General features: G+C 65.8%; 103 protein-coding genes and 1 other RNA gene (2 of these 104 only partly in view). 45 read left to right on the top strand and 59 right to left on the bottom strand.

Annotated elements, in window-relative coordinates; genetic code table 11:
• Positions 1-561 carry the 3' end of an acetyltransferase domain-containing protein gene (locus ACLB1G_RS12170; protein ID WP_491627471.1) on the top strand. 594 nt of this gene lie to the left of the window's left edge, so only the last 561 of its 1,155 coding nucleotides appear in the window; its start codon lies off the left edge, out of view; it ends in the stop codon at positions 559-561.
• Here the strand turns inward: ACLB1G_RS12170 and glpK are convergent.
• Positions 558-2,048, bottom strand: coding sequence for a glycerol kinase GlpK (gene glpK / locus ACLB1G_RS12165; RefSeq protein ID WP_491627470.1), 1,491 nt, complete (start codon positions 2,046-2,048; stop codon positions 558-560). The two genes, ACLB1G_RS12170 and glpK, sit on opposite strands and share 4 nt — an antisense overlap.
• Positions 2,049-2,066: 18 nt before the next feature.
• Positions 2,067-2,402, bottom strand: an RNA gene (gene rnpB / locus ACLB1G_RS12160) — RNase P RNA component class A.
• Positions 2,403-2,528: 126 nt separating this feature from the next.
• Between rnpB and ACLB1G_RS12155 the strand changes: the two genes are divergently transcribed.
• A complete protein-coding gene (locus ACLB1G_RS12155; RefSeq protein ID WP_491627469.1) occupies positions 2,529-4,229 on the top strand; it encodes a thiamine pyrophosphate-binding protein in 1,701 nt (566 codons plus the stop codon).
• Between the two features lie 4 nt (positions 4,230-4,233).
• Here ACLB1G_RS12155 and ACLB1G_RS12150 read toward each other — a convergent pair whose 3' ends face one another.
• Positions 4,234-4,755, bottom strand: a complete 522-nt coding sequence (locus ACLB1G_RS12150; RefSeq protein WP_491627468.1) for a hypothetical protein — start codon at positions 4,753-4,755, stop codon at positions 4,234-4,236.
• An 87-nt stretch (positions 4,756-4,842) separates the two neighbouring features.
• Complete coding sequence (locus ACLB1G_RS12145; protein ID WP_491627467.1) at positions 4,843-5,922, bottom strand: porin; 1,080 nt, start codon at positions 5,920-5,922, stop codon at positions 4,843-4,845.
• Between the two features lie 1,215 nt (positions 5,923-7,137).
• On the opposite strand from ACLB1G_RS12145, the gene ACLB1G_RS12140 reads away from it, so the two are divergent.
• The 10 genes from ACLB1G_RS12140 to ACLB1G_RS12095 all read left to right on the top strand — a co-directional run bounded on the left by ACLB1G_RS12140 (position 7,138) and on the right by ACLB1G_RS12095 (position 18,376).
• Positions 7,138-8,082 carry a MerR family transcriptional regulator gene (locus ACLB1G_RS12140; protein ID WP_491627466.1) on the top strand — a complete coding sequence of 315 codons (945 nt, stop codon included), beginning with the start codon at positions 7,138-7,140 and terminating at the stop codon, positions 8,080-8,082.
• 120 nt (positions 8,083-8,202) lie between these two features.
• A complete protein-coding gene (gene ftsY, locus ACLB1G_RS12135) occupies positions 8,203-9,243 on the top strand; it encodes a signal recognition particle-docking protein FtsY (protein ID WP_491627465.1) in 1,041 nt (346 codons plus the stop codon).
• A gap of 9 nt (positions 9,244-9,252) precedes the next feature.
• Positions 9,253-9,924 carry a cell division ATP-binding protein FtsE gene (locus ACLB1G_RS12130; RefSeq protein ID WP_491627464.1) on the top strand — a complete coding sequence of 224 codons (672 nt, stop codon included), beginning with the start codon at positions 9,253-9,255 and terminating at the stop codon, positions 9,922-9,924.
• Positions 9,921-10,841 (top strand): permease-like cell division protein FtsX, encoded by a 921-nt coding sequence (gene ftsX / locus ACLB1G_RS12125; protein WP_491627463.1) that lies wholly within the window; start codon positions 9,921-9,923, stop codon positions 10,839-10,841. Before ACLB1G_RS12130 ends, ftsX begins: the two co-directional genes overlap by 4 nt.
• Before the next feature lie 245 nt (positions 10,842-11,086).
• Positions 11,087-11,986: an RNA polymerase sigma factor RpoH gene (rpoH, locus tag ACLB1G_RS12120; RefSeq protein WP_491627462.1), complete on the top strand. Its 900-nt coding sequence runs from the start codon at positions 11,087-11,089 to the stop codon at positions 11,984-11,986.
• A 128-nt stretch (positions 11,987-12,114) separates the two neighbouring features.
• Positions 12,115-12,588: a hypothetical protein gene (locus tag ACLB1G_RS12115; protein ID WP_491627461.1), complete on the top strand. Its 474-nt coding sequence runs from the start codon at positions 12,115-12,117 to the stop codon at positions 12,586-12,588.
• 17 nt (positions 12,589-12,605) lie between these two features.
• Positions 12,606-14,363: a gamma-glutamyltransferase gene (gene ggt, locus ACLB1G_RS12110; protein ID WP_491627460.1), complete on the top strand. Its 1,758-nt coding sequence runs from the start codon at positions 12,606-12,608 to the stop codon at positions 14,361-14,363.
• Between the two features lie 93 nt (positions 14,364-14,456).
• Positions 14,457-15,149: a signal peptidase I gene (gene lepB, locus ACLB1G_RS12105; RefSeq protein ID WP_491627459.1), complete on the top strand. Its 693-nt coding sequence runs from the start codon at positions 14,457-14,459 to the stop codon at positions 15,147-15,149.
• Positions 15,150-15,242: 93 nt separating this feature from the next.
• Positions 15,243-15,998: an ABC transporter ATP-binding protein gene (locus tag ACLB1G_RS12100; protein WP_491627458.1), complete on the top strand. Its 756-nt coding sequence runs from the start codon at positions 15,243-15,245 to the stop codon at positions 15,996-15,998.
• The gene (locus ACLB1G_RS12095) at positions 15,995-18,376 is read left to right on the top strand and encodes a CPBP family intramembrane glutamic endopeptidase (RefSeq protein WP_491627457.1); all 2,382 of its coding nucleotides are present in this window, start codon (positions 15,995-15,997) and stop codon (positions 18,374-18,376) included. Before ACLB1G_RS12100 ends, ACLB1G_RS12095 begins: the two co-directional genes overlap by 4 nt.
• Positions 18,377-18,601: 225 nt before the next feature.
• On the opposite strand, the gene ACLB1G_RS12090 is transcribed toward ACLB1G_RS12095, so the two are convergent.
• Both ACLB1G_RS12090 and garD read right to left on the bottom strand, forming a co-directional pair.
• Complete coding sequence (locus ACLB1G_RS12090) at positions 18,602-19,408, bottom strand: NAD-dependent epimerase/dehydratase family protein (protein ID WP_491627456.1); 807 nt, start codon at positions 19,406-19,408, stop codon at positions 18,602-18,604.
• Positions 19,409-19,475: 67 nt separating this feature from the next.
• Positions 19,476-21,047 carry a galactarate dehydratase gene (garD, locus tag ACLB1G_RS12085; RefSeq protein ID WP_491627455.1) on the bottom strand — a complete coding sequence of 524 codons (1,572 nt, stop codon included), beginning with the start codon at positions 21,045-21,047 and terminating at the stop codon, positions 19,476-19,478.
• A 322-nt stretch (positions 21,048-21,369) separates the two neighbouring features.
• Here garD and ACLB1G_RS12080 point away from each other — a divergent pair, with 322 nt between their 5' ends.
• The 6 genes from ACLB1G_RS12080 to ACLB1G_RS12055 all read left to right on the top strand — a co-directional run bounded on the left by ACLB1G_RS12080 (position 21,370) and on the right by ACLB1G_RS12055 (position 32,069).
• Positions 21,370-22,071: a FadR/GntR family transcriptional regulator gene (locus ACLB1G_RS12080; RefSeq protein WP_491627454.1), complete on the top strand. Its 702-nt coding sequence runs from the start codon at positions 21,370-21,372 to the stop codon at positions 22,069-22,071.
• A gap of 227 nt (positions 22,072-22,298) precedes the next feature.
• Positions 22,299-25,001, top strand: a complete 2,703-nt coding sequence (locus ACLB1G_RS12075) for a TonB-dependent receptor (protein WP_491627453.1) — start codon at positions 22,299-22,301, stop codon at positions 24,999-25,001.
• Positions 25,002-25,097: 96 nt separating this feature from the next.
• On the top strand, positions 25,098-25,913 hold the full coding sequence (locus ACLB1G_RS12070; RefSeq protein WP_491627452.1) for a rhamnogalacturonan acetylesterase: 816 nt from the start codon (positions 25,098-25,100) through the stop codon (positions 25,911-25,913).
• Positions 25,910-28,633 (top strand): pectinesterase family protein, encoded by a 2,724-nt coding sequence (locus ACLB1G_RS12065; protein ID WP_491627451.1) that lies wholly within the window; start codon positions 25,910-25,912, stop codon positions 28,631-28,633. Before ACLB1G_RS12070 ends, ACLB1G_RS12065 begins: the two co-directional genes overlap by 4 nt.
• Positions 28,634-28,659: 26 nt before the next feature.
• Positions 28,660-30,504: a glycoside hydrolase family 28 protein gene (locus ACLB1G_RS12060; protein WP_491627450.1), complete on the top strand. Its 1,845-nt coding sequence runs from the start codon at positions 28,660-28,662 to the stop codon at positions 30,502-30,504.
• Positions 30,505-30,515: 11 nt separating this feature from the next.
• Positions 30,516-32,069, top strand: a complete 1,554-nt coding sequence (locus tag ACLB1G_RS12055; RefSeq protein ID WP_491627449.1) for a pectinesterase family protein — start codon at positions 30,516-30,518, stop codon at positions 32,067-32,069.
• Positions 32,070-32,108: 39 nt separating this feature from the next.
• On the opposite strand, the gene ACLB1G_RS12050 is transcribed toward ACLB1G_RS12055, so the two are convergent.
• From ACLB1G_RS12050 to ACLB1G_RS12010, 9 genes are all read right to left on the bottom strand, one after another.
• Complete coding sequence (locus ACLB1G_RS12050) at positions 32,109-32,987, bottom strand: SMP-30/gluconolactonase/LRE family protein (protein WP_491627448.1); 879 nt, start codon at positions 32,985-32,987, stop codon at positions 32,109-32,111.
• Complete coding sequence (locus ACLB1G_RS12045) at positions 32,987-34,558, bottom strand: aldehyde dehydrogenase (NADP(+)) (RefSeq protein WP_491627447.1); 1,572 nt, start codon at positions 34,556-34,558, stop codon at positions 32,987-32,989. The genes ACLB1G_RS12050 and ACLB1G_RS12045 overlap by 1 nt, the downstream gene beginning before the upstream one ends.
• 160 nt (positions 34,559-34,718) lie before the next feature.
• A complete protein-coding gene (gene kdgD, locus ACLB1G_RS12040) occupies positions 34,719-35,630 on the bottom strand; it encodes a 5-dehydro-4-deoxyglucarate dehydratase (RefSeq protein ID WP_491627446.1) in 912 nt (303 codons plus the stop codon).
• Positions 35,631-35,779: 149 nt separating this feature from the next.
• Complete coding sequence (locus tag ACLB1G_RS12035; protein ID WP_491627445.1) at positions 35,780-36,550, bottom strand: FadR/GntR family transcriptional regulator; 771 nt, start codon at positions 36,548-36,550, stop codon at positions 35,780-35,782.
• An 83-nt stretch (positions 36,551-36,633) separates the two neighbouring features.
• Positions 36,634-37,461, bottom strand: a complete 828-nt coding sequence (locus tag ACLB1G_RS12030; protein WP_491627444.1) for an HDOD domain-containing protein — start codon at positions 37,459-37,461, stop codon at positions 36,634-36,636.
• A gap of 153 nt (positions 37,462-37,614) precedes the next feature.
• Positions 37,615-38,196: a TerD family protein gene (locus ACLB1G_RS12025; protein WP_491627443.1), complete on the bottom strand. Its 582-nt coding sequence runs from the start codon at positions 38,194-38,196 to the stop codon at positions 37,615-37,617.
• A gap of 29 nt (positions 38,197-38,225) precedes the next feature.
• A complete protein-coding gene (locus ACLB1G_RS12020; RefSeq protein WP_491627442.1) occupies positions 38,226-38,921 on the bottom strand; it encodes a TIGR00266 family protein in 696 nt (231 codons plus the stop codon).
• A 14-nt stretch (positions 38,922-38,935) separates the two neighbouring features.
• A complete protein-coding gene (locus ACLB1G_RS12015; protein WP_491627441.1) occupies positions 38,936-39,511 on the bottom strand; it encodes a TerD family protein in 576 nt (191 codons plus the stop codon).
• Between the two features lie 80 nt (positions 39,512-39,591).
• Complete coding sequence (locus ACLB1G_RS12010) at positions 39,592-40,632, bottom strand: DUF475 domain-containing protein (RefSeq protein WP_491627440.1); 1,041 nt, start codon at positions 40,630-40,632, stop codon at positions 39,592-39,594.
• 101 nt (positions 40,633-40,733) lie between these two features.
• Between ACLB1G_RS12010 and nhaR the strand changes: the two genes are divergently transcribed.
• Together nhaR and ACLB1G_RS12000 are read left to right on the top strand one after the other, a co-directional pair.
• A complete protein-coding gene (gene nhaR / locus ACLB1G_RS12005) occupies positions 40,734-41,645 on the top strand; it encodes a transcriptional activator NhaR (RefSeq protein ID WP_491627439.1) in 912 nt (303 codons plus the stop codon).
• Between the two features lie 83 nt (positions 41,646-41,728).
• Positions 41,729-43,069 (top strand): hemolysin family protein, encoded by a 1,341-nt coding sequence (locus ACLB1G_RS12000; RefSeq protein WP_491627438.1) that lies wholly within the window; start codon positions 41,729-41,731, stop codon positions 43,067-43,069.
• Here the strand turns inward: ACLB1G_RS12000 and ACLB1G_RS11995 are convergent.
• Complete coding sequence (locus tag ACLB1G_RS11995) at positions 43,066-43,986, bottom strand: LysR family transcriptional regulator (protein ID WP_491627437.1); 921 nt, start codon at positions 43,984-43,986, stop codon at positions 43,066-43,068. The two genes, ACLB1G_RS12000 and ACLB1G_RS11995, sit on opposite strands and share 4 nt — an antisense overlap.
• Before the next feature lie 122 nt (positions 43,987-44,108).
• Between ACLB1G_RS11995 and ACLB1G_RS11990 the strand changes: the two genes are divergently transcribed.
• The 3 genes from ACLB1G_RS11990 (at position 44,109) to ACLB1G_RS11980 (ending at position 47,351) form a co-directional block, all read left to right on the top strand.
• A complete protein-coding gene (locus tag ACLB1G_RS11990) occupies positions 44,109-44,951 on the top strand; it encodes a type 1 glutamine amidotransferase domain-containing protein (RefSeq protein ID WP_491627436.1) in 843 nt (280 codons plus the stop codon).
• A 112-nt stretch (positions 44,952-45,063) separates the two neighbouring features.
• Positions 45,064-45,672: a hypothetical protein gene (locus ACLB1G_RS11985; protein ID WP_491627435.1), complete on the top strand. Its 609-nt coding sequence runs from the start codon at positions 45,064-45,066 to the stop codon at positions 45,670-45,672.
• Between the two features lie 11 nt (positions 45,673-45,683).
• Complete coding sequence (locus tag ACLB1G_RS11980) at positions 45,684-47,351, top strand: hypothetical protein (protein ID WP_491627434.1); 1,668 nt, start codon at positions 45,684-45,686, stop codon at positions 47,349-47,351.
• Between the two features lie 59 nt (positions 47,352-47,410).
• Here the strand turns inward: ACLB1G_RS11980 and ACLB1G_RS11975 are convergent, their stop codons facing one another.
• The 6 genes from ACLB1G_RS11975 to ACLB1G_RS11950 are packed head-to-tail and all read right to left on the bottom strand — an operon-like array spanning position 47,411 to position 52,589.
• Positions 47,411-48,502: an AI-2E family transporter gene (locus ACLB1G_RS11975; RefSeq protein WP_491627433.1), complete on the bottom strand. Its 1,092-nt coding sequence runs from the start codon at positions 48,500-48,502 to the stop codon at positions 47,411-47,413.
• Between the two features lie 52 nt (positions 48,503-48,554).
• Positions 48,555-49,172, bottom strand: a complete 618-nt coding sequence (locus ACLB1G_RS11970) for an SCO family protein (protein WP_491627432.1) — start codon at positions 49,170-49,172, stop codon at positions 48,555-48,557.
• Positions 49,173-49,176: 4 nt separating this feature from the next.
• On the bottom strand, positions 49,177-50,070 hold the full coding sequence (gene cyoE, locus ACLB1G_RS11965) for a heme o synthase (RefSeq protein ID WP_491627431.1): 894 nt from the start codon (positions 50,068-50,070) through the stop codon (positions 49,177-49,179).
• Positions 50,067-51,224: a COX15/CtaA family protein gene (locus ACLB1G_RS11960; RefSeq protein ID WP_491627430.1), complete on the bottom strand. Its 1,158-nt coding sequence runs from the start codon at positions 51,222-51,224 to the stop codon at positions 50,067-50,069. The genes cyoE and ACLB1G_RS11960 overlap by 4 nt, the downstream gene beginning before the upstream one ends.
• Before the next feature lie 11 nt (positions 51,225-51,235).
• Positions 51,236-51,856, bottom strand: coding sequence for an SCO family protein (locus tag ACLB1G_RS11955; protein ID WP_491627429.1), 621 nt, complete (start codon positions 51,854-51,856; stop codon positions 51,236-51,238).
• A 7-nt stretch (positions 51,857-51,863) separates the two neighbouring features.
• Entirely contained in the window at positions 51,864-52,589 is a 726-nt protein-coding gene (locus ACLB1G_RS11950) for an SURF1 family protein (protein WP_491627758.1), read from the bottom strand.
• 27 nt (positions 52,590-52,616) lie between these two features.
• Here ACLB1G_RS11950 and ACLB1G_RS11945 point away from each other — a divergent pair, with 27 nt between their 5' ends.
• The gene (locus ACLB1G_RS11945) at positions 52,617-52,820 is read left to right on the top strand and encodes a twin transmembrane helix small protein (RefSeq protein ID WP_491627428.1); all 204 of its coding nucleotides are present in this window, start codon (positions 52,617-52,619) and stop codon (positions 52,818-52,820) included.
• A 71-nt stretch (positions 52,821-52,891) separates the two neighbouring features.
• Here the strand turns inward: ACLB1G_RS11945 and ACLB1G_RS11940 are convergent, their stop codons facing one another.
• The 7 genes from ACLB1G_RS11940 to ACLB1G_RS11910 all read right to left on the bottom strand — a co-directional run bounded on the left by ACLB1G_RS11940 (position 52,892) and on the right by ACLB1G_RS11910 (position 58,896).
• A complete protein-coding gene (locus ACLB1G_RS11940) occupies positions 52,892-53,752 on the bottom strand; it encodes a cytochrome c oxidase subunit 3 (RefSeq protein WP_491627427.1) in 861 nt (286 codons plus the stop codon).
• A 45-nt stretch (positions 53,753-53,797) separates the two neighbouring features.
• Complete coding sequence (locus ACLB1G_RS11935) at positions 53,798-54,001, bottom strand: DUF2970 domain-containing protein (protein ID WP_491627426.1); 204 nt, start codon at positions 53,999-54,001, stop codon at positions 53,798-53,800.
• Entirely contained in the window at positions 53,998-54,564 is a 567-nt protein-coding gene (locus ACLB1G_RS11930) for a cytochrome c oxidase assembly protein (RefSeq protein WP_491627425.1), read from the bottom strand. Before ACLB1G_RS11930 ends, ACLB1G_RS11935 begins: the two co-directional genes overlap by 4 nt.
• Position 54,565: 1 nt before the next feature.
• Positions 54,566-54,682: a cytochrome oxidase small assembly protein gene (locus ACLB1G_RS11925; RefSeq protein WP_491627424.1), complete on the bottom strand. Its 117-nt coding sequence runs from the start codon at positions 54,680-54,682 to the stop codon at positions 54,566-54,568.
• The gene (ctaD, locus tag ACLB1G_RS11920) at positions 54,682-56,283 is read right to left on the bottom strand and encodes a cytochrome c oxidase subunit I (protein ID WP_491627423.1); all 1,602 of its coding nucleotides are present in this window, start codon (positions 56,281-56,283) and stop codon (positions 54,682-54,684) included. Before ctaD ends, ACLB1G_RS11925 begins: the two co-directional genes overlap by 1 nt.
• Positions 56,284-56,295: 12 nt before the next feature.
• Positions 56,296-57,534, bottom strand: a complete 1,239-nt coding sequence (gene coxB, locus ACLB1G_RS11915; protein ID WP_491627422.1) for a cytochrome c oxidase subunit II — start codon at positions 57,532-57,534, stop codon at positions 56,296-56,298.
• Between the two features lie 426 nt (positions 57,535-57,960).
• Positions 57,961-58,896, bottom strand: a complete 936-nt coding sequence (locus tag ACLB1G_RS11910; protein WP_491627421.1) for a methyltransferase domain-containing protein — start codon at positions 58,894-58,896, stop codon at positions 57,961-57,963.
• A gap of 118 nt (positions 58,897-59,014) precedes the next feature.
• On the opposite strand from ACLB1G_RS11910, the gene ACLB1G_RS11905 reads away from it, so the two are divergent.
• The gene (locus ACLB1G_RS11905) at positions 59,015-59,716 is read left to right on the top strand and encodes a ComF family protein (RefSeq protein ID WP_491627420.1); all 702 of its coding nucleotides are present in this window, start codon (positions 59,015-59,017) and stop codon (positions 59,714-59,716) included.
• A 16-nt stretch (positions 59,717-59,732) separates the two neighbouring features.
• Positions 59,733-60,203, top strand: coding sequence for a tRNA (uridine(34)/cytosine(34)/5-carboxymethylaminomethyluridine(34)-2'-O)-methyltransferase TrmL (trmL, locus tag ACLB1G_RS11900; protein ID WP_491627419.1), 471 nt, complete (start codon positions 59,733-59,735; stop codon positions 60,201-60,203).
• Positions 60,204-60,325: 122 nt separating this feature from the next.
• Here the strand turns inward: trmL and ACLB1G_RS11895 are convergent, their stop codons facing one another.
• A complete protein-coding gene (locus ACLB1G_RS11895; RefSeq protein ID WP_491627418.1) occupies positions 60,326-60,808 on the bottom strand; it encodes an adenylyltransferase/cytidyltransferase family protein in 483 nt (160 codons plus the stop codon).
• An 85-nt stretch (positions 60,809-60,893) separates the two neighbouring features.
• Here ACLB1G_RS11895 and ACLB1G_RS11890 point away from each other — a divergent pair, with 85 nt between their 5' ends.
• The 3 genes from ACLB1G_RS11890 to ACLB1G_RS11880 all read left to right on the top strand — a co-directional run bounded on the left by ACLB1G_RS11890 (position 60,894) and on the right by ACLB1G_RS11880 (position 63,181).
• The gene (locus tag ACLB1G_RS11890; RefSeq protein ID WP_491627417.1) at positions 60,894-61,829 is read left to right on the top strand and encodes a hydrogen peroxide-inducible genes activator; all 936 of its coding nucleotides are present in this window, start codon (positions 60,894-60,896) and stop codon (positions 61,827-61,829) included.
• A 55-nt stretch (positions 61,830-61,884) separates the two neighbouring features.
• Entirely contained in the window at positions 61,885-62,739 is an 855-nt protein-coding gene (gene ubiA, locus ACLB1G_RS11885) for a 4-hydroxybenzoate octaprenyltransferase (protein WP_491627416.1), read from the top strand.
• Between the two features lie 88 nt (positions 62,740-62,827).
• Positions 62,828-63,181 carry an ElaB/YgaM/YqjD family protein gene (locus ACLB1G_RS11880; protein WP_491627415.1) on the top strand — a complete coding sequence of 118 codons (354 nt, stop codon included), beginning with the start codon at positions 62,828-62,830 and terminating at the stop codon, positions 63,179-63,181.
• 64 nt (positions 63,182-63,245) lie between these two features.
• Here ACLB1G_RS11880 and proC read toward each other — a convergent pair whose 3' ends face one another.
• Complete coding sequence (proC, locus tag ACLB1G_RS11875) at positions 63,246-64,070, bottom strand: pyrroline-5-carboxylate reductase (RefSeq protein WP_491627414.1); 825 nt, start codon at positions 64,068-64,070, stop codon at positions 63,246-63,248.
• Positions 64,071-64,128: 58 nt separating this feature from the next.
• Complete coding sequence (locus tag ACLB1G_RS11870) at positions 64,129-64,830, bottom strand: YggS family pyridoxal phosphate-dependent enzyme (protein ID WP_491627413.1); 702 nt, start codon at positions 64,828-64,830, stop codon at positions 64,129-64,131.
• Between the two features lie 40 nt (positions 64,831-64,870).
• Between ACLB1G_RS11870 and ACLB1G_RS11865 the strand changes: the two genes are divergently transcribed.
• The 4 genes from ACLB1G_RS11865 to ACLB1G_RS11850 all read left to right on the top strand — a co-directional run bounded on the left by ACLB1G_RS11865 (position 64,871) and on the right by ACLB1G_RS11850 (position 70,433).
• Positions 64,871-65,914 (top strand): type IV pilus twitching motility protein PilT, encoded by a 1,044-nt coding sequence (locus ACLB1G_RS11865; protein ID WP_491627412.1) that lies wholly within the window; start codon positions 64,871-64,873, stop codon positions 65,912-65,914.
• A 137-nt stretch (positions 65,915-66,051) separates the two neighbouring features.
• The gene (locus tag ACLB1G_RS11860) at positions 66,052-67,188 is read left to right on the top strand and encodes a PilT/PilU family type 4a pilus ATPase (protein WP_491627411.1); all 1,137 of its coding nucleotides are present in this window, start codon (positions 66,052-66,054) and stop codon (positions 67,186-67,188) included.
• A complete protein-coding gene (locus tag ACLB1G_RS11855) occupies positions 67,188-67,673 on the top strand; it encodes a glutathione peroxidase (protein ID WP_491627410.1) in 486 nt (161 codons plus the stop codon). Before ACLB1G_RS11860 ends, ACLB1G_RS11855 begins: the two co-directional genes overlap by 1 nt.
• A 204-nt stretch (positions 67,674-67,877) precedes the next feature.
• The gene (locus tag ACLB1G_RS11850; protein ID WP_491627409.1) at positions 67,878-70,433 is read left to right on the top strand and encodes a putative bifunctional diguanylate cyclase/phosphodiesterase; all 2,556 of its coding nucleotides are present in this window, start codon (positions 67,878-67,880) and stop codon (positions 70,431-70,433) included.
• Positions 70,434-70,590: 157 nt separating this feature from the next.
• Here the strand turns inward: ACLB1G_RS11850 and ACLB1G_RS11845 are convergent, their stop codons facing one another.
• A complete protein-coding gene (locus ACLB1G_RS11845) occupies positions 70,591-71,022 on the bottom strand; it encodes a hypothetical protein (protein WP_491627408.1) in 432 nt (143 codons plus the stop codon).
• A 76-nt stretch (positions 71,023-71,098) separates the two neighbouring features.
• Between ACLB1G_RS11845 and ACLB1G_RS11840 the strand changes: the two genes are divergently transcribed.
• Complete coding sequence (locus ACLB1G_RS11840) at positions 71,099-72,184, top strand: helix-turn-helix transcriptional regulator (RefSeq protein ID WP_491627407.1); 1,086 nt, start codon at positions 71,099-71,101, stop codon at positions 72,182-72,184.
• Here ACLB1G_RS11840 and glcF read toward each other — a convergent pair.
• Genes glcF through ACLB1G_RS11825 form a run of 3 tightly spaced genes read right to left on the bottom strand, consistent with a single transcriptional unit; the run spans position 72,160 to position 75,981 of the window.
• Positions 72,160-73,407 (bottom strand): glycolate oxidase subunit GlcF, encoded by a 1,248-nt coding sequence (gene glcF, locus ACLB1G_RS11835; RefSeq protein ID WP_491627406.1) that lies wholly within the window; start codon positions 73,405-73,407, stop codon positions 72,160-72,162. The genes ACLB1G_RS11840 and glcF overlap by 25 nt on opposite strands.
• Before the next feature lie 21 nt (positions 73,408-73,428).
• Positions 73,429-74,481 (bottom strand): glycolate oxidase subunit GlcE, encoded by a 1,053-nt coding sequence (glcE, locus tag ACLB1G_RS11830; RefSeq protein ID WP_491627405.1) that lies wholly within the window; start codon positions 74,479-74,481, stop codon positions 73,429-73,431.
• Between the two features lie 3 nt (positions 74,482-74,484).
• Positions 74,485-75,981, bottom strand: a complete 1,497-nt coding sequence (locus tag ACLB1G_RS11825) for an FAD-linked oxidase C-terminal domain-containing protein (protein WP_491627404.1) — start codon at positions 75,979-75,981, stop codon at positions 74,485-74,487.
• 101 nt (positions 75,982-76,082) lie between these two features.
• Here ACLB1G_RS11825 and ACLB1G_RS11820 point away from each other — a divergent pair, with 101 nt between their 5' ends.
• Positions 76,083-76,634, top strand: coding sequence for a cob(I)yrinic acid a,c-diamide adenosyltransferase (locus tag ACLB1G_RS11820; protein WP_491627403.1), 552 nt, complete (start codon positions 76,083-76,085; stop codon positions 76,632-76,634).
• A gap of 93 nt (positions 76,635-76,727) precedes the next feature.
• Here the strand turns inward: ACLB1G_RS11820 and dxs are convergent, their stop codons facing one another.
• The 3 genes from dxs to ACLB1G_RS11805 are packed head-to-tail and all read right to left on the bottom strand — an operon-like array spanning position 76,728 to position 79,753.
• On the bottom strand, positions 76,728-78,599 hold the full coding sequence (dxs, locus tag ACLB1G_RS11815) for a 1-deoxy-D-xylulose-5-phosphate synthase (protein WP_491627402.1): 1,872 nt from the start codon (positions 78,597-78,599) through the stop codon (positions 76,728-76,730).
• A complete protein-coding gene (locus tag ACLB1G_RS11810) occupies positions 78,600-79,502 on the bottom strand; it encodes a polyprenyl synthetase family protein (protein WP_491627401.1) in 903 nt (300 codons plus the stop codon).
• The gene (locus tag ACLB1G_RS11805) at positions 79,499-79,753 is read right to left on the bottom strand and encodes an exodeoxyribonuclease VII small subunit (protein ID WP_491627400.1); all 255 of its coding nucleotides are present in this window, start codon (positions 79,751-79,753) and stop codon (positions 79,499-79,501) included. The genes ACLB1G_RS11810 and ACLB1G_RS11805 overlap by 4 nt, the downstream gene beginning before the upstream one ends.
• A 272-nt stretch (positions 79,754-80,025) precedes the next feature.
• On the opposite strand from ACLB1G_RS11805, the gene ACLB1G_RS11800 reads away from it, so the two are divergent.
• Genes ACLB1G_RS11800 through ACLB1G_RS11790 form a run of 3 tightly spaced genes read left to right on the top strand, consistent with a single transcriptional unit; the run spans position 80,026 to position 82,908 of the window.
• Complete coding sequence (locus ACLB1G_RS11800) at positions 80,026-81,126, top strand: aromatic ring-hydroxylating oxygenase subunit alpha (RefSeq protein WP_491627399.1); 1,101 nt, start codon at positions 80,026-80,028, stop codon at positions 81,124-81,126.
• A complete protein-coding gene (locus ACLB1G_RS11795; RefSeq protein WP_491627398.1) occupies positions 81,126-82,046 on the top strand; it encodes a DMT family transporter in 921 nt (306 codons plus the stop codon). The genes ACLB1G_RS11800 and ACLB1G_RS11795 overlap by 1 nt, the downstream gene beginning before the upstream one ends.
• 10 nt (positions 82,047-82,056) lie before the next feature.
• Positions 82,057-82,908 carry a sulfurtransferase gene (locus tag ACLB1G_RS11790; protein ID WP_491627397.1) on the top strand — a complete coding sequence of 284 codons (852 nt, stop codon included), beginning with the start codon at positions 82,057-82,059 and terminating at the stop codon, positions 82,906-82,908.
• Position 82,909: 1 nt separating this feature from the next.
• On the opposite strand, the gene ACLB1G_RS11785 is transcribed toward ACLB1G_RS11790, so the two are convergent.
• From ACLB1G_RS11785 to polA, 5 genes are all read right to left on the bottom strand, one after another.
• Positions 82,910-83,206 (bottom strand): type II toxin-antitoxin system RelE/ParE family toxin, encoded by a 297-nt coding sequence (locus ACLB1G_RS11785; protein WP_491627396.1) that lies wholly within the window; start codon positions 83,204-83,206, stop codon positions 82,910-82,912.
• Positions 83,181-83,459: a hypothetical protein gene (locus ACLB1G_RS11780; protein ID WP_491627395.1), complete on the bottom strand. Its 279-nt coding sequence runs from the start codon at positions 83,457-83,459 to the stop codon at positions 83,181-83,183. The genes ACLB1G_RS11785 and ACLB1G_RS11780 overlap by 26 nt, the downstream gene beginning before the upstream one ends.
• 70 nt (positions 83,460-83,529) lie before the next feature.
• Positions 83,530-84,279: a ZIP family metal transporter gene (locus ACLB1G_RS11775; protein ID WP_491627757.1), complete on the bottom strand. Its 750-nt coding sequence runs from the start codon at positions 84,277-84,279 to the stop codon at positions 83,530-83,532.
• A 129-nt stretch (positions 84,280-84,408) separates the two neighbouring features.
• Positions 84,409-85,293 (bottom strand): dienelactone hydrolase family protein, encoded by an 885-nt coding sequence (locus ACLB1G_RS11770; RefSeq protein WP_491627394.1) that lies wholly within the window; start codon positions 85,291-85,293, stop codon positions 84,409-84,411.
• A gap of 37 nt (positions 85,294-85,330) precedes the next feature.
• Positions 85,331-88,090, bottom strand: a complete 2,760-nt coding sequence (gene polA, locus ACLB1G_RS11765) for a DNA polymerase I (protein WP_491627393.1) — start codon at positions 88,088-88,090, stop codon at positions 85,331-85,333.
• A gap of 199 nt (positions 88,091-88,289) precedes the next feature.
• On the opposite strand from polA, the gene ACLB1G_RS11760 reads away from it, so the two are divergent.
• The 3 genes from ACLB1G_RS11760 to ACLB1G_RS11750 are packed head-to-tail and all read left to right on the top strand — an operon-like array spanning position 88,290 to position 90,534.
• The gene (locus ACLB1G_RS11760; RefSeq protein ID WP_491627392.1) at positions 88,290-88,736 is read left to right on the top strand and encodes a hypothetical protein; all 447 of its coding nucleotides are present in this window, start codon (positions 88,290-88,292) and stop codon (positions 88,734-88,736) included.
• Between the two features lie 56 nt (positions 88,737-88,792).
• On the top strand, positions 88,793-89,761 hold the full coding sequence (locus ACLB1G_RS11755) for a homoserine kinase (RefSeq protein WP_491627391.1): 969 nt from the start codon (positions 88,793-88,795) through the stop codon (positions 89,759-89,761).
• On the top strand, positions 89,761-90,534 hold the full coding sequence (locus tag ACLB1G_RS11750; RefSeq protein ID WP_491627390.1) for a BPSS1780 family membrane protein: 774 nt from the start codon (positions 89,761-89,763) through the stop codon (positions 90,532-90,534). The genes ACLB1G_RS11755 and ACLB1G_RS11750 overlap by 1 nt, the downstream gene beginning before the upstream one ends.
• 19 nt (positions 90,535-90,553) lie before the next feature.
• Here the strand turns inward: ACLB1G_RS11750 and ACLB1G_RS11745 are convergent, their stop codons facing one another.
• From ACLB1G_RS11745 to thiD, 8 genes are all read right to left on the bottom strand, one after another.
• Positions 90,554-91,033: a hypothetical protein gene (locus tag ACLB1G_RS11745; protein WP_491627389.1), complete on the bottom strand. Its 480-nt coding sequence runs from the start codon at positions 91,031-91,033 to the stop codon at positions 90,554-90,556.
• A 20-nt stretch (positions 91,034-91,053) separates the two neighbouring features.
• On the bottom strand, positions 91,054-92,094 hold the full coding sequence (locus ACLB1G_RS11740) for an AAA family ATPase (RefSeq protein ID WP_491627388.1): 1,041 nt from the start codon (positions 92,092-92,094) through the stop codon (positions 91,054-91,056).
• 31 nt (positions 92,095-92,125) lie between these two features.
• Positions 92,126-94,429 (bottom strand): UvrD-helicase domain-containing protein, encoded by a 2,304-nt coding sequence (locus tag ACLB1G_RS11735; protein WP_491627387.1) that lies wholly within the window; start codon positions 94,427-94,429, stop codon positions 92,126-92,128.
• A gap of 93 nt (positions 94,430-94,522) precedes the next feature.
• Entirely contained in the window at positions 94,523-96,868 is a 2,346-nt protein-coding gene (locus ACLB1G_RS11730; protein ID WP_491627386.1) for a M56 family metallopeptidase, read from the bottom strand.
• A gap of 239 nt (positions 96,869-97,107) precedes the next feature.
• Positions 97,108-98,214 (bottom strand): S-(hydroxymethyl)glutathione dehydrogenase/class III alcohol dehydrogenase, encoded by a 1,107-nt coding sequence (locus tag ACLB1G_RS11725; protein ID WP_491627385.1) that lies wholly within the window; start codon positions 98,212-98,214, stop codon positions 97,108-97,110.
• 67 nt (positions 98,215-98,281) lie between these two features.
• Positions 98,282-98,722, bottom strand: a complete 441-nt coding sequence (locus ACLB1G_RS11720; RefSeq protein ID WP_491627384.1) for a response regulator — start codon at positions 98,720-98,722, stop codon at positions 98,282-98,284.
• A 248-nt stretch (positions 98,723-98,970) separates the two neighbouring features.
• Positions 98,971-99,600, bottom strand: a complete 630-nt coding sequence (locus tag ACLB1G_RS11715) for an ANTAR domain-containing response regulator (protein WP_491627383.1) — start codon at positions 99,598-99,600, stop codon at positions 98,971-98,973.
• A gap of 99 nt (positions 99,601-99,699) precedes the next feature.
• Complete coding sequence (thiD, locus tag ACLB1G_RS11710) at positions 99,700-100,488, bottom strand: bifunctional hydroxymethylpyrimidine kinase/phosphomethylpyrimidine kinase (RefSeq protein WP_491627382.1); 789 nt, start codon at positions 100,486-100,488, stop codon at positions 99,700-99,702.
• 80 nt (positions 100,489-100,568) lie between these two features.
• On the opposite strand from thiD, the gene ACLB1G_RS11705 reads away from it, so the two are divergent.
• From ACLB1G_RS11705 to ACLB1G_RS11695, 3 genes are all read left to right on the top strand, one after another.
• On the top strand, positions 100,569-100,844 hold the full coding sequence (locus ACLB1G_RS11705) for a type II toxin-antitoxin system HicA family toxin (protein ID WP_491627381.1): 276 nt from the start codon (positions 100,569-100,571) through the stop codon (positions 100,842-100,844).
• 2 nt (positions 100,845-100,846) lie between these two features.
• Entirely contained in the window at positions 100,847-101,080 is a 234-nt protein-coding gene (locus ACLB1G_RS11700; protein WP_491627380.1) for a type II toxin-antitoxin system HicB family antitoxin, read from the top strand.
• A gap of 72 nt (positions 101,081-101,152) precedes the next feature.
• Positions 101,153-103,948, top strand: a complete 2,796-nt coding sequence (locus ACLB1G_RS11695; RefSeq protein ID WP_491627379.1) for a valine--tRNA ligase — start codon at positions 101,153-101,155, stop codon at positions 103,946-103,948.
• Between the two features lie 578 nt (positions 103,949-104,526).
• On the opposite strand, the gene ACLB1G_RS11690 is transcribed toward ACLB1G_RS11695, so the two are convergent.
• Complete coding sequence (locus ACLB1G_RS11690) at positions 104,527-105,495, bottom strand: threo-3-hydroxy-L-aspartate ammonia-lyase (protein ID WP_491627378.1); 969 nt, start codon at positions 105,493-105,495, stop codon at positions 104,527-104,529.
• Between the two features lie 12 nt (positions 105,496-105,507).
• The gene (locus ACLB1G_RS11685; RefSeq protein ID WP_491627377.1) at positions 105,508-106,140 is read right to left on the bottom strand and encodes a helix-turn-helix transcriptional regulator; all 633 of its coding nucleotides are present in this window, start codon (positions 106,138-106,140) and stop codon (positions 105,508-105,510) included.
• A gap of 151 nt (positions 106,141-106,291) precedes the next feature.
• Here ACLB1G_RS11685 and ACLB1G_RS11680 point away from each other — a divergent pair, with 151 nt between their 5' ends.
• Positions 106,292-106,741, top strand: a complete 450-nt coding sequence (locus tag ACLB1G_RS11680) for a DUF2147 domain-containing protein (RefSeq protein WP_491627376.1) — start codon at positions 106,292-106,294, stop codon at positions 106,739-106,741.
• Positions 106,742-106,744: 3 nt separating this feature from the next.
• On the opposite strand, the gene ACLB1G_RS11675 is transcribed toward ACLB1G_RS11680, so the two are convergent.
• The 5 genes in view from ACLB1G_RS11675 to ACLB1G_RS11655 are tightly spaced (at most 12 nt apart) and all read right to left on the bottom strand, a layout consistent with a single transcriptional unit that may run on beyond the window.
• The gene (locus ACLB1G_RS11675; protein ID WP_491627375.1) at positions 106,745-107,503 is read right to left on the bottom strand and encodes a ThuA domain-containing protein; all 759 of its coding nucleotides are present in this window, start codon (positions 107,501-107,503) and stop codon (positions 106,745-106,747) included.
• Positions 107,500-108,390, bottom strand: a complete 891-nt coding sequence (locus ACLB1G_RS11670) for an alpha/beta hydrolase (protein WP_491627374.1) — start codon at positions 108,388-108,390, stop codon at positions 107,500-107,502. The genes ACLB1G_RS11675 and ACLB1G_RS11670 overlap by 4 nt, the downstream gene beginning before the upstream one ends.
• A complete protein-coding gene (locus ACLB1G_RS11665) occupies positions 108,387-111,395 on the bottom strand; it encodes a glycosyl hydrolase family 28-related protein (RefSeq protein ID WP_491627373.1) in 3,009 nt (1,002 codons plus the stop codon). The genes ACLB1G_RS11670 and ACLB1G_RS11665 overlap by 4 nt, the downstream gene beginning before the upstream one ends.
• Positions 111,392-112,699, bottom strand: a complete 1,308-nt coding sequence (locus ACLB1G_RS11660) for a GntT/GntP/DsdX family permease (RefSeq protein ID WP_491627372.1) — start codon at positions 112,697-112,699, stop codon at positions 111,392-111,394. The genes ACLB1G_RS11665 and ACLB1G_RS11660 overlap by 4 nt, the downstream gene beginning before the upstream one ends.
• Before the next feature lie 12 nt (positions 112,700-112,711).
• A protein-coding gene (locus ACLB1G_RS11655; protein ID WP_491627371.1) for a TonB-dependent receptor plug domain-containing protein crosses the window boundary here: on the bottom strand, positions 112,712-113,451 show its end. The gene runs 2,338 nt beyond the window's last position; 740 of the gene's 3,078 nt are visible here — the last part of the coding sequence; the start codon falls outside the window, past its right edge; its stop codon occupies positions 112,712-112,714.

The following is a 113,451-nucleotide window of genomic DNA, read 5'->3' as shown; positions in this document are numbered from 1 at the left end:
TATCCGCTGCTGCCGTGGATAGGCGTGATCGTGCTGGGCTATGCGGCAGGTCCCTGGTACGTCGCGGCTGCCGCATGGCGCCGCCGCCGGCTGCTGCTGGCCGGTGCGCTGGCGCTGGCCCTGCTGGTGGTGCTGCGCGGCTTCAACCTGTATGGCGAAACCCTGCCCTGGCGCCAGGGCGTGGACGGCCTGCACACGCTGATGTCCTTCCTGAACTACACCAAGTACCCGCCTTCGCTGGACTTCCTGCTGCTGACGCTGGGCGTCGGCTGCCTGGCGCTGGCCTGGATGGATGGCCGCGACAACGGCCCGCTGCGCTGCTGCGCCACCCTGGGCGGGGCGCCCATGTTCTATTACATCCTGCACCTGTATGTGCTGCTGGCGCTGCGCGCGTTGCTGCTCGCGGCGCTGGGCCCCAACCATGAAGGCCGCCACGAGTTCGAATCGCTGTGGATGGTGTGGGCGCTGGGCGCGCTGCTGCTGCCGCTGCTGTATCTGCCATGCGCCGCCTTCGCCCGTTTCAAGCGGCGCACCGGCATGGCCTGGGTGCGCTACTTTTAGATAGGATCTTCCCAGGCGCGGGCGCGTTCCACGGCGCGCGCCCAGCGCGCCATCAGGGCGGCGCGCTGGTCGTCCGCCATGGCCGGCTCGAAGCGGCGCTCGCATGCCCACTGGGCCGCGATTTCCTCGCGCGTGTCCCAATAGCCCACCGCCAGCCCGGCCAGGTAGGCCGCCCCCAGCGCCGTGGTCTCGGTGACCCTGGGCCGCAGCACCGGCACGCCCAGCAGGTCGGCCTGGAATTGCATCAGCAGGTTGTTGCGGGCCGCACCGCCGTCGGCGCGCAGCTCGGTGATGGGCAGTTTGGCGTCCTTCTGCATGGCCAGCAGCAGTTCGGCGCTCTGGTAGGCGATGGATTCCAGCGCCGCGCGCGCAATGTGGGCGCGGTTGCTGCCCCGGCTCAGTCCCACCATGGCGCCGCGCGCATACGGGTCCCAGTGCGGCGCACCCAGCCCTGTAAACGCCGGCGCCAGGTACACGCCGCCGCTGTCCGGCACGCTGGCGGCCAGCGCCTCGATCTCGTCCGAGGAGCGGATGATGCCCAGGCCGTCGCGCAGCCACTGGACGATGGCGCCGCCCATGAAGACCGCGCCCTCCATCAGATAATCGGTCTCGCCATCAATACGCCAGCCCACGGTGCTGAGCAGGCGGTTGTGCGAGACCGGGGCGTGGCGGCCCGCATGCATCAGCATGAAGCAGCCGGTGCCGTAGGTATTCTTGGCCATGCCGGGCTGGTGGCAAGCCTGGCCGAAGGTGGCGGCCTGCTGGTCGCCGGCGATGCCTGCCACGGGAATGGCGCCGCCGAACAGGGACTCGCGCGTCATGCCCACTTCCTCGCTGGAGGACACCACTTCCGGCAGCATCTGCGCGGGGATGTCGAACAGGTCCAGCAAGTCCTGGTCCCAGCGCATCAGGTGCAGGTTGAACAGCATGGTGCGGGAAGCGTTGCTGACGTCGGTCACATGGCGCCCGGTCAGCTTGTACGCCAGCCAGCTATCGACGGTGCCAAAAGCCAGGGCGCCATGGCGGGCCCGTTCGCGCGCGCCGGGCACGTGATCGAGCAGCCACTGCAGCTTGGTGGCGGAAAAATAGGCGTCCAGCTCCAGGCCGGTGTTGGAGGCGATCAGGCGGTGCTTGCCGGCCTCGCGCAGGCGGTCGCACAGGCCGGCCGTGCGCCGGTCCTGCCATACGATGGCCGGAGCGATCGGTTCACCGCTCTTGCGGTCCCACACCAGCGTGGTTTCGCGCTGGTTGGCGATGCCGATGGCGCGCACCTGGCGCGCCTCCACGCCCTGCTCCTGCAGCACGCGGCGCGCCACGGTCAGCTGGGAATTCCATATCTCGTGGGGATCGTGCTCGACCCAGCCGGTGTGGGGGAAATGCTGGGGGAACTCCTGCGACGCGCAGCCGGCGATCTGGCCGCGGTGGTCGAACAGGATGGCGCGCGAGCTGGTCGTGCCCTGGTCCAGGGCCAGTATGTAGTGTGTCATCGGCACCCACAATGAATTAAGTGAAGCAAGCCGATAGGCCGGATTTTGTTACGGCGCAGGCGAACCCGCGCTATGACAGCCATTCCTCTAGGCGCCGGATTACTCCGGCGCTCAAGCTTCCTACCCGCACGCTCCGCGAGCAACATCATCGCGTGCCTATTTGGAATTGCACCAGGTGGAGGTTACCGCGTTTCACCGTAACTTAATACGCTCGTCTCTGTGGCCCTATTCCTCGCCTTATATCCCCTGGGGGAATTTCAGCGGACGGCCGTTAACCGTCACCCCGCTCTATGGAGTCCGGACCTTCCTCCCGCCAGGCATTACGCGCTGGCCAGCGGCTGTCTGGCTTGCTTCGGCCGCTATTGTACCAGCCCGCGTCTGTAAATCTGTAAATCTGTAATTTGGTGTCGCCTATGCTAAAGCCGCAGCCCTGGCCGGGCCGTAGAATGCCAGCACCAACACCCCACAAAGGCCAGCAATATGACCCACCCCACCCGCACCGGCGGCCAGATCCTGGTCGACGCCCTGCAGATCCACGGCGTCGACACCGCTTTCGGCGTACCCGGCGAAAGCTACCTGGACGTGCTGGACGCCCTGCACGATTCCGGCATCCGCTTCATCATCAACCGCCAGGAGGGCGGCGCCGCCTTTATGGCCGACGCCTATGGCAAGCTGACCGGCAAGCCCGGCGTCTGCTTCGTCACGCGCGGCCCGGGCGCCACCAACGCCGCCATCGGCGTGCACACGGCGTACCAGGATTCCACCCCGCTGATCCTGTTCATCGGCCAGGTCGGCAACGACTTCATCGACCGCGAAGCCTTCCAGGAAGTGGATTACCGCCGCATGTACGGCCAGATGGCCAAGTGGGTGGCCCAGATCGACCGCGCCGAGCGCATCCCCGAATACCTGGCGCGCGCCTTCCAGGTCGCCACCAGCGGCCGCCCCGGCCCGGTGGTGCTGGCCCTGCCCGAGGACATGCTGACCGCCACCGCCGCCGTAGCCGACACCCGCCGCTACCAGCCGGTGCAAGCCTCGCCCTCGGCGGCCCAGATAGCCCGCCTGCGCGAGCTGCTGGCCCAGGCGCGCCGGCCCCTGCTGCTGCTGGGCGGCGGCACCTGGAACGAACAGGCTTGCGCCGACCTGCGCCGCTTCGCCGAGGCCAACGCCCTGCCGGTGGCCTGCGCCTTCCGCTTCCAGGACTTGCTGGACAACGCCCATCCGCACTACGTGGGCGACGTCGGCATCGGCATCAACCCGAAACTGGCGGCGCGCGTGCGCGAGGCCGACCTGCTGATCGCCATGGGTCCGCGCCTGGGCGAGATGACCACCAGCGGCTATACGCTGGTCGAGCCGCCGGTGCCGCGCCAGCGCCTGGTGCACATCCATCCCGACCCCGAGGAGCTGGGCAGCGTCTACCAGGGCGAGCTGATGATCGCCAGCGGCATGCCGCAGGCGGCCGCCATGCTGGCCGCCATGGAGCCGGTGGACAGCGGCGCCTGGCGCGCCAGCGTGGCCGAGGCACGCGCCGAACTGGCCGACTGGCAGCGCCAGCCGCCGATTTTCGCGGACGGCGCCGCCCCGCTCGACCTGTGGCAGCTGGTGCGCGAGCTGGACCGCATCGCGCCGGCCGACACCATCATCACCAACGGCGCCGGCAATTACGCCACCTGGGCCCACCGCTACCACTGCTATGGCGCCATGCGCACCCAGCTGGCGCCCACCAGCGGCGCCATGGGCTACAGCATACCGGCCGCCGTGGCGGCCAAGGTCGCCGATCCGCAGCGCACCGTGGTGGCCTTCGCGGGCGATGGGGAATACCTGATGAACGGCCAGGAGCTGGCCACGGCGGTCCAGTACCGGGCCGGGGTGGTGGTGCTGGTGTTTAACAACAGCATGTTCGGCACCATCCGCATGCACCAGGAGCGCCACTATCCGGGCCGGGTGTCCGGCACCACGCTGCACAATCCGGATTTCGCGGCGCTGGCGCAGGCCTACGGCGGCCAGGGCGAGGTGGTGACGCAAACGGCGCAGTTCGCGCCGGCCTTCGAACGGGCGCTGGCCTTTGCCGCCGAGCGCCAGTTGCCGGCCCTGATCGAGCTGCGCTACGACGGCAACCTGATCACGCCGGGCGCCACGCTGGAAACGATACGCGCTGGCGCACTGGCGGCGCGCACGGCCTGAGGTTTCAAGCGTCCAGGTCGGCCCCGCTCTTCGCCTTCTTGCGCTTGGGTGCGGGACAGGGCTTGCAGGGGCCGGCTTTCTGGCTGAAGTCGCTGATGCGCGCCAGCCGCATGGGTACGGCCTCGTCCTCGCAATAGCCGCCGTCCAGGGTCAGGGTCTGGCCATCCTCGGACAAATGGCCGTTGATGACGCGCTCCAGCTCGTCCGGCGGCGCCACCGTGAAATACAGCTGGCGTCCGCGCGGATCGATGGTGACGTCGCTGGCCACCACCGGCCAGCTCAGGCCGCCGGCCGTGTATTCGTACAGCACCGTATCGACCTCGGCAAAGCGCTGCAGGGTGATGCGCTGGCCGCCGTACTCGCCGCTGTCGGGATTGATGCACAGGTCGGAAAACACCACCATGCCGTAACGCGGCAGTGCACCGTCCACGGCGGGCCTGGCCTTGCGGGCCGGTTTGGAGGCGGCGATGGCGGCGCAGGACGCCAGCAATATCAGGGTGGCCACGGCGGCGCGGGTGCGTGTCATGAGAAAAATTCCGAAAGAAAACCTTATTCTAGAAGCAAAAACGGCTGCGCAGTGCGCAGCCGTTCTGTTTTCTAAGTCCGGAAGGGATTAGAAGGAGTGTTTCACGCCCACGTTGAAGGCTTTGTCACCGCTACCGACTTCGGTGTTGTTACCCACGGTGTAGCTGGCGCCGTTCTTGTTCTTGATCTTGGCGTAGGCAACGTAGGTGCTGGTACGCTTCGACAGGGCGTGCGAGTAGCCCAGGGCCCACTGGTCGGCGTCACGATCGAAACGCTCTTTGTCGTTCTTGCGGATGAACGAAGCCATGAAGGTGCCGACTTGACCCACCGGGGCGGTCACGCCAACCAGGATGTCGCTGCTGTCCTGCGAGCCGACCGGAACCACGGTGTAGCCGTAGGGGTTGCTGGTGTTGGCCAGGGCGGCGCTGTTCAGGCCCTTGTCTTTGCCATAGGCGAAGAAGGCTTTGGCGACGCTGAAGTCGTAGTTGACTGCCACCAGGGCGTTGTGGCCGATGCCGGCGGTTTTCAGGGTGGCGGTGTCGTTGTTGCGGCTGTTGTACGCGACGCTGGCGTTCAGCGGGCCGTTCGAGTAGTTCAGCGAGGCGCCCAGTTGACGTTGTGCCGAAGCGTCGCCAGCGGTTTCACCCAGGCTGTACGAGAAGGCAGCCTGCACGCCGCTCAGGGACGGGGTGCGGTACACGATGGCGTTGTCGTTACGGGTCTGTACGCCGGCGACCGGGAACAGGTTCTTGGCGGTGCCGGCGTAGCCCAGGGCGAACGGGTCGGCGACGTCGCGCAGGGTTTCGTAGTACGGAGTGTACTGGCGGCCCAGGGTCAGGGTGCCGGCTTCGGTCGATTTCAGGCCGACGAAGGCTTGGCGGTTGAACAGCTTGTTGTTGGTGTTGTCCAGGGCGCCGTCGTCGATTTTCACGCCGGCTTCCAGGGTGAAGATGGCGCTCAGGCCACCACCGAGGTCTTCGGTGCCTTTGAAGCCCAGACGCGAAGCCGATGCGGCACCGCTCGTTACTTTGGTCACATTGCCAGCAGCACCGCCACGCTCGCTGGTCAGGCCAGCATCCACGGTACCGTAGATGGTGACGTTCGATTGCGCCAGTGCGACGTTGCTCAGGGCGCCCAGGATGGCGATGGAGATCAGGGATTTTTTCATTCGTTTTTTCCTCAGTTGTGTTGCTGCAAAAAGTTGAAGCTTAGTTACGGCTAGTTCGGTGCTTATCACGACGCCACGCTCTCTGGCGCCGTCTGTGCGTGAGGGCATACTCCCCAGCTGCCACTGTGCCGTCCCGCGGGACGGCGTTCACTTTTATGTGCGGCCGATTTCTCTTTTGCCGGCTTGATCACGGTGCATTTTTCACCGGAGGCGGCACTATACTGGCGCTTGTCCTTGCGGGCAAGCTGTTGTCCTGATTAAAAATCTTTCATGTTAAGCAGTTCACATAGGCGAACCGCGTCACACTCCAGTCACAGAACCAGGTTAGCAATGTTGCCGCGTCCCAATGTTTTCCAGCTGACACGTGCTTCCAGCCGAGGTCCGGATCGCGGACACTTTGCTGCTTTGCTTCGTTCTGAAATAGCCATGTTGCTATTTCTGACGTAATTCTATACTGAACTATCGTCGGCCGACTTCAGACACAATATGAATAAGCTAACAACCGCAGGCCCATCTGCGGCAGTTTCTTTGCGCAAACTAGCTGGTTCTCCAACTTTGTTCATAGTGCTAGTCACGCATTTGCTGGGGAAATTCGGCTTTTGACGAGTCCGTCTTAACGCACGTCTCTATTTGTAATATTTTGCTACCTGTTGCAGATAGGAGACAAATTAGGAGACAACTTCTCCGAATCCGGGCGAAACCGGTGCGCCGCCGGCACCCTTTTGGGGCGCGACACAGGCAGTAGCATGAATGGATTTAATGAACCAGCAGGCGCTGGCAAGGCCGGTTCCGGACTGCGTGCCGACAGTCATGTGCGCCATATTGGTGCAATTGCAGCCGGCGCACGCCGTGGCTACAGCACGAAAAGGCCACCAATCCCGCCAGCGGGCTCCCCTGGAGACCAGGAATATCCTTCACATTGGAAACCTTTCTTGCGTGCCTATCCTGCAACACTTATTTCATCGATGTTGTCTTGGACAAAGCGAGGGCAAACGCGCCTATCCGGGGCTTGATTCGGGGTATGAACAGTGTGTCTTGGACAAGCTTGCAATCAGCAACAGCCCATGGCGGCGAGCGTGCCGAACACGGTTCTTCCGCACTGAAAAGGCAGGTAGAATGTTCAGCGCGTCCTGCCGTCCGCCGCAGCGCGCCTTGCTTGCACCTGTAGTGCAAAGTTTTGCCGCCACCTCAACCATGTGCCGGCGTGATTGCCTGATGAATACGACTGTTTCCCCACTACCCGTCTCCAGCACCATCAGCGACGTTGAGCGCGACACTGGCGTGGCCAAGGAAACCCTGCGGGTATGGGAACGCCGCTACGAGTTCCCCACCCCGCAGCGCGATCCCAACGGCGAACGCCTGTACAGCGCCGAACAGGTGCACAAGCTGCGCCTGGTCAAACGCCTGATCGATCTCGGCTTTCGCCCCGGCAAGGTGATACAACTGGACAGCGCCGAGCTGCAGCGCATGGCCGAACGGGCCGTGCCGGTGCGGCCAACCGTCGCCGCGCCCGAGCTGCAGGACTACCTGGACCTGTGCCGCAGCCACCAGATGGACGCCCTGCGCCGCAAGCTGTCGCAGGCGCTGCTGATGATGGGCCTGAAAAGCTTCGTGATCGAGCTGGTGGCACCGCTCACCACCCTGGTGGGCGACGCCTGGGCCGCCGGCAACCTGGCCGTGTTCGAGGAGCACCTATACTCCGAGTCGCTCAAGACCGTGCTGCGCAGCGCCATCTTTGCCATGCCGCAGGGCAGCGCGGCGGCCGTGGGCGCGCCGCGCATCCTGCTCACCACCCTGCCGCAGGAACGCCACGGCCTGGGCCTCTTGATGACCGAGGCCTTGTGCGTGGCCGAGGGCGCGCAGTGCGTGTCGCTTGGCGTGCAGACGCCGGTGCCGGAGATCGTCGAGGCGGCCCGGGCCCAGCGCATCGACGTGGTGGCGCTGTCGTTTTCCATTTCCATGAATCCACGCCAAGCCCTGGATGGGCTGGCCGAGCTGCACCAGCGCCTGCCGGCCGGCATGGAGCTGTGGGCCGGCGGCGCCTGCATCGCGCTGCGGCGCCGTCCGCCCGCCTATGTGCGGGTGCTGCAGCTGAACGATATCGCCAGCGTGATCGGGCTATGGCGCCAGCGCCAGGCCGGCGCCGCGGCTGCCGGCTGAAAGCTTGTCATTCAGTCAGCACGGACGGGCCGCTGGCAACGCCCTCTGGTAGAATAGCCGCTGATGCCCTGCCGCGGCCGCGCCGGCCGCGCGGCTAGTCGCTTCTGCCCCCACATATCCATGTTTAGTTTCTTCAAGAAAAAAACTACTGTTCCCGATCCCGTGCCGGCCGCCGCGCCGGCCGTTACGCCGGCAGCCCCCGCTCCGGCACTGCCCGCCACGCCCCAGGACGAGGCCCTGTACCCGCTGGAAGAGCCGGCGCCGCGCCAGTCATGGATGGCGCGCCTGAAAGCCGGGCTGTCCAAGACATCCTCCAACCTGTCGCTGCTGTTTGTCGGCGCCAAGATAGACGACGCGCTGTACGAGGAGCTGGAAGCGGCCCTGCTGATGTCGGACGCCGGGGTGGACGCCACCGAATACCTGCTGGATGCGCTCAAGGCCAGGGTCAAGCAGGACAAGCTGCTGGACGCCGCCGCCGTCAAGGCCGCCCTCAAGGAGCTGATGGTCGAGCTGCTGCTTCCGCTGCAGAAACCGTTCGAGCTGGGCCGCCACCAGCCGCTGGTGATGATGATTTCCGGCGTCAACGGCGCCGGCAAGACCACCACCATCGGCAAGCTGGCCAAGCACATGCAGTCGCACGGCCAGTCGGTGCTGCTGGCGGCCGGCGACACCTTCCGCGCCGCCGCCCGCGAACAGCTGATGGTCTGGGGCCAGCGCAACAACGTCACCGTGATCTCGCAAGCCTCGGGCGACCCGGCCGCCGTGTCCTACGACGCGGTGCAGTCGGCCAAGGCGCGCGGCACCGATGTGGTGATGGTGGACACGGCCGGCCGCCTGCCGACCCAGCTGCACCTGATGGAAGAGCTGAAAAAGGTCAAGCGCGTGATCGGCAAGGGCATGGACGGCGCCCCGCATGAAACCCTGCTGGTCATCGACGGCAACACCGGCCAGAACGCCCTGGCACAGGTGAAAGCCTTCGACGACGCCCTGCAGCTGAGCGGCCTGATCATCACCAAGCTGGACGGCACCGCCAAGGGCGGGGTGCTGGCCGCCATCGCCCGCACCCGGCCGGTGCCGGTGTACTTCATCGGCATCGGCGAGAAAATCGAGGACCTGCAGCCCTTCGTGGCGGCGGAATTTGTGGAAGCCCTGCTCGCCTGATTGCCCGCCATGATCGAATTCCAGCACGTCTCGAAATCCTACTCCCCCGATGCGACGGCGCTGCGCGACATCTCCCTGACGGTCGGCAAGGGCGAACTGGTGTTCCTGGCCGGTCCCTCGGGCGCCGGCAAGTCCACCCTGCTGAAAATGATTGCCGCCATCGAGCGTCCCAGCGCCGGCAAGGTGATCGTCAACGGCCAGGACATCGCCCGCATCAAGCCCGCCGCCGTGCCCTTTTTGCGGCGTAACCTGGGCCTGATCTTCCAGCAGCAGCGCTTGCTGAACGACCGCTCCATCCTGGCCAACGTGATGCTGCCGCTCTTGGTGACGGGCGCCTCGCGCCAGCAGGCCGAGCAGCGCGCCCGCGCCGCCCTCGACAAGGTCGGGCTGGCCGGGCGGGCCGGCGCCAACCCGCTGGCCCTGTCCGGCGGCGAGCAGCAGCGCGTGTCGATCGCGCGCGCCATCGTCAACCGCCCGCAAATCATCCTGGCCGACGAGCCCACCGCCAACCTGGACCGTGAAAGCGCCAACCGCGTACTGGATGCGCTGAAAGCCTTCCATTCGGTGGGCGTGACCTGCCTGATCTCCAGCCACGACGAACAGATGCTGGACGCCGCCGCACGCGTGATACGCCTGCGCGCCGGCGAACTGGAAAGCAGCGGCGCGGAGGTGGCGGCATGAGCTACTGGCTGCGTCAACACTGGTTCGCGCTGGGCGCGGCCCTGGCCCATGTGCGCCGGGCGCCCGGCAGTTTCCTGTTCAATATCCTGGTGGTGGCCATTGCCCTGGCGCTGCCGTTTGCCGGCGTCACCCTGCTGGACAATGTGCGGCCCATGTCGGAGCAGCTGTCGGTCGATCCCGAAATCAGCGTCTTCCTCAAGCAGGACACGCCGCGCGAACAGGCCGAGGCGCTGGCCGTGCAGCTGCGCCAGGCGGTCAGGGACAAGCAGGCCAAGATCATCTTCACCCCGCGCGAAAAGGCGCTCGACACCCTCAAGGAAAAGAGCGGCATGAGCGACGTGCTGGGCGCCCTGGGCGAGAACCCGCTGCCGGACAGCTATGTGCTCAAGCTGGACGCCTTCCGCAACGCCCAGGCCGGCGGCGACGTCGACCAGCTGGCGGAGCACATCCGCGCCCTGCCCGGGGTGGACACGGTGCAGGTCGATTCGGCCTGGGTCAAGCGCCTGGCGGCGCTGCTCAACGTGCTGCGCCTGGCCCTGCTGCTGCTGGCCGCCACCCTGGGGACGGTGGTGGTGGCCGTGGTGTTCAATACCATCCGCCTGCAGGTCATGACACAGCGCGAGGAAATCATGGTGTCCAAGCTGATCGGCGCCACCGACGGCTTCATCCACCGCCCCTTCTATTACAGCGGCGCCCTGCTGGGCCTGTGCGCCGGCGGCGTGGCGCTGGGCGCCGTGGCCCTGGCGCTGCGGCCGCTGAACACGGCCATTGCCGAATTCGCCCGCCTGTATGCATCCGAATTCCAGCTGATACCGCTGGCGCCGCTGCCCATGGCCGGGCTGCTGGCCGTCTCGGCCGGCCTCGGCCTGGCTGGCGCCGTGCTGTCCGTACAGCGCCACCTGGCGCGCCTCAAGTAATCCTCGTCCCGGAGTGCGGCGCCGTACCGACGCCGCCCCTGGGGGCATCCTATCCTTGTTTCAAGCAGGTTAAGCCTGTCCTAAGGTCCATCGCGCATTCTTTAATGCATCTCAACTCTCAATAGTGTTTTTACTATCAGACTGATAAATTTGGAGCGATTGGCACTCATCGACAGAGAGTGCTAATATATGTTTCAACACAGTCTGATCTTGAGACTTGCAACAATTCGAGCGAAGGAAAACAAATGAACATGATGTCCGCAACGACCGCGCTGGCACCGGCCGCCAACCGTGCACTGGGCCTCGGCTTCACTGGCAACCTGGGCAACCTGGACGCCTATATCTCGGCAGTGAACCGCCTGCCGATGCTGTCGCACGAAGAAGAAGTCTCGCTGGGCAAGCGCCTGAAGGAACACAACGACCTGGGCGCCGCCCAGCAACTGGTGCTGTCGCACCTGCGCCTGGTGGTGTCGATCGCCCGTGGCTACCTGGGCTATGGCCTGCCGCACGCCGACCTCATCCAGGAAGGCAATATCGGCCTGATGAAAGCCGTGAAGCGCTTCGACCCCGACCAGGGCGTGCGCCTGGTGTCGTACGCCATGCACTGGATCAAGGCCGAGATGCATGAATACATCCTGAAGAACTGGCGCCTGGTCAAGGTGGCCACCACCAAGGCCCAGCGCAAGCTGTTCTTCAACCTGCGCAGCCACAAGACCGGCCTGGACGCCATGACCCCGGCCCAGATCGACGGCCTGGCCAAGGAACTGGACGTCAAGCGCGAGGAAGTGATCGAGATGGAAACGCGCCTGAGCGGCCGCGACATCGCCCTGGAATCGCCTACCGATGACGAAGACGACAAATTCGCGCCCATCGCCTACCTGTCGTCCGACACCACCGAGCCGACCCGGGTGCTGGAAGCGGAACAGGTGACCCGTCTGCAGTCGGAGGGGCTGGAAAGCGCATTGTCCAAGCTGGACCCGCGTTCGCGCCGCATCATCGAGTCGCGCTGGCTGGCCAACGACGACGGTTCCGGCGCCACCCTGCACACCCTGGCCGAGGAGTTTGGCGTGTCCGCCGAGCGCATCCGCCAGATCGAGGTGGCGGCGCTCAAGAAAATGAAGGGCGCGCTGGCCGCTTACGTGTAATCCGCTGTTTTAAGCAGCGCCTGGTCCCACTAAAAACCGCCTGCGGGCGGTTTTTTTACGTCCTAGCCGTGCGCCCCGATCCCTCTTGATTTGCTACATTGTCCAGGTTTGTTATTAAAAGGACACGCATGAAGCAAGGCCAGCAACAAGGAATAGGGCAACATGCCCTGCGCCAGATCATCGTCGTCCCGCTGGTCCTGAGCGGGCTGGCCAGCCTGCATGCCTGCGGCGCCGCCGGAAGAGTGCGCGCCGAAGGTCCGCCGGCCTACGACACCACGGTGGAGCTGGCGCCCGGGCTGGCCGCCGCCCTGCCCGGCGGCGGCAGCCTGCGCCTGGACCGCGTCAACGACAGCCGCTGCCGCGCCGGCGCCGTGTGCGTCTGGGCCGGCTACATCAGCTACAGCCTGACCGTGACCGAGCCCAACGGCGTGTCCACCAGCTTCGTGCTGGCCCAGGACATGCCGAACGGCGTCAACAGCATCAGGCGCAACGGCCTGCGCGTGGCCCTGGCCGGCGACAGCGCGCCGCCGGTGCCGGCCCAGCAGGAAATCGCGCCGGATTATCGGGTAAGCTTGCGGGTGAGTAATATCCCCGTCAACTGAACCGACCACGGCCCTCCATGACACCGACCCGCACCCTCCTGCTGTCCTCGCTAGTACCTTCCATCCTGATCGCACTGTCCCAGCCGGCCTGGGCCAAGACGCCGGTCGCCACCGGCACCGGCGGCGCTGTCGCCACCATCAGCGAACCGGCCTCGCAGGCCGCCATGAATATCCTCAACCAGGGCGGCAACGCCATCGACGCCGCCGTGGCGGCGGCCGCCACCCTGGGCGTGACCGATCCCTTCAGCTGCGGCATAGGCGGCGGCGGTTTCATGGTGATCTACCTGGCCAAAGAGAAGCGCGTGATCACCATCGACCACCGCGAGACGGCCCCGGCCAGCTTCACACCCATCGTGTTCCAGCAGGATGGCAAGGCGATGGACTTCGACACCGTAGTCGCCAGCGGCAACGCGGTGGGCGTGCCGGGCACGGTGCGCGGCTGGCACGAGGCGCTGGAGCGCTACGGCAGCATGTCCTTCAGGCAGGTGCTGGCGCCGGCCATCGCGGTGGCCAGCAAGGGCTTCACGGTCAGCGCCAACTTCAGCCGCCTGGTGGCGGAAAACGAGAAGAAATTCGCCCTGTTCCCCAGCACCTCGGCCCTCTACCTGCGCAACGGCAAGGCCCTGCCGGCCGGCAGCACCCTGCGCAATCCCGACCTGGCATCAGCCTACCGCAAGCTGGCCGCCGGCGGCGTGCAGGCCTACTACAGCGGCCCCATGGCCCAGGCCATCGTGGCCGCCGTCAACCGGCCGCCCACCGCGCCCGGCGTATCGGTCCGGGGTGGCAGGATGACGCTGGCCGACCTGGCCAACTATGAAGCGCGGCTGCGCCAGCCGGTGCACAGCACCTACCGCGGCTACGACATCTATGGCATGCCGCTGCCCAGCAGCGGCGGGGTGGCGGTGGCCGAGGCGCTCAACATCCTGGAAGGCTACGACCTCAAATCCATGCCGCGCGCCCGCGCCGAACACCTGTACCTGGAGGCGAGCAAGCTGGCCTTCGCCGACCGCAACGCCTACCTGGCCGATCCCGAATACGTGGATGCGCCGGTGGCCGGGCTGCTCAGCAAGGAGTACGCGGCGCGCCGCCGCGAGCTGATCGCCCCGGACCGCGCCGCCGCGCCGCAGCCGGCCGGCGATCCCTACCCGTTCCAGAACGACCAGAGCGTGCCGCTGCGGCCCAACAGCAGCAAGCTGCTGGCCGAGGGCGCGCACACCACCCACCTGACCGTGTCCGACAAGGATGGCAACATCGTGTCCTATACCTACACCATCGAATCCTGGGGCGGCAGCGGCATCGTGGTGCCGGGCTACGGCTTCCTGCTCAATAACGAGATGACCGACTTCGACTTCACCGGCCCCGCCCCCAACGTGCCGGAAGCCTACAAGCGCCCGCGCAGCAGCATGTCGCCCACGCTGGCCTTCAAGGATGGCAAGCCGGCCTTCTCCATTGGCAGCCCGGGCGGAGCCACCATCATCACCACCGTGCTGCAGACCATCGTCAACCACATCGACCTGGGCCTGCCCATGGACCAGGCCGTGGACGCGCCGCGCCTGTCCGAGCGCAACGGCACGGCCACCGACGTCGAACCCGGCTTTGCCGGCAGCGCGCAGGCGCGCGCGCTGGAACAGACCGGCCAGCACTGGGCCGCGCAGGCGGAGGAAATCGGCGCCGCCAACGCGCTGGTGTTCAACCCGGATGGCACCGTGACGGCCGTCAGCGAGGGCAAGCGGCATGGGGTGGGCAGCGCGCTGGTGCAGAAAAGCGCGCATTGATAAGCTGATATTAAGCTATAAATAAGCCGCAAATAAGCTTGCCGCGCCACACTCTCCGAGGCATCCGCCACCAACCAACTCAGGGAGTATTCAATGAAGCACTGGATCCGCGATAACAAGGGCTTTTTGCTGTTCCTCGCGCTGTTCGGCGTGTTCCGCACCGCCGTGGCGGACTGGAATCCGATACCGTCGGCCTCCATGCATCCCAACCTGCTGGAGGGTGACGTGGTGTTCGTCAACCGCCTGGCCTACAACGTCAAGGTGCCGCTGACCGACATCGTGCTCACCACCACCGGCGAGCCGCAGCGCGGCGACATCGTCACCTTCAGCTCCCCGGCCGACGGCACCCGGCTGATCAAGCGCGTCATCGCCCTGCCCGGCGACCGGGTCGAGATGCGCAACGAGCAGCTCATCATCAATGGCCGCAGCGCCGATTACGCGGCGCTGGGACGCAGCGACGAGGCCATCGGCGGCGTCGCCGTGCAATCGCTGCAGGTGCGCGAATCGCTGCAGCGCGGGGCTGGCGGTAGCGACAGCGCGCACCGCATCCAGTTCCTGCCGCAGGTGAACAATGCGCGCCGCAGCTTCGCGCCCATCGTGGTGCCGGCCGGCCAGTACATGATGCTGGGCGATAACCGCGATAACAGCGCCGACTCGCGCTACATCGGCCTGGTGCCGCGCGCCCTGTTGATCGGCAAGGCCGAGCGCATCCTGGCCTCGGCCGACATCCAGGGCAACTGGCTGCCGCGCCCCGGGCGCTTCGGCAAGAGCCTGTATCAAGACTAGCAGCGACTGAGCGGCCAGCCCTCCTTTCCCGTCTGCCCCATGCGGTGTTAAGATTTCCGCAAAGTTTTTTGACAACGCCGAAACGGGGCACACATGATTGAATTCCAGGGACTGTCCAAGACCTACGGCAGTTTCAACGCCGTCCAGCCGCTGCACCTGACGGTGCGGCGCGGCGAAGTGTTCGGCTTCCTCGGTCCCAACGGGGCCGGCAAGACCACCACCATCCGCATGATGATGGGCATCCTCGTGCCCAGCGGCGGCAAGGTGCTGGTCGACGGCCTCGATTGTTCCGCCGACGCGGCCGAGGTCAAGCGCCGGGTCGGCTACCTGCCCGATACCCCGGTGTTCTACGACTACCTGCGCGGGCGCGAGATCCTGCAATTCGTGGCCGAGATGCACGGCTATCCCCGCGCCGAGGCGGTACAGCGCGCGGCGCGCCTGCTGGCCGAATTCGGGCTGGAGGAAGCCGGCGAGGATTACGCCGTCAACTACTCGCTGGGCATGAAGAAGCGCCTGGGCCTGGCCTGCGCCCTGATACACGAGCCGTCGGTGCTGATCCTCGATGAACCGATCAACGGCCTCGATCCGCGCGCCTCGCGCGAGGTGCAGGAAAGGCTGCTGGCGGCGGCCGCGGCCGGCGTCACCATCTTCGTCTCCACCCACTTGCTGGACATGGCCGAAAAGCTGTGCGACAGGGTCGGCATCATCCACCACGGCGCCCTGGTGGCGACCGGCTCGCTGGACGAGATCCGCGACGAGGCCAGCGCCGACGCCTCGCTGGAAGACGTGTTCCTGAAAATCACCGACGAGAGCGAAGCCGGCCTGGCCGGCGGCGGCGGCGCCGCATGATGCAGCCCATCCCCGCCCGGCGCGCCATCTGGCTGATGGCGAAAATGCGCGTCACCCGCCTGCTCAACCAGACCAGCAACAACCTGGCGCGCGGCTTCGGCAAGAAGAAAGCCACCACCCGCGCCGCCTTCGGCGGCAAGCGCCGCAACCTGTGGCTGATGACGGTGGTGATGGCGCTGCTGATGTCCTTCTCCTTCGTCAACATGCAGCGCGGCGCCATGCTCAACATGCAGTGCCATTTGACGCCGGGCGCCTCCTGCGAAAAGGATGGCAAATACGGCGAGCGCCACCACCAGCCCGAGATGGCCGCCCAGCAGCTGCACGCGGCGCCCTTCTCGTCCGAGCTGATGACGGGGCTGACCATGGAGCTGTCCATCCTGTTCTTGGTCAGCTTGCTGATCCCGCTGGCCAGCAAGGAGCTGGCGCAGCCGGACTGGGACCTGGAGTGGCTGGTTACCATGCCGGTGCGGCGCGGCACGCTGCTGTGGGGACGGGTGCTGGAACGCTGCGCCAGCAATGTTACCGGCCTGTTCGCGCTGGTGGTGCCGCTGGTGGTGGTGGCCTGGTATTCAGGGTTTCATTGGACCGCACTGCCGGTGGCCCTGCTGGGCGCGGCCGCGCTGCTGCCGCTGGCCACGGTGCTGCAGACCGTGGCCGACACCGGGCTGCGCATGTGGCTGCCCGCTTCGCAGCTGCGCAACCTGCAGGCCGTGGTCTCGCTCATCAGCATGCCGCTGCTGTACCTGGTGATGGCGCTGGGCATGCCGCGCGCCGATTCCTTCGTCATGCGCTGGGCCGGTGAATTCCCGGCCTGGACCTTGTGGACCCCGCCCGGACTGGTGCTGCGGGCCATACAGGCGCACAGCGTGTTCGCCTTTGCCAGCGTGACGGCGCTGCTGCTGGCCGAGGTGGCCGTGGTGCTGCTGGCCGGGATGGCGCTGCTGCGCTGGCAGCTGGCCGGCGGCGTGGTGTCCTCCAGCGCCCGCGAGAGTGCGCGCAAGCCGCGCCGCGCCGCTTCCACGGCTGCCGCCTCTGCCACCTCTGCCGGCGCGGGCGGCGGGTGGCTGTCCACCATCAAGCGGCGCGAGCTGCGTTTGCTCAGCCGCGACCGCAACTTCCTGGTCCAGACCCTGCTGCTGCCGGTGGTGATCGTCGGCAGCCAGCTGGTATTCAACGGCCAGATCAACAGCATCGCGGAACTGGGCCGGCATCCCACCCTGATGGCGGCCATGGCCTTCGGCATCGGCGTCTACGTGCTGATGCTGTCGGCCTTCCAGACCCTGAACAACGAAGGGCAGGTGCTGTGGATGCTGTACACCTTCCCGCGCTCGCTGGAGAGCGTACTCAGGGAAAAGGCCCAGCTGTGGGCGGTGCTGGCCCTGGTCTATCCGCTGGCGGTGTTCGGCGTCGGCCTGCACTATGGGGCGGACATCACTCTCCAGCTGCTGGTGCTGATGCTGACCGTGCTGGCCGGGATCCCGGTGTTCTCCGTGATCGCCGTGGCGCTGGGCGTGTTCGCCAGCGATCCGCAGGCGGCCGACATGCGCAACCGGGTGCGGCCCACCTACATCTACCTGTACATGCTGCTGTCGGCGTTCTACACCTATTCGATCTACACCAGCGTGTGGTCGCAGAAGCTGGTGGTGCTGGTGCTGACCGGCGCCCTGGCGCTGGCGCTGTGGCAGAAGGCGCGCGACGAGCTGCCGTATTTGCTGGATCCGGCCGCCTCGCCCCCGCCGAGGGTATCCACCTCGGACGGCCTGATGGCGGCCACCATGTTCTTCGTGCTGCAGGCGCTGGGCCTGCTGCTGTTCGCGCGCGACGCCCGCCATCCGGGCCAGGCCGCCATCATGCTGGCCTTTGCCGGCTCGGGCGCCATCACCTACACCCTGACGCGGCTGGTGTACTGGCGCAGCAAGACGCAGGGCGTGCCGGCGGTGCTGCGCGCCGCCGATACCGGCCTGTCGCTGCGCTGGGGGCTGGGACTGGGCGCGGCCGGCGCCGCGCTGGCGCTGGGCTACATGCTGCTGCTGCACCATACCGGCTGGATGGCGGAAGAGATGCGGGAAGCGGCCGGCTCGCCGCTGCGCGGCATGGCCTTGTTCGTGCTGGCGGTGGTGGTGGCGCCGCTGTGCGAGGAATTCATCTTCCGCGGCCTGATTTTCGGCGGCCTGCGCCGCTCACTGGGCTTGCTGCCGGCCATGGCGGTCAGCGCGGCGGTGTTCGCCATCATGCACCCGGCGGTATCGATGGCGCCGGTATTCGTGCTGGGCCTGTTGACTGCCTGGGCCTACGAGCGCAGCAAGACCCTGCTGGCGCCCATGCTGGCGCATGCGCTGTACAACGGCGTGCTGGTCGGCCTCCAGCTCTGGACCTAACTTTCCGCTGCTTGTCCACCCGGTGCCCCCGGTGTCTGCCCCCGGTGCCCCCGGTGTCAGATCTGCCATTGGTGCCCCCGGTGTCAGATCTGCCATTGGTACATGAGCCTGCTTACGCAAGCGAGCCCATGTACCAATGGCAGACCTGACACCAGGGTGGACACCAGGGTGTGACAAAAAAAGCCGGCGGCGCCGGGGGCTGGGTTTAGTCCCGGGATTCCGGGCTTAGTCCTTGTAGCGGACTTCGGCCAGCGCGAAGGCGCCGCCGTGGTAGGTCACCGAGGCGTTGGGGTCGGGATAGTCGCCGCTGTCGGGGAACAGGTGGTCGAATTGCGACGAGCTGTCCTTGGGCTTGTAGCCCAGGTGCGCGGCCTTGCTGTTGTCCCACCACGCCACTTCGTTGTCCGACATGCCGAACAAAATGGTGAAGCCGACCCGGGTCGCGAACAGCGAGCGGCGCAGCGCTTCCACCAGGTCGTCGTAGCTGAGCCAGGTCACCATCATGCGGCGGTCCTTGGGTTCAGGGAACGAGGAGCCGATGCGCAGGCTGACCGTCTCCAGGCCGGTGCGGTCGTAGTAGTAGCTGGCCAGCTGCTCGCCGAACACCTTGCTCACGCCATAGAACGAGTCCGGACGGGTGGGCGCGGTGGCGTCGATGTAGTCGGTGTTGCGGTAGAAGCCCACCGTGTGGTTGGAGCTGGCGAACACGATGCGCTTGACGCCGTGCTTGTGCGCCGCCTCGTACAGGTTGGCGGTGCCCAGGATGTTGGCGTGCATGATGTTCTCGAAGGTGTTCTCGGTCGAGATGCCGCCGAAGTGCAGCACCGCGTCCACGCCTTCCAGCAGCTTCAGCACGGCGGCCTTGTCGCCCAGGTCGCATTGCACGATTTCCTCGCCCTCGCGGGCCTCGCCCAGGTCGGCGATGTCGCTCAGGCGCACCACGTCTGCCCAGGGCTTGATACGGTCGCGCAGCACTTTGCCCAGGCCGCCGGCGGCGCCGGTCAGCAGCAGTCGTTTGAATGGTTTGCTCATGGTGTGTCTCGTTATATCTACGGATGAATACTACGTCGGATGTATGGGTCGTCGAAAGAGGATGGTATCAGGTCACCGGGGCCGGGTTGAACAGGACCAGGGCGTTGTGCAGCTTCCATTTCTCGGCCCAGGTCTCGCGCCCGCTGGCCACGTCCAGCAGCAGGTGGAACAGTTCCCAGCCGACATCGGCAATGGTGGCTTCGCCGGTGGCGATGCGGCCGGCGTTGATGTCCATCAGGTCATGCCAGCGGCGCGCCAGGTCGTCGCGGGTAGCCACTTTCACCACCGGCACTTCGGCCAGGCCATACGGCGTGCCGCGCCCGGTGGTAAACACGTGCAGATTCATGCCGGCCGCCAGCTGCAGGGTGCCGCAGATGAAATCGCTGGCCGGAGTGGCGGTGTAGTTCAGGCCCTTCTTCACCAGGCGCTCGCCCGGCGACACCACGCCGGAAATCGGGCTGGCGCCCGACTTGACGATGGAGCCCATGGCTTTTTCCACGATGTTGGACAGGCCGCCCTTCTTGTTGCCGGGCGTGGTGTTGGCGCTGCGGTCCACGCCGCCGCGCTTGAGGTAGTTATCGTACCAATCCATCTCGCGTATCATCTCGGCCGCCACTTCGGCATTGACGGCGCGCGAGGTCAGCTGGTCTATGCCGTCACGCACCTCGGTCACTTCCGAGAACATGACGCTGGCGCCCGCCCGCACCAGCAGGTCGGTGGCAAAGCCCACCGCCGGGTTGGCGGTCACGCCGGAGAAGGCGTCACTGCCGCCGCACTGCACCCCGACCACCAGGTCGGACGCGGGGCAGGTTACGCGCTGCCGCTTGTTCAGCACTTCCAGCTGCTGCTCGGCGGTCTGCATGATGGATTCGATCATGGACATGAAGCCGACATGGCCGGCGTCCTGCAGGCACACCACCGGCGGCTCGGTGGCGATGGTATCGTCCTTGCGGCGGATTTGGATGGAATTGGCCGGGAACAGCCGGGTCGGCTGCAGTTTCTCGCAGCCGAGCGACACCACCATGGCCTGGCCGCCGAAATTGGGGTTCTTGGCAATGTTGTGGATGGTGCGGATGGGGATGTGGGCGCCCGGCGCCTCGATCGCCACGCCGCAGCCGTAGGTGTGCTCCAGGCCCACCACGTCGTCCACGTTGGGATACTTGGGCAGCAGCTCGGCCTTGATGCGCTTGACCGCATGCTCGACCACGCCCGACACGCATTGCACGGTGGTGGTGATGGCCAGGATGTTGCGGGTGCCGACGCTGCCGTCCGGATTGCGGTAGCCTTGGAAGGTGTAGCCTTCCAGCGGCTCCATCACGGGCGGCTTGACGGTGGCGATGGGCAGGTTGTCCAGTTCGCGCGCCGGCGGCATCTCGGTGTTGGCTTCCGAAACCCAGCTGCCGGCCGGCAGGTCGCGCGCCGCGTTGGCGATACGCACGTTGTAGCGGATCACGGGCTGGCCCTTGGCGATGGCGCGCAGCGCCACCTTGTGGCCTTGCGGGACCGCTTCCAGCAGGGTCAGGCCATTGGCAAACACGGCGCCGGCGGGCAGGCCGCCGTCGTTGACGACGATGGCCACGTTGTCGTTGTCGTGCATGAGGATGTAGCGCGGCGTTTGCGCGCTGGTCGGAGTCGTCATGATGCTTCCTTATTCCGGGCGCCAGCCCGGCAGTACGTGGTTTGTGCCTGTGTCCGCGCCAGCAGTACCCTGGGTCCCTGCCGGGATGTGGCATTTCCGCCACACCTGTTACGCTGTATGCGCCCCTGCGCCAGCTGGGAAAACCGGCTTTCTATCAAGTAAAAAGCCCAGAAAAAACGGTTTCCCGACATGATTCAGTATGACAGGGAAAGCAAAATTTGGCTAGTCCACATTGCATCTTTGGTCTGACCACTTTAGAATGGCCTGACCACATAATGATATGCGCCGCGCACATGACGGCGCGAGGCCTGGACGAGACACGATGCAGAAGAAAGCCGCCCCCACCCCGCTGGAGCAGAATCACGAGCCCCGCCTCTACCGCGTGGTGGCCGACCGCATCCAGGACCTGATACGCAGCGAAAACATCGCAGCCGGCGAGCGCCTGCCCTCCGAGCGCGACCTCTCCACCAAACTCAGCGTCAGCCGCGCCTCCCTGCGCGAAGCGCTGATCGCCCTGGAACTGGGCGGCGTGATCGAGGTGCGCGGCGGTTCCGGGGTCTATGTCAGCGAACAGCCCGAAGTGGATACCACCCTGCCCGAAGCCGGCCCGGGTCCGTTCGAAGTCTTGTCGGCGCGGCGCCTGATCGAAGCCGAGATCGCCGCCATTGCCGCGCGCGTGGCCAGCGACAGCGCCGTGGACGAGATCCTCAAGGCAGTGGAAGCCATGGAGCGCAGCCACGCCAACAAATCCAGCAATGAGCTGGCCGACCGCAACTTCCACCTGGCCATCGCGCGCGCCACCGGCAACAGCGCCCTGGTCGGCGCCCTCGATTACCTGTGGGACCAGCGCGGCCGCCTGTGGCACAAGCTCAAGGAGCATTTCCAGACCGAGGAACTGCGCCAGGAAACACTGAAGGACCATCGTCGTATTCTGGAAGCCATCGCGGCCCATGATCCGGCCGCTGCCCGCAAGGCCATGCGCGGGCACCTGGAGCGCGTCACGCGCACCTTCTCCAGAGGTTAGGAGTCCCGCACGGATCATTCCCCATTTCAGGTAGAGCAGCAATAACACAGGGCCGGCCTCGATGCCGCCCGTGCATAAGGACTCAAAAGTTAAACGACCGACCGGAGCCCGGCCACACTGCGCGTGCGGCCTTCCTCCCGGAGCGGCACGGAGCACGCGAGGTGCTCCACACAGCGTCCAGTGCCCCCTGCGCGACGCGTAACTTTATTCGAAACGAAGGAGACTGTATGAACAAGCACCACGCCCAACCACGGCTGATCCTGTCCGCCATTTCGCTCGCCGTCCTGAGCCTGACCAATGCCTATGCCCAGAGCGAGGACGCCAGCATGACCCGGGTCGAAGTGACCGGTTCCAGCATCAAGCGCCTGGCCGCCGAAGCGGCCCTGCCGGTGACCAGCGTGAAGGCAGAGGACCTGACCAAGGCCGGCATGACCACCCTGGCCGACCTGATGATGGCGCTGCCGCAGTCGGCCTCGCTGGCGCCGTCCAACGCCGGTTCCGGCACCAACATCAACCTGCGCGGCCTGGGCGTGAACCGCACCCTGGTGCTGCTGAACGGCCGCCGCCTGGCCAACGAGGCGATTGCCGACGGCTACGCCAACCTGGACGTGATCCCCATGAGCGCCCTGCAGCGCGTCGAGATCCTGCGCGACGGCGCTTCCTCGATCTACGGCTCGGACGCCATCGGCGGCGTGGTCAACTTCATCACCAAAACTTCCTACGAAGGCCTGTCGGCCACCGCCCAGGCGGTGCAGCCCGAACACAAGGGCGGCGGCGACGAGCAGCGCGCCAGCGTGATCTGGGGTAAAGGCAACCTGGAACGCGACGGCTGGAGCTTCTACGCCACCATCGACGCCCACCAGCGTACCCGCCTGGCCCAGTCCGACCGCGCCTACCTGAGCTCGGACGCCAAGCTGACTGAACTGGGCCGCGCGCCCTCGCTGGGCAGCGGCGGCTACGCAGACCCGGCCAACTTCACCATCCCCGGCAACACCACCGCGCGCAACCCGTACTACGCCACCGGCTGCCTGTCGCCCTACTCGGTACAGGGCGCCAAGAGCACCTGTATCCTGAACGCCAACGAGTACGGCACCGCGCTGTACGCCAACCAGCAGGTCACCTTCTACGCCCGCGGCGCCAAGAAGATCAGCGACGACCACACCATCACCCTGGACTACTCGCGCGGCGAGGAGTTCATCCTGGGCACCAAGAACCCGACCCAGGCCGTGGCCGTGAACGGCGTCAACGCCATCCTGCCCTCGACCAGCAAATGGTATCCGGGCAAGAGCGGCGGCGTGCCGGCCGTGTCCGGCATCACCAACCAGCCCCTGACCCTGACCTGGAGCGTGGGTGAACTGGGCCTGGCCACCACCAAGGACGTGCAGCTGAACCAGCGCCTGGCCCTGGTCGACGAAGGCGTGATCGCTGGCTGGGACTACAAGGCCGGCATCGTCTACGGCCTGTCGCAGCGCGACAACTACTACTACTCCGGCTACGTCAAGGGCCAGGGCCTGCTGGACGGCCTGAGCAGCGGCGTGCTGAACCCGTTCGGCAACCAGGATGCCGCCGGCACCGCCTACCTGAACTCGATCAAGGTGGACGGCGCCAAGAACCGCACCTCCAAGTCGACCCTGGCCCTGGTCGACGTGACCGCCAGCAAGGCCCTGATGGACCTGGGCGGCGGCTCCATGGCAATCGCGATCGGCGCCGACTTCCACCGCGACACCACCGAAGACACCAAGCTGCCCATCGGCGGCGAAGTCACCTACGCCAACGCCACCCCGTCGCACGGCGAAGGCCAGCGCAACGTGGCCGCGCTGTACGCCGAGCTGGACATGCCGGTCACCAAGACCCTGGACCTGAACGTGGCGGTGCGCGACGACCATTTCAGCGACGTCGGCAACACCATCAACCCCAAAGTCAGCTTCCGCTGGGAGCCGTCCAAGCAGCTGATGTTCCGCGGCTCGGCCAACACCGGCTTCCGCGCCCCGACCCTGTTCGACCTGTACGGCTACCGCCTGCCCGGCGCCACCGGCAAGACCTCGGCCAAGTGGGACGATCCGGTGCTGTGCCCCGGCGGCACCCCCGGCGTGGCCGGCACCGGCAAGGCCCTGCCCGGCTATGTGTCGTCCGAGGTCTGCAACACCACCCTGCCCAAGCAGACCGGCTCCAACCCCGACCTGAAACCCGAGAAATCCAAGGGCTTCACGCTGGGCGTGGTGTTCGAACCGACCAAGAACTGGACTGCCTCGTTCGACTACTGGAACATCAAGATGACCGACATGCTGGCCAATCTGCCAGAGCAGGTCTACTTCCTCGATCCGGTCAAGTATGCGTCCTACTTCGTGCGCAACGCCGACGGCACCATCAACTACATCAAGAACACCACCATGAACCTGGGCGGCCAGAAGGCGGCCGGTGTCGACGTGTCGACCACCTACGCTTTCCCGCGCAGCCAGGCCTGGGGTGATTTCAAGGTCTCGCTGGACGGCACCTACCTGACCCAGTTCGACAACCAGCTGGACAACGGCAGCCCCTATGTGTCCAACATCGGCCAGTTCGGCCTGGCCAGCAACGGCACCACTTCCAGCTTCCCCATCATCACCTACCGCTGGAAGCACATCGCCAAGCTGAACTGGGCCAAGGGCAACTGGAACATGCAGCTGACCCAGAACTACAACTCCAAGTACACCGACCAGAACCTGGTGGCGCAGCAATACTGGCGCAACATCAATTCGTACAAGGCGTACAACTTCACCACCACCTACAACGGCTTCAAGAACATGCAGATCGTCGGTGGCGTGACCAACCTGACCAACGCGCCGCCGCCGGCCACCAACAGCAGCCTGTATAGCTACGGCTACCTGAGCAGCGCCGCCAGCCCGATCGGCCGTGCCTACAACGTGCGCGTGACCTATAACTTCTATTGAGGTCGGCGATGACTCGTTGCGCTGACACGCACCCGGTCTGAACCCGAGGCGCCGCACCCCAAGGGTGTGGCGCCTTTTTTTTATGGAGAGAGCAGCATGAACTTCCCCATGTCCCGCAGCGGCGCGCGCGCCCTGCTGTGCGGTGCGGCCCTGGCCTGCGCCGCCATGAGCGGCGCCAGCGCCGCCGACGCCGAGCCGGCCAAGCCGGTGCGCTTCATCCTGGTGGGCGACTCCACCATGGCCAGCAACAGTGGCTACGGCGACGCCTTCTGCGCGCGCGTCAACCGCGCCGACACCTGCATCAACCTGGCCCGCGGCGGGCGCAGCTCCAGCAGCTTCCGCAAGGAGGGCCGCTGGGACGAGGTGCAGGGCCTGCTGCGCGGCTCCGTCGCCTACCGCGCCACCTATGTGCTGATACAGTTCGGCCACAACGACCAGCCGGGCAAGCCGGGCCGCTCGACCGACCTGGCCACTGAGTTCCCTGTCAACATGCAGCGCTATGCGCAGGAAGTGAAGGCGCTGGGCGGCGTGCCGGTGCTGGTCACGCCGCTGACGCGCCGCACCTTCAAGGATGGCGTGGTCGAGAACAGCCTGTCGCAATGGGCCGATGTGATACGCGCCACCGCCCAGGCCGAGAAAGTGCCGCTGCTGGAGCTCAATGCCGACAGCAACAAGGCAGTGCAGGCCATGGGCCAGGACGAAGCCGACACGCTGGCCATGGCGCCGCGTCCGCCGGAGGTGATCGATCCCGCCACCGGCAAGGTGGAAGTCAACGGCGCCGCCAAGACGGCCTTCGACCGCACCCACCTGGGCGCCAAGGGCGCCAGCTATTTTGCCGCCATGGTGGTGGATGAGCTCAAGCGCGCCGTGCCGGAAGTGGCGCGTGAATTCAAGACCGAGGACAAGCAATGACAGCCGTAGTCTACCCGCGCCGCCATGCTGGCTTGCCCACCGGCGAGGCTGGCGGCACTGGCCGCGCGCTGCCGCGGCCGCCGCGCGGCGCCGCCATGCTGGCCCTGGCCACACTGGCCACACTGGCCGCCTGGGCTCCGGCCGCGCAGGCCCAGGATACGCGCCAGGTGGTGGAGCCATCCATGCCGGCCGCCTGCACCGTGCTGTCCGCCACTGCGGACACGGCTGACGGCGACGACACCGCCCGCATCCAGGCCGCGCTGGACCAGTGCGGCAGCGGCAAGGCCGTGCGCCTGGCCGCCAGCGGCGGCAAGCGCGCCTTCGTCGCCGGCCCGCTGACCTTGCGCAACGGCGCCAGCCTGCAGGTCGATAGCGGTGTCACGCTGTACGCCAGCAGCAACCCGGCCCTGTTTGACCGGGGCTCGAAGACCTGCGGCAGCATCGACCAGAACGGCAAGGGCTGCAAGCCCTTCATCACCATCGACAAGAGCAGCAACAGCGGCATCTACGGCGACGGCGTGATCGACGGCCAGGGCGGCCGCGTGGTGGACGGCGGTGCCGAATCGTGGTGGCAGCTGGCGCGCCGCGCCCAGAAGGAGGACGCGCGCCAGAACGTGCCGCGCCTGATCGAGATCGGCAACTCGAACAACATCACGCTGTACCGCATCACCCTGCGCAACTCGCCCAACTTCCACGTGGCCATGAACAAGGTGGACGGCTTCACGGCCTGGGGCGTGCGCATCGACACCCCGGCCACGGCGCGCAACACGGACGGCATCGATCCCGGCGCCTCGCGCAACGTCACCATCGCCCACAGCTATATCCGCACCGGCGACGACAACGTGGCCATCAAGGCCGGCGGCAACGGTCCGACCGAGAACGTGTCCATCCTCCACAACCGCTTCTACAGCGGGCATGGCATGTCCATCGGCAGCGAGACCAACAGCGGCGTGCGCCGCGTGCTGGTGCAGGACCTGACCATGGACGGCACCACTTCCGGCCTGCGCATCAAGAGCGACGTTTCGCGCGGCGGCCCGGTGCAGGACATCACCTACCGCGACGTCTGCATGCGCGACATCAAGGCGCCCATAGACCTGAGCACCACCTACAACGCCAAGGCCGAGGGCAGGCTGGTCCCGGTGTTCACCAATCTGGTGTTCGAGAACGTGCACAGCGTCACGCCGGGACGGCTGATCGCCCAGGGCTACGACGAGCAGCGCCCCATCGAAGGCACGCTGCGCAATGTGTCGATTGCCGGGAAGGCCGACCGCCGCGTCAGCAACGCCAGGTTCACGGGCGAGCCGGTGGGCAGCAGCGACAATGGCGCCTGCGCCGGCAAGTTCCAGCCCTTTCCCGAAGCCGCCGCCACTGGCAAACGCCCGCAACTGAGCCTGGAGCAGGCAAAGATGTTCAGCTACACCGAAGTGCTGAAATACGTGGGCGAGGCCGGCAAGGAGCGCATCGATCCCTGGGACCCGCTGGCCGATCCGCTGGCCCAAGGGGCGTCCTTCACGCCCGACTACGTGGTGGACGCCAAGGGCAAGGCCGACGGCGTGAAGACCTTCAACACCGTGCAGGCCGCCGTCAGCCGCATCCTCACCGATGGCGCCAACAAACGCGTCTACCTGCTGGTGAAACCCGGCGTGTATCCGGAGCTGGTCTACATCCCCGCGGCGGCCCCGCCCATTACCCTGTACGGCGTAGGCAAGGACGCCGCCGCCACCGTGATCACGGCCAGGCTGGACGCGGCCGTGCCCAGCGCCGACTACGTCAAGCAGTACGGCCCGCAGTTCGCCGCCGCCCATCCGGCGGTCCAGGCCATGTACGCCTGGGTGCGCGACCGCCAGGCCAGCATAGGCACCATGGGTTCCATGACGGTGTGGGTGCAGAACCAGGGCTTCCAGGCGCGCAACCTGACCATCGCCAACGCCTACAACAAGGACACCGGCAACGGCGCCGCCGCCTGCGAGGGCGACTGCAAGGGCGCGCAGAACGGCGTGGTGCACCACCAGGCAGTGGCGCTGCAGGTAGATGGCGCCGACAAGGCGCAGTTCGAGAACGTGCGCCTGATCGGCTTCCAGGACACGCTGTTCCTCAAGTCGCCGCGCACCGCCACCACCACGCGCAGCTTCTTCAACAAGAGCTACATCGAAGGCGACGTCGATTTCATCTTCGGCGACAGCACCGCCTATTTCCACCAGTCCGAGGTGAAAACCCTGGGCGACCGCAGCACGGCCTACGTGGCGGCGCCGGACACCAACTGGAAGACCCGCTACGGCTTCGTGTTCGACCATGTCAACTTCACCCACGACGGTTCGCCCAATGCGCTCAAGGGCAAGTTCAACCTGCTGCGCCAGTGGTTCCACAGCTCGCGCTGCACGCCCTACGGCCAGGTTCCGGTGGAAGGCTATCGCTGCGCGCTGGGCGACACCAATGTGTTCAATTCGCCCAAGGGCGTGATCACCCGTTCCGTGCTGGAGACGGTCGGCAAGATGGTGGTGCTGAACTCGCGCATTGGCGCCCACATCGACAAGGACCAGCCATGGTCCGACTGGAACCGCGCCGGCACACTGGCCTACCGCCCGGTGCAGTACAGCTCCGACGACTACTGGGACAACCTGCTCAAGGCCGGCATCGATCCGGTCCGGGACCTGGGCTACAGCGCCCGGCCCGCACCCGCCGAGATCTATCTCGGCGAATACAACAACTCGTACCATTAAGACCATCAAGCACTTAGGGAGATAGCATGACCATCAACGCACAACGCCGCAACCTGATGAAGGCCATGTCGGCGGCCGGCATGTCGCTGACCGGCAGCGGAGCCGCGCTGGCCGCCACCGCGCCCGATCCCTGGCTGCAGGCGGACGCCATCGTCCAGCGCCTGTCCAAGCCGCTGAAGTTCCGCAAGCAGGATTTCAAGGTGACCGACTTCGGCGCCAAAACCTGCAAGCTGGTGAAAGTGAAAGCCTGGATCTCGTTCGAGGAACAGGACACGGTGGATACGCCGGCCCAGGGCTCGCCCGACTGCTATGGCCCGTTCGCGGCCGCCATTGCCGCCTGCAGCAAGGCCGGCGGCGGCCGCGTCGTGATCCCGGCCGGGAACTGGTACATTGCCGGTCCCGTGGTGCTGCTGTCCAACGTGCACCTGCACCTGCAAAAAGGCGCCCACCTCTACTTCAGCAACAACCCGGCCGACTATGCCAAATATGGCGACATCGATTGCGGCAAGAACGGCAAGCTGACCATCTCGCGCTGGCAGAGCAACGACTGCCTGAACTACTCGCCCATGATCTACGCCTACGGCCAGGACAACATCGCCCTGACCGGCGAGGACTGGAGCTCGGTACTGGACGGCCAGGGCGGCGTTCCCTTCAACGAAGCGGGCGACTGCTGGTGGACCTGGAAGGGCAAGCTCAAGACCATGAACGCGGTGGCGCAGGGTTCCACCCCCAACTTCAAGGCCGGCATGATGTCGGAAAATACCGAAAACCCCAACAACGCCGTGTCGCTGGCCGAGGTGGCGCCCAAGCTGACCGAAGCCGAGCGCCTGCTGATACAGGGCGAGGGCAAAAAATGGCGCGCCGACGCACAATACCTGCCAGCCCTGTCGGAAGCGGGCGTGCCGCTGTCCAAACGCGTGTTCGGCATCGGCCACTACCTGCGCCCGCCGATGATACAGCTGATCGGCTGCACCAACGTGCTGCTGGAAGGCTACCACGTAGTGCACACGCCGTTCTGGCAGCACCACCCTGTCCATTGCCGCAATATCGCGATCCGCAAGGTGCACGCCGAAAGCCTGGGCCCCAACAGCGACGGCTTCGATCCGGAAGCCTGCGACTATGTGCTGATCGACGGCTGCACCTTCGACACCGGCGACGACTGCATCGCCATCAAGGCCGGCAAGGATCTCGACACCCAGTACGGCCCGTCGCAGAACATCGTGGTCCAGAACTGCATCATGCAGAGCGGCCACGGCGCCGTCACCCTGGGCAGCGAGATGGCGGGCGGCATCCAGAACGTGTATGCGCGCGACCTGGTATTCCAGAACATCAACTGGGCCACCAATCCGCTCAACACCGCGATCCGCTTGAAGACCAATCTCAATCGCGGCGGCTACCTGCGCAACTTCTTCGTCAAGAACGTGCAGATTCCGAACGGCGTACAGACCAGCCCTTCGTTCTACGCTTCGCTGCCAGGATCGCCAATCGCGTCCAAGACCGTGGCCACGGCGGCCGGTGCCATCGTCACCTTCGATTGCGACTACACGCCCATCAGCGACAACGTGCGCACCCGGCCGCCGGTGGTGAACAACATCCAGATTTCCAACGTCAAGGTCGGCAATGTCAAGAAGGGGGACAAGCAGGTCTCGTGCTACCAGGCCATCGTCATCCTGGGCCCGGTGGCTTCCGACTACAACGGTCCCGGGCCGATGCCGCCCGTGTTCCCGGTGACGGAGGTCAGCATTTCCGATTCCGACTTCGGCACCCCGGTCAACACCGAGCAGCCCTGGTATTTGTACAACGTGCAGGGGCTGACGCTGAAAAATGTCACCATAGGCGGCAAGGTGCACAACACCGTGCTGTCGGCCTGAGGAGCGTACGCATGGCGACCACGCACCGGGCCACCATGCTGGCTGCGCTGTCCCTGCTGGCCGCGCTGGCCGGTCCGGGCGTGGCCCGCGCCCAGACCTATGCGCCGGCGCGCCAGGCGCACGGCGTCAACCCGGACACCCACCTGGCGCTGACCTTCAGCCAGCCGCCGGTGCTGGGCAGCGCCGGGCAGATCCGCATCTACGACGCGGCCGACGACCGCCTGGTCGATACCCTGGACCTGGCCATCCCGGCCGGGCCCACCGAGCGCAGCACCCTGCCGGCCGCGCCCTATCTGGCGCAGCCCTATTCGTATGAAGGGCCGCGCCGGACCAACCGCGACACGAAAGCCGGCACGCCCTCGGCCGGCGCCGCGCCGGGCGACACGCGCTACCAGCTGACCATCATCGGCGGCTTCACGGACGGCTTCCATTTCCATCCCGTGATCGTGCGCGGCAATACCGCCACCATCTACCCGCACCACAACCTGCTCGATTACGGCAAGCGCTATTACGTGCAGATCGATCCCGGCGTGCTGACGGTGGCCGATGGCAGCTTCCAGGGCCTGGCCGGCAAGCAGGCCTGGACCTTCGCCACCAAGGCCGCCGCGCCGCGCGCCGACGCGCAGCGGGTCACGGTCAGCGCCGACGGCAAGGGCGATTTCAGCACCGTGCAGGGCGCGCTGGACTTCGTGCCCGATCATCCATCCAGACGCACCACCATCTACGTGCGCAACGGCGACTACGAGGAAATCGTCTACTTCCGCGCCAAGCACAATCTCACCATCCTGGGCGAGTCGCGCGACCAGGTGCGCATCCACTATGCCAACAACGAGGTGTTCAATCCGCACCCGTCCAACATCAGCACCAATGAGAGGCCCGGCACCTTCCCCTCGCGGCGCGCGGCCTTCGCGGCCGACAACGTGAGCGGCCTGCACCTGGTGAACCTGACGCTGGAAACCACCCTCACCGGCCAGGCCGAGGGCCTGCTGCTGACCGGCAGCGAGAACATCGTCAGCCACGTCACCATCATCGGTTCCGGGGATGCGCTGCAGGTCAGCGGTCCCACCTACCTCGACCGGGTGAAAATCATCGGGCATACCGACACCATCCTGGGACGCGGCCCGGCCTATTTCAACCGCTGCGAGCTGGAGTCGGAAGGCGCCTTCATGTGGATACGGAACACGGCCGACAACCACGGCAATGTGTTCAATCACTGCAGCTTCACCACGCTCAAGGGTGGGACTACCGAGTTCGCGCGCTCGCCGCCCAACAAGGGCAAGACCTATCCGCATGCGGAAGCGGTGCTGCTGAACGCCACGCTGACCGGCATCAGCGCCGTGGGCTGGGGCGAGATCGCCGGCGACACCTCTCAGCTGCGCTTCTTGGAGTTCAACAGCCGCCATGCGGACGGCACGCCGGTCGACACCAGCAAGCGCGCGCCCTACTCGCGCCAGCTGGACGCCGTGCGCGACGCCCAGGCCATCGCCAACTACAGCACCCCGGCCTGGGTGCTGGGTGGGTGGACGCCCGAGCTGGAGCCTGAGCTCAAACGCAAGTTCGATTGACAGGGTGGGAAGGCGGACGCGCGGGCGCCCGCCTTTTCTTTAGCCGGCGAACGGAACGTCCGCCACGCCCTTCACGCCCGGGTTGAGCGTGATCACGGAACCGCCCCACTCCGCGTCTTCCGGCTTGCCGGAAACGATGGAGGTGACCAGCAGCGTGTCCAGGTCCGGGCCGCCGAAGGCCAGCATCGACGGTTTCAGCATGGGCACATCGATACGGCGGTCCAGCTTGCCTTCCGGCGTGAACCGCAGCAGGCAGCCGCCGTCGTTGCCGGCCACCCAGTAGCAGCCGTCGGCGTCCACCGCCGCGCCGTCCGGGCGCCCGACTTGCGCGCCCAGGTCGGCAAACACGCGCCGGTTGGACGGCGTGCCGGTCTCGGTGTCGTAGTCGAAGGCCCACACCATGCGGCGCTGCGGATGGGAGTCCGACAGGTACATGATGCGGCCGTCCGGCGAGAACGCGGTGCCGTTCTGCGTCACCAGGTCCGACACGAAGGGGCCGCGCAGGCCCTGGACCGGGTCGTAGATGAACAAGCGGCCCTCGGCGCGCACGGCCGACATGTCCATGAACATGGTGCCGGCCACGAAGCGGCCTTGGCGGTCGCAGCGGCCGTCATTGAAACGGTAGCCCGTGCCCAGCCCTTCGGCCGGCGTGGCCAGCTTGCGCTGCACCGCGCCTTCCCATTCGCCCAGCTCCAGGCTGAACAAGCCGGTTTCCATGCCCGCCACCAGGCCGCCGCTGCGCTTGGGGGCCACGCAGGCAACCATCTCGTCAACGGTCCAGTGGCGTGCCTTGCCGCTGGCGTGGTCCAGGCGCCATACCCGCTTGGCGGGGATGTCGACCCAGTACCAGGCCTGCTCGGCGGCGCTCCACACCGGGCTTTCGCCCGTGGTGCAGCTGACGCCTTCGACGCGCTGCATCAGCCTTGCACCAGTTCGCCGTTGACCACGCGTGCGATCTTCTCCGGATTGCCATCGGCCAGGGAAGTCGGCAGCAGGTAGGACGGCACGTCCTGGTAGCACACCGGGCGCAGGAAGCGGTCGATGGCCGAGGCGCCCACCGAGGTGGAGCGGCTGTCCGAGGTGGACGGGAACGGGCCGCCGTGCACCATGGCGTGCGACACTTCGACGCCGGTCGGGAAGCCGTTGAACAGGATACGGCCCACTTTACGCTCCAGCACCGGCAGCAGCTTGGCGGCCAAGGCGCGGTCGCCTTCGGTGGCGTGCACGGTGGCGGTCAGCTGGCCTTCGACGTGCTTGGCCACGGCCAGCACCTCGGCTTCGTCCTGGCACACTACCAGCAGCGAGCTGGGGCCGAAGATTTCCGCTTCCAGGGCCGGATTGGCCAGGAAGGTCTTGGCGTCCACCTTGTACAGGAAGGCCTGGGCCGCGCACGGGGTGCTGGGGGCGATGCCGGCCGCCAGCTGGGTCACGCCCTCGATTTTCGACAGGGTGGTCACGCCCGACACATAGGCCTTGTGGATGCCCGGGGTCAGCATGGTGGAGGCGCCCTTGGCCTGCAGGGCGGCGACGGCGCCGTCCACGAAGGCTTGCAGGGCCGGGCTGTCGATACCGACCAGCATGCCGGGGTTGGTGCAGAACTGGCCGGCGCCCATGGTCAGCGAGTCGGCGAAGCCTTGCGGCAGTTTTTCATTGGCCAGCGCGCCCGGCAGCAGGAACACGGGGTTGATACTGCTCATTTCGGCGTAGACCGGGATCGGTTCCGGACGCTCGTTGGCGGTCTTGACCAGGGCCAGGCCGCCGGCGCGCGAGCCGGTGAAGCCCACGGCCTTGATGACCGGGCTGCTGACCAGGTTCTGGCCTATGGTCTGGCCGCTGCCGATCAGCATGGAGAACACGCCTTCCGGCATGTCGCACTCGATGGCGGCTTTCTGCACGGCGCGTCCCACCAGTTCCGAGGTGCCCAGGTGGGCCGAGTGGGCCTTGACGATGACGGGGCAGCCGGCGGCCAGGGCCGAGGCGGTGTCGCCGCCGGCCACCGAGAAGGCCAGCGGGAAGTTGGAGGCGCCGAACACGGCCACCGGGCCCAGGCCGATCTTGCGCAGGCGCAGGTCGGCACGCGGCGGGGTGCGTTCCGGCAGGGCCGAGTCCAGGGTGGCGCTCTGCCAGCGGCCGTCGCGCACGACCTTGGCGAACAGGCGCAGCTGGTTGCAGGTGCGGCCGCGCTCGCCTTCCAGGCGGGCTTGCGGCAGGCCGGATTCAGCCATGGCGCGTTCAATCAGGGCCGGCCCCAGGTCCATGATGCGGTCGGCGATGGTTTCCAGGAAGCGGGCGCGCTGTTCCAGGCCGGTGTTGCGGTACACGTCAAAGGCCGCTTCGGCCAGTTCGGTGGCGCGTTGCAGTTCGGCGTTGCTGGCCAGGCCGAAGCTGGGTTCGATTTCAGCGTTCAGGGCCGGGTTGATGGCTTTTTGCGAGCCTTCCTTGCCCAGGACGGTGGTGCGGCCGATGATCATTTCGCCGGTGATTTGCATAGCGTGCTCCTATCTGATGGTTGTGCTGTCGATGTCCCGCACCAGCGACGAAACGACCGCGCCGTCAGCGCCTTGCAGCGTCGAGGGAGCGGTCGTTTCATTACGCAGGCCGTCGGGCGCTACGGTGATGCATTAAAACTGGTACGGCCCAGGCGTCCGATTACTGCGCGCCTTGCTTGCGCATCAGCGCGCCGAGCATCTCCATTTCTTCCGGAGTCAGGTCGGTCAGCGGTGCGCGCACCGGGCCGGCGTCATAGCCGGCCAGCTTGGCGCCGGCTTTCACGATACTGACGGCGTAGCCGGCCTTGCGATTGCGGATCTCCAGGTACGGCAGGAAGAACTCGTCGATCAGGCGATTCTGGGTGGCGTGGTCGTCGGCGGCCACGGCGTGGTAGAAGTCCATCGCCAGTTTCGGCACGAAGTTGAACACCGCGGACGAGTATACCGGAGTACCCAGGGCCTTGTAGGCGGCGGCGTACACTTCGGCGGTGGGCAGGCCGCCCAGGTAGCTGAAGCGGTCGCCCAGCTTGCGCCAGATCGAGACCATCAGTTCGATGTCGCCGATACCGTCCTTGAAGCCGATCAGGTTCGGGCAGCGGTCGGCCAGGATGGCCAGCGAGGTCGGGCTCAGGCGGCAGTTGGCGCGGTTGTACACCACCACACCCAGCTTGGTGGCCTTGCAGACCTCGGCGACGTGTTCGATCAGGCCGTCCTGGCTGGCTTCGGTCAGGTAGTGCGGCAGCAGCAGCAGGCCCTGGGCGCCGGCTTTCTCGGCTTCCTGGGCATAGGCGGCGGCCACGCGGGTCGGGCCGCCCACGCCTGCCAGGATGGGCACCTGGCCGGCGCAGGTGTCGACCGCGGTCTTGATGATTTCAGGGTATTCCTGCGGGGTCAGCGAGAAGAACTCGCCGGTGCCGCCAGCGGCGAACAGGGCCGAGGCGCCGTACGGAGCCAGCCATTCCAGGCGCTTGACATAGGTGTCCTTGCGGAAGTTGCCCTGGGCGTCGAAGTCGGTGATGGGGAAGGACAACAGGCCGGAAGAAAGGATTTTTTTCAGCTCATTCGGTTGCATACTGGTCTCCAAGTTTTGAACGGACACTACTGCTGTTGAAAGGAATGGGTGGTATTCGCCACCTGTTGTATGACATCGTACAACCTAAATCATCCGGGATCAAGCTATTTCATGCATACGGGGCTGGCGCCCCACATTTGTGGCCGAACTCAGGCGTTGCCGCTGACGGCGATGACCTCCTGGGCGCGGCGCAGGCGCTCGCGGCTGTTGGACAAATGGGTGCGCATGGCGGCGCGCGCCGCTTCCGCATCCTGGCGCAGGATGGCGTGGTAGATATCCTCGTGTTCGCGGTTGACGCGCTCCTGGTAGGCGACCGGGTCGTCATGGGCCAGCTGGGCCGAATTGACGCGGGCGCGCGGGATGATGGTGTTGCCCAGGTCGGTCAGGATGTCGACGAAATAGCGGTTGCCGGTGGCCTGTGCGACCATCAGGTGGAAGGCTACGTCCGACTCCACCGCGCCGGGCTGCCCCTGCGAGGCGACGATGCGGCGCAGCACGGCGCCCATTTCCTCGACCTGCTGCTCGCTACGGCGGGTGGCGGCCAGCCAGGCCGCTTCCGTCTCCAGGCTGATGCGCAGCTCCAGGACAGACAGCACATCGCCTATGGTGCGGATGGCGTCGGCATTGATGCGCAGGTTGGCCGGCTGCGGCTCCAGCACGAAGGTGCCGATGCCGTGGCGGGTCTGCACCAGGCCGGCGGCCTGCAGGTGCGAGATGGCCTCGCGCACCACGGTGCGGCTGACGCCGTGCATTTCCATGATGACCGATTCGGTCGGCAGTTTTTCGCCCGGCTTCAGGGTGCCGGCCTGGATGGCGGCGGTAACGGCCTCGACCACGCCTTGCGCCAGGTTGCGGTGCTTCTTCCTGGGCGCGGGAACGGTGGACGGGGCGGTGGAAACGGCGGCGGCGGGCTGATTCATGGCTGAAATGTTAAGTGGGCTACGCCCATTATATCAGCGACATGATTGTTTCCTGCGGTTGTATGACAACACCGGGGCAGTATTCACACGAGCAGAGCCGCGCTCATGGAGGCGGCGTCGGTGGACGACTCGCGCAGCACCCTGGCCAGGGCGGCGTCGTCATTGACGAAGCGGCCCAGCGTGTCCATGGCTTCGGGGTCGCGCGCCGGCTCCAGCGGCGAGCGCACCGGCGCCAGGCGCTTGGCGATCAGCAGGGTGTCGCGCAAGCCCAGGGGCGGTGGCGTCAGGCTGGCGCCGCGCAGCGAGCAGATGGCCTGGGCCACCGGTTCCGGCACGGCCAGCTTCTTCATCACTTCGCGGCAGACGATTTCCTGGGCCGCGCCCATCCAGCCATCCAGCTCGTCCAGCAGGCCGGGCATGTCATCGGCGCGCGACAGCAGGAACAGGCCGCTGGCCTCGTGCACGATGCCGGCAAACAGGGCGGTGTCGGGATCGCAGGCCGTGATGTGGCGCCCCACCAGGTGGGCCAGGGCCGCCGTGTGGGCGGTGTGGCGCCACAGCTGCTCGGCCTGGGCGCGCAGCTGCGGGTCGCGGATGCGGGCGCCGAACTGCCGCACCACCATGGCGGCCGCCATCGTGTACAGGTTGCGGTAGCCGACCCGCATGACGGCGGCGCGCACTCCGGTGATGGGCGTGCCGCTGCGGTTGAAGACGGCCGAATTGGCCAGCGCCACGGTACGGGCGGCCAGCACCGGCTCGGCCAGCACCTTGCGTATCACCTCCTCGATCTCTGTGTCGGGATCGGCCAGGGCCATCTGCAGGTTGAGGGCGGCGTTCACGCTGGTGGGAAAAACCAGTTCGCCGCGCGCGGCCTGGCTGACGATCAGCGACATGTCTTTGAGTTTTTCCATGGAAACATTATACGCGCCTCCGCCGCGCTACGCAGGAGGGACACGCTCATTCATCCAGAAAGCATAAAAAAAGCAGCGCTCCCGCAAGGGAGGCGCTGCCAAAGGCGGGTCGAGGAGACCCTGGACTACGAGACTACGGAGACGCTACAGCTGTTACAGGTGGGTGGCGATCTGCGGCAGCAGGTCGTCGAAGGTGCGGCCGTTGCCGTTTTCGCCGATCGCGTGCATCTTCCACTCGCCATTGTGACGGTACACCTTGGCCATGATCTGGGCCGAGTGCGGGCCCTGCACCGACAGGTTGAAGCGCGCCACTTCCTTGCCGTTGCTGGCGTCGACCAGGCGGCAATAGGCGTTTTCCACTTGCGAGAAATTCTGGCCGGTGAAGCTGTTCACCGTGAACACCAGGCTTTTCACATTGGCCGGCACCTGGTTCAGGTCGACGTGGATCTGCTCGTCGTCGCCATCGCCGGCGCCGGTGCGGTTGTCGCCGCTGTGGACGATGGAGCCGTCGCGGCTCTTGAGCTGGCGGAACCAGATCACGTCCAGCGGCGCGCCCGATTCATTGAACAGCACGCACGAGGCGTCCAGGTCCACCGCTTCGGTCTTGGCGCCGAAGCCGAAGAAGCCCTTGCTCTTGATGGCGTCCCAGCCCAGGCCCATGGTGACCTTGCCCAGCGCGCCGCCGGCTTCCTTTTCCAGAGAAATCTTCTGGCCCTTCTGCAGATTGACTGACATTGCGGTACTCCTTTCCTGCTCCTAAAAAGTTATTGGGCGCGGCGCTGGGTCCAGGCCAGGAAGGCCTCGCGGTTGCGCGAACACACCAGCACCTTGCCGCTGCCCGAAAAACGCAGCACCATGCCTTCACCGCTGGTCTGGCTGTTCACCAGGTTGCTGAGGAAGCCGCCGTTGCCGCCGGTGGTGACCGAGATCTCGTAGCGCAGCGCGCTGTCCCAGCACACCACGTGCGAGTTGTCGATCACGATGTCGTTGCCGGGCGTGACTTCCAGCTGCGACATGGAGCCGAAGCCGGACACCACCACCTGGCCGCTGCCGCCGGTCTCGGTGATGAAGAAGCCGCCGCTCTGCGCGAACAGGGCGTTGCCCAGGCTCTGGGTGCGCACATTGAGCGACACGCTCTCGCTGGCGGCCACGAAGGCGCCGTCGCTCAGCATGTACTGGCGCGGCCCCACGTCGACCACCTGCATGGCGCCCGGCAGCGTGGGCGACAGCAGGCAATCGCCGCCGCCGCGCACCGCCTCGATGTGCTGCTGGAAGAACGATTCGCCGTTGGCGAAGCGGCGCATGATGGCCGCCCCGATGCCGCCGGTGACACGGCCCCTGAGATCCAGGGCCGCTTCCATCATCACCATCGCATCGGATTCGCAGTAGATTTTTTCACCCTGCGCGAGCGAAACGTGCAGGAAGGGATCGACATCCCCGGTGACCGTAAATTTGGGCATGGCAGTGGCTTTCCTTATACGCTGACGCCGAACGACGAAGCCAGGGGTCCGAGGCCGCCCTTGTAGCCCTGGCCGACGGCCTTGAACTTCCAGTCGGCGCCGTTGCGGTAGATCTCCCCGAAGATCATCGCGGTCTCGGACGAGCTGTCCTCGGACAGGTCGTAGCGGGCGATCTCCACGCCGCCGTTGGCGTTGATGGCGCGGATAAAGGCTTTCTGCACCTGGCCGAAGTTCTGGCGGCGCGCCTCGCCGTCGTGGATGGTCACGGCCACCGCGATGCGCTCGATGTTGGCCGGCACCAGGGTCAGGTCGATGGTGATGGTCTCATCGTCGCCGTCGCCGGCGCCGGTGCGGTTGTCGCCCGCGTGGACCACGGCGCCATCCGACGATTTCAGGTTGTTGTAGAAGATGAAGTCGGCGTCGGCGCGGACCTTGCCGTCGGCCTTCAACAGGAAGGCCGAGCTGTCCAGGTCGAACGCGCTGCCATCGGTGCTGCGCACATCCCAGCCCAGGCCGAGCACGACTTTCGACAGGCCCGGGGCTTCCTTGCTCAGGTTGACGTTGCCGCCTTTTTGCAGACTGATTGCCATGATGCTTACTCCTATGTAGGTTGACCGGACACGTTTTGCTGCGGAGGCAGCGGGATGGTGTCCTCGCATCCCAAAATTCGTCAGGCTGCGATGGCCGCCTGCCGCCTGCGGTACTGCACCGAAGACCACACCGAGGCCAGGATGAAGGCCACGCCGACCAGGCCGGTGAAGATCTCCGGGATGTGGTACTTCATACTCGCCAGCATGATGAAGGCCAGGATGCCGATGGCGTAATGGGCGCCGTGCTCCAGGTACACGTACTGGTCCAGCGTGCCCTTGTGCACCAGGTAGACCGTCATCGAGCGCACGAACATGGCGCCTATGGCCAGGCCCAGCATGATGATCACGACGTCGGTGGTGATGGCGAAGGCGCCGATCACACCGTCGAAGCTGAACGATGCATCCAGCACTTCCAGGTACAGGAAGCCGCCGATACCGCCGCGCTTGACCATGTCGCCCACATTGCTGCCCTCTTCTTCCTTCTCCAGGAAGTTGCTGATGGCATCCACGCCGATGTAGACCAGCACGCCCCACAGGCCGGACACCAGCACCACGAACTTCTGCGCTTCCTGCACCAGGCCCAGGCTGGCCAGCAGCACGCCCAGCGCGATGATCACGGAGATCGAGGAAATCTTGCCCAGCGAGCCCAGCTTCTTCTCGACATGGCCCAGCCAGTGGGTTTCCTTCTCGTGGTCGAGCAGGAAGTTGAGGAACACCAGCAGCAGGAACATGCCGCCGAAGGCCGCCACTTCCGCGTGGTGGTTGGTCAGATGGGTGGAATACGCTTTCGGGTCGTTCAGCGCCAGCTGCCACACGTCCCACATGCTGAGGTCGGCCGCGACCGCCACGATCACCAGCGGGAACAGCAGGCGCATGCCGAACACGGCGATGATGATGCCCACGCCCAGGAACAGCTTTTGCCAGAACTCATCCCAGGTCTTGAGCACGGACGCGTTCACCACCGCGTTGTCGAACGACAGCGATACTTCCATGACGCCCAGGATGAGGGCGATACCCAGCGCCGACAGCGCACCCGGCCAGCCGGTATGTTCGTAACCCCACCAGCCCGCACCCAGCAGGCAGAAGAAGGTGACGATGAATGACACCCTGAAGTGCTTCATGTTGATCCCCATTGAATTATTTGATGGGTAGCAGTGTAGTCAAACACCGCTCACTAAAAAATAGAAGATAATGGAAGCATTACTTCGTAAAAACAGAAGATATGAAAACTACGGGATTGAACTACCGCCACTTGTATTTCTTCTGGATGGTGGCCAGGGAAGGCGGCGTGACGCGCGCCGCCGAGCGCATGGGACTGGCCGTGCAGACGGTCAGCACCCAGCTTGCCTTGTTGGACCAGCAGGTCGGCAAATCGTTGCTGGAGCCGCAGGGACGGCGCCTGGTGCCTACCGAGGCGGGCCGATTGGCGCTCAGCTATTGCGACCAGATCTTCCTGCTGGGCGACCAGCTGCTGGACGCCCTCGACGAAAGCGAAGCGGGCAGGATGCGCCTGGCAGTCGGCATCTCGGACTCCATGCCCAAGCTGATCGCCTACCGGCTGCTGCAGGTCACGCAAAGCATGAAGGTCAAGCTGGTGTGCATGGAGAACGACTACGAGTCGCTGCTGGCCGACCTGGCCCTGAACAAGCTGGACGTGGTGCTGACCGACCGCGCCGTGCGCGCCAGCGGCGGCCTGCGCGTGTTCAGCCACTTGCTCAACGAAAGCGGCATGCAGCTGTTCGGCGTGCCCAAGCTGGCGCGCAAGTACCGGCGCAACTTTCCGGCCAGCCTGGATGGCGCGCCATTGTTGCTTCCCACCCGTAACAATGCCCTGCGCGGCCGCATCGATGCCTGGTTCGTGCGGCACGGCGTGCGGCCAGAGGTGGTGGGCGAGTTCGAGGACAATGCCATGCTCAACACCTTTGGGCGCAACGGCATGGGCTTGTTCTTCGCGCCTTCGGCCCTGGCGCACGATATCCAGGAGCAATTCGGCGCCGTGCTGGTGGGCGATGCGCACGAGCTGCACGAGCAGTTCTACGCCATTTCCAATGAACGGAAAATCAAGCATCCGGCCGTGGAAGCCATCCTGTCGGCCGTGCACAGCGGGCCGTTCCGGGTCGCTTCCCACGAATGAAGGGGGCAAAAATTGCGCTGCATGGGGGCGGAGTCGTTTAAGATGACTGTTTTCAACTACCGGATCGCCGTACCACTCCCTATATGACAAATGCCTTGCTCGTCGTGCTCGCCCTGCTTCTGGTCGCGCTCAATGGTTTCTTCGTGGCTGCCGAATTCGGCATCGTCACCCTGCGCAAGACGCGCATACGCGCCATCGCCAAGACACAAGGACTACGGGGACGGATACTGGCAACGGTGCACGGCGAGCTGGACGCCTACCTGTCGGCCTGCCAGCTGGGCATCACCCTGGCCTCGCTGGGCCTGGGCTGGATAGGCGAGCCGGCCTTTGCCAGCCTGCTGGAGCCGCTGCTGGGCTGGGTGGGCGTGACTTCGCCCCAGCTGATCCACGGCATCGCCTTCGCCTTTGCCTTCAGCGTGATCTCCTTCCTGCACATCGTGGTGGGCGAGCTGGCGCCCAAGTCGCTGGCCATCCGCATGCCGGAAGCGGTCGGCCTGTGGAGCGCACTGCCGCTGTACTGCTTCTACTGGGCCATGTATCCCTTCATCTGGGTGCTCAACGCCAGCGCCAACATGGTGCTGGGCCTGGCCGGCCTGTCCGGCAAAGGCGGCCACGATTCGCACTACTCGGTGGAGGAATTGAAGCTGATCCTGCGCACCAGCCAGCCCGGCGAAAAGTACGACAAGGACGAGCGCAACATCCTGGCCCACTCGCTGGACTTCAGCGAGCTGTCGGTGGCCGACCTGATGCGCCCAATTAACGAAGTGATCGCCCTGCACGCCAAGCGCTCGCTGGAAGACAACCTGCAAACCATGCTGCGCAACCGCTACAGCCGCTATCCCTATTACGACGCCAGCGGCGAGAACGTGCTGGGCGTGGTGCACCTGAAGGATGTGTTCTTCGCCCAGCAGTCGGGCAAGCCCATCACCTCGCTGACGCCCTTCCTGCGCCCGGTCGAAACCTATTCGGCGCGCACCAAGGCGCTGGAACTGTTCCGCCGCTTCCGCGACGGCGCGCCGCACTTCGCCCTGATCGGCGAGAAGGGCAAGCGCCCGGTCGGCTACCTGACCATGGACAACCTGCTGGGCGCCATGGTGGGCGAGATCCACGATGAATTCCGCCTCAACGAAAACGACTGGCTGGAACAGGAGGACGGCACCCTGGTCGGCAAGGCCAGCCTGCCGATCTTCTCGCTGGAGCGCAAGCTGGGCATCGATATCGAGAACGAGGAACTGGGCGCGGACGAGGTGGAATCGGTAGGCGGCCTGCTGATGCTCAAGCTGGGCGACATCCCCAAGCAGGGCCAGCGCGTCAGCTTCAAGCGCTTCGACATCGTGGCGCGCAAGATGAACGGGCCGCGCATCCTGCTGGTCAAGGTCATCCCCAAACAGCCGGAGCAGGACGAGCACGACGAACAGGATTAAGCAGCGGCGCGCGCCTCCTGCGTGATGAAATCGATGAGGGTGCGCAGCGCCGGCGGCTGGTTGCGGTGCGGCGCATACAGCATGGAGAACGGGCGGGTGGCGCCGGACAGCTCCGGCAGCACTTCCACCAGCAGGCCGCGCCGCAAGCGGTCCTGCACCACGAAACCATAGCTCTGGCAAATGCCGGCGCCGGCCTCCGCCAGCGAGACGCAGCCCAGCACATCGTCCAGCACCCGCGCGCCGCCCTGCGGCCGCCACTCCACCACCTTGCCCTCCACCCGCAGCAGCCAGCTGCCCAGGCGTCCCGTGCTGGGCATGACGAAGGGCAGCAGCGCATGCCCGGCCAACTGTTCCAGCGAGGCGGGCGCGCCGGCCCGCTCCAGGTAGGACGGCGCCGCCACCAGCGTCAGGGACGCATCCTCCAGCTTGCGCGACACCAGGCCGCTGTCGCGCAAGGCGCCCAGGCGTATGGCCACGTCGTAGCCGTCCGCCACCAGGTCCACGTTGCGGTTACTGATGCTCACTTCCAGCTGCACGCCGGGGTAGCGCTGGCGGTAGCGGCCCAGCATGCCCATCAGCCGGTAGTGGCCGTAGGTGGTGGGCGCGCTGATGCGCACCCGGCCCGTGACGGCCTCGTCGCCCTCGCCCCTGCCCTGGATATCACGTTCGGCGCCCGCGATCAGGGCAAAGGCGGCGCGCGCCTGCTCCACGTAGCTGCGCCCGGCCTCGGTCAGGCCCAGGCGGCGCGTGGTACGGCGCAGCAACTGCGCGCCCAGTCGCGCCTCCAGCCGGGCGATGGCGCGGCTGACTACGGACGCCGTGGTCGACAGTGCCACCGCGCCTTCCGTCATCGATCCCTTGTCCACCACGGTGATGAAAACTTCGACATCGCTCAGGTGCTCGAACTTGCGGCTCATTTTTGCTTTTTTCGAATAAATATTTTCCCTGGTCCGTACTTTATCGACTTGAGAGGCAACAGTAAACTTTCGCCTTCACCAGATGGCGGCCGCGCCGCCTGACCATCACGAAAGGAATACCCATGAAACTGATCGCCACGCTGGGGCTGGCCGTGGCCGCCCTGCTGTCCACCAACGCCATCGCCGCCGGTAAAGGCAAGGTGCTGGTGCTGCTGTCCAGCGAGTCCGTGCTGCCGCTCAAGGAAGGCAAGACGTATTCGACCGGCTACTACCTGAACGAATTCGGCGTCCCCACGGACGCCCTGATCAAGGCCGGCTACACGCCGGTGCTGGTCACGCCCAAGGGCAATGCCCCGGCCGTGGACCGGAATTCGGTCGCGCCGCAGTACTTCGGCGGCAGCGAAGCCGAGATGCAGCGCATCCAGGCCGTGGTGAACGGCCTGCCCGATATCGGCAAGACGCTGTCGGTGGAGCAGGTGCTGGGCAGCGACCTGGGCCAGTATGCGGCCATCTTCATCCCGGGCGGCCACGGCCCGCTGATCGACCTGGCCAACAATCCCCAGGTGGGCCGGCTGCTGCGCCACTTCCACGAAGCCGGCAAGCCGACCGCTGCCATCTGCCACGGCCCCATCGCCCTGCTGTCCGCGCAGGCCGATCCGGCCGGCTACGAGCGCGCCATGATTGCCGGCCAGGCGCCAACCGCCAGGGAATGGATCTACGACGGCTACAAGATGACCATCTTCTCCGATCCCGAAGAACAGGTGTTCGAAAGCTCGCTGGACGGCGCCCGGGTGCGCTACTCGCCGGCAGCTGCCATGAAGGGCGCCGGCGGCGACACCAGCTACGCGCCGGCCTGGCAGCCCAAGGTGGTGGCGGACCGTGAACTGATCACGGCCCAGAATCCGTTCTCCGACCATGCCGTGGCGGCGGCCTTGATCGCGCGGTTGCAAGGCAAAACCGAATAGGGCACGTGTTGCACTATCGCAACTTTAACCAATTTTATTTCCATATGGAATTATTTTTTGGTAAATCGTAATAGAATTGTCCTGTCGATAGCAATCACTGAGGGAGGACGATGTGAAAGTATGGAAAATCCTGGCAGGCGCCGCCACTGGCGTGGTCGCGGTGGTGGCGCTGCCCGTGTTCGGTGCTGTGGGGACGGTCACGGCGGTGGGCGCCGCCGTGGGGGCAGCGGTAGGCGGCGGCGCCGGTACCCTGCTGCCGGACGATGACGATGCGGAAGCCATCGGCAATGCCGAACGGCGTGGCGAGGCCCGGGCCAAGGCGGAGGCGGCGCTGAAGATGGAGCAGCTGCGGCGCCAGTATGAAGAAGCCAGCGCCGTGCTGGACCAGCAAACCCGCCACACCGACCTGACCCTGGCCCTGTTCGGGGTCGGCATGGCGTGCATCGCCCACCAGGGCGAGGCCAGCGAGGATCTCGTGCTGCAGTTGAAGGAGCTGGTGGGCGGCGTGGCGCACGACGCCCTGCCGGCGGCCGCGCTCAAGAAAATGGACAAGCTGGTGGCCAGCCCGCCCAACCTGAAGTCGGCCCTGGCGCGCGCCAGGAAAATCGCACCCGAGGCCATGCCCTTGTTCGACGACCTGGTCGGCATGGTGGCCGTGATGCTGGACGGTGCGGCCGAACACGGGCTGCGCGCCGACTGGACCCAGCTGCGCGCCGCGTAAGGAGAACCGCCATGCCCGTCTCCGCCCGCGTGGAACGCTACAAGACCCGCCAGCAGGCGCGCACCGCCGCGCGGCGCCAGCCGGCCCTGGTGCTGCTGCCCTCGCCGGCTTCGGCGGCCCGCCTGGCCCGCATGGAGGAGGACAGCAGCTATGTCGATGCGCCGCGCATCGCCGCCGCCAGCCCCCTGCCCGAGCCGGACGTGGCCGAGGCCGCCCTGCTGCTGGAGGAATTGTCAGCCAGCTTCGAGCGCGGCAAGTTCCAGCAGACCATGGCCGAACTCAAGACCTCCGTACTGCAGAACATCGCTGGCCCGTTCGGCGTCGGCAAGCTGCTGAGCGCCTATGACAAGACCGGCGGCGCCGTCAACACCGTCCACAATGCGCGCCAGGGCGTGTACGCCACCGAGGCCGAAGCCCAGCGCTACGCGCAGCGCGAGGCCTACGACAGCGACGCCTACCACCAGCACCAGGACTACATCGCGGCCAACCGCAAGGTCAGCGCAGGCCAGAAGGCCGGCACCCTGGAGGACAGCTATACCGGCGAGACCTTCGCGCCCGGCGCCAGGCACGACCCGCAGCGCAAGGCCACGCTGGACCACGTGGTGGCGGCCAAGAATGTGCATGACGATGCCGGCCGGGTGCTGGCCGAACTGGACGGCCCCGGGCTGGCCAATATCGGCGCCAACCTGGAACCCACGGCCGCCAGCGTCAATTATTCCAAGAAGACCAGCACCGCGGCCCAGTTTTCCGCCAAGCTGGCAGGACAGGCGCCGGCGCGCAAGGCGCGCATGGCGGAACTGGCCGCCAGCAAGGCCCAGTGGAGCGACAAGGAACGCAAGGAATACGCCAGGCTGGAGGCGCTCGACAAGGTGGATCCCAAGCGCCTGGCCGACAAGGAAGCCCAGGCGCAGCGCGAGATCGACGCGCGCATCAACAGCGCCTACTACGGCAGCGCCAAGTTCGCCCGCGCCGCCGCCACTGCAGGCGCCACGGAAGGCGCGAAAATGGGAGTGCAGCAGGCGCTGGGCACGGTGCTGGTGGAATTCTTCGCCGCCGTGTTCGACGAAATCGGCGACCTGTACCGCCAGGGCCGGCGCGAAGAGAGCTTGATCAAGGAAGCCCGGGTTCGGCTGGGGAAAATCGCCCGCCGCGTGGGAGGCAAGTGGAAGGCCGCGCTGGCCGCGCTGGGCCAGGGCTTCCTGTCGGGGCTGCTGTCCAGCCTGGTCACCACCCTGGTCAACGCCTTTGTCACGACCGGCAAGAACCTGGTGCGCATCATCCGCGAGGGCTTCCTGTCGCTGCTGCGCGCCCTCAAGCTGCTGCTGTTCCGGCCGAAGAACATGAGCCGGCGCCAGGCCCTGCACGAAGCGTCCAAGATCGTGGTGGGCGCCGGCGTGACGGTGGGCGGCATCGCGCTGGAGGAAGTGGTGGGCAAATACATGGCCGCCCTGCCCGGCCTGGGCCTGGTCGCCGGCCCGGCGACGGCGGCCATCGTCGGCTCGCTGACGGCCATCGCCACCACCTTCGCGGTCTACATGCTGGACCAGGCCGACCTGTTCGGCGTCAACGCCCAGGCCCGCACCGAGGCCGTGTGCGGCATGCTGGACCAGAAGATGTCGGACTCGGCCCAGCGCATCGAGGCCGCGCACACCCGCATGCTGGCCCTGGCGCGGGTCTGAGCGGCACGCCGCAGGCGTGCGCCTGCGCGCCTGCCGGCGCCTGCATGCCGCGTCGCGGCTTATTTGCGCTCGACCACCCGTTCGATTTGTTCGCTGCGGCCGGGGTGCTGGTCCACGTGTTCGGCCGCCGTCCAGTTGCGCAGCAGGCCCAGGCCGACGGCCAGCAGGGTCGGGCCGATGAACAGGCCGACGAAGCCGAAGGCGATCACGCCGCCCAGCACACCCAGCAGCACCAGGATGAAGGGCAGGCTGCTGCCGCGGCTGATCAGCACCGGCTTGACCACGTTGTCCACTCCGCTGATCACGAACACGCCCCACACCAGCATGAAGATGGCCCAGCCGGTGCGTCCCTCGTTGAACAGCCAGATCACGGCGCCGCCCCAGATGATGGGCGGCCCCACCGGAATCAGCGAAAAGATGAAGGTGGCCACCGACAGCAGCACCACGGCCGGCACGCCGGCGATCAAAAAGCCCACCGCCGCCACCAGCGCCTGCGCCAGCGCCGTGCCCAGCAGCCCGTACATGACGCCGCGCACGGTGCGGCTGACGGTGTCAGCCACCGCCACGCTGGACGGGCCGATGAATTTCTCCAGTCCCACCGCCAGCGCGGCCAGCATGGCCTGGCCATCGCGGTACAGGAAGAAGCTGACGAACACGGCCAGGCTGACCTGGGCCACGCCGCTGCCCAGCACCACGCCGCCGCCCATCAGGAAGTGGCGCGCCGGTTCCAGCCAGGCCTTGGCCAGCGCCAGCAGCTCTTCGCGGCTACTGAGCAGGCGGCGCAAATAGGTGTCCATCATTTCGCCCACCACCGGGATGTCGCGCAGGAAGCCGGGCGGCTCCAGTGTGCCGTTTTCCAGGCTGACGCGCACGCTGGCGTAGAAGTCTGCCGCGCTGTCGGCAATGTTCCAGGTTACCAGCGCCAACGGCAAGATGATCAGCAGGGTCAGCGCACTGCTCATCACGGCCGCCGCCAGCGTGCGCCGGCCGCGCAGGCGCTCCAGCAGGCGCACATACAGCGGCCAGCTGGAAATGCTGATGGCCACGGCAAACAGGATGGCCGCCAGGAAGGGCCGCAGCACCGCCAGGCAGCCGACCACGAGGAAGACGGTGGCCGTCAGGCGGGTATAGGGAAGAAAGCGTTGTCGCATGCAAGTCCAGTTCGGATGGGCAGGCGGCGCCTGCCCCTTGCACGCCATCTTATCAGGACAATAGCTGGCGCAGGTCGTGCACGATAGGCTGCGGGCCCTGGCCATGGCGGATGAACAGGCGGATCTTGCCGTTCTTGTCGAACACGTAGCTGCCGGCCGTATGGTCCATCGAGTAGTTCTTCGGCGAGCTGCCCTCGACCTTGGCGTAATACACCTTGAATTCCTTGGCCACCTTGGCCAGCTGCCCGGGCGTGCCGCGCAGGCCGAGGAAGCGGCTGTCGAAGGCCGGCACGTATTGCGCCAGCAGCTCCTGCGTGTCGCGCTCGGGATCGACCGTGACGAACAGCACCTGCACCTGGTCGGCCTGCGGACCGAGTTCCTTCATCACGGCGGCCATCTCGGCCATGGTGGTCGGGCACACGTCCGGGCACTGCGTATAGCCGAAGAACATCACCACCACCTTGCCCTTGAAGTCGGCCAGGGTGCGCGGCTTGCCGGTGTGGTCGGTCAGGGCGAAGTCGCGCGCGTAATCGAGGCCGGTCAGGTCGGCATTCTTGAACGACAGCTTGGCCGGCAGCGTGCTGCCGGGCTTGGACGCGCTCTTGTCGCAGCCGGCCAGCAGCAGCGCGGAGGCGGCTGCCGCCAGCACCAGGGCGGGTAGTGTTTTCATAGGCTCACAGCGGGATGTAATGGTCCACCAGCAGCGCCGCGAACAACAGCGCCAGGTAGATGATAGACCAGGTGAAGGCTTTGCGTGCGATCTGGTCGGTGTAGTGCCGGTACATCATCCAGGCGTAGTACAGGAACACGGCGTTCAGCAGCACGGCCGCGGCCAGGTAGATCAGGCCGCTCATGTGCACGGCATAGGGCAGGATGCAGGTGGCGGCCAGCGCGATCGAATACAGCAGCACGTTGAGCTGGGTGAAGGGCATGCCGTGCGTGATGGGCAGCATGGGCAGGCCGGAGCGCGCGTAATCGTCGCGGCGGTACATGGCCAGGGCCCAGAAGTGCGGCGGGGTCCACACGAAGATGATCAGCACCAGCAGCCAGGCCTGCATGGGCACGTCGTTGGCGACGGCGGCCCAGCCCAGGGCCGGGGGCATGGCGCCCGACAGGCCGCCGATCACGATGTTCTGCGGCGTGGCCGGCTTCAGGATCATGGTGTAGATCAGGGCGTAGCCGACGAAGGTGACAAAGGTCAGCCACATGGTGAGCGGATTGACCAGGGTGTACAGCACCCACATGCCGGCGCCGCCGATCACGCCGGCGAATACCACGGTCTCGGCCACGGTGATGTCGCCCACCACGGTGGGGCGGCGCGCGGTGCGCGCCATGCGCGCGTCGATCTCGCGCTCGGCCAGGCAGTTGACGGCGAAGGCGGCGGCCGCCAGCAGCCAGATGCCGATGGTGGCGGCGATCACGGTATGGGCTGCCGGCATGCCGTCGGTGGCCAGGAACATGCCGATCACGGCACAGAACACGGCCAGCATGGTCACGCGCGGCTTGGTCAACGCCCAATACTGCGAGGCCCGGCTGCCGGACTTTTGTGTTGCGATTTGAGTGGTCATCGATGCTGTGGGGAGACCTGCGGGTAGACGGCGCTCGTGGCGGCCTTGTGCGCGGTCTCGAATTGGAATTTAGCCCTATAGTTTAACATGGTCAGCAAAAGTACCAGCAGGGCCGCTCCGGCGTTATGCAAGACCGCCAAGGTTAGCGGAAAGCTAAGGTAGATGGTGGCGATGCCTGTGCACAGCTGCGCCAGCAGGGTCAGGGCGATATAGCGCGCGGTCCTGTGCAGGGCGGCGTGGCCCCAGGCGCGCCAGGCCGTGTAGCCGGCCACCAGGGCCACCACGAAGGCGAAGTTGCGGTGCACCCAGTGGATGGCGGTCAGGGCCGAGAATGGCAGGTAGTGGCCGGCGGCGGTCTTGCCCAGCTCGCGCCACAGGGTAAAGCCGTGCTCGAAATCCATCTCCGGCACCAGCTTGCCGCCGCATAGCGGGAAGTCGGTGCAGGCCAGGGTCGCGTAGTTGGTGCTGGTCCAGCCGCCCAAGGCCAGCTGCACGCCCAGCAGCACGGCCGACAGCAGGGCCAGGCGGCGGATGTTGCGCATGGCCGGCGGCGAGGCCGTCACGGTGCGCACCGGCGCGTGCAGCTGGTCCTGGTGCCCGCCATACCAGGCCAACATGGCCAGCAGGCCCATGCCCAGCAGCAGGTGGGTGGTGACGATCACCGGCTGCAGCTTGAGGGTCACGGTCCAGGCCCCGAAGGCGCCCTGCAGGCAGACGAACAGGAACAGCGCGGTGGGCATCCAGGGCGCGTAGGCCGGGGCGCGCGTCCTGCGCCACTGGCGCCACGATTGCGCCATCATGGCCACGATCAGCACCCCGATGGCCATGGCCAGGTAGCGGTGTATCATCTCGATCCAGGCTTTCACCACGGTCACCGGGCCGGTCGGCATCAGGGCTTCGGCGGCCTTGATTTCCTCGTGCGCCAGAAAGGGATTGGCCAGGCCGTAGCAGCCGGGCCAGTCCGGGCAGCCCAGGCCGGAATCGGTCAGGCGGGTGAAGGCGCCGAACACGATCAGGTCGAAGGTGAGGAAGACGCTCACCCACACCAGCTTGCGGTACTTGTTGGTGTCGGACGAGGTCCAGACCAGGGCGGCCGGCAGCAGCGCCACCAGCAGCGCGGTGATTGCCATCTGCGGCAGTGTCGTTGCGTGCATCTTGAATACCTCTAGCCGATTGCGGATGCCTTGAGCAGCTTGCCCAGGTCTTTCTTGACCCTGGACGGGTCGGGGTTCCTGGGGAAGCGCATCATCAAATGGCCGAGCGGGTCGATCAGGTAGATGTGCTCCTCGGCGCGGTCGCCCTGCCCTTCCAGCGGCAGCCAGCGCTGCACGGCGTCGCGCGGGGCGCGCAGCATGCGGGTGCCGTCGTTCACGCGCAGCAGCATGGTGTCCAGCGGTTCCTGGTCGGTGATCAGCCACACGCGCTCGATGCGCTCCATCTCCTTGCCCTGCATGGTGCGCAGCTGGCGCATGGCGAACAGCTGGTCCTGGCACGACTGCCGGCAGTCGGACGGGCCGACCTTGAGCATGATCCACTTGCCCTTGTACGCATCCAGCCCTTGCGGTGCGCCGTCCAGCGTGGTGCTGGCCATGGCCGGGATGGGATACTGGCGCGGGTCGATCAGCTCACCATAGTTGGTGCGCCCCTGCGGCTTGATGATGTAGTAGGTGATGTAGGAGGCGATGATGGGACCGGCGCACACGGCCAGCACGGCCAGCAGCTTGAGGCGGCCCATGGCCTGCGAAGGTGGCGGGCTTGGCCGGGATGGCGGCGTTGCGGTGTTCATGTTTGCACTATTTTCCACGTCTAAATCCGTTCACGACAAAAAATATCAATGCCATCAGGGCCAGCGCATACCATTGGAAGGCATAGCCACGGTGTTTGTCCACGCCCAGCGAGGGTGCCGGCCAGTCGCGCACCAGGGCCGCATCGTCGCCGCCCGGCGCAGCCGGCGCGCCCTGCTCGACCACGAAGGGCAGCAGGCGCAGGCCGCTGGCGGCCGCGACACCGGCCGGGTCGGCATTCTGCACGATGGCCCCGGGATGAAGCGCGGGCGCGGCGCCCAGCTGCATCACGTGGCCGGTGTCGCGCCGCGCCGCGCCTTCCAGCTCGACCACGCCGGAAGGGGTGGAAACGGCCGGCAAGCGCTCGCGCTGCACCGGATCGCGCGGCAGCCAGCCGCGCGCCACCAGCACATGCATGTCCGATCCCTCGATTGTAAACGGCATCAGCAGATAGAAGCCGGCGCGGCCCTGGTAGGGGCGGTTGTCGAGGTAGAGCGGCCAGCCGGGGACGAAGCTGCCGCGCAGCTTGACGCGGCGGAACTCAGCTTGCGCGCCGTCCATGGGCGCGGCGCCGACCGCCAGGGGCGCGGCCGCGTTGCCCTGCGCCAGCCGGGCTTGCAGCGCCGTCTTTTCCTGCGCGCGGCCCAGCTGCCAGTTGCCCAGCGAGACGCCCAGCGCCACCAGCACAACGGTAGCCAGGAACGGAACTAGCTTGAAGCGGAATGCCATTACAATAAAGCCTCTTAACCCGTGAGCCCTGCCATGAAAATCGTCGTCGCCATCGCCTTCCTTCTCATCCTCGGCAGCCTGGCGTCGGCGCTGTTCTTCCTGATGCGCGACAAGGGACGCAGCAATAATACCGTACGCTCGCTGACGGTGCGGGTCGGCCTGTCGGTGGCGCTGTTCCTGCTGATACTGCTGGCGTACAAACTCGGCTATATCCAGCCCACGGGACTCCCCCGCTGAACAACCGGCGATAAAAAAAGCCGCGGCGGGCCAGCCCGCGCGGCTTTTGCTGAAGCCCGCCTACTGCGTGATCACAGCCAGTACACGACCACGTACAATCCCAGCCACACCACGTCCACGAAGTGCCAGTACCAGGCCGCACCCTCGAAGGCGAAGTGGTTGTCCGGCGTGAAGTGTCCGCGCAGCACGCGGTACAGCACCACCGACAGCATGATGGCGCCCATGGTCACGTGGAAGCCGTGGAAACCGGTCAGCATGAAGAAGGTGGAACCGTAGATGCCCGAAGTCAGCTTCAGGTTCAGTTCGGTGTACGCATGGTGGTATTCATAGGCCTGGAAGCCCATGAAGATGGCGCCCAGCAGGATGGTCAGGAACAGCCACACGGCGGTCTGGGCGCGGTGGCCGGCGCGCAGCGCGTGGTGCGAAATGGTCAGGGTCACACCAGACGTCAGCAGCAGCGCCGTGTTGATGGTCGGGATCGGGAACGGGCCCATGGCGCTATAGGGCTCGACCGTGCCGGCCGGCGAATTGCCCCACTGGGCGCTGAAGTCTGGCCAGATGATCTTGTGATCGAGGTCGCCCAGCCACGGCAGCGTGATGCTGCGTGCATAGAACAGGGCGCCGAAGAAGGCGGCGAAGAACATCACTTCGGAGAAGATGAACCAGCTCATGGACCAGCGGTAGGAATGGTCGATGCGCTGGCTGTACAAGCCGCCCTCGGACTCGCCAATGGCGTCGCCGAACCAGAAGTACAGCACCACGATCACGCAGGCGATGCCGGCCAGGTTCAAATACGGCCCCCAGCTCTGGTCGTTGACCCAGGCCGAGGCGCCCAGCATGGTCAGCAGCAGCGACAGGCCGGCCAGCAGCGGCCAGCGCGAGGGTCCGGGCACGAAGTAGTACGGCGCCGTGGTGGCGTTGTGTGAACTCATCTTCATCTCCTCATCAAACTTGTTTTCAGCTTACATTCGGAACAGCTAACTCTTTGCCACCACCAGCTTGACCACCGTGACCAGGATGCCGATGAACACGGCCACCGCCAGCAGCGCCGCAATCACGATGTGCACCGGATTGAGCCTGGCGTCGTCGCCATCGAAATCCTTCTTGCGCCGCAGTCCGATGAAGGACCACAGCACCGCCTTCAGCGAGTACCAGAAGCCGGGCTGGCGCTGCTTGCTCATCGCGCCGCCGCGCCCGGGGCCTGGGCCAGCCCCGCCACCTCGAAGAAGGTGTAGGACAGGGTGATGGTCTTCACCTCGCGCGGCAGGGCCGGATCGATGAAGAACACCACCGGCATCTGGCGCGCCTCGTGCGGCTTCAGGGTCTGCTGCTTGAAGCAGAAGCAGTCGACCTTCTTGAAGTGCGGCGTGGCGTTCTGCGGCGCGTAGCTCGGGATGGCCTGCGCGCTCACCGTGCGGTCCTGGGTATTGACCACTTCATACATCACCGTGGCCAGCTCGCCCGGATGCACCTGTAGGCTGGAGGCCACGGGACGGAAACGCCACGGGCCCTGGGCGTTGCCGTCGAATTCCACCGTAATGCTGCGGCTCTTGTCGACCTGGGTGTTCTTGTCCAGCCCGACCGTGCCATCCTTCTGCGTGATCACGTTGATGCCCAGTACCTCGCAGATCTGCCGGTACACCGGGATCAGCGCGTAGCCGAAGCCGAACATCAGCACCGCCACGATAAGCAGCTTGCGCAGCAGGATGCGGTTCAGGCCGCGCGTTTCGCTGTCGGCAGCCACGTCAGCCCAGCCACAGCCGCTTGGCGAACACCGACAGGAAGAACAGCAGCGCGACCGAGCCCAGTATCAGGCCGGTGCGCAGGTTGTTCGGCTTCGGTTTTTTGCCGGAATCGCTCATCACTTCACCGTGGGCGGGGTTTCAAAGGTGTGGAACGGGGCCGGCGACGGCACGGTCCACTCCAGGCCTTCGGCGCCTTCCCATGGCTTGGCGGGAGCAGGCTTGCCGCCGCGGATGGCCGGCAGCACCACGAAGAACAGGAAGAACACCTGCGACAGGCCGAAACCGAACGCGCCCACCGAGGCGATCATGTTGAAGTCGGTGAACTGCGCCGGGTAGTCGGCGTAGCGGCGCGGCATGCCGGCCAGGCCCAGGAAGTGCATGGGGAAGAAGGTGATGTTGAAAGTGATCAGCGAGGCCCAGAAGTGGATCTTGCCCATCAATTCGTTGTACATGTGGCCGGTCCATTTCGGCGACCAGTAGTAGAAGCCGGCAAACAGGGCGAACAGCGAGCCGGCCACCAGCACGTAGTGGAAGTGGGCCACCACGTAGTAGGTGTCCTGCAGCTGGATGTCGACCGGCGTCACGGCCAGGATCAGGCCGGTGAAGCCGCCCATGGTGAACACGAAGATGAAGCCGACCGAGAACAGCATCGGGGTCTCGAACGTCATGGAGCCGCGCCACATGGTGGCGATCCAGTTGAACACCTTCACCCCGGTGGGCACGGCGATCAGCATGGTGGCGTACATGAAGAACAGCTGCGAGGTCACCGGCATGCCGGTGGTGAACATGTGGTGGGCCCAGACGATGAAGGACAGAATCGCGATCGAGGCGGTGGCGTACACCATGGAGGCGTAGCCGAACAGCTGCTTGCGGGCGAAGGCCGGCAGGATCTGCGACACGATGCCGAACGCCGGCAGGATCATGATGTAGACCTCGGGGTGGCCGAAGAACCAGAAGATGTGCTGGTACATGACCGGGTCGCCGCCGCCGGCCGCGTTGAAGAAGGAGGTGCCGAAGTGGCGGTCGGTCAGGGTCATGGTGATGGCGCCTGCCAGCACCGGCATCACGGCGATCAGCAGGTAGGCCGTGATCAGCCAGGTCCAGCAGAACATCGGCATCTTCATCAGGGTCATGCCGGGCGCGCGCATGTTGAGGATGGTGACGATGATGTTGATCGAGCCCATGATGGACGAGGCGCCCATCAGGTGCATGGCGAAGATGGCCATGTCCATGCCCGGGCCCATTTGCGTGGACAGCGGCGCGTACAGGGTCCAGCCGGCGGCGGTGGCGCCGCCCGGCACCAGGAAGGAGCCGGCCAGCAGGATGGCCGAGGGCGGCAGCAGCCAGAACGAGAAGTTGTTCATGCGGGCGAACGCCATGTCGGAGGCGCCCACCTGCAGCGGGATCATCCAGTTGGCGTAGCCCACGAAGGCCGGCATGATGGCGCCGAACACCATCACCAGGCCGTGCATGGTGGTCAGCTGGTTGAAGAATTCGGGCTGGAAGAATTGCAGGCCGGGCTTGAACAGCTCGGTGCGTATCATCAGCGCCAGCACGCCGCCGGACAGCAGCATGATGAAGGAGAACCACAGGTACAGGGTGCCGATATCCTTGTGGTTGGTGGCGAACAGCCAGCGCTGCAGGCCGTGCGGATGGTCGTGTGCGTGGTCGTGATCGTGGCCGTGACCGTGGGCCTGATCCAGAGTGCTCGTGCTCATGTTGTCTCCTGATTACTTACGTGCAGCCACGACTTCGGCCGGTTGTACGATATTCTCGGCGGCCTTGTTCGACCAGCTGTTGCGGGTGTAGGTGATCACGGCCGCGATGTCGGTGTCCGACAGCTGCTTCCAGGCCGGCATCTCGCTCGGATACTTGCCGCTCTTCTTGCCGTTCAGCAGGACGTGGATCTGCTCGGCCTTGGGACCGTTGACCACCTCGGAGCCGTCCAGCGGCGCGAACGCGCCCGGCACGCCCTTGCCGTTGGCCTGGTGGCAGACCACGCAGTTGGTGCTGTACACCTTCTCGCCCTTGGTCTTGAGCTCGTCCAGGGTCCAGGTCTTGCTGGGATCGTCGGCCAGGGCCGCCATTTCTTTCTTCTTGCCGTCGACCCAGGCCGTGTACTCGTCGGCCGTCACCACTTTTACCACGATGGGCATGAAGGCGTGCTCCTTGCCGCACAGTTCCACGCAGGTGCCGCGGAAGGTGCCGGTGTGCTCGGACTTGAACCAGGTATCGCGCACGAAGCCGGGGATGGCGTCCTGCTTGACGCCGAAGGCGGGGATGGTCCAGGAGTGGATCACGTCGTTGGCCGTGGTGACGATGCGGATTTTCTTGCCGACCGGGACCACCACTTCATTGTCCACTTCCAGCAGGTAGTTGTCGCCGCGGGCCTGGGTCGGTTCCTGGCCGGGGGCGCCCACCTGGGCGCGCGGCGTGGCCAGGTTGGACAGGAAGGAAATGCCCTCGCCCTCGCCTTTCAGGTAATCGTAGCCCCATTTCCACTGCATGCCGGTGGCCTTGATGGTGAGGTCGGCGTTGGAGGTATCCTTCATGGCCACCACGGTGCGGGTGGCGGGCAGCGCCATGCCGATCACGATCAGGAAGGGCACCACGGTCCAGGCGATTTCCACCGTGGTCGATTCGTGGAAGGTGGCCGGCACATGGCCGACCGACTTGCGGTGCTTGAAGATGGAATAGAACATGACGCCGAACACGGCGACGAAGATGACCAGGCAGATCACCATCACGATGGTGTGCAGGCTGTAGATCTCGGAAGCGATTTGGGTGGCGGGCGGCTGCAGGTTCAGTTGCAGCGGAACCGGTCCGCCGGTACCGCCCGTGGCCGCCGCGTAGGTGCCGGCCGACGTGGCCGCCTTGCCGGCCGGCTCGGCCGCCCAGGCCGGCAGGCTGGCGGCGGCCGCCAAGGCCAGTCCCGGCATCAACGAGTGAAGTCGCTTCGCATGTATCATGTTTTCCCCAACCACCAAGAGTGAATATTTTTCTCTACGACGCCGGGATCGTTGTTCTGAGCCGCCGCCGCTCCTCAACACACGCAGGCCCCATGCCGCCGTGCTTCCATCATGGAATGGAAACCGTTGCCGCCGCGGGGCCTTGATACTGTCTGGTATACCCGACGTCTCCTTCGGGGTTGGCTCAGACTTTTTTTTATCGCTACTTGTTCGTTGCTTGTTCGTTGCTTGTTCTGTTTTTGCCTCCATCGCCGTGAAAAAACCGGGGCGCTGGCGATGTTCCATGCTGGCAAAATTAGTGAATGATTATATAGAACATCAACGACACACTTCAACAAATAATGAAATTCACGCAACCCGGCGCGGTTTTGCCGCACCCTTACAACACCTCGGTTCCAGCGCCCTCACTGCCTTTTCTGCACTGCATCACTGGCGTTTGCGCGGCGGCTCAAAGCGGACGATGGCTTCGCCGGCCGCCGTGGTGCGCGCTGCAGCACGGAAGGCGTGGCCGTACAACACCTCGAAGGTCAGGCCCAGCTTGCCGTCGGGACGGCGCGCGCGCTCCAGCGCCCCCAGCATGCGCTGCCAGGCGCCCTTGCCCATCAGGCCCGCGCGCCGGGTCGAGAGCGGATTGCCGCCCAGGGCGCGCACGTCGGCCAGCAACGCCTCGGCCGTGTCGTAGGTGACAGTGATGGTTTCCATGTCCAGCACCGGAGTCGAGAAGCCGGCCTGCACCAGCTGGTCGCCGAAGTCGTGCATGTCCACGAAGGGCAGCGCGTGCGGCGCCAGGTCGGCCTCGGCGAAGGCGGCGCGCACCTCCTTCAGGGTGTCCGGGCCGAAGCAGGAAAACATCAGCAAGCCATTTACCTTGATCACGCGGCGCCACTCGGCGAATACGCGGTCCGGCTGCGGATGCCAGTGCAGCGCCAGGTTGGACCACAGCAGGTCCAGCGAGTTTGGCGCCAGCGGTATCTCGGCGAAATCGCCGCACACCAGATCGATGCCGGTCTTGGCCGGCAGCAGCTTGCTCATCAGCTGGCTCAGCGGCGAAGCCTTGGCCAGCGGGCCGCGCGCGGCGGCCAGTGCGGCGGCCAGCATCGGTTCGGCCGCGTCCAGGCCCAGCACCTGGGCCGCCGGATAGCGCTTCTGCAGCACGCCCAGGTCGGCGCCGGGGCCGCAGCCGGCGTCCAGCACGCGCAGCGGCGCCAGCTTGACCAGGTCCAGGCGGTCGAACATGCGCGAGGCGATTTCGCGGCGCAGGAAATCGGAGCGTTGCACCCGCGCGGTGCGGGCAAACAGGGCGCGCACATGCTCCAGATCAATGGGTGCGCTCAACTTGGGGGGATGTGCAGGTACTTCCATAGACGTCATGCTGAAATGCGATAATGTCGGCAGTGTACATGGTTGCAAGCAAATGCGAAGCCCTGGCCACGAGATGGACAACTATACTTTCAGCGCTATGTTCCGGCATGGTAGCAATATGCTACTAAGGACCTTGCTGCCGGCCCACTGCGCCCTGTGCGGGATGGACAGCGCCGAGCTGCTGTGCAGCCCCTGCCACGGCCAGTTCTTTGGCCCGGCCGCGCGCCGGGCGCGCTGCGCGTGCTGCGCCAATCCGTTGCCGCCCGGGGTGGACGGGGGCCGCTGCGGGAGCTGCCTGCGCCGGCGCCCCGCCTACGACGCCACCGTGGTGGCGGCCGATTACGCCATGCCGCTGGACCAGCTGGTGCTGCAGCTGAAGTTCGGCCAGCGCCTGGCCCTGGCGCCGCTGCTGGCGCGGCTGCTGCACGCAGCTGCGCTGGACAGTGCCGGCTGGCGCCCGCCCGAGCTGCTATGCCCGGTGCCGCTGGGAGCGGGACGGCTGGCCGAACGCGGCTTCAACCAGGCGCTGGAAATCGCCCGGCCGCTGGCGCGCCTGCTGCGGGTGCCGCTGGCGCCGCGGCTGGCAGCACGCCGCCACGAGACGCGCGCCCAGAGCAGCCTGCCGCCGCAGGAACGGCGCCGCAACCTGGCCCAGGCCTTCAGCGTCGCCGACGCGGCCCTGCTGCGCGGGCGCCACGTCGGCATCGTCGACGACGTGATGACCAGCGGCCAGACCGTGCACGAGCTGGCGGCCCTGTTCAAGCGCCATGGCGCGGCGCGCGTCACCAACCTGGTGTTCGCGCGCACCCCGCCGCACTGATTTTTGAGGAGATGAGATGTTTCACGTCGTACTGGTACAGCCCGAGATCCCGCCCAACACGGGCAATGTGATACGGCTGTGCGCCAACACCGGAGCCCAGCTGCACCTGATCGAGCCGCTCGGCTTTCCGCTGGAGGATTCCAAGCTCAAACGCGCCGGCCTCGATTACCACGAGTATGCGCGCATGAAGGTGCACAAGGACTGGCAGGCTTTCCTGGCCGAGGTGCAGCCCGATCCGGCCCGCATGTACGCCATGACCACGCACGGCTCCTCGCCATTCGCCGGACTGGCGTTCCGGCCCGGCGACGTGTTCGTGTTCGGCTCCGAGACGCGCGGCCTGGAACCGTCCTTCCGCGACAGCTTCCCCACCAGCCAGCGCATCCGTTTGCCGATGCGGCCGGACAACCGCAGCATGAATCTGTCCAACACGGTGGCGGTGGTGGTGTTCGAGGCCTGGCGCCAGAACGGCTATGAGGGCGGGATATAAGCCCGTCTGAACATGGGCAGGGCCAGGCGTGGGCCAAGGCCGTGGCCAAGGCCGCGGCGGCGGCGGCGGTGCGCCTGCACGGCTGGGAGCCGCAACGGCGCCATGGTGATGCTGAACGGGGTTCAGGCCTTGAAGGTGCGGACCTTGGCCAGCAGCTTGCTGGTGGACCGGTCATGCTCGAAATCGATGGCCACCGCCTGGCCGCCATAGGCCAGCACTTCCCGCCCTTCCGGAATCGCATCCATTTGATAATCGCCGCCCTTGGCATAGATCTGCGGGCGGGCCTCGCGCACCACTTCCAGCGCAGTATCCTCGTCGAAGTCCACCACCAGGCTGACCGACTCCAGCGCGGCCAGCACCGCCAGGCGGTCGGCGCAGGTGTTGAGCGGGCGGTCGTCGCCCTTGCCCAGGCGCTTGACCGAAGCGTCCGTATTGGCCGCCACCACCAGCGAGGCGCCCAGCGCGCGCGCCTGCGCCAGATAGGTCACGTGGCCGCGGTGCAGGATGTCGAACACCCCGTTGGTCAGCACCACCGGCTGGGGCAAGGCGGCCACGCGGGCGGCCAGCTGGTCACGGGTGCATATCTTGTTTTCGAAGTCGGGCATGGGGTTTCCTGGTCATTTGGTCGCTGCCCGCATTATATCGGCAGGCTCCGTTGCGTCGAGGCATAGGCTGTGTTCAAATATAAGCATGACTCTGACCGAACTGAAATATATCGTCGCGGTGGCGCGGGCCAAGCACTTCGGACACGCCGCCGAAGCCTGCTATGTCGCGCAGCCCACGCTGTCGGTCGCCATCAAGAAACTCGAGGACGAACTGGGCGTCACCCTGTTCGAGCGCGGCGGCGCCGAGATTTCCGTCACCCCGCTGGGGGCCCAGATCGTGGCCCAGGCCGAGCGCGTGCTGGAGCAGACCGCCGCCATCAAGGAACTCGCCAAGCAGAACAAGGATCCCCTGGCCGGCCCGCTGCGCCTGGGCGTGATCTACACCATCGGCCCCTACCTGCTGCCGCCCCTGGTCAAGGGCATGATAGACAAGGTGCCGCAAATGCCCTTGATACTGCAGGAGAATTTCACGGTCCGCCTGCTGGAAATGCTGCGCCAGGGTGAGCTGGATGCGGCCATCATGGCCCTCCCCCTGCCCGACCACGGCATGTCCATGAAAGCCCTGTACGACGAACCTTTCGTGGTCGCCATGCCTGGCCAGCATCCGTGGATCAAGCGCGCCGCCATCCCGGCCGAGGATTTGAAAACGGAAACCATGCTTTTGCTGGGCAATGGCCACTGCTTCCGCGACCAGGTGCTGGAAGTCTGTCCCGAGATGGCGCGCTACGCCTCGCCCGGCAACGGCATGCAGCGCACCTTCGAAGGCTCCTCGCTGGAAACCATACGCCATATGGTGGCCAGCGGCATCGGCCTGACCGTGCTGCCGCGCGCCTCGGTGGCCGACATGGACGCCAAGGATGGCATGTTGCAATTCCGTCCATTCACCTCGCCGGAACCGTCGCGCCGGGTGGTCATCGTGTGGCGCAAAAGCTTCACCCGCAAGGCCGCCATCGACGCCATCTGCGAGGTGGTGGCCGAGTGCAAGCTGCCCGGCGTATCCATGCTGTGCGAGGACCAGTAACGGCGGCCGCCGCGATTTGCGATAATGGCTGCTTTCTTCACGAGACTGGCATTCCATGAACAAGCTGGCGCTGTACTTTCGCCTCGTCAGGCTGGACAAACCCATAGGCACCCTGCTGCTGCTGTGGCCCACGCTGGTGGCGCTGTGGATGGCCTCGGGCGGCGTGCCCGACCTCAAGCTGCTGCTGATCTTTTCGCTGGGCACGCTGCTGATGCGTTCGGCCGGCTGCGCCGTCAATGACTACGCCGACCAGGATTTCGACCGCCACGTCAAGCGCACCGCCCAGCGCCCCATCACCAGCGGCCGCATCAGCGGCAAGGAAGCGCTGGCCATTGCCGCGCTGCTGGCGCTGATCTCGTTCTGCCTGATCCTGCCGCTCAACGCGCTGACCAAACAATTGTCGGTGGCGGCGCTGCTGATCGCCACCAGCTACCCATATTTCAAGCGTTTCTTCGCCCTGCCCCAGGCTTACCTGGGGATCGCCTTCGGCTTCGGCATCCCCATGGCCTTTGCCGCCGTTCAGGACCAGGTGCCGCCCGTGGCCTGGGTGCTGTTGCTGGGTAATGTGTTCTGGTCGCTGGCCTACGACACCGAATACGCCATGGTGGACCGCGACGACGACCTCAAGATCGGCATCAAGACCTCGGCCATCACCTTCGGCCGCCACGACGTGCTGGCCGTGATGCTGTGCTATGCCCTGCACCTGGCGCTGGCCCTGGTGTGCGGCCTGCAGCTGGGGCTGGGCCGCTGGTTCGTGGCCGGTATCATCGTGGCGGCGGCCATCGCGGCCTACCACTACACCCTGATCCGCCACCGCGAGCGCGATCCCTGTTTCTACGCCTTCCGCCACAACAACTGGCTGGGGGCGGCCGTGTTTGCCGGCACTGCGCTGGACTACGCCCTGCGCTGAAGCGCCGCACCATTGAATGCCGCGCCGGGCCGCATGGCCAAATAATGTCTACAATGGCCGTCTTCACCCACCAATGACGAGGCGCGACATGGACCAGACCAATCAGAACAACGGACAGCAGCTGGCGGACAGCCGCGACAGCATCGCAGCCAACCGCGAACAGCTGATGGATAACCTCAGGAACGTGATCGACGAAGCCGAGGACTGGCTGCGCGATACCGCCAACGGCCTGGCCGAGGATGGCGCCGACGTCAAGGCGCGCTTCGAGGAAACCCTGCGCACGGCGCGCCAGGACTTGCTCAAGCTGGAAGACAGCGTGATCGCCCGCACCAAGCTGGCGGCGCAGTCGGCCGACGAATACGTGCAGGCGAATCCCTGGCGCGCCATCATCATCGGCGCCACCGTCGGCCTGCTGGCCGGGGTGCTGATCAGCCGCAAATAAGGCGATACTGCGCCCGGGCCGGGACTGGGGAAAGCCCAGGCCGCACGACGCGGCCTGGCAAAATTCAGCCAGCCGCGCCCAGCTCGTCGCCCAGTTCCCTGGCGCGCGCGGCGGCGGCCTTGATGCCGGTGAGGAAGCCGGCTTTCACGCTGGCGGCATCCATGCTGGAGAGGGCGGCGTAGGTGGTGCCGCCCTTGGACGTGACGCGCTCGCGCAGCACGGAAGCCGGTTCGCCCGACTGCTGCGCCAGCTGCGAGGCGCCTGCAAAGGTGGCCAGCGCCAGCTGCATGCCCTGCTCCTGGCTCAGGCCCAGCTCGACGGCGGCCTGCTGCATCGCTTCCATGAAATAGAACACATAGGCCGGACCGCTGCCCGACAGGGCGGTGACAGCGTCGATCTGCTCCTCGCTGTCCAGCCACACGGTGGCCCCCACCGCGCGCAGGATGGCGTCGGCCGATGCGCGCTGGGCCGCGCTCACGCCGCCGCCAGCCACCATGCCGGTGATGCCCTGGCCTATCAGGGCCGGGGTGTTGGGCATGCAGCGCACGATGGCGCCGTAGCCGTCCAGCCAGCGCGCCAGGTCGGCCACACGGATGCCGGCCGCGATGCTGATCACCAGCGGCTGCGCGCCGCCGGCAAGCAGCGGCGCCAGCTGCTGCGCCACCTCGCGCATGTTCTGCGGCTTGACGGCCAGCACGATCACGTCGGCGCCGGCCACCGGCGCGCCCAGCGCGGCTGCGGTACTGACGCCGAACTGGGCCTGCAGTTTGTCCAGTGCGGCCTGGTTGGGGTCGACCACGTGCAGGTGTTCGCCTGCCACCTGCTTGCCCGCCAGCCCGGCGACCAGGGCGGTGGCCATGTTGCCGCCGCCAATAAATGCTATTTTCATCTCAGTCTTTCTACATGCATGGAGTAAGGCCTGCCCGGACGCGCTTCAGGCGCGCACTTCAACCATAATTGCGCTTGCCGAAGATGGCGCTGCCGATGCGTACCATGGTGGCGCCTTCCGCCACCGCCGCCCGCAGGTCGGCCGACATGCCCATGGACAGGGTATCGAGTTGCAGTCCGCCGGCGCGCAATTGCGCGGCCAGCTCGCGCAGGCGCGCAAAGGGCGCGCGCTGTGCGTCGAAACCGCTGGCCGGCTCGGGGATTGCCATCAAGCCACGCAGTTTCAGGTTCGGCAGGGCTGACACCTTGTGGGCCAGCGCCTCCACTTCCGACGGCGCCACGCCACTCTTGCTGGCCTCGCCGCTGATATTCACTTGCAAACAGATGTTGAGCGGCGCCATGCCGGCCGGGCGCTGCTCGGACAGCCGCTGCGCGATCTTTTCGCGCTCGACCGTGTGCACCCATGCGAAATGCTCGGCGATGGGGCGCGTCTTGTTACTCTGGATGGGACCGATGAAGTGCCATTCCAGCGCGGCCCCTGGCTGGATCTCGGCCAGGGCGCGCATCTTGTCCAGGGCCTCCTGCAAGTAATTCTCGCCGAAGGCATGCTGTCCGGCCGCCAGCGCTTCCAGCACGGCTTCCGGGCCGAAGGTCTTGGACACGGCCAGCAAGCGCACGGCATCCGGAGCACGTCCACACTCTTGGGCTGAAGCAATAATTTGGGCCGTGACGTCTTGCAAGTTCCTGGCGATTGTGGACATAATCGATGAGCGGATTAACACTTAGAGGCAGGGATTATAAATGGACATCACTCAACTACTTGAATTTTCGGTCAAGAACAAGGCGTCCGACCTGCACCTGTCCGCCGGCCTGCCGCCCATGATACGGGTGCATGGCGACGTACGCCGCATCAACGTGGCGCCGCTGGAGCACAAGGACGTGCACGCCATGATCTATGACATCATGAACGACGGCCAGCGCAAGACCTATGAAGAACACCTGGAGATCGACTTTTCGTTCGCCATCCCCGGCCTGTCGCGCTTCCGTGTGAACGCCTACAACCAGGAGCGCGGCGCCTCGGCCGTGCTGCGCACCATCCCGTCCAGGGTGCTGACCCTGGAAGAGCTGAACGCGCCGCGCATCTTCGGCGAACTGGCCTTAAAGCCGCGCGGGCTGGTGCTGGTGACCGGTCCCACCGGTTCGGGCAAGTCGACCACGCTGGCGGCCATGGTCAACCACGTCAACGAAAACGAGTACGGCCACATCCTCACCATCGAGGACCCGATCGAATTCGTGCACGAATCGAAGAAGTGTTTGATCAACCAGCGCGAGGTGGGGCCGCACACGCACTCGTTCAGCAATGCGCTGCGCTCGGCCCTGCGCGAGGATCCGGACGTGATCCTGGTGGGCGAGCTGCGCGACCTGGAGACCATACGCCTGGCGCTGTCGGCGGCCGAGACTGGCCACCTGGTGTTCGGCACCCTGCACACCTCGTCGGCGGCCAAGACCATAGACCGCATCGTCGACGTGTTCCCGGCCGAGGAAAAGGAGATGGTGCGGGCCATGCTGTCGGAATCGCTGCAGGCGGTGATTTCGCAGACCCTGCTCAAGACCCGCGACGGCGCCGGCCGGGTGGCGGCGCACGAGATCATGCTGGGCACGCCGGCCATCCGCAACCTGATCCGGGAGGCCAAGGTGGCGCAGATGTACTCGGCGATCCAGACCGGCAGCAGCGTAGGTATGCAGACCCTGGACCAGAACCTGAGCGACCTGGTGCGGCGCAACGTGATCGCCTCCGCCACCGCCCGCGCCGCCGCCAAGAGCCCCGAAAACTTCCCCGGCTAACCCTGGTGTCCACCCCGGTGTCAGATCTGCCATTGGTACATGAGCCTGCCAAATCAGGCGAGCCCATGTACCAATGGCAGACCTGACACCGCGTGGTGTGACATCATGTGGTGGCCCCTTTTTTGATGCGAGCACCCATGGACCGCGACCAGGCTTCCAAATTCATGTTCGATCTGCTGCGCCTGATGGTCGGCAGGAAGGGCTCGGACTTGTTCATCACGGCAGGCTTTCCGCCCGCGATGAAGATTGACGGCAAGCTCACGCCCGTGTCGGCCCAGCCGCTGAGCGCCGCCCACACGGCCGAACTGGCGCGCGCCATCATGAACGACAAGCAGGCCGCCGGCTTTGAGCTCAGCAAGGAGGCCAACTTTGCCATCAGCCCCGCCGGCATCGGCCGCTTCCGGGTCTCGGCCTTCGTGCAGATGGGCAGCGCCGGCATGGTGCTGCGCGTGATTAACAGCGCCATCCCCAGGCTGGACGACCTGGGCCTGCCCGAGGTGCTCAAGGACGTGGTGATGTCCAAGCGCGGCCTGGTTGTCATGGTGGGCGCGACCGGATCCGGCAAGTCCACCACCCTGGCCGCCATGGTCGGACACCGCAACGCCCACAGCCACGGCCACATCATCACCATCGAGGACCCGGTCGAATTCGTCCACCCGCACGGCAACTGCATCGTCACCCAGCGCGAGGTCGGGGTCGATACCGAGGACTGGGAAACGGCCCTGAAGAACACCCTGCGCCAGGCCCCGGACGTGATCCAGATCGGCGAGATCCGCGACCGCCAGACCATGGACCACGCCATCGCCTTCGCCGAAACCGGCCACTTGTGCCTGGCCACCCTGCACGCCAACAACGCCAACCAGGCCCTGGACCGCATCATCAACTTCTTCCCCGAGGAACGCCGCCAGCAGCTGCTGATGGACCTGTCGCTCAACCTGCGCGGCATGGTCTCGCAGCGCCTGGTGCCGCGCAGGGATGGCGCGGGCCGTGCGGTGGCCATCGAGATCCTGCTCAATTCGCCGCTGGTCTCGGACCTGATCTTCAAGGGCCAGGTGCACGAGATCAAGGAACTGATGAAAAAATCGCGCGAACTGGGCATGCAGACCTTCGACCAGTCGCTGTTCGACCTGTACGAGGCGGGCAAGATCAGCTACGAGGATGCGCTGCGCAACGCCGACTCCGTCAACGACCTACGCCTGGCCATCAAACTGGAAAGCAAACAGCCGCAGCAGCGCGAAGCGGGCGGCGGCGCCACCGAATTGGGATTGATTTAATGCGCGATATCTACCACTACCAGGCCGACAGCCTGGCCGGCCAGCCGGTTTCACTGGAGCAGTACCGCGGCCAGGTGCTGCTGATCGTAAACACCGCCAGCGCCTGCGGTTTCACCCCGCAATACCAGGGCCTGGAGCAGGTCTACCAGCAGTTCAGGGAGCGCGGCCTGACCGTGCTGGGCTTCCCATGCAACCAGTTCGGCAAGCAGGAGCCGGGCGACGCCGCCGCCATCGGCGCCTTCTGCGAGAAAAACTATGGCGTCACCTTCCCCCTGTTTGCCAAGGTCGAGGTCAACGGCGACCATGCACATCCGCTGTTCCGCCAGCTCAAGCAGGACGCGCCGGGCATCCTGGGCACCCAGGCCATCAAATGGAATTTCACCAAGTTCCTGGTGGGTAAGGATGGCGCCGTGTACAAGCGCTACGCACCGTCCACCAAGCCCGAGGAACTGATACAAGATATCAACAAGCTGCTGGCCGAATAAATGCAGACGTTAGCGTTACCAATTTAAAAACCTCCTTCAGCAGTCAATATTCAGCGTACGCAATGTCTCGTTTGTGATTGCGCTACCACGATGCGAATGTAAAAAATTAAAAACGTTGAACGAAATAGGTGTCCAAGATTGATTCTTCGGTAATAATGATTATTGGTAATTTTGCCCAACGGAATCGTTAACTTCTTTATGTCCTTGCTTGGGAAACTGCGGTCGCGCTGGAATAGGCTGGGGACCTATGCCCGATTGTTCCTGCCGATTTCCGCCATCATCGTCGTGGTGCTGTGCGCACGCTATTCCCTGTTGATCAGCGCCGAATGCAGCGACGCCGGCGAGCGCTACCATCTTCAGGCCCAGGACCTGGTTCAGTACATGGGCCGCACCCTGCTGCCAGCCCTGGCGGCCGGCGACCGCAGCGCGCTGCAGGCCTCGCTGTCCAGCGCCCTGCTGCTCAACGCCGACGTGAGTTCGCTGCGGCTGGACTATGCGGGCGGACGCCTGGAAGCGCAGCGCGCCCCAGGCCTGAGCAGTGAAGCGCCGGCGTGGCTGCGCCGGCGCCCCGAGCTGGAAGCATTGGAACTCAAGCTGCGCATCGGCGACGCGGTACTGCTGATGTCGTTCTCGCCGGAACAGCCGCTGCAGAGCGTGTGGCGCACGGTACGCCAGCAGGCCCTGGTGTCCAGCTTCAACGTGGCCACCATTTTCCTGTTGCTGGGCCTCCTGATACGCGCCAACAACCGCATGCTGCGCCGGCTGGAGAGCGCCACCCGCAGCTTCCACGGCGGCGACCACGCGGTGCGCATGCGCGTCGGCGGACCGCCCGAGGCGCGCGCCATGGCGATCGCCTTCAACGAGATGGCGCAATGCGTGCAAACCATGGTGCAGGCGGCGCAGCGCAGCCAGCAGCAGCTGGGCGCCCAGCTGGCCCAGACCTTGCGCGCGCAAAGCCAGCTGCAGGCAGAGAAGGACCGCATCGAGGTGACCCTGGCCTCGATCGGCGACGCCGTCATCACCACCGACCTGCAGGGCCGCATCGACAGCATCAACGAGATGGCCCAGCAGCTGACCGGCTGGTCCGAATCGCGCGCGCGCGGCATGGAATTGCACCAGGTGTTTGTGCTGGCCAATAACTTCGGCCAGCACTCGCTGCTCAAGTCCATGTCCGCCATCTACGGTGGCGGCGAAACGGTCAAGATGGGCAACCAGAACCTGCGCCACCGACACGGCGACACCTACACCGTGGAATACACGGCGGCCGCCATCCGCGCGCCCGGCGGCGATGTCCAGGGTTCGGTGCTGGTGTTCCGCGACGTCACCGAGCGGCGCCGGCTGATGCAGCAGATTTCCTGGCAGAGCAATCACGACCTGCTGACCGGGCTGCCCAACCGCGCCGCCCTCACCACCCGCTTCGAGAACGAGATACGGCGCGCACGCGAGAACGAACACCTGCTGGCCGTCTGCCTGTTCGACCTCGACCACTTCCAGCAGGTCAACCAGGACATGGGCCAGGCGGTCGGCGACGAACTGCTCAAGCAGGCCGCCAGCCGCCTGTACGATTTCGCCGGTCAGCGCCATTACGTGGCGCGCCTGGGCGGCGACGAATTCGTGCTGCTGCTGCCGCACATGAGCGACCGCGCCGGCATCGAGCACGCCATGGAGCAGCTGATGGCGGCGCTCTCGCGCGACTACCTGTGCGACGGCCGCGCCATCCGCATGTCGGCCAGCGTCGGGGTGGCGGTCTACACCGGCAGCGGAATCAGCGCCGACAACCTGCTGCGCCACGCCGACCAGGCCCTGTACCAGGCCAAGATCACCGGCCGCAACAAGGTCCACTTCTTCGACGCCGACCTGGACGAGCAGGTGCGCACCCATCACAACCGCCGCACCGAAGTGCGCGCCGCCGTGCGCGCCGGCGAACTGCGGCTGCACTACCAGCCCAAGCTGGACATGCGCAAGGGCCGCATCGTCGGCATGGAGGCGCTGCTGCGCTGGCAGCATCCGCAGCGCGGCCTGGTGGGGCCGATGGAATTCCTGCCCATCGTCGAGCACAGCGACGTGATCGTCGATATCGGCGAATGGGTGATGCGCGAGGCGCTGCGCCAGCTGCAGGAGTGGCGCGTCGTGCATCCGGGCTGGGTCATCAGCGTCAACCTGGCGGCGCGCCACTTCCAGCGCGGCGACTTCGTGCAGCGACTAAGCGCGATCCTGGCCGAGTTCCCGGAAGTTCCGCCGCGCATGCTGGAGCTGGAGATACTGGAATCGTCGGCCTTGGGCGACATCGCCCATGTGCGCAGCGTGATGCTGGGCTGCCAGGCACTGGGCATCAGCTTCGCGCTGGACGATTTCGGCACCGGCTATTCTTCCATGGCCTATCTCAAGCGCCTGCCGGCCGACGTGCTGAAGATAGACCAGAGCTTCGTGCGCAACATGCTGGAAGACCGCGACGACCTGCACCTGGTGAGCGCCGTGATCGGCCTGGCGCGCGCCTTCAACCGCGCCGTGATTGCCGAGGGCGTGGAGACCGTGGAACATGGCGCCATGCTGATGCGGCTGGGCTGCGACCTGGTGCAGGGCTATGGCATCGCCCGCCCCATGCCAGCCGAGGATGTGCTGGCCTGGGTGGAAAACTTCGGCCACGCCGCGCTGTGGCAGGCCGCCGCCGCGCTGCCGCCCATCGTCAACCTGCACGACAGCGCCAACGACGCCAGCGCGGATGCGCCCGCACAGATGCCGCTGTTCATACCGGGTTAGTCACTGCCTGCGGCGCGCTTGCCTCGAAGTCGGCGGCGATGGAGGGCAGACTGCACAGCAGTGCGCAAGCGGTGATGAGTGGGCGTAACATGGTTGAAGTTGATAATTTGATAACTACCATACTACCATCCTACATACTCATCAGCAATGCACCATGCTAGCCGGCAGGTTTTGCCGTGCGCTCGACGCGCTGCACTTTGCCGTCTTCGACGTAGGCGGTAAAGCGCTGCCGGCCCTCGCCGGGATACTGTGTATCGTTCTCGAAACTCATCCAGATGTGGCTGTGATCCGGATGCATGGACTGGCCCCACATCACGCGGTAGGGATCGGCCCCGGAGGGCCAGCGCTGCGGATCGGCGTCTACCCGGTAGGCGAACGCACCGCCGGCCAGGTGGGCCGTGTACGGATCCATGCCGGGCACCACCTGCTGCGCATAAAAGCCGCGCTGCACCTCGGCCGGAAATTTATCGGGGAAGCGCTCAAACATCTTGCGCATTTCGTCCTGGGTCTGCGCGGACAGCGGCCCGGCGGCCGCCTGCGCGCACAGTGCGGCCAGCAGCGCCGCCATCGTCAACCATGTAGATTTCATCCTGCCTCCTGTTTGTATGTGATGTGCAGTACTATAGGACCGCGCCACAGACGACACATCAACCGGACGGATGATTTTGGACAGCATCATTGAACAGATCTACGACGCGGCGTTGGACCAGCAGGCTTGGCCCGCGCTGCTGACGGATATCGCCGCAGCCATCGGCGCCGTAGCAGGTTTCTACGCCGGACTTGATACGCGCCATGGACGCGGCGCCTGGTGGCATGTGCACGGTCACGATACGGCGCTGCAGGCTCTGTACAACCAGCGCTATCTGGACATCGATCCGACCCTGGCCCACATCGTGCGCGTTCCGGGTACCGCGTTCGCATGCACCGACTATCTGGGCGAGGCGAAAATAGCCGCCAGCGACTTTCACACCGGCTTCCTGATCCCGCACGGCCTGCGCTATGTACTCAGCGGCGTGGTAAGCATGCGCGGCAGCCTGATGAGCTTCTTCGGCTTCCAGCGCGCACTTGGGCAGGCCCCCTTCTCAGCTGCGGACACGGCCTTCATGCAGCGTCTGATCCCGCACCTGGCCAAGGCCGACCAGGTGGCGCTGCGTCTCAGCAGCATGAGCGCCGCGCGCACGCTGGCCGCGGCGGCGCTAGACCGGCTCGACTACGGCATCCTGATCGTCGATGGCGATGGCAACCTGCGGCTTACCAATCAGCGCGCGGAGCAGTGGCTGGAGCAGGCCGACATCCTGCACTCCCATTTCGGCCGGCTACGCCTGGCCGGCGCCGCCGGGCGCGAGGCACTGCCGGTACTGTTACGCGCTGCGGCGGCGGGCGAGGCGGCCGGACGTCAGCTGCAATCGGCGGGTGGCGCCACCGTGAAGGTGATCGCGCTGCCACTCAACCACGAGCAGCGCATCGGACTCGATGACCAACAGGCGCGGGTCATGGTGGTGGTGTCGGACGACAGACAGCAGCGCGTCATGGCGCCGCGTATGCTGCAGGAAGCCTACGGTCTGACAAGCGCCGAAACCCGGGTGGCGGTCGCGCTGGCCGGCGGGCTAACGCAGGAGGAAACCGGGGCCAGCCTGTTCGTGTCACTGGCCACAGTGAAGACCCATACCCAGCACATCTTCCGCAAGACCGGCGTGTGCCGCCAGACCGAGCTGATACGCCTGATTTACGGCTTACCAGCGCTGCTTTGAGACTGCAGCGCGCTATCGATCAGCTCTATCCAGTGGCGCACCGGCGTCTGCGTGCCCGACTGCAGGTGCGAACTGCAGCCGACGTTGGCCGACACATAGGTGGTGGCGCCGGTCGCGTCCAGGCTGGCCAGCTTGCGGTCGCGCAGCTGCAGCGACAACTCCGGCTGCAGGATCGAATAGGTGCCGGCCGAGCCGCAGCACAGGTGGCTGTCGGCGCACAGCACCACGTCCACCCCCACCGCGCGCAGCACGCCCTCGACTTTGCCGCGTATCTGCTGGCCGTGCTGCAGCGTGCAGGGCGGATGGTAGGCCACCCGCTCCCGGATGCTGACGCGGCGCGCCAGTTCCTGCTCGAACTGCGGCATGATCTCGCTCAGGTCGCGCGTCAGGGCCGAGATGTGCCGCGCCTTGGCCGCATAGGCGCTGTCGTGCGCCAGCAGGTGGCCGTATTCCTTGACGGTGGCGCCGCAGCCGGAGGCCGTCATCACGATGGCTTCCACCGCGCCCTCGCCCTGCAGCAGCGGCCACCAGGCGTCGATGTTGCGGCGCATGTCGTCCAGCGCGGCCTGCTGGTCGTTCAGGTGGTGGCGGATGGCGCCGCAGCAGCCCGCGCCGGGCGCGGCGATCAGCTGCACGCCGAGCGCGTCCAGCACGCGCGCCGTGGCAGCGTTGATGTTGGGCGCCATCGCGGGCTGCACGCAACCATCCAGCACCAGCATGCGGCGCGCGTGCTGGCGCGCAGGCCAGCGGCTGGCCGGCTGGCGCGGCGGGACCTTGTCCTGGAGCGCGGGCGAGAGCAGCGGACGGAAGGCCTGCCCTAGGCCGAGCGCGGCGCCGAACAGGCTTTTGTTGGGCAAGCCTTCCTTCAGCACCCAGCGCCGGATGCGCTCTAGGAGCGGGCGCGGCACGCGCTGCTCGACCACCTTGCGGCCTATGTCCACCAGCCTGCCGTACCTGACGCCGGAGGGACAGGTGGTTTCGCAGTTGCGGCAGGTCAGGCAGCGGTCCAAATGGGTCTGGGTGCTGGAGCTGACCGGCGCCCCTTCCAGCACCTGTTTGATCAGGTAGATGCGGCCGCGCGGGCCATCGAGCTCGTCGCCCAGCAGCTGGTAGGTGGGACAGGTGGCGGTGCAGAAGCCGCAGTGCACGCAGGCGCGCAGGATGGCGTCGGCCTCCCGGCCCTCGGGGGTATCGCGGATGAAGTCGGCGAGCTTGGTTTGCATGGTGTTCTCAGTACACTCAGCTTAATACATGCGGCCGGGATTGAAGATCCCGGCCGGGTCGAACGACAACTGCAGGCGGCGCTGTATCGCCAGCAAACCTGGCTGCATGGGGTGGAACACGCCCAAGCCCTTGTCGCCGCCCCGGAACAGGGTGGCGTGCCCGCCCACGGCGGCTGTGGTGCGGCGGATATCCTGCGCGTGGCCGTCGTCCGTCCTGAGCCAGCGCTGGGCGCCGCCCCACTCGATCAGCTGTTCGCCCCTGAGGACGATGGCGCTGGCATTGGGCGGCACCGACAGCCGCCACAGGGCCTGTGCACCGCTGAAGTAATCGTGGGTCTGGTCGCGCAGGGCCTGCCAGAAGGCGGCGCCTTCCGGCACCTGTTCTCCGCCCAGGCGCGCGCGGGCCGCCGCCAACGCCGCCTCGGCGCCGGACAGGCGCACCGTCAGCACGCCATGGCGCCAACAGCTGGCCGAAATCGGCAGCGGCTGGCCGGCCCACAGGTTGAGGCGTTCCAGCGCTTCGATCTCGCCCAGCTCGAAGCGCAGCGTGGTTTCCCTGACCGGCATGGGCAGCACCTTGAGCGACACTTCCAGTATCAGCCCCAGCGTGCCCAGCGAGCCGGCCAGCAGGCGCGCGACATCGTAGCCGGCCACGTTCTTCATCACCTGGCCGCCGAAGCGCAGCGCCTCGCCGCGTCCATCCATCAGCACCGCGCCCAGCACGAAGTCGCGCACCGCGCCGGCGCTGGCGCGGCGCGGACCGGACAGGCCGCTGGCCACCACCCCGCCCACGGTGGACCCGGGGCCATAGCGTGGCGGCTCGAAAGCCAGCATCTGCCGGTGCTGCGCCAGCAGCGCCTCGATCTCGTCCAGCGGCGTGCCGCAGCGCGCCGTCACCACCAGTTCGGTCGGCTCGTACGACACCACGCCGCGATAATCGCCGGTGTCCAGCACCTCGCCGTTGAGGGCCTGGCCGTGCCAGTCCTTGGTGCCGCCGCCGCGCAAGCGCAGCGCCCTGCCGGTGGCGCTGGCGGCTTGTATCCGTTCACGGAATTGTTCTGCTATCTGGTGCATGGTTCAAAAACGCGGCAGGTGGGCAAACGGCATCAGGCCGCCGCTGATGCGCATGCGGCCGAATTCGGCGCAGCGGTTCAGGGTCGGGATGGCCTTGTCCGGATTGAGCAGCCGGGCCGGATCGAAGGCGCGCTTGACGCCGAAGAAGGCTTGCAGCTCGGCCTCGGTGAACTGCACGCACATGGACGTGATCTTCTCGATGCCGACGCCGTGTTCGCCGGTGATGGTGCCGCCCACCTCCACGCACAGGGCCAGGATCTCGGCGCCGAACGCTTCGGCGCGTTCGAATTCATCGGGGATGTTGGCGTTGAACAGGATCAGCGGATGCAAATTGCCGTCGCCGGCATGGAACACGTTGGCGCAGCGCAGGCCGTACTTGCTTTCCATGGCGGCGATGCCGGACAAGACCTCGCCCAGGCGCTTGCGCGGGATGGTGCCGTCCATGCAGTAGTAGTCCGGCGAGATGCGGCCCGCCGCCGGAAAGGCGTTCTTGCGGCCGGACCAGAACCTGAGGCGCTCCGCCTCCGACTGCGACACGGCAATGGCGTTGGCGCCGGCCGCCTGCAGCACGGCCGACATGCGACCGATCTCTTCCTCCACTTCCTCGGCCGTGCCATCGGCTTCGCACAACAGGATGGCGGCGGCGTCCGTGTCGTAGCCGGCCTGGACGAACGGCTCGACCATGCGCGCGGAGGTCTGGTCCATCATCTCCAGCCCGGCCGGGATGATGCCGGCCGCGATCAGCTGGGCCACCGCATGGCAACCCTCCACCACCTGCGGGAAGGAAGCCATGATGACACGCGCCGTGGCCGGCTTGGGCACCAGCTTGACCGTGACTTCGGTCACCACGCCCAGCATGCCTTCGGAACCGATGAACACCGACAGCAAGTCCAGCCCCGGCGCGTCGAGCGACTCCCCGCCCAGTTCCAGCACCTCGCCTTCCATGGTGACGAAGCGCACCCGCAGCACGTTGTGCACGGTCAGGCCGTACTTCAGGCAGTGCACGCCGCCCGAGTTCTCGGCCACGTTGCCGCCTATGGTGCAGGCGATCTGCGAGGACGGGTCGGGCGCGTAGTACAAGCCATGCTGCGCCGCCGCATCGGAAATCGCCAGGTTGCGAACGCCGGGCTGCACCACTGCGGTCCGCGCGTAGGCGTCCAGCCGCACGATCTGGTTCAGGCGCGCGGTGGACAGCACCACGCCATCGGCGATGGGCATGGCGCCGCCGGACAGGCCGGTGCCGGCGCCGCGCGGCACCACCGGCACCTTGAGCCGGTGGCAGACGCCCAGCGCGGCCACCACCTGGGCCTCGCTGTCGGGCAGCACCACTATCATGGGCAGCTGGCGGTAGGCGGCCAGGCCGTCGCATTCGTAGGGGCGGGTATCCTCGGCCTCGGACAGGACGGCGCGCGCCGGCAGCACGGCGCGCAGGGCGGACGCCACTTCGGCGCGGCGCGCGGCCAGGGCGGCGGGATCGAACTCGGGAGCAGCTGTGTACATGGGCACCTTGGGTACGCATCAGTGTGTCGATTGTAGCGGGTCCCTACGCTGGCGGCGCGGTAAAATGCACATCTTTGCGGCCGATACCACAGAAGGAAAACATGGGTAACAGACTCTCCAAGATCGCCACCCGCACCGGCGACAACGGCAGCACCGGCCTGGGCGACGGCAGCCGCACCAGCAAGGACAGCACGCGCATCCACGCCATCGGCGAGGTGGATGAACTGAATTCCCATCTGGGCCTGTTGCTGTGCGAGGACATGCCGGACGCGCTGCGCGCGGAACTGGTCTCCATCCAGCACGACCTGTTCGACCTGGGCGGGGAGCTGTGCATCCCCGGCTACCAGCTGGTCAAGGAAGAGCATGTGGCGCGGCTGGACGAATTGCTGGCCAAGTACAACGCCACCTTGCCGCCGCTGACGGAATTCATCCTGCCGGCCGGCTCGCGCGCAGCCGCGCAGGCGCACGTGTGCCGCACCGTGTGCCGCCGCGCCGAACGCGCCATCGTCACCCTGGGACGCGAGGAAACCATCCACGACCATCCGCGCCAGTACGTGAACCGGCTGTCGGATCTGCTGTTCGTGCTGGCGCGGGTGCTGAACCGCCATGCGGGTGGGGGCGACGTGCTGTGGCAGCACGACCGCAAGCGTTAAGCTTTACTCCCCGGAGAACAAGCGCGCCACACCATGGCTAGCCGACCGGCCCGGCCTCCTGCCGCGCGGGCGCAGCGTGGTGCAGCCCGGGTGTCAGCCGTTGCTGACGGCCGCCAGGCGCGGCTCTTCGCCGCCGAAGCGCTGCTTGATCGATGCCGTGATGCCGGCGCCATCCAGCCCCACGGATGCCAGCAGCTTGGCCGGGTCGCCATGGTCGATGAACTTGTCGGGCAGGCCGAGCATCAGCAGCGGCTTGACGATGCCTTCGGCGGCCAGCGCCTCGGCCACGGCGGCGCCGGCGCCGCCCATGATGCAGCCCTCTTCCACCGTCACCAGATAGTCGTGCTGCGCGGCCAGCTGCCTGACCAGGGCCAGGTCCAGCGGCTTGACGAAGCGCATATTCGCCACGGTCGCGTCCAGCGTGGCGGCGGCCGTCAGCGACGGCGCCACCATGGAGCCGAAGGCCAGGATGGCGATCTTCTTGCCTTCGCGGCGGATCTCGCCTTTACCGATCTCGATGCTGGCCAGCTCGGGGGCGATGGCCGCGCCTACGCCGGCGCCGCGCGGATAGCGTATCGCGGCCGGTCCCGGATAGTGGTAGCCGGTGCTCAGCATCTGGCGGCATTCATTCTCGTCCGAGGCCGCCATCACCACCATGTTGGGGATGCAGCGCAAATAGGCCAGGTCGTAGTTGCCAGCGTGCGTTGCGCCATCCGCGCCCACCAGGCCGGCGCGGTCCAGGGCGAAGGTCACGTCCAGGTTTTGCAGCGCCACGTCGTGGATCAGCTGGTCGTAGGCGCGCTGCAGGAAAGTGGAGTAGATCGCCACCACCGGCTTGAGGCCCTCGGTGGCCAGGCCGGCGCCGAAGGTCACGGCGTGCTGCTCGGCGATGCCGACGTCGAAATAGCGGTCCGGGAACTGCTGCTCGAAGCGCACCATGCCGGACCCCTCGCGCATGGCGGGCGTGATGCCGACCAGCTTGGGGTCGGCCGCCGCCATGTCGCACAGCCAGTTGCCGAATACTTCGGTGTAGGTGATCTTGCCCGGCGCGGCCGGCTTGATGCCCTCGGCCGGATTGAACTTGCCGGTGCCGTGGTACAGGATGGGCTCGGCCTCGGCCAGCTTGTAGCCCTGGCCCTTCTTGGTCACCACGTGCAGGAATTGCGGGCCCTTGAGCTGCTTGATGTTCTGCAGCGTGGGCACCAGCGAATCGAGGTCGTGGCCGTCGATGGGGCCGATGTAGTTGAAACCGAATTCCTCGAACAGGGTGGCCGGCACCACCATGCCCTTGGCATGCTCCTCGATGCGCTTGGCCAGCTCCAGCACCGGGCCGGGCAGCACGGTCTTGCCGACGTTCTTGGCGGCCGCGTAGAACTGGCCCGACATCAAACGCGCCAGGTGGCGGTTCAGGGCGCCCACCGGCGGCGAGATCGACATGTCGTTATCGTTCAGGATCACCAGCAGGTCCAGGTCTTCCTGCACGCCAGCGTTGTTGAGCGCCTCGAAGGCCATGCCGGCCGTCATGGAGCCGTCGCCGATGACGGCAATCGCGTGGCGCTGCTCGCCCTTGATCTTGGCCGCCTGCGCCATGCCCAGCGCGGCCGAGATCGAGGTCGACGAATGCGCCGTGCCGAAGGTGTCGTACTCGCTCTCGTCGCGCTTGGGGAAGCCGGACAGGCCGCCCAGCTGGCGCAGGGTGGACATGCGCTCGCGGCGGCCGGTCAGGATCTTGTGGCTGTAGGTCTGGTGGCCCACGTCCCACACGATGCGGTCGTGCGGGGTGTTGAACACGTAGTGCAGGGCCACGGTCAGCTCCACCGTGCCCAGGTTGGATGACAAATGGCCACCGGTCTTGGACACCGAATCGAGCAGGAAGGCGCGCAGTTCGTGCGCCAGCGGGGTCAGTTGGGTGCGCGCCAGCTTGCGCACGTCGGCCGGACTATCAATTTTATCGAGCAGATTCATTTATGCTTTCCGCTGCACGATCAGGTCCGCCAGTTCGCGTAACCGCACAGCTTTTTCTCCAAACGGGGCCAGCGCGGCATGCGCCTCCTGGCGCAGCTGCTGCGCCAGCGCGCGCGACGGCTCCAGCCCCAGTATCGACACATAGGTCGGCTTGTTGTCGGCCGCGTCCTTGCCGGCGGTCTTGCCCAGGGTGGCGGAATCGGCGGTCGCGTCCAGCACGTCGTCCACCACCTGGAACGCCAGGCCGATGGCGCGCGCATAGGCGTGCAGGGCCAGCTGTTCGGCGGCGTCCAGCTCCTTGCCGGCCATGGCGCCCAGCAGCACCGAGGCGCGCAGCAGGGCGCCGGTTTTCAATTGGTGCATGCGCTCGAGCTGCTCCAGCGTCAGGCTCAGGCCCACGCTGTCCTGGTCGATGGCCTGGCCGCCGCACATGCCGGCCGAACCGGAGGCCTGGGCCAGCAGGCGCAGCATGCCCACCAGGCGCGCCGGCGGCACCTGCCGCGCTTCGGACAGCACCAGGAAGGCCTGCGATTGCAGGGCGTCGCCCACCAGCAGGGCGGTGGCTTCGTCATAGGCCACGTGCACGGTCGGCTTGCCGCGCCGCAGTTCATCGTCGTCCATGCAGGGCATGTCGTCGTGCACCAGGGAATAGGCATGTATCATTTCGACGGCGGCGGCGGCGCGGGCCAGGGTGTCGGCATCGGCGCCCTCATCTGCACCAAACAAGGCGCCGGCCGCGTACACCAGCAGCGGGCGCACCCGCTTGCCGCCGTCCAGCAGGGCGTAGCGCATGGCGCCGTGCAACTTGTGCGGGATCTGGTCCTCGCCCGGCAGCCAGGCCGACAGCTCGCGTTCGGAACCGGCCTGCACCGTCTTCATCCAGTCCTCGAAGGCCGCGCTCATTGCTGGGCCTCGCCGGCTTCCTCGAAGGGCTTGAGCAGGTCGCCTTCCAGTATCTTCACCTGGGATTCCACCTTGTCGAGCTGGCCGGCGCAGTATTTGACCAGTTCCGAGCCGCGCGCATAGGCGGCCACCGACGCTTCCAGCGGCAGCTGGCCGGCTTCCATCTGGGATACCAGTTGCGCCAGCTCCGCCATCGCTTCCTCGAACGAGGCGGGGGCGGCGGCATCCTCGGCGGTAATTTTCTTAGGCATAGGCAATTCAGTCTTCAAGGCAGCACTGTAACCCGTTATTTTAGAACAAACCGACTTATTCGGTGGAACAAAACACAAGCTTGCCGGGCCCTTGCGAAGCTGGCGAGCGCGCCATTCCGGTGCGCCACGCTAAGATAGGCTGGCCCAAGTAGTTGTAAACACGGTATAATCTCCGGTTCTGTCCTAAATACCATTTTCAACAACATTGAATTCAGGTCTTTACGGATTCTGTCTCTTCTTGGTTTGATGTATTTTAATTAAGGGGGGTTTGGATGTCCGATCTGGGTACCCACGCCAAGCTGGCGCGTTCCAACGCGCAACTTCCGGTAAACGTCTATTTTGACGAAGCGCTGCTGCAGCGCGAATTACAACAATTGTTCCAGCCTGGTCCGCGCTACGTCGGCCATGAGCTGATGGTGCCGAACTCGGGCGATTTTGCCACCCTGGCCTCGGAAAACGAAGGCCGTATGCTGGTCCGTAATGCCAACGGCATTGAACTGCTGTCCAATGTCTGCCGTCACCGCCAGGCCTTGATGTTCAATGGGCGCGGCAATGCCAGCAACATCGTATGTCCCCTGCACCGCTGGACCTACGACCTGAAGGGCGAACTGATAGGCGCGCCGCACTTTGCCGACACGCCCTGCCTGAACCTGCCCAGGACCCGGCTGCAGAGCTGGAACGGCCTGCTGTTCGAGCAGAATGGCTACAACGTGATGGAAGCGCTGTCGGCCATGTCCTGCAGCAAGGACCTGGACTTTTCCGGCTACATGCTGGACCACGTCGAAACGCACACCTGCGACTACAACTGGAAGACCTTCATCGAGGTCTACCTGGAGGATTACCACGTCGAGCCCTTCCACCCGGGCCTGGGCGGCTTTGTCAGCTGCGACGACCTGCGCTGGGAATTCGGGCGCGACTTCAGCGTGCAGACCGTGGGCGTGAACAAGGGCCTGCTGAAATCCGGCTCCGACATCTACAAGCGCTGGCAGGAGCAGGTGCTCAAGTTCCGCGGCGGCGAACCGCCGCCGTACGGCGCCATCTGGCTGACGCTGTACCCCAACATCATGGTGGAGTGGTATCCGCACGTGCTGGTGGTGTCCACCCTGTGGCCGGAAGGGCCGCAGCGCACCCGTAACGTGGTCGAGTTCTACTATCCCGAGGAAATCGTGCTGTTCGAGCGCGAATTCATCGAGGCCGAACGGGCCGCCTACATGGAAACCGTCATCGAGGACGACGAGATCGCGGTGCGCATGGATGCCGGCCGCCGCGCCCTGATGGCGCGCGGCGAGACCGACGCCGGCCCCTACCAGTCGCCCATGGAAGACGGCATGCAGCACTTCCATGAATGGTACCGCTCCAAGCTAGAGGTCTGATGCAATCGCTCTGGATGCTGTTCGCGAGCTTCATGTTCGCCGCCATGGGGGTGTGCGTGAAGATCGCATCGGAGGAATTCTCCACATCCGAGATCGTGATGTACCGGGGCGTGGTGGGCGTGATCGTGCTGGGCATCCTGATCCCCGCCAGCGGCGAGAGCTTCCGCACCCGCTATCCACTGGGCCATTTGTGGCGCTGCGCGGTCGGCGTGACCTCGCTGTGGATGTGGTTCTACGCCATCTCCGCCCTGCCGCTGGCGACCGCCATGACGCTCAACTACATGTCGCCGATCTGGATGGCGATCTGGCTGTTCGCCCATGGCTGGTGGCACGCCAAGAAGCGCATGGAGTGGCCGCTGCTGGCGGCGGTGGGCGCCAGCTTCATCGGCGTGGTCTGCCTGCTGCAGCCGGCCTTCGCCTCCGACCAGTTCTGGCCGGCCGTGATCGCGGTCGTGTCCAGCATGCTGACCGCCGTGGCCTACCTGCAGGTGCGCAAGCTGGGCCTGGCCGGCGAACCTGAAAACCGCGTGGTGTTCTACTTCGCGCTGATGAATATCGCCGCCGGCATTGCCGGCAACTATATCTTCGCCAAGGGCGGCACGGTCTGGCACCCCATCCACACCGCCAAGGGCGGCCTGCTGCTGCTCGGCATAGGGGTGTGCGCCACCAGCGCGCAGATCGCCATGACGCGCGCCTACCGGCTCGGCAAGACGCTGGTGGTGGCCAACCTGCAGTACACCGGCATCGTGTTTTCCAGCCTGTGGGGCGTGCTGCTGATGGGCGACGATTTCGGCTGGCTGAGCTGGACCGGGATAGGCATCATCCTGCTATCCGGCATCGCCGCGACGTTCTACAATACCCGTAATACCGACCGTGGCAAGGCCATAGAAAAAACCGATCCCATCGCCAGCGAAGTTTGAGGAGCCGAGCATGCACACCACCCTGATAGACGCCGCCACCCTGTCGCAGCACGTCACCGATCCCAGGTGGGTGATACTCGATTGCCGGCATGACCTGCTCAATCCCGACGCGGGTCCGGACGCCTTTGCGGCCGGCCATATCCAGAACGCGCAGTTCGCCAACATCGACACCGATTTGTCCGGTCCGAAAAAAGGCGCGGACGGGGTGTTCCGTGGCCGCCATCCGCTGCCGGACCGCGCCGCCCTGGTCGAGGCCCTGCGCGCCTGGGGCGTCAATGACGACAGCCAGGTGGTGGCCTATGACGCCCAGGGCGGCATGTTCGCGGCGCGCCTGTGGTGGCTCCTGCGCTGGATAGGCCACGCCGGCGTGGCGGTGCTCGATGGCGGCCTGGCAGCCTGGCAGGCCGCCGGACTGCCCCTGGTGACGCCGGTGGCGCCGCGTGCGCGCGGCCACATCGCAGAACGCCCCACCCTGACCCATACGGTGACGGTGGACCAGGTGCTGGCCAACCTGGACAGCCAGGCTTGCACCGTGGTCGATGCGCGCGCGCCCGACCGCTACCGGGGCGAGAACGAGACCATCGATCCTGTCGGCGGCCACATCCCGGGCGCGAAAAACCGCTTCTTCAAGGACAACCTGCAGGCCGACGGCCGCTTCAAGGAGGCGGCCCAGCTCAAGCAGGAATTCGCGCCGCTGTTCGGCAATCCGTCGCAGGCCATCATGCAGTGCGGTTCGGGCGTGACGGCCTGCCACAACCTGCTGGCCCTGGAAGTGGCCGGCCTGCACGGCGCGGCGCTGTATCCGGGCTCCTGGAGCGAATGGTGCGCCGACCCGGCCCGCCCGGTGGCCACCGGCGCCTGAACTAGCGGCGCCGCACCTGGCGCGCCCAGCGGAGTATGGTGATCTGATCCAGCTCTATACGGTACTCGATCAGATGCCCTGTTTTTGGTATCGGGAACCGCCTTGATGTTCCTTGCCGATTGATGGGGCTGCCAATACCGGGCTGCGACGCAATCGCCTCCAGGGCGCGGCGGACACGCTGCTCCAGCAACTGCTGCGTTTGGAGCGATTGGGTGCCGACATATTCAAGTGTATGGCGGTAGGAACGCTGGGCGGAAGACAGCCATCCGACATCAAGCTTTGCGCTTGCGTTGCGCATATTGTTCAACAATCTGTGCCGCCATCGCCATGACCTCCTCGTTGGGTATCAAGGTGCCAGCGGCCTCGGCCTCATCCGCTTCGATCTCGGCGCGTATGCTGTCCTCGGTATCATCGAAGCCATAATTCCAGACATCCGGCCACAACTGTTCCGGACTGACCTTGGCAAGCGAGGCCAGGCGCTCGAGGCGGGCGCGCTCGGATGGGGACAGGGCCGCCAGTCCGGCGGCCATTTTTTCTTGCTTGGTTGGCATGATTGCGACTCCTGCAGGGGAACCAAGCCCCCATCTTACTCCCGGCCCCGGGAAGCCGGGACGAGGCGCGTCAATGGCCGTGGGTGAGGAATACCACGATCAGCACCCCGGCCGCGATCAGCAGCACTTGCGGGATGGTCTCGCGCAGGGTGGCGCGGCGCTGCATCTGCGGCATCAGGTCGCTGACGGCGATGTAGATGAAACCGGACGAGGCAAACACCAGCACGTAGGGTATCAGCCCGCTGGCCTTGTCCAGCGTGTAGTAGCCCAGCAGCCCGCCGACGATGGCCAGCAGGCTGCACAGCAGGTTGTAGACATAGGCCCGGGTACGCGAAAAGCCGGCATTGAGCAGCACGATGAAGTCGCCGATTTCCTGCGGGATCTCGTGCGCGATGATGGCCAGCGCCGTCACCAGTCCCAGCTCGGGATTGGCCAGCGCCGCCGCCGCGATCAGGATGCCGTCCGTGAAATTGTGCATGCCATCGCCCACCAAGATCATCCAGCCGGCCTTGCCCGCTTCATGCTTGTCATGGCCGTGGGCGTGGTGATGGCCGTCGTGCTCGTGGTGGTGCGAGTGACGCAGGATGGCCAGCTTTTCCAGCATGAAGAAGGCCAGCAGCCCGGCCAGCAGGGTGGCGAACAGGGTGCGCGGATCGGCCCTGGACTCGAACGCCTCCGGCAAGGCGTGCAGCAGCGAGGTGGACAGCATAATGCCCACCGACAGGCTGACCATGCGCTCGACGACCTTGGACAGCAGCGTAAACGAGAACACCGCAGCCGCCGTGATGCTGACGACGCCCGCCACGGTAGTGGCCAGCAGGATGGAAATGAGTGTGGGATCGATTTTAGTAACCTCTAGTGCCTGGCCCGCGCCAGACAGCACGGGCCGGGCAGTATTCTACCGCCCGGCCCGCATTTGTGCCGGATTTGGCCCGATTCAGGCCAAAAGTCAGATCACGCCGTATTGTTTGAACCAGGATAGCGCCCGGCCCCAGCCATCCTTGGCGTCCGCTTCCACATAGCTGGGACGGTAGTCGGCATGGAAGGCGTGGCCCGAGTTCGGATAGACCACGAAGGCCGACTTGTTCGGCCCCTTGGCCAGCGCCGCCTTCATGACGGTGATGGATTCCTGGCTGATGCCGGTGTCCTTCAAGCCATACAGGCCCAGCACGGGGACGGTCAGAGTTGCGGCAATGTCCACCGGATGCCTGGGAGTGATGGGGTTGGATTCCCCCATCAGCCTCCCGTACCAGGCCACGCCTGCCCTGATCGACGGATTGTGGGCCGCGTACAGCCAGGTGATGCGCCCGCCCCAGCAGAAACCGGTGATGCCGATGCGCTGCGGATCGGCGCCGCTGACCTTGGCCCAGGCCACCACGGCGTCCAGGTCGGACATGACTTGCGCGTCCGGGGTCTTGGCGATGATGTCCTTCATCAGGTCGGCGGTGGAGGCCACCTTGGCCGGATCGCCCTGGCGCGCGAACAAATCAGGCGCCACCGCCATGTAGCCCAGCTTGGCGAAGCGGCGCGCCACGTCGGCGATGTGCTCGTGCACGCCGAAGATCTCGGAAATCACGAGTATCAGCGGCAGATTGGTCTTGCCCTCGGGCTGGGCGCGGTACACGCGCACGTCCTGGCCGCCGATGTTCAGGGTGACGGTGCCGGCGGTCAGGCCGGCGCTGTCGGTCTTGATCACGTTCTGCGCCATCACCGGCAGGGCGGCGGCGGCAAAGCCCGTGCCCAGGGCCGCCTTGATAAAATCGCGGCGCGCCACGCCATCCGGCAGCGTGGCGCCAGGCAGCAGGCTCTCAGCATCGTTCAACAGGTCTTTCACGTATCTTCTCCGGATAAAGATGACAGACAATGGAGGCTTAGTGCGCCTCCTCCCAGTTTTTACCTACTCCTACCTCTGCGATCAGCGGCACCTTGAGCTGCGCCACACCGGCCATCAGCTCCGGCAGCTTGCGCTTGACCAGTTCCAGTTCCTCGTCCGGAACCTCCAGCACCAGCTCATCGTGCACCTGCATGATCATGCGGCTCTTGAGCTGTTCCGCCTCCAGCCAGTCCTGCACCGCCACCATGGCCAGCTTGATCAGGTCGGCCGCAGTGCCCTGCATGGGCGCGTTGATGGCGGCGCGCTCGGCGCCCTGGCGGCGCGGGCCGTTGGGCGAATTGATCTCGGGCAGCCACAGCCGGCGGCCGAACACGGTTTCCACGTAGCCGCGCGCCTTGGCCTGCATGCGGGTGTCGTCCATGTACTGCTTGACGCCGGAAAAACGGGCGAAATAGCGGTCGATATAGCTTTGCGCGGCGCCCCGTTCTATGCCCAGGTTGGCGGCCAGGCCGAAGGCGCTCATGCCGTAGATCAGGCCGAAGTTGATCACCTTGGCGTAGCGGCGCTGTTCGCTCGTGACCTCCTCCGGGGCCACGCCGAAGATTTCGGCGGCGGTGGCGCGGTGGATGTCCACGCCTTCGGCAAAGGCGCGCAGCATGTTCTCGTCGCCCGAGATGTGGGCCATGATGCGCAGCTCGATCTGGGAATAGTCGGCCGACACGATATGGCTGCCGGGCGGTGCGATGAAGGCCTGGCGGATGCGGCGCCCTTCCTCGGTGCGCACCGGGATGTTCTGCAGGTTGGGATCGTTGGAGGCCAGGCGGCCTGTCACCGCCACCGCCTGCGCGTAGTTGGTGTGCACGCGGCCGGTGTCCGGGTTGATCCCCTTGGGCAGCTTGTCGGTGTAGGTCGACTTCAGCTTGGACAGGCTGCGGTACTCCAGCAGCACCTTGGGCAGCGGATAATCCTCGGCCAGCTTCTGCAGCACTTCCTCGTCGGTGGAGGGCGCGCCGCTGGGGGTCTTCTTCACCACCGGCAGCTTGAGCTTCTCGAAGAAGATTTCGCCGATCTGCTTGGGCGAACCGAGGTTGAAGGGCTGTTCGGCCAGTTCATGCGCCTTCGCTTCCAGCGCCATGATGCGTTCGCCCAGCTCCGCCGACTGCTGCGCCAGCAGGGCGGCGTCTATCATCACGCCGTTGCGCTCCATCTTCTGCAGCACGATGGCGGTGGGCAGCTCGATGTCCTTGTAGACCCTGGCCAGCTTTTCATCCTTGTCCACCTGGCCCACCATGGCGCGGTGCAGGCGCAGGGTGATGTCGGCGTCCTCCGCCGCGTACTCGGTGGCGCGGCCGATTTCCACCTTGTCGAAGGTGATCATGCTGGCGCCCTTGCCGCATACGTCCGTGAACGGGATGGTGGTGTGGTTCAGGTGGCGCAAGGCCAGGCTGTCCATGTCGTGGCTGCGGTGCGATTCGAACACATAGGACTGCAGCAGGGTGTCGTGCACGATGCCGCGCAGCCGCACGCCATGGTTGGCGAACACGTGCGCGTCATATTTCAGATTCTGGCCGACCTTGGGCTTGGAGGCATCCTCCAGCCAGGGCTTGAGTTTATCCAGCACATGCTCGCGCGCCAGCTGGGCCGGCGCATCCATGTAGCTGTGCGCCACCGGGATATAGCAGGCCACGCCCGGCTCCACCGACAGCGAAATCCCCACCAGCTGCGCATGCAGCGGCTCCAGCGAGGTGGTTTCGGTATCGACGGCGGTCAGTTCGGCCGCATCAATGCGGGCGATCCACTGGTCCAGCTGTTCATCGGTGAAAACGGTCTCGTAGGCCACGTTGACCACCGGCGCGGCCTCGCCGAACAGGTCGCCATTGGCTTGCTGGGCCTGCTGGGCCTCGGCCACGGCGGCAGTGGCGGCGGCCGAGGGCGTGATGGCCTGCAGTTCGCGCAGCAGGGTCTTGAAACCGTACTTACCGAAGAAGGCCAGCAGGGTTTCCTTGTCTTCCACACGCGCCTGCAGCGATTCGCTGATCGACATCATGTGCTCCGACAGGTTGCAGTCGGTCTTGACGGTGATCAGTTCGCGGCCCTTGGGCAGCCACTCCAGCGCCTGGCGCAGGTTTTCGCCCACCACCCCGCTGATCCTGGCCGCGTTGGCCATCACGCCATCCAGGGAGTCGTACTGGGTCAGCCACTTGACGGCCGTCTTGGGGCCGCACTTGGCCACGCCGGGCACATTGTCCACGGTGTCGCCGATCAGGGTCAGGTAATCGATGATGCGGTTGGGCGGCACGCCGAACTTGGCCAGCACGCCGGCCTCGTCCAGTTTTTCGTTGGTCATGGTGTTGATCAGGGTGACGCTGCCGTTGACCAGCTGGGCCAGGTCCTTGTCACCGGTCGAGATCACGGTCTCCATGCCGGCCTGGGTGGCCTGCACCGACAGGGTGCCGATCACGTCGTCCGCTTCCACGCCCTCCACCATCAGGATGGGCCAGCCCATGGCGCGCACCGCCTCGTGTATGGGTTCGATCTGCAGGCGCAGGTCGTCCGGCATGGCGGCGCGGGTGGCCTTGTAGTCGGGGTACAGATCGTCGCGGAAGGTCTTGCCCTTGGCGTCGAACACGCAGGCGATATAGGCGGCCGGGTAGTCGGCGCGCAGGCGGCGCAGCATGTTCACCATGCCGTGCATGGCCCCGGTGGGGTAGCCGTCCGGGCTGCGCAGGTCGGGCAAGGCGTGGAAGGCACGGTACAGGTAGCTGGAACCGTCTACTAATAACAGGGTCTTTTGCATGGTGCTGGGGCGGGAATCGCGACGAATTGCGCATTATCGCAGGTTTTGGCGCACACTTTTGCCCGCCTGCCAGCCTTTTCAAATCGACATCATGGCCATATAAATGACGCCAGGCAGCGGAACCGCGTGTCTGTTTGTTACAATGGCTCATAGATAAAAATTTCCGCTGCCAGCGACCGCACTTAAAGGCGACACCATCATGACGCGCACCCATCCGCTTCTGCCTACCCTTCTGCCTGCCCTCCTTCCTGCCCTCCTGCTTGCCTTGTGCGCCAGCGCGGCACTGGCCCAGACCCCGGCATCTGCGCCGACGCCGCCCAAGTTGGAAAAGATCGAGGAAATTGGCGACGACGCCATTACCGTCACCTCCAAGCCGCAGCCGCAGCAGCAGATCACCGAAAAACGCGAAGGCGGCCGCGTGACCGAAGTCACGGTCAAGAGCGGTCCCAGCACTTATAAAGTGAAACCCAACACGCCAGTCGGCAGCGCCCTACCCGGCGATGTCATGGGCAGCGCCAACAAGGGCCCCATGTGGACGGTGATGGAATTCGACATCGGCAAGAAGAAAAAGAAATCCGAGGAAGAGGAAGCGGCAGCGGTGCAACCCGCCGACGTGCCGCCGCCCCCGCAACCGCCCAAGCAATGACGCCGGCGCGCCCCAGGCGCGCTTTCCGAACCTAACCGACCCTCCCTACGCTTCTCATGGCAGTTTTTACTCCGGTCACGCTGGATGACGTCACCCAGTGGATCACGCAATTTCCCCTCGGCAAACCGCTGGCTTTGAAAGGCATCGCCTCGGGCATCGAGAACAGCAACTTCTTCCTGACGGTGGAACAGGACGGCCAGCCGGTCGAGTATGTGCTCACCGTGTTTGAAAACCTCAGCTTCGAACAGCTGCCCTTCTACCTGCAGCTGATGCGCCACCTGGCCGAGCGCGGCGTGCTGGTGCCGGCCCCGGTGGCCACCCACGACGGTGAGCTGGTGGCGGCCCTGCACGGCAAGCCGGCCGCCATCGTCACCAAGCTGGAAGGCAGCTCGCAGCTGGACCCGCAGCCGGTGCACTGCGCCGCCGTCGGCGCCATGCTGGCGCGCATGCACCTGGCCGGCGTCGACTATCCGCTGCAGCAGCCCAATTTGCGCGGCCTGGACTGGTGGCACGCCACCACGCCGCTGGTGCTGCCGTATCTGGCCGAGGATGAAGCGCACCTGCTCAAGTCCGAAGTCCATTTCCAGGAAGCGTTTGCCGCCTGCGACGTCTACCGCGCCCTGGAACGCGGCCCGGTGCACGCCGACCTGTTCCGCAACAACGTGATGTTCGACGGCGAGCGCCTGACCGGCTTCTTCGACTTTTACTTCGCCGGCTACGACACCTGGATGTTCGACGTGGCCGTCACCGTCAACGACTGGTGCGTGGACCTGGATACCGGCGTGCTCGATACGGCCCGGGTGCGCGCCCTGCTGGACGCCTACCACGCCGTGCGTCCGTTCAGCGCCAACGACCAGAAAGCCTGGCAGCCCATGCTGCGGGCGGCGGCGCTGCGCTTCTGGCTGTCGCGCCTGTACGACTTCCACCAGCCGCGCGAGGCCGAGATGCTGACCCCGCACGATCCCCGCCACTTCGAGCGCATCCTGCGCGAACGTATCGCCGTCGCGGCGCCGGAACTGCGCTGATGGAAAAACTGCCCGCGCTCACCGGATGGCTCTGGGTACGCCAGGGTTTCGGCCTGTTCCGCAAGCAGCCCGGCGCCCTGATGGCGCTGCTGTTCAGCTGCATGTTCCTGTCCATCGCCCTGCTGCTGGTGCCGCTGCTGGGGCAGATCGCGCCCATGCTGCTGGCGCCCATCTTCTCGGTGGCCCTGCTGCAGGGCAGCGCAGCGGCCGACCAGGGCCGGCGCGCGCTGCCGCAGCTGGTGCTGAGCGGTTTCCAGAAACCCGCGCGCGGGCCTCTGCTGGCCCTGGGCGGGGTGTACGTGCTGCTGATGCTGGTGGCGCTGACGGTGCTGACCGTGCTGGACGGCGGCGTGCTGATGAAAATGGCCACGGCCCAGATCCCCATGGACCAGAAGCTGCTGGACGAGTCCAAGGGCGCCATCGTGGCTTCCTCGGCCATCTATGTGCTGGGCTGGCTGGTGAGCTGCTTCGCGGCGCCGCTGATCTACTGGCAAAAGCTCAGCCTGGGCAAGGCCTTGTTCTTTAGCGCCTACGCGGTGTTCCGCTCGCTGGGCGCCTTCCTTGTATGCGCGCTGTCGCTGTTCCTGATCTACCAGGTGGCCGGCGCCATTCCGCTGCTGCTGTTCAGTTCCATGCCGCTGGGCCTGGTTGCCATGATGATGGTGTTCCTGCTGATGGTGGTGGTACTGCACTGCACCCTGTACGCCGCCTACCGCCAGATCTTCGGCGCGCCGCAGCTGAGTGATCAGGCACAGCCTCAGCAAGAGCACTAAGCCTAAACGGCCAGGCGGATCAGGTCACGCTCCAGTCCACAAGCGCTTGCCCTGCGTTCCGACTCACAACCAAAGAGTGGGGATCAACAGCTTTGAGCAAGGTCCGCAGCTTCAGAGTAAACTGGGCAGCGTCTATCCATTGCGGGCGCAGCCTGGAACGTGTGGCGGGCTGCTCCAAATGGAAAACCACGCGGACACTTCGAGCTCTGACCGCGGTCGCAGCAAAGCGCTTTTCATCCATATCCGGCGCGTGCACCTTGGCGGCCACCAATCCAGCTAACGTGTCGCGCACCTTGATGGCGATTTCATCCGCGAGATCAATGACTTTGGTCCGTCCATGCAGTCGATAATCCTTCACTTCAATCAGCCACATCACGCTGTCTTGAAGAACGATAATGTCGACCGCCTTGCTATTCCCAACGCGCTGAAATTGGTTACGGTAGTACGACCACTGGTCATACTTGCTGGCCTGGCTATCTCGGGCGAACGTAAAGGTCAACTCGCCTTCCCGAATAATAGTCACCTTGGCACCTGCGCTTCCATGAAGCGGTCGGATTGCATCAACTCTTCGTCCAGCAAGACCAGAGTGCGCAGATCATCTATTTGATCGCCCTGCTCCAACCCTACCCCACCGTCTGAACTTCTCAATGCGAAATAGCGGGGCGCTGCAGCAGGGTAGGCTGGCTCAGAGGCAAGCATCTCCAATTCCCTCAGCAAAAACAGCGAATGTGTCGCGATAAACACCTGGATGCCTTCCGCAGCCAGTTGGGCAATACACCAGGCAACCACTTTTATCAATTTCGGATTCAGATTAGTTTCCGGCTCATCCCAAAACAAGTATCCCTGCTCCAGCAAGACCCCGGTGCTAATCAGTCTTGCAAGCATTGCCAATTTACGCACTCCCTCCGCGACCAATGGCATTTCGAGACGGCCCTGAGTACCCAGCTGCAGATAAAATCGGCCACTGGCCGAATCGACCACGACCTTGCCCCCCATTGCTTCCTCCAGTGGCTCCAGCATCCGCGCCACTCTGCTCGCCCGTGGCCCCTTTACCGTTGGCGCCCCCAGCAAGGAAACAGTATCGCGCCATGCCTCTTCGAACTCAATATGATAGTTGTCATACAATGAAACAAACCAGGGACAGAGTGTCACCAGTTCCCGCGTCGGCAAATACACTGGTGGCGATGCGAGTCCCCTCTCTGGAGTGGTCAGGACCTCAACCTGCGACTTGGCATTGGTGGCGAACGCGATATGGCTATTTGCCCTTGCATCCCGCATGGTTAGCTTGATCTCGCAGCGGTCCCGGCCCTGCTTGCGCTTCACCAAACGCCCTACGTATTCCGGGCGCATGACAGCGACAAGCTTTTCAGCATAGTTTTTTTCCAGCGTCCCCTTTTTAAACTCCTTGCCCGACTGTATTTTAAGCAGCGAATAGATAGACTTGAGTACATGCGATTTGCCCGAACCATTTTCTCCAACAATGACATTCAAGCCAGAGGAAAACTGCCACACATCATTTGGAAGTGTGGTGAGGTTATTAAATTTCGCCTTTTTAAGCATATCGATTCCTGCACAGGATATTTAGGATGGCTCAGCGCCCCAGCCGCTCCAGCTTGGCGATGCCCAGGTCCAGCACCTTCATGCCGTGGCTGCCGAAGTTGATCTGGGCGCGGGCGTTGCCGCCGCTGCCTTCGATGTTGACGATCACCCCTTCGCCGAACTTGGCGTGCGCCACCGCTTCGCCGATGCGCCAGCCAGGGCCGCCGCCGGACTTCTGCGCCATCTGCTGCGCCAGGGCATTGTCGGAACCGACCAGCGGCACCTCGTCCCAGGCCGACTTCCTGTTGGCGAACCAGTGCGCCTGCACCTTGGGCGACAGCCACTTGAGCGACTCCTCCGGCAGCTCGTCGAAGAAGCGCGACTTCATGTTGTAGCGGGTCTGGCCGTGCAGCATGCGGGTCTGCGAGAAGCACATGTACAGCCGCTTGCGCGCGCGCGTGATGGCCACGTACATCAGGCGCCGTTCCTCCTCCACCCCGCCATCCTCGCGCGAGCTGCTCTCGTGCGGGAACAGGCCTTCCTCCAGCCCGGTGATGAAGACGTTGTCGAATTCCAGTCCCTTGGCCGAGTGCACCGTCATCATCTGCAGCGCATCCTGGCCGGCCTGGGCCTGGTTGTCGCCGGCCTCCAGCGAGGCGTGCGACAGGAAGGCCGCCAGCGGCGACATCACGCTGGCCAGCGGCGCGTCGGCGTCCAGGATCTCGACCCCATCCTGGTTGACGATGGCCTCGCCCGCCTGGGCCTGGGCCTGCGGCCCCAGGTGCGCCGGCGCGCCCACGCCATAGCCTTCCTCGGCCACGAACTGGGTGGCCGCGTTGACCATCTGCTCCAGGTTCTCGATGCGGTCGGCGCCTTCCTTCTCGGTCTGGTAATGGGCCAGCAGGCCGCTGGCCTCCAGCACCACGCGCACCAGCTCGGGCAGCGCCATCTGCTGGGTCTCGAAGCGCGCGCCCTCGACCAGCTTGACGAAGCCCGCCAGCGAAGTACCGCCCTTGCCGGCCACGTAGGGCACGGCCGCGTACAGCGAGACGCGGTGCTGCTCGGCCGCCATCTGCAGCGCTTCGATGGTCCGCAGGCCGATGCCGCGCGCCGGGAAGTTCACCACGCGCAGGAAGGCCGAATCGTTGTGCGGATTGTCCATCAGCTGCAGATAGGCGATGGCGTGCTTGACCTCGGCGCGCTGGAAGTAGCGCAGGCCGCCGTACACGTGGTAGGGAATCCCGGCCGAGAACAAGGCATGCTCGATCACGCGCGACTGCGCGTTGGAACGGTACAGCACCGCGATCTCGCTGCGCAGGGCGCCCTCGGCCACCAGGTTCTTGGCTTCCTCGACGATCCACTGCGCTTCCTGCAGGTCGGACGTGGCCTCGTACACCCGCACCGGCTCGCCGTGGCCGGCGTCCGTGCGCAGGTTCTTGCCCAGGCGGTTGGTGTTGTTCGAGATCAGCAGGTTGGCCGCGTCCAGGATGTGGCCGTGCGAGCGGTAGTTCTGCTCCAGTTTGATCAGGTTCTGGACCCGGAACTCGCGCTCGAAAGCGCTCATGTTGCCGACGTTGGCGCCGCGGAAGGCGTAGATGCTCTGGTCGTCGTCGCCCACCGCGAACAGGGCGCCGCCGCCGTGCTCGCCGTGGCCGGCCATCAGCTTGAGCCACGCGTATTGCAGGTTGTTGGTGTCCTGGAACTCGTCCACCAGAATGTGCTTGAAGCGCTGCTGGTAGTGTTCGCGCAGCGGCTGGTTGCGGCTCAGCAGTTCATAGGTGCGCAGCAGCAGTTCGGCGAAATCCACCACGCCTTCGCGCTGGCACTGGTCGTCGTAGGCCTGATACAGCTCGATCTTCTTGCGTTCGTCGGCGTTGTAGCCTTCCAGCTTGTCGGCGCGCAGGCCCTGGTCCTTGGCGTTGTTGATGAAGTACATCACCTCCTTGGGCGGAAACTTCTCGTCGTCCACGTTCAGGGTTTTCAGCAGGCGCTTGATGACGGACAGCTGGTCCTGGGTGTCCAGGATCTGGAAGCTTTGCGGCAGGGCCGCGTCGCGGTAGTGGGTGCGCAGCAGCCGGTTGCACAGGCCGTGGAAAGTGCCTATCCACATGCCCCGTGTATTGATCGGCAACATGGCCGACAGCCGCACCATCATCTCCTTGGCGGCCTTGTTGGTGAACGTGACCGCCAGGATGCCGGACGGCGACACCTGGCCGGTCTGTATCAGCCAGGCGATGCGGGTGGTCAGCACGCGGGTCTTGCCGGAGCCGGCGCCGGCCAGGATCAGGGCGCTCTGGGCCGGCAGCGTGACGGCCGCCAGTTGTTCGGGATTGAGGTTATGGAGAAGATTTTGCATCCCGTGATTATACCCGGCAGGCCGCCGCCAGCCCTGTCCGCAGCCGTGTCCAGGGAGGGCTGAGGTGCGCGCCGCAGCCCTCCCGCCGGACGCTTATGCCGAGGGCTGCTGCTGGGTCGCCTTGCCGCTGCGGACTGCTTCCTGGATCAGGGCGCGGGTGGCTTGTTCGGCGTCGCGCGTGGCGCGTTCCTGGTCGAGAGCCATGGCCTCCATCTGCCGCTGCAGTTCGCGCATGGGCTTGGAGGCTTCGGCCATTTCCCGGCCCATGCCGCGCATCTCGTCCTGGAAACCGGCGCTGTGCAGCCTGCCCAGCTCAGCGTGCCGCTGGCCAAGCTCGCGGCTGAGGGGCACCATGCTGGCCTGCAGGCGCAGCATCTCGGCGCGGGCTTCGTCGCGTTCGGTGTCAGTGCGGGCCAGCGCCGCTTTCTGCGCTGACAAACCGATCTTCTCACCGATGGCGTAGATCTGTGCGGCAAGTTTATCGATCTGCGCCTGGCTGGCCTTGAGCTCGCGGACATGGTCGGCGTCCAGCGTGGCGCGCGAGCGTGCCTCCATGCGCTTGCCGATGGCGTCCATGATCTTGCCCTGCGCCGCCATGCGCTTGCCTTGCGCCGCCATGCTGTCACCAACGCGGCGGGACGAGTTCCACGCTTCGCCTGCCTTCTCCACAACGGCCGGATCCTGTATCAGATAGGTCTTGTCGCCGTCGCGGTACCAGATGAAGTCGCCCTTCACGCTGCGGCGCGCTTCTTCGATCCTGCGCATGTCGGCGCTGCTGCCCGAGATCAGGGTACGTGCGCCGCCGCTGCGCACCACGGCGTAGGCGACGCCGGTGTCGCGCATATTGATGGTGAGCTGGCCATGGTTGACACGCAGCGGCGTAACCATGCCGGCGGCGCGGCGCTCGGCCAGAGCCGCCAGGCGCGGATCCGGACGAGGCGCGGGCTGTGGGTGCGGCGCGGCAGCGGCCATGGCTGCAGCGTCGGGATAGGCCGCAGGCGCGGCCGGCGCGGCGGGAGCGGCAGGCGCCGCAGGGGCGGCGGGAGCGGCGGGAGCGGCCGGGGCCGCCGGCGCGGCCAGGGCCACGGGCGCTGGCAGGGTCACCGGAGTGACCGGAGTGACCGGAGTTAGCGGGGTTGCCGGAGTGACCGGAGTAACAGGGGTTAACGGCGTCATCGGGGTCGCCGGAGTGACTGGGGTCGCCGGAGTGACCGGAGTCAACGGCGTCAACGGTGTCAACGGCGTCATCGAAGCTATCGGGGCGAACGGGGTCAAGGGCGTCACCGAGGCGCCAGCGGACGCCGGCGCGTCCGGCTGCACATCGGCGGCAGGCGCGGCGGCGGTCGTGGCCAGCGCATCGCCCGGCCCAGCGTAGGCGGCCGGCACCGAGGGCAGTTCCGCAGCCTTCGGGGCGGTTGGCGCGGCATGCACATACAGCACCGCGCTGGCGGCGCACAGGCCGAGCAGGGGCACGACGATTTTCCAGCCGACCGGTTCCACACCGGGACGCAGCAGGCGTTTGATACGAGACATGAGATTTCCTCCGTGAGCCGCATGGGCTAGTTGTGTGGTGGCGAACTGGAAGCGGTCCAGTTCGGACAGGGCCTGCGCCAGTCGCTGGGGCTGGCCCAGCACGGCAACCGCGATATCGTCGGCGATTTGTTCCCGCTCGATCCGTATGCGGCGCGACAGCGCCCAAACACTGGGGTGATAGAACAGCACGATCTCGATCGCGCTTTGGATAAGATTAATCAGGTAGTCGTGGCGCTTGATGTGGGCCAGCTCGTGGGCCAGCAGCGCCTCCAGCAGATCGGGCGGCATGCCGGTCGCCAGCGAGGACGGTATCAGCACGATGGGACGCCAGCAGCCGGCCGTGATGGGACTGTCCAGCAGCTCGGCCACGCCCAGGCGCACATGGACGGCGATATCGAAGCGGCGCGCCAGCTCGGACAGGCGGCGCTGCCAGTAATGGTTGACGGTGTACTGCCCGGGACGGGTGCGCTGCCCCACCCACTGCAGGCCGATCACCAGGCGCAGCGACATCAGCGCGGCGCCGGCCAGCCACAGGCCGACGATCCAGGGCAGCTGGCGCCGCAGCAGCGGCTCCCAGCCGGACCAGGCGCCTGCCGGCAGCAGGGCCGGCATGGCGGATACGGTGGACGCGGCGGCCACGCCACCGGCGCCGCCCTCGGCAATGACCGGCACGGCGGCGGACCACAGCCCACCGGAAGCCGACAGCTGCGCCACCACGGCGGCCACCGGAAAGGCGGCGCACAGTAGCAGCGCGCCGCAGGCGACGGCGTAGCGCACCTGCGGCCGCGCGCCGCGCAGGGCGGTCATGGCGAGGGAAGCGGCCCAGCCTATCAGCAGGCCTTGCCAGATGAAGTGCAGCAGGGCCCAGCCGATGGCGGGCACCAGGACCGACAGCAGGCCGTTCATGCCTGCCCCGCCAGCCGTGTCGTCGAACGATGGTCCATACCGCGCTCCCTTGGTTGATGGAAGTAGAATAATTTATCTAGACTACGGTGTCTAGAACTTTTTTTCTACTTCACGGAGTGCGCCGGTTCTCGACTGTCCAGTGGTTGGATCAACATGAGCGTGGCTAGGCGCGGCGACGAAGACAGTGCGCCTGCACGGCGAGGAGCTGCAACAACGCCACGGTCATGTTGAGTCAACCTTTAGTAGATTACCACCGAGCGTATCGATTCCCCGCTCTTCATCAGGTCGAAGCCTTCGTTGATGCGCTCCAGCGGCAGGCGGTGGGTGATCAGGTCGTCGATATTGAGCTTGCCCTCCATGTACCAGTCGACGATTTTCGGTACGTCGGTGCGGCCGCGCGCGCCGCCGAAGGCCGAGCCTTCCCATTTGCGTCCGGTGACCAGCTGGAACGGACGGGTGGAGATTTCCTGCCCGGCGGCCGCCACGCCGATGATGATCGAACGGCCCCAGCCCTTGTGGCAGCACTCCAGCGACTGGCGCATGGTGGTGGTATTGCCGATGCACTCGAAGCTGTAGTCGGCGCCGCCGTCGGTCAGCCCGATGATGGTGTCGACCACGTTCTCCACGTCCTTGGGATTGATGAAGTGGGTCATGCCGAACTTGCGCGCCATGTCTTCCCGCGCCGGGTTGATGTCGACCCCGATGATCTTGTCGGCGCCCACCATCCTGGCGGCCTGTATCACGTTCAGGCCGATGCCGCCCAGGCCGAACACCACCACGTTGGCGCCCGCTTCCACCTTGGCCGTGAACAGCACGGCGCCCACGCCGGTGGTGACGCCGCAGCCGATGTAGCAGACCTTGTCGAACGGCGCATCGGAGCGGATCTTCGCCAGCGCGATTTCCGGCACCACGATGTAGTTGGAGAAGGTGGAGGTGCCCATGTAGTGGTAGATGGGTTGGCCGTCCAGCGAGAAGCGGCTGGTGGCGTCCGGCATCAGGCCGCGTCCCTGGGTGCCGCGGATGGCCTGGCACAGGTTGGTCTTCTGCGACAGGCAGAATTTGCACTGGCGGCATTCGGGCGTGTACAGCGGGATGACGTGGTCATCTTTCTTCAGGCTTTTCACGCCGGGGCCGACGTCGACCACCACGCCGGCGCCCTCGTGGCCCAGGATGGCGGGGAAGATGCCTTCCGGATCGGCGCCGGACAGGGTGTAGTAATCGGTGTGGCAGATGCCGGTGGCCTTGATCTCGACCAGCACTTCGCCCTCGCGCGGACCGCCCAGCTCCACGTCTTCGATGGTGAGCGGCTGGCCGGCTTTCCAGGCTATGGCTGCTTTGGTTTTCATTGGTCTGTCCCGTGGCTGCGTTGATGGTTCGCCATCATAGCAAGCCGGGACAGGCAGCGGTACAGTTTCAGGCCGGGATCTCGGACACCGTCAGCGGGCCGATGCCGAGCAGGCCGGACACGGTGCGCCACAGCTGGCGCGGCGAGGTCCAGGGCTTGGGCAGGTAGGCGTGGCCGGAGCGGCCCCCGGCCGGCATGCGGGCCGAGTACAGCACCACCTGCGGCGCGGCCTGCATGCGGTCCAGCGCCTGCAGCAGGCTGGCGCCGTCGCCGTCCGGCAGGTCGGGGTCGAGCACCACCAGGGCATACTGCCCGTGCTCCAGCGCCAGCAAGGCCTCGGCCAGGGTCGGCGCATGGGTCACCACGGTTTCCGGCACCAGCAGGGTGGACAGCACCAGCGCGGTGTCGCTGTCGCTATCCACATGCAGCACACGCGGGGCCGAGGCCAGCAGGGTGTAGCCCGGAGCGGGCAAAAGATGATCGAAATGGTCGAGCTGGTTGCAAGTCATGGCAGTCTCCGCACGCAAGAAATAAGAAACCCCGTCAGCGTAGGACGCTTGCAGGGTGCATGTCGGCGGAGCTGGGCCGAGAAATTGGATAGGCCGCGTAGGGGCGGCAGTGGGTGGGCGCGGCGTGGCGCGATACTGGCGCCGCCGCGCGCTGCTGTGGCCAAGTGCAGAGTCTTGCACCACAGCTTCAGTGTACGCAAAATTGTACTGTGCGGCAAGAAAATGCGGTGCGCGCCGCACCGCAGGGTTTACTTTTTGAGACGGTTGTTGAAAGCCGCGTGCAGGCTGTTCAGGGTTTCCTCGGCGGCCAGCAGCTGGTCGGCCACCTCGTTGACCTTGCGCCGGTTGGAGCGGGCGTGGTCGCGCAGCACCTCGAACGCCGTGTTGCGGTCGGTCTGGAACTTGCACATCAATAGTCCCACGGCCAGGCTGGTCTCGCGGCCGGCGGCCAGGGCGGCGTTCAGGTTCAGCTCCGTGCGGCGCAGCTGGCGGATCTCGTCGGCGCGGGCCAGGCCAGCGGCGAAGGCCGGCATCAGGTGCTTCTCGTCCACCGGCTTGACCACGAAGCCCACCGCGCCATAGGAGGCGGCCTGCTTGCCGGCGTCGGCGTCGCCGCGGCCGGACAGGAACATGAAGGGCACCGACGTGGTCGCATGCAACTGCTTGGCAAGCTCCAGGCCGTTCATGCCTGGCATGTGAATGTCGAGCAGGGCCATGTCCGGCTCGCGCTGGGCGATCAGCTGCAGGGCCTGTTCGGCCGAGGAAGCCTGTACCGTGTCATAGCCGGCGTGGCGCAGTACTTCGCCGAGGAAATCGAGCAGCAACTGGTCGTCGTCGACGATCAGGATGAGGCGCTTGGGACTGGTGGATACATTCATGGGGTCGGCCGCCTTGAGATGTTGCTAACACCCCATTATAAGGCGGAACATGGCGGATTTCACAAGGGATTCGTGCGCCTGTACAACGCTGCTTTTTGCTCAGCGGCGCGGGATGAACTGGCCGGGCGCGATGCCGTAGGCGCCCTGCAGTGCCGACCAGGTGTAGCGCTGCGCCTGCTCCAGCGCCTGCACCATGGGCAAGCCCAGTGCCAGCAGGCCGGCGGCGGCCGAGGCCAGGGTGCAGCCGCTGCCATGAAAGCCACCCGGCAGGCGCTCCCAGCGCCAGGCCTGCTCGCCGTCCGGACCGAACCAGAGGTTGACAACTTCGCTGCCCTCGCCATGGCCGCCGGTGATCAGGACGTTGCCGCAGCCGCGCGCCAGCAGGGTGGCGGCCTGTTCGTACGTATCGTCCTGCTTGGTCAGGGAGCGGGCTTCGGGGCCGTTGGGCGTCAGCAGGGTCACCAGCGGCAGCAGCGGCGCCAGCGCCTCGACGGCGTCATCGCGCGACAGGGTATCGCCATGGCCGCTGGCCAGCACCGGGTCCAGCACCACCGGCAGTGCCGGCTGTTGCCGGCGCAGGCCGGCGATCACTTCGGCAATGGCGCGCGCGTTGGCGGCGCTGCCGGGTATGCCGATCTTGACGGCGCTGACGGCGATCCTGGCGGTCAGCACCGAGGCCTGCCGCAGCAGCACTTGCGGCTCCACTGGCCACACCTCGGCCACGCGCTCGTTATCCTGCGCGGTCAGCGCCGTGATTACGGTCAAGGCATGTGCGCCCTGGGCCGCGATGGCCTGCAGGTCGGCCGCGATCCCGGCCCCGCCGGACGGATCGGCTCCGGCAAACACCAGCACGGCGGCACGCTGTTCAACTTGAGCAAGAGAGTTCATCGGGAGCGCCTGACACAAAGTGGCGCCGATTATATCCCGCCTGCTCCGCATCAAGGCGGCACGACCTGCGCAGTGGTCAGATGGGGAAATCCGCTCAGCTTGACCCGCCAATTATCGTGATTGATACTGAAATGAATACTGCCGCCAAACTATATGACGCCATGTGCGCGAAACCGGACGGCTGGCGCCTGCACCACCTGCAAACGGTCGCCCACCACTGGCAAGTGGTATGGCGGCAGCACGGCAGCCACTGCATATTTGTCCATCCCCGCGGCGCCAGCTTGTCCGTGCCGGCGCACGGCGTTATCAAGCCTGTCTACGTAAAGAAATTCGTGATCTTCGTAAAAGGAGTGTAAGCATGGACACCATCAGCGGCTATCCCTACCACATCCGGCCATTGTCACATGAGGACGGCGGCGGCTATTTGATTTCCTTTCCCGACTTTGACAGCTGCATCTCGGACGGGGAAACCGTTCAGGAAGCAATACGTAACGGACAAGATGCACTTGATGCAACCCTCATCACCTTGAGAGAGTTGAATCTGCCTATACCCGTACCGTATAGCCGTAAAGGAAAGCATACCGCGGGCTGACACCACATTTATGACGCCGGCGGGCCGCTGCGTCATATAATGGCTGTTTTCGCAAATTTACTCAGCCTGATCATGGAATTAGCCAAGTCTTTCGAGCCTGCCGACATAGAACAGTTCTGGCGTAGCGAATGGGAACAGCGCGGTTACTACACCGCCACCGTCGACGCCGGCAAACCTTCGTTCAGCATCCAGCTGCCGCCGCCGAACGTCACCGGCACCCTGCACATGGGCCACGCCTTCAACCAGACCATCATGGATGGCCTGACGCGCTATCACCGCATGCTGGGCCATAACACCGCCTGGATCCCCGGCACCGACCACGCCGGCATCGCCACCCAGATCGTGGTGGAGCGCCAGCTGGACGCGCAGAAGATCTCGCGCCATGACCTGGGCCGCGAAAAATTCGTCGAAAAAGTCTGGGAGTGGAAAGAGAAATCCGGCTCCACCATCACCGGCCAGATGCGCCGCCTGGGCGCCTCGCCGGACTGGAAACGCGAATACTTCACCATGGACGCCGAGCGCTCCAAGGTGGTCACCGAAGTGTTCGTGCGCCTGCACGAGCAAGGCCTGATCTACCGTGGCAAGCGCCTGGTCAACTGGGACCCGGTGCTGGGCACCGCCGTGTCCGACCTGGAAGTGGTGTCGGAGGAAGAAGACGGCTCCATGTGGTACATCAAGTACCCGCTGGCCGATGGCAGCGGCCACCTGACCGTGGCCACCACCCGCCCCGAAACCATGCTGGGCGACGTGGCCGTGGCGGTCGACCCCACCGACGAACGCTACCAGACCCTGGTCGGCAAGATGCTCAAGCTGCCGCTGGTCGGCCGCGAGATCCCCATCATCGCCGACTCCTACGTGGACAAGGCCTTCGGCACCGGCTGCGTGAAAATCACGCCCGCGCACGATTTCAACGACTATGCGGTCGGCCAGCGCCACAAGCTGGACATGCCGTCCATCCTGACCCTGGACGCCAAGATCGTCGACGATGCGCCGCCAGCCTACCGTGGCCTGGACCGTTTCGAAGCCCGCAAGAAAATCGTGGCCGACCTGGAAGCCCAGGGCCTGCTGGAAGAGGTCAAGAAGCACAAGCTGATGGTGCCGCGCGGCGACCGTACCGGCGTGGTCATCGAACCCATGCTGACCGACCAATGGTTCGTCGCCATGAGCAAGCCGGCGCCGGAAGGCACCTACAATCCCGGCAAATCGATCGCCGAGGTAGCGCTGGAGAAGGTAGCCACGGGCGAGATCAAGTTCGTACCCGAGAACTGGAGCACCACCTACAACCAGTGGCTGAACAACATCCAGGACTGGTGCATCTCGCGCCAGCTGTGGTGGGGCCACCAGATCCCGGCCTGGTACGATGACGCCGGCAACATCTTCGTCGCGCGCAGCGAGGAAGAAGCGAAGGCGCAGGCCGCCGCCAGGGGCATCAGCGCTCCGCTGCGGCGCGATAACGACGTGCTGGACACCTGGTTCTCGTCCGCGCTGGTGCCCTTCTCCACCCTGGGCTGGCCGGAAGAGACCCCGGACATCAAGGCCTTCCTGCCCTCCTCGGTGCTGGTGACCGGCTTCGACATCATCTTCTTCTGGGTGGCGCGCATGGTCATGATGACCGCCCACTTCACCGGCAAGGTGCCGTTCGAGACCGTGTACGTGCACGGCCTGGTGCGCGACTCGCAGGGCCAGAAGATGTCCAAGTCCAAGGGCAACACGCTGGACCCGATCGACCTGATCGACGGCATCGGCGTGGATGCGCTGGTGGAAAAGCGCACCACCGGCCTGATGAACCCGAAAGCGGCCGAGAAGATCGCCAAGGCCACCCGCAAGGAATTCCCGGAAGGGATAGCGGCCTACGGCACCGACGCAGTGCGCTTCACCATGGCCTCCTACGCTTCGCTGGGCCGCAACATCAACTTCGACCTGGGCCGCGCCGAGGGCTACCGCAACTTCTGCAACAAGCTGTGGAACGCCACCCGCTTCGTGCTGATGAACACCGAGGGCAAGGATTGCTCGCCCAACGAGGCCGAGCTGTCGCAAGCCGACAAGTGGATCATCTCGCTGCTGCAGAAGGCCGAGCTGGAAGTGGCCAAGGGCTTCGAGGACTACCGCTTCGACAACATCGCCAGCGCCATCTACAAGTTCGTGTGGGACGAGTACTGCGACTGGTACCTGGAAGTGGCCAAGGTGCAGGTGCAAAACGGCAGCGAAGGCCAGCAGCAGGCCACCCGCCACACGCTGCTGCGGGTGCTGGAAGTGGTGCTGCGCCTGGCGCATCCCATCATCCCCTTCGTCACGGAAGCACTGTGGCAGGCGGTCGCACCGCTGGCCGGCAAGAGCGGCGATACGATCATGCTGCAGCCCTACCCGATCGCCAACAACGCCAGGATCGACGAAGCGGCCGAAGCGTGGATGCAGCAGCTGAAAGCCTTGACCGACGCCACCCGCAACCTGCGCGGCGAAATGCAGCTGGCGCCGTCGCTGCGCGTGCCACTGATCGTGGAGCCGGGCAATGCCGAAGACAAGGCCGCGCTGGCCGTGTTCGCGCCCTACATCCAGTCGCTGGGCAAGCTGGCAGAGGTGCAGATCGTCGATGCGCTGCCGGAATCGCCGGCTGCCGTGTCCATCGTCGGCACCACCAAGCTGATGCTGAAGGTCGAGATCGACGTGAAAGCGGAGCGTGAGCGCCTGGGCAAGGAAATCACGCGCCTGCAGGGCGAGATTGCCAAGGCCAGCGGCAAGCTGTCCAACGAAAGCTTCGTGGCGCGCGCCCCGGCCGAGGTGGTGGCGCAGGAGAAGGAACGGGTGGCCAACTTCTCGGCCACGCTGGCCAAGATCCAGGAGCAATTGAGCAAGCTGCCGGCGGCCTGACCCCCGCCACAGCCATAACAAAAACGGGCCGGTTCACACCGGCCCCTTTTTTTACCTGCGGAGTTTGACTGCCGGGTGTCCACCGCCGGGTGTCAGGCCTGCCATCACCGCCGGGTGTCACACCGCCGGGTGTCCACCGCCGGGTGTCCGCCGGGTGTCAGGTCTGCCATTGGTACATGAGCTCGTCTAATCAAGCAACCCCATGCACCGCCGGGTGTCCACCGCCGGGTGTCAGGTCTGCCATTGGTACATGAGCTCGTCTAATCAAGCAACCCCATGTACTTTTCGCAGATCTGACACCGGGGTTGTGACACCGGTCTTCGGCTTTCGTGCCCGCCGGGTGTCCGTGCCCGCCGGGTGTCTGCCCGCCGGGTGTCAGGTCTGCCATTGGTACATGAGCTCGCCTTGCCCGCCGGGTGTCAGGTCTGCCATTGGTACATGAGCTCGCCTAATCAAGCAGTCCCATGTACTTTTGGCAGATCTGACACCGGGGTTGTGACACCGGGGTTGTGACACCGGGGTTGTGACACCGGGGTTGTGACACCGGGGTTGTGACACCGGTCTCAGGCATTCCTTTTTTACTCTGCCAGCAGCGCGGCGTAACGTTCGATGTCGACGTTGCCGCCGCTGATGATCACGCCCACGCGCCGGCCCTGCAGCTGGTCCTTCATGGCACGCGCGGCGGCAAAGCCCAGGCAGCCGGTCGGTTCCACCACCATCTTCATGCGCGCCGCGAAGAAGCGCATGGCGGCGCGCAGCTGTTCGTCGCTCACAGTCAGGATGTCGTCCACGTCGCGCCGGATGATGGGGAAGGTCTGATTGCCGAGGTGCTGGGTCTGGGCGCCGTCGGCGATGGTCCTGGGCGTGTCGATATGGACGATGGCGCCGCTGCGCAACGATTGCTGGCCATCGTTGCCGGCTTCCGGCTCCACTCCGTACAGCTTGGCCGCAGGCGACAGCGCGCGCGTGGCCAGCGCCGAGCCGCTCAGCAATCCGCCGCCGCCCAGGCACACGAACAGCGCGTCCAGGGGTCCCACTTCCTCGAACAATTCCTTCGCTGCCGTGCCCTGGCCCGCGATCACGTCGGCGTGGTCGTAGGGCGGGATCAGGGTCAGCCCGTGCTGCTGCGCCAGGTCGCGGCCTATCTGTTCGCGGTCTTCCGTGTAGCGGTCGTACAGCACCACTTGCGCGCCGTAGCCGCGCGTGGCGGCGATCTTGGAGGGCGGCGCGTCAAGCGGCATGACGATGGTAGCCGGTATTCCCAACAGCTGGGCCGACAGCGCGATGCCCTGTGCGTGGTTGCCCGACGAGTAAGCCACCACGCCAGCACGGCGCTGCCGCGCATCGAACCTGGCCAGCGCGTTGTAGCTGCCCCGGAACTTGAAGGCGCCCATGCGCTGGAAATTCTCGCACTTGAAATACAGCTCGGCGCCCAGCTCGGCGTTCGCGGTGCGCGAGGTCAGCACCGGCGTGCGGTGCGCGACGCCGGCGATGCGTTCGGATGCCGCCACCACGTCGGCATAGGTGGGAAGTTGAAGTTCGCTCATCGGATGTCCTCTTTAAAGATGTTTGGCGTCGTTGTAGACCGTGGCGCGCGAGACGTTCAGGTAGGCCGCCACGATGTCCATGGCGCGCCGCACGTCGCTCAGTCCGGATTCCTTCAGTTCGCGCATCAGCACGCGGCGCTCCTCGGCCTTGAGCGTGCGCGGCGTACCGCCCAGGCGGGCCGCGAACTTGTCGATGTAGGCGCGCAGCGCATCGGCCCCGGATGGCGCAAAGGTTTCGCTGACCCCGGCATCGCTGTTGACGGCGCTGAACTGGGCCAGCACCGAATTGAGGCTGCGGAACACGGTCAGGTCCACGTTCAGGCACAGCGCCGCCACGTAGCGGCCCTGGCTGTCCTTGATGCCGACCGAGGTGCTCTTCGCCAGCCGTCCGTCCGGAAAAGTGTTGGGGTAGTTGGCGATCACCGCCGGCATGTCCGGATCGGCCGCGCGCGCCAGTCCCAGCTCGGTGGCCGGCGCACCCACGCTGCGCCCGGACAGGTTGTTGTGGATGGCCAGGATGGCGTGCCCCGGCGCGGTCAGGTCGTGCACCACCACTTCGCAGAACGGCGCCAGGGTCTGGCCCAGTCCGTCGGCAATCTGGCGCACCTGGGCCAGCAGGTGCTCATGTTCAGCTGTCTTCTTCATTTAGACATTTTATCTTTAATTAGACATTTTTAATAGACACCCCAAGGCGCGAATAGTGCGGTAATATGCAGCGCAGGGCCGGTGGCCCAATTGCTACGTCGAAAAATAGCACGACCGGTCACTTATCTAAGAACATACACTGGAGACTACCATGCGCAAGCTCACATTCCTGGCCCTGGCGGGCGCCCTGTTCCTCTCGATCGCGCCTGCCATGGCGGACGAGGGCTCGCCGGTCGGCCTGTGGAAAAATATCGACGACGAGACCGGCAAGCCCAAGGCGCTGATCCGCATCACGGAAAGCAACGGCGTCCTGCAAGGCAAGATCGAACAGCTGTTCCGCGGCCCCAGCGAAGACCAGAATCCCAAGTGCGAGAAATGCGAAGGCGCGCGCAAGGACCAGCCCATCATCGGCATGACCATCCTCAGCGGCCTAAAGAAAGACGGCGACGAATACAACGGCGGCGAAATCCTGGACCCCAACAACGGCAAGGTCTACAAGAGCAAGCTGGAAATGAAGGATGGCGGCAAGAAGCTCAACGTGCGCGGCTACATCGGCGTGCCGATGCTGGGCCGCTCGCAAACCTGGCTGCGCCAGGAATAAGGGCTACTGTTTGACACCCCTGCCGGTGGCGCTCCAGTAGATGCCGCCGAGCAAGTGGGACAGGTAGTGCGGGTCCTTGTACATCTCGACATTGTGGCCCATGGCGGTGACGAATACGCGCCCGCCTTCGTAATGGTGGTACCAGCTGACCGGGTGCTCCCTGCCCATGCCGGTCGCCACCTGGCCCGGCCAGATCCTGGCCGGGTCGTAGCTGTTTTCATCCACGTTCAGCACCGGGTTGATCTTCACCTGGTAGGGATTGGTGAACTCGTACCACTCGTCGCTCCAGATCCAGCGCAGCGGCAGGCCGTAGGTGGCCGGGAAGCTGCTATCGACCACGTCCACCACGGCGGTCTGCAGCATGGGATGGATCTTGAACGAGCGGCCCACCATTTTTTCGTAGAACGGCCAGGCATTGGGCGGAATGATCAGCGCGCGATGCACCAGCACCGCGTTGCCGCCGCCATGGATGTAGTCTTCGAACTTCCTGCGCTGGACCGGGCTCAATTCCTCGGCCGCCGTATTCAGGAACACCACGGCGGCGTACTGCTTCAAATCTCCTTCGAAGGACTCGGGCCGGTTGGTCCAGGTGAACTCGAAGGCGTGCAGCTTGGCCAGTTGCTCCAGGCTGTCGCGCGCAACCGGGATGTATTCGTAGTGGTATTTGTTGGGGATGGCCAGCACCAGCAGCTTGTACTGGCTGTCTGCGTGGCTGCTGGCGGCCAGCAGCAGGCCGGCGATGGTCAAGATGGTGTTCTTCATGGTGCGGGTACGCCTTCAGGGGGGCGGCCGTTGCGGGGGATCAGCCAGCCGCCGTCCGCCAGCCAGTCGGCCAGGCGGTCCGGCCAGTGTTGCAGCGAAATACGCTCGGAGCGCTGGCCCATGTTGAAGGCGTGGCCGGTGTCCGCGTACAGGTGCAGCTCGGCCGGCACCCTGGCCGCCACCAGTTGCTGGTACAAGGCCAGCGCGGGCGGCGCGCAGCAGGTATCCAGGCTGCCGGCCACGATGAAGGCCGGCGGGGCTTGCTCCACAGCCCGCGCCGGCACGCCCAGCGGGCCGGGATAGACCAGCACCTGGAAATCGGGCCGCGCGCTGAACTTGTCGATGGCGTCCCCTCCGGAGACGGCGGGCGCCGGATTGTCGGCCACCAGCGACACCAGCTCTCCCCCGGCCGAGAACCCCATCACGCCCACCCGCGCCGGGTCCACGCCATATGTCGCCGCGTTGGCGCGCACCCAGCGCACCGCACGCCGCAGGTCGGCCGCAGCATCGCCTTCGATGCTGTAGCCGGAACCCTCATCCCGCGCCAGGCGGTACTTGAGCACGAAGGCGGTGAGGCCGGAGCGGTTGAGGATTTTCGCCGCCAGCATGCCCTCGTTCTGGAACACCAGCATGCGGTGCCCGCCGCCCGGCACGATCACCACGGCGGCGCCATTGGCGTGGCGCGGGTCAGCCTGCGCCACCGTCAGCGACGGGTCGTGCACATTGCTGACGTACAGGCCATCCTTGACCGTCTCCGCCTCGCCATGGCGCTGCTGCGCACCGGGCGCAGCGCCCGGCCACAGCGGAAACACCGTCTGCTGCTGGGCGCTGGCGCCCGTCCATACCGCCACGGCGCCCAGCGCCGCCATCCACCGTCTGGTATTCATTTGATCGTGCTCGCATACAAAGTGTGATGGGTCAGGATGAACAGCGTGCGCCTGTCCTTGCCGCCGAAGACCAGCTGCAGCGGACGTTCCGGCACGTCGATGCGGCCTATCTCCCTGCCTTCCGCGCTGTAGATGTAGACCTGGCCGTTGGCCACATACAGCTTGCCGCTATCGTCCACGGCCACGCCCTCGCCGCCACGGTTGGCGACGGCCTTCAAGTCCGTCAGGGCGCCGCCGGGCGCCACGTGAGCGCTGTAGGTGCGGTTCTCGGAACCGTTGGTAAAGTACAGGCGACCGCCCTGCGCGGCGCTGACCAGGCCGTAGCTGTCCAGGGTATCGGACCAGCGCCAGCCCAGGTGGTCGGCCGGCCCCTGGCGCAGCACCCGGTAGGCGGGCAGCACCAGGCTGCCGTCCGGCGAGACATATTCGCGCGCCTTGGGCTGCACCACGTCGCGCGCGAACATCTCGGCCAGGGTGGTGAATTCATAAGTGCGCGGATCGAGCTGGTCGCGGAATTCGCCGTTCTGCCAAAAGTTGACCGGGATGGCCGTCAGCGCGGCGGGACGCGGCTGCACCGGCGTCGGCGCGATCACCTGGATCTGGTGCGCCGGCGCGCCGGGACGGAACGCGTACACCGTGCCCTCGGGACCATGCGAGGACAGCACCAGCAGCGCGCCGCTGCGGTCGAAGGCGAGGTTGACGGCGTCCAGCGGCGCATCGCGCACCACGGCCAGGCCCTCGCCGCGCGCCCAGCTGTAGATGCGCTGGAAGTGGCGGTCGATGAAATACAGCTTGCCATGGGCATCGACGGCGGCGCCCGCGATCGAATAGAAGCCGCCCTCCAGCTGTTCCACCTTGCCCATGGGCGCAGGCGCGGGCGCGGGCTTGCCGGCGCCGATATCGAGCACGGCGAATTCGCGCTCGCGCACCTCGCGCTTGTTGCTCACATCCTGGATGGGGTTGTCGAACGGGTACTTGGTGGCGCGCAGGTAGGTGGCGCAGCCGTTCTGGTCGCAGGTGGCGAAACCGCTCTCGCCGTTCACGTGCACGTTGCGGAAGCGGATGCCGCTGGAATTGCTAATCTTCGCTGCCGTGGCCGCAGGCTTGATCGAGCGCGTGACGCGGTAGGCGTGATAATTGGCAAACAGCAGGTTGCGCGAATTGCGTATCTCCAGCGACACCGCATCCATGCCGTCGCGCACTTCCTGCTCCGTTTGCGGCGCGTGGAATTCCCAGTTCTCCACCCGGTCCAGCACGATCTCGGCGCGCACGTGGTGTTCGGCCGAGAGTTCATACACCCGGCCCGGCGTGCTGGTGTCGGAGACGTAGAAGCCGGCCTGGGCGAAAGTGGAAGGCGACCACACGGCCGAGAAGGTGCCGCCGCCGCCATCGGTCACCCACACGCTGGGATATTGCCGGTCCCAGTGTGCAACCGGATCGAAGCCGTCATGCTTCTGGTAGGGGTCGCGGCGCGAACCGTCGTACAGTCGGGTGCCGTGGCCGCCCTGGATGCGCACGTCGTCCACCAGCGAGCCGGCGCCCGCCTTCCACAGCAGGGCCACGGCGCGCGGATTGACTTCGCCAGTGGCCAGGCCGATGCCGCTCACCATGCCATCGCCGCCCCTGGCGCTTTGCAGCAGCGCCTTGGGCCCGCCCACGCCCTGGTAGCCGGCCGCGCCATTGGGCAGCAGCAGCTGGGTCAGGCCGGGATGCAGGCCAACCAGCACCGTGTCCGGCTTCATGCGGATGGTGTCGGTGACCAGGTAAAAGCCCAGCGGCAGGTACACCACGCGCCGGCTGTCTATGGCTCTCTGGATGGCCGCCGTGTCGTCGGTCCTGCCATCGCCCACGGCGCCGAAGCTGCGCACATTGGCCCACTCTCCGCTGGGCGGCAGCGCCGGCAATGCCGGGGAGCGCGGCGGCGGCAGCGCGGCCACGGGCGCAGCCTGGTAGTTGGTGGCGAACTTGCCGCTCGCATTCATGCCGGGCAGCGCCAGGCCGTAGTTAAATTCGCGCACCTGGTAGCTGGCGCCGCTGCCCTTGACGGACTTGCCGCTGTCGCGCCAGCGCGCAAACACGGGCACGTTGCGCGCCAGCGCGTTCTCGAAGCCGGCCTGGGTGTAGACGTTGTTCTCATTGCTGATCACCAGCGCGGCACGGGACACGTTCTCGAAGCGCACGTCGCGGCCCCACAGCCAGTCGCCATAGCCACGGTCGATCTCGATGCCGACCGGGGTGTCGCGGATGGCGGTGTTGATCAGCGTGAGGCCGGCCTCGTGTTCGCGGATGGCGGCCTCGCGCTGGCCCTCGAAGCTGGAATCGAGCAGCGTGTACTGCCATGCGGGCGAGGTTTTCTCGCTCAGGATGCCATAGCGCCCGCCATGAAAATGCAGGTCGTAGCCGACGTTGCCGACCTGGTAGATTCCGGCCAGCCCGGAGCCGATGTGGAAATCGATGTGGCTCAGATTGGAGTGCTGCGCCGTGCGGAAGCGCACCGCCGCGGCGGCCGGATTGCCGTCGCCGATCTCGACGTCCACGTTGGACATGGCGGAATAGAAGGTCGAGGAATTCGCATCGCGCACCTGCTCGCTGTACGGCACGGCCGTCGGCACCGGGACCGGCACCTTGCCCACGTTGTACTGGTCGCCGCCCATGAACACCACCATGGTGGCCACGCCCTGCTGGAATCCCGGCGTGCGTTCGCCCAGCACCAGCACTGGCCGCGTGGGACCCACGCCGTACAGGCGCACCGCCAGCGGCACCAGCAGTGAGCGCGTGATGCGGTAGCGGCCGGACGGCAGGAACACCACCCCGCCCTCGCCCTGGTGCGCGGCGCTGTCCAACGCGGCCTGGATGGCCGCCGTGTCGTCGGCCTTGCCATCGGCCTGCGCACGCACCACCACGGCGCGTGGATCGTCCGGCATTACTTCGTAGACCGAGACCGAAGCGGCGCCGGCCTGCGCGGCCAGCGCCAGCAAGGCGATGGCGGCAATACAGGTTTTCATCTTGTGTAGTCTCCCAGGGCGGACGCCAGCAGCACGAAGATCAGCCCGAATACGCCGACCAGGGTTTCCATCAGCGTCCAGGAACGGAAAGTGTCTTTCAGCGAGAGTCCGAAGTATTCCTTGAACATCCAGAAGCCGGAATCGTTGACGTGGCTGCACATCAGGCTGCCGGCGCCTATGGCCAGCACCATCAGGCTGGGATCGGTGCCGGAGGCCTGCACCAGCGGCGCCACGATGCCGGCCGCTGTCACCCCGGCCACCGTGGCCGACCCCAGGCAGATGCGTATCAAGGTGGCCACCAGCCAGCCCAGCACCAGCGGCGGCAGCGGCAGGCCGGCCAGTTGCGTGCCCAACTGCGCGCTGACGCCGGATTCCACCAGCACCTGCTTGAGCGCACCGGCGCCGGCGATGATCAAGAGGATGGGGGCGATATCGCGCAGGGCCTCCTGCGCACCCTGCATCACTTCCCTCAAGCCCTGCCCGCGCGCCAGGCCCAGGGTCCATACCGCAATGGCGTAGGCGGCAAGCATCACGATCATGGGGTTGGCCAGCAGGCCGACCATGGGACCGGCGCCCGGCAGCAGCGACAGTCCGGTGGCGGCGCCCAGCAGCAGCACCGGCAGCAGCGCCGTGGCGAAGCTGTTGAACACCCCGGGCAGTTCAGCCTCCGGACGCAGCCCGGTGCGGAACAGCGGCGGCGACTCGCCCCGGATGCCGCGCAAGCGCATGGCGAACAGCGGGCCGGCCAGCACCAGCGTCGGCGCGCCCACCAGCAGGCCGTAGACCAGCGTGCGTCCCAACTCGGCATGGAACTGGGCCACCAGCGCCGTGGGCGACGGATGCGGCGGCAGGAAGCCATGCGCGATCGATAGCCCGGCCAGCAGCGGTATGGCCAGCGCCACCGCCGGCCGGCCCGACTGATACACCAGCGAGAAAATCAACGGCACCAGCAGCACGAAGCCGACGTTGTAGTACAGCGGGATGCCGACTACGAAGCCGGTCAGCGTCAGCGCCAGCGGCATGCGCGGGGCGCCGAACACCGCGATCAGGTAGCTGGCAATGCGCTGGGCGGCGCCGCTGTCGGCGACCAGCTTGCCGAACACGGCGCCCAGGCACACCACCACGGTCAGGGAGCCCAGCAGCTCGCCTATGCCCTTCTCGATGGCCTTGGGAATGGCGGCCAGCGGCATGCCCAGCATCAGGGCCGCCGCCAGCGCGGCCAGCACGAAGGCCAGCAGCGGCTGCACCTTGCCCCACGCGATCAGCAGCGCCAGCAGCGCCACCGACAACAGGACCGGCAACATGCGCCGCCGTCCTCAGAAGGTGTAGCGCACGCCGGCGCGGTAGACGCGGCCCAGCACATCGTACAGCGTCGGGTTGATGCCGAAGCTGGCGTTGGTCTGGGGCGCCGCCACCGGATCGGTGTTGGTCAGGTTGTCGATCTTGAAGTAGGCCGTCAGCTGCCTGGATGCCTTCCAGGTGCCGCCCAGGTCGAAGTAGGTCGCGCCCTTCATCTGGTTGTTGTAGATGGTCGGGTGGATGATGGTCGACACCGGGCAGCTGGTCTGGCACTCGATGTACTCGTTGCTGTACACGCCGTCGCTGATCCAGCGTTCGGACAGGGTCAGGCTGACCTTGTCGTTCTCCCACGACTGCGAGGCCAGCAGCTTCCACTTCGGCGTGCCGCCCAGGTTGGCGCCGGCGCCTTCCGACGGGATGGTGCCGACCACGCCGGAATTGGTCAGGAAGCTCAAGGTGCGGGTGGCCAGCACGCGGAAGGTCAGGTGGCCGGGCAGGTTCAGGCCCTTGAGCGCGGTGCGGTAGGAGCCTTCGATGTCGAAGCCCTTGTTGCGCAGCGACGCCAGGTTGAACGCCTGCAGGGTCACGTAGTTGTTGGTGGCCACCGGGCTGTTGAGCACCATGGCCGAGCAGATCTCCTTGTTCCCGGCCACGCACAGGTCCACTTCCTGCTGGATCGACAGGGAGGAAATCACGTCGTTGACCTTGATGTCGAAGTAGTCGACCGAAGCGCTGAAGCCGGGCGCCCAGGCGGGCT

It is taken from the genome of Duganella kummerowiae, assembly GCF_053572355.1.
This window is presented reverse-complemented; position numbering and strand designations above follow the sequence as displayed.

Bases quoted from the DNA above. Each gene is read 5' to 3' on its own strand.
- glpK (WP_491627470.1), bottom strand. From the start codon at position 2,048: ATGACACACTACATACTGGCCCTGGACCAGGGCACGACCAGCTCGCGC.
- ACLB1G_RS12155 (WP_491627469.1), top strand. From the start codon at position 2,529: ATGACCCACCCCACCCGCACCGGCGGCCAGATCCTGGTCGACGCCCTG.
- ACLB1G_RS12150 (WP_491627468.1), bottom strand. From the start codon at position 4,755: ATGACACGCACCCGCGCCGCCGTGGCCACCCTGATATTGCTGGCGTCC.
- ACLB1G_RS12145 (WP_491627467.1), bottom strand. From the start codon at position 5,922: ATGAAAAAATCCCTGATCTCCATCGCCATCCTGGGCGCCCTGAGCAAC.
- ACLB1G_RS12140 (WP_491627466.1), top strand. From the start codon at position 7,138: ATGAATACGACTGTTTCCCCACTACCCGTCTCCAGCACCATCAGCGAC.
- ftsY (WP_491627465.1), top strand. From the start codon at position 8,203: ATGTTTAGTTTCTTCAAGAAAAAAACTACTGTTCCCGATCCCGTGCCG.
- ACLB1G_RS12130 (WP_491627464.1), top strand. From the start codon at position 9,253: ATGATCGAATTCCAGCACGTCTCGAAATCCTACTCCCCCGATGCGACG.
- ftsX (WP_491627463.1), top strand. From the start codon at position 9,921: ATGAGCTACTGGCTGCGTCAACACTGGTTCGCGCTGGGCGCGGCCCTG.
- rpoH (WP_491627462.1), top strand. From the start codon at position 11,087: ATGAACATGATGTCCGCAACGACCGCGCTGGCACCGGCCGCCAACCGT.
- ACLB1G_RS12115 (WP_491627461.1), top strand. From the start codon at position 12,115: ATGAAGCAAGGCCAGCAACAAGGAATAGGGCAACATGCCCTGCGCCAG.
- ggt (WP_491627460.1), top strand. From the start codon at position 12,606: ATGACACCGACCCGCACCCTCCTGCTGTCCTCGCTAGTACCTTCCATC.
- lepB (WP_491627459.1), top strand. From the start codon at position 14,457: ATGAAGCACTGGATCCGCGATAACAAGGGCTTTTTGCTGTTCCTCGCG.
- ACLB1G_RS12100 (WP_491627458.1), top strand. From the start codon at position 15,243: ATGATTGAATTCCAGGGACTGTCCAAGACCTACGGCAGTTTCAACGCC.
- ACLB1G_RS12095 (WP_491627457.1), top strand. From the start codon at position 15,995: ATGATGCAGCCCATCCCCGCCCGGCGCGCCATCTGGCTGATGGCGAAA.
- ACLB1G_RS12090 (WP_491627456.1), bottom strand. From the start codon at position 19,408: ATGAGCAAACCATTCAAACGACTGCTGCTGACCGGCGCCGCCGGCGGC.
- garD (WP_491627455.1), bottom strand. From the start codon at position 21,047: ATGACGACTCCGACCAGCGCGCAAACGCCGCGCTACATCCTCATGCAC.
- ACLB1G_RS12080 (WP_491627454.1), top strand. From the start codon at position 21,370: ATGCAGAAGAAAGCCGCCCCCACCCCGCTGGAGCAGAATCACGAGCCC.
- ACLB1G_RS12075 (WP_491627453.1), top strand. From the start codon at position 22,299: ATGAACAAGCACCACGCCCAACCACGGCTGATCCTGTCCGCCATTTCG.
- ACLB1G_RS12070 (WP_491627452.1), top strand. From the start codon at position 25,098: ATGAACTTCCCCATGTCCCGCAGCGGCGCGCGCGCCCTGCTGTGCGGT.
- ACLB1G_RS12065 (WP_491627451.1), top strand. From the start codon at position 25,910: ATGACAGCCGTAGTCTACCCGCGCCGCCATGCTGGCTTGCCCACCGGC.
- ACLB1G_RS12060 (WP_491627450.1), top strand. From the start codon at position 28,660: ATGACCATCAACGCACAACGCCGCAACCTGATGAAGGCCATGTCGGCG.
- ACLB1G_RS12055 (WP_491627449.1), top strand. From the start codon at position 30,516: ATGGCGACCACGCACCGGGCCACCATGCTGGCTGCGCTGTCCCTGCTG.
- ACLB1G_RS12050 (WP_491627448.1), bottom strand. From the start codon at position 32,987: ATGCAGCGCGTCGAAGGCGTCAGCTGCACCACGGGCGAAAGCCCGGTG.
- ACLB1G_RS12045 (WP_491627447.1), bottom strand. From the start codon at position 34,558: ATGCAAATCACCGGCGAAATGATCATCGGCCGCACCACCGTCCTGGGC.
- kdgD (WP_491627446.1), bottom strand. From the start codon at position 35,630: ATGCAACCGAATGAGCTGAAAAAAATCCTTTCTTCCGGCCTGTTGTCC.
- ACLB1G_RS12035 (WP_491627445.1), bottom strand. From the start codon at position 36,550: ATGAATCAGCCCGCCGCCGCCGTTTCCACCGCCCCGTCCACCGTTCCC.
- ACLB1G_RS12030 (WP_491627444.1), bottom strand. From the start codon at position 37,461: ATGGAAAAACTCAAAGACATGTCGCTGATCGTCAGCCAGGCCGCGCGC.
- ACLB1G_RS12025 (WP_491627443.1), bottom strand. From the start codon at position 38,196: ATGTCAGTCAATCTGCAGAAGGGCCAGAAGATTTCTCTGGAAAAGGAA.
- ACLB1G_RS12020 (WP_491627442.1), bottom strand. From the start codon at position 38,921: ATGCCCAAATTTACGGTCACCGGGGATGTCGATCCCTTCCTGCACGTT.
- ACLB1G_RS12015 (WP_491627441.1), bottom strand. From the start codon at position 39,511: ATGGCAATCAGTCTGCAAAAAGGCGGCAACGTCAACCTGAGCAAGGAA.
- ACLB1G_RS12010 (WP_491627440.1), bottom strand. From the start codon at position 40,632: ATGAAGCACTTCAGGGTGTCATTCATCGTCACCTTCTTCTGCCTGCTG.
- nhaR (WP_491627439.1), top strand. From the start codon at position 40,734: ATGAAAACTACGGGATTGAACTACCGCCACTTGTATTTCTTCTGGATG.
- ACLB1G_RS12000 (WP_491627438.1), top strand. From the start codon at position 41,729: ATGACAAATGCCTTGCTCGTCGTGCTCGCCCTGCTTCTGGTCGCGCTC.
- ACLB1G_RS11995 (WP_491627437.1), bottom strand. From the start codon at position 43,986: ATGAGCCGCAAGTTCGAGCACCTGAGCGATGTCGAAGTTTTCATCACC.
- ACLB1G_RS11990 (WP_491627436.1), top strand. From the start codon at position 44,109: ATGAAACTGATCGCCACGCTGGGGCTGGCCGTGGCCGCCCTGCTGTCC.
- ACLB1G_RS11980 (WP_491627434.1), top strand. From the start codon at position 45,684: ATGCCCGTCTCCGCCCGCGTGGAACGCTACAAGACCCGCCAGCAGGCG.
- ACLB1G_RS11975 (WP_491627433.1), bottom strand. From the start codon at position 48,502: ATGCGACAACGCTTTCTTCCCTATACCCGCCTGACGGCCACCGTCTTC.
- ACLB1G_RS11970 (WP_491627432.1), bottom strand. From the start codon at position 49,172: ATGAAAACACTACCCGCCCTGGTGCTGGCGGCAGCCGCCTCCGCGCTG.
- cyoE (WP_491627431.1), bottom strand. From the start codon at position 50,070: ATGACCACTCAAATCGCAACACAAAAGTCCGGCAGCCGGGCCTCGCAG.
- ACLB1G_RS11960 (WP_491627430.1), bottom strand. From the start codon at position 51,224: ATGCACGCAACGACACTGCCGCAGATGGCAATCACCGCGCTGCTGGTG.
- ACLB1G_RS11955 (WP_491627429.1), bottom strand. From the start codon at position 51,856: ATGAACACCGCAACGCCGCCATCCCGGCCAAGCCCGCCACCTTCGCAG.
- ACLB1G_RS11945 (WP_491627428.1), top strand. From the start codon at position 52,617: ATGAAAATCGTCGTCGCCATCGCCTTCCTTCTCATCCTCGGCAGCCTG.
- ACLB1G_RS11940 (WP_491627427.1), bottom strand. From the start codon at position 53,752: ATGAGTTCACACAACGCCACCACGGCGCCGTACTACTTCGTGCCCGGA.
- ACLB1G_RS11935 (WP_491627426.1), bottom strand. From the start codon at position 54,001: ATGAGCAAGCAGCGCCAGCCCGGCTTCTGGTACTCGCTGAAGGCGGTG.
- ACLB1G_RS11925 (WP_491627424.1), bottom strand. From the start codon at position 54,682: ATGAGCGATTCCGGCAAAAAACCGAAGCCGAACAACCTGCGCACCGGC.
- ctaD (WP_491627423.1), bottom strand. From the start codon at position 56,283: ATGAGCACGAGCACTCTGGATCAGGCCCACGGTCACGGCCACGATCAC.
- coxB (WP_491627422.1), bottom strand. From the start codon at position 57,534: ATGATACATGCGAAGCGACTTCACTCGTTGATGCCGGGACTGGCCTTG.
- ACLB1G_RS11910 (WP_491627421.1), bottom strand. From the start codon at position 58,896: ATGGAAGTACCTGCACATCCCCCCAAGTTGAGCGCACCCATTGATCTG.
- ACLB1G_RS11905 (WP_491627420.1), top strand. From the start codon at position 59,015: ATGCTACTAAGGACCTTGCTGCCGGCCCACTGCGCCCTGTGCGGGATG.
- trmL (WP_491627419.1), top strand. From the start codon at position 59,733: ATGTTTCACGTCGTACTGGTACAGCCCGAGATCCCGCCCAACACGGGC.
- ACLB1G_RS11895 (WP_491627418.1), bottom strand. From the start codon at position 60,808: ATGCCCGACTTCGAAAACAAGATATGCACCCGTGACCAGCTGGCCGCC.
- ACLB1G_RS11890 (WP_491627417.1), top strand. From the start codon at position 60,894: ATGACTCTGACCGAACTGAAATATATCGTCGCGGTGGCGCGGGCCAAG.
- ubiA (WP_491627416.1), top strand. From the start codon at position 61,885: ATGAACAAGCTGGCGCTGTACTTTCGCCTCGTCAGGCTGGACAAACCC.
- ACLB1G_RS11880 (WP_491627415.1), top strand. From the start codon at position 62,828: ATGGACCAGACCAATCAGAACAACGGACAGCAGCTGGCGGACAGCCGC.
- proC (WP_491627414.1), bottom strand. From the start codon at position 64,070: ATGAAAATAGCATTTATTGGCGGCGGCAACATGGCCACCGCCCTGGTC.
- ACLB1G_RS11870 (WP_491627413.1), bottom strand. From the start codon at position 64,830: ATGTCCACAATCGCCAGGAACTTGCAAGACGTCACGGCCCAAATTATT.
- ACLB1G_RS11865 (WP_491627412.1), top strand. From the start codon at position 64,871: ATGGACATCACTCAACTACTTGAATTTTCGGTCAAGAACAAGGCGTCC.
- ACLB1G_RS11860 (WP_491627411.1), top strand. From the start codon at position 66,052: ATGGACCGCGACCAGGCTTCCAAATTCATGTTCGATCTGCTGCGCCTG.
- ACLB1G_RS11855 (WP_491627410.1), top strand. From the start codon at position 67,188: ATGCGCGATATCTACCACTACCAGGCCGACAGCCTGGCCGGCCAGCCG.
- ACLB1G_RS11845 (WP_491627408.1), bottom strand. From the start codon at position 71,022: ATGAAATCTACATGGTTGACGATGGCGGCGCTGCTGGCCGCACTGTGC.
- glcF (WP_491627406.1), bottom strand. From the start codon at position 73,407: ATGCAAACCAAGCTCGCCGACTTCATCCGCGATACCCCCGAGGGCCGG.
- glcE (WP_491627405.1), bottom strand. From the start codon at position 74,481: ATGCACCAGATAGCAGAACAATTCCGTGAACGGATACAAGCCGCCAGC.
- ACLB1G_RS11825 (WP_491627404.1), bottom strand. From the start codon at position 75,981: ATGTACACAGCTGCTCCCGAGTTCGATCCCGCCGCCCTGGCCGCGCGC.
- ACLB1G_RS11820 (WP_491627403.1), top strand. From the start codon at position 76,083: ATGGGTAACAGACTCTCCAAGATCGCCACCCGCACCGGCGACAACGGC.
- dxs (WP_491627402.1), bottom strand. From the start codon at position 78,599: ATGAATCTGCTCGATAAAATTGATAGTCCGGCCGACGTGCGCAAGCTG.
- ACLB1G_RS11810 (WP_491627401.1), bottom strand. From the start codon at position 79,502: ATGAGCGCGGCCTTCGAGGACTGGATGAAGACGGTGCAGGCCGGTTCC.
- ACLB1G_RS11805 (WP_491627400.1), bottom strand. From the start codon at position 79,753: ATGCCTAAGAAAATTACCGCCGAGGATGCCGCCGCCCCCGCCTCGTTC.
- ACLB1G_RS11800 (WP_491627399.1), top strand. From the start codon at position 80,026: ATGTCCGATCTGGGTACCCACGCCAAGCTGGCGCGTTCCAACGCGCAA.
- ACLB1G_RS11795 (WP_491627398.1), top strand. From the start codon at position 81,126: ATGCAATCGCTCTGGATGCTGTTCGCGAGCTTCATGTTCGCCGCCATG.
- ACLB1G_RS11790 (WP_491627397.1), top strand. From the start codon at position 82,057: ATGCACACCACCCTGATAGACGCCGCCACCCTGTCGCAGCACGTCACC.
- ACLB1G_RS11785 (WP_491627396.1), bottom strand. From the start codon at position 83,206: ATGCGCAACGCAAGCGCAAAGCTTGATGTCGGATGGCTGTCTTCCGCC.
- ACLB1G_RS11780 (WP_491627395.1), bottom strand. From the start codon at position 83,459: ATGCCAACCAAGCAAGAAAAAATGGCCGCCGGACTGGCGGCCCTGTCC.
- polA (WP_491627393.1), bottom strand. From the start codon at position 88,090: ATGCAAAAGACCCTGTTATTAGTAGACGGTTCCAGCTACCTGTACCGT.
- ACLB1G_RS11760 (WP_491627392.1), top strand. From the start codon at position 88,290: ATGACGCGCACCCATCCGCTTCTGCCTACCCTTCTGCCTGCCCTCCTT.
- ACLB1G_RS11755 (WP_491627391.1), top strand. From the start codon at position 88,793: ATGGCAGTTTTTACTCCGGTCACGCTGGATGACGTCACCCAGTGGATC.
- ACLB1G_RS11750 (WP_491627390.1), top strand. From the start codon at position 89,761: ATGGAAAAACTGCCCGCGCTCACCGGATGGCTCTGGGTACGCCAGGGT.
- ACLB1G_RS11740 (WP_491627388.1), bottom strand. From the start codon at position 92,094: ATGCTTAAAAAGGCGAAATTTAATAACCTCACCACACTTCCAAATGAT.
- ACLB1G_RS11735 (WP_491627387.1), bottom strand. From the start codon at position 94,429: ATGCAAAATCTTCTCCATAACCTCAATCCCGAACAACTGGCGGCCGTC.
- ACLB1G_RS11730 (WP_491627386.1), bottom strand. From the start codon at position 96,868: ATGAACGGCCTGCTGTCGGTCCTGGTGCCCGCCATCGGCTGGGCCCTG.
- ACLB1G_RS11725 (WP_491627385.1), bottom strand. From the start codon at position 98,214: ATGAAAACCAAAGCAGCCATAGCCTGGAAAGCCGGCCAGCCGCTCACC.
- ACLB1G_RS11720 (WP_491627384.1), bottom strand. From the start codon at position 98,722: ATGACTTGCAACCAGCTCGACCATTTCGATCATCTTTTGCCCGCTCCG.
- ACLB1G_RS11715 (WP_491627383.1), bottom strand. From the start codon at position 99,600: ATGAATGTATCCACCAGTCCCAAGCGCCTCATCCTGATCGTCGACGAC.
- thiD (WP_491627382.1), bottom strand. From the start codon at position 100,488: ATGAACTCTCTTGCTCAAGTTGAACAGCGTGCCGCCGTGCTGGTGTTT.
- ACLB1G_RS11705 (WP_491627381.1), top strand. From the start codon at position 100,569: ATGGGGAAATCCGCTCAGCTTGACCCGCCAATTATCGTGATTGATACT.
- ACLB1G_RS11700 (WP_491627380.1), top strand. From the start codon at position 100,847: ATGGACACCATCAGCGGCTATCCCTACCACATCCGGCCATTGTCACAT.
- ACLB1G_RS11695 (WP_491627379.1), top strand. From the start codon at position 101,153: ATGGAATTAGCCAAGTCTTTCGAGCCTGCCGACATAGAACAGTTCTGG.
- ACLB1G_RS11690 (WP_491627378.1), bottom strand. From the start codon at position 105,495: ATGAGCGAACTTCAACTTCCCACCTATGCCGACGTGGTGGCGGCATCC.
- ACLB1G_RS11685 (WP_491627377.1), bottom strand. From the start codon at position 106,140: ATGAAGAAGACAGCTGAACATGAGCACCTGCTGGCCCAGGTGCGCCAG.
- ACLB1G_RS11680 (WP_491627376.1), top strand. From the start codon at position 106,292: ATGCGCAAGCTCACATTCCTGGCCCTGGCGGGCGCCCTGTTCCTCTCG.
- ACLB1G_RS11675 (WP_491627375.1), bottom strand. From the start codon at position 107,503: ATGAAGAACACCATCTTGACCATCGCCGGCCTGCTGCTGGCCGCCAGC.
- ACLB1G_RS11670 (WP_491627374.1), bottom strand. From the start codon at position 108,390: ATGAATACCAGACGGTGGATGGCGGCGCTGGGCGCCGTGGCGGTATGG.
- ACLB1G_RS11665 (WP_491627373.1), bottom strand. From the start codon at position 111,395: ATGAAAACCTGTATTGCCGCCATCGCCTTGCTGGCGCTGGCCGCGCAG.
- ACLB1G_RS11660 (WP_491627372.1), bottom strand. From the start codon at position 112,699: ATGTTGCCGGTCCTGTTGTCGGTGGCGCTGCTGGCGCTGCTGATCGCG.